Origin of the sequence: Brevibacillus sp. HB1.2 (assembly GCF_013332495.1) — a bacterium.
GTDB classification, from domain to species: Bacteria; Bacillota; Bacilli; order Brevibacillales; family Brevibacillaceae; genus Brevibacillus; species Brevibacillus porteri.
In genome coordinates this window covers 113,630-228,972 of the sequence record NZ_JABMIU010000004.1, presented here as the reverse complement: position 1 = coordinate 228,972, position 115,343 = coordinate 113,630, and the positions used below count along the sequence as shown (strand labels likewise).

The window sequence follows — 115,343 nt, the reverse complement described above, 5'->3', positions numbered from 1 at the left end:
AGGAATAGGCGAGCCTAGCATCACCCATACCTCCTGCCCAGAAGAAACGTTGTTCAAATTTTTAATCAGGTTCATATTTCCAGAACTTCTGATCACAGCCCATCCGTCAGGAATAGGGGAGCCAAGCATTACCCAAACTTCCTGATTAGAAGAGGCACTGTTCAGATTTTTAATCAGGTTCATAGTCCCAGTACTTCTGATCACAACCCATCCGTCAGGCATAGGGGAGCCGAGCATCACCCAAACTTCGTAACCAGAAGGAGCATTGTTCACATCCTTAATCAGGTTCATATTGCCAGAAGATCTGATTACGACCCAACCGCTTGGAATAGGGGAGCCGAGCATTACCCAGACTTCCTGACCAAATGCGGCATTTTTGATGATTGTTTTTGCGGAGGATGGCGCCTTCTCATGTAGAGGTAGAGCTGCCCCTTGGGCTTGTGCGGCTACACTTGGTACTGCGACAACTGAGCTTAAAGTCAGGATGATCAGGGCTTTTTTAAACATGAACATCAACCTTTCATGACAGGAGTAAATGTAGCTCTGAAACGATCATCGAGTGGATGCCAGATGTTGAGGTACTCTATACAGAATAATGAGATGGCTATCATCGCTCCTCCCAAGACTACCTATATATACCATTTTATAGGATATTCTCTTTTTTTACTTTAGGAGATATTGTCGAATGGTAGACAAAGTAGACGACAATTTTGCACCATACATGATTTGTTAAAGGAACGAAAGAGAATAGCTCTTGACTATTTTTCTGAATAATCTGGACGAAGGGGAGGTAGTGTGCTACAAATAAAGCTAAGTTAAATTTATAAAGTCATTGGAGAAACTAATGTGAAACAGCAAGGTGAACGAAGGAGAGACGAGTATGGCAAAAGATGAATATGCGATTGGGCTGGACTTGGGTGGGACTAAAATCTTGGCTGGTTTGGTTGATCACGCAGGCAGGATAATCGCACAAAAGCAGCTACCAACCTTAGCGGAAGAGGGAGAAAAGGCAGTGGTCGAAAGGGTGCTGTCTGCTATTTATGATGTCCTTTCAGCAGGTAGCATCGATCCCGAAAAAGTACGTGGCGTAGGAATTGCTTCCGCTGGAGTGATTAACAGCGCGATCGGTGAAGTGGTCTTTGCGAGCAATCTGGGCTGGCGAAATGTCCCGATTGGCGCCTTGATTGCGCAAAGGTTCGGACTGCCCGTCCGGCTGTTCAATGATGCGAATGCAGCGGCAATCGCGGAGTGGTTGTGGGGAGCAGGAGCCGGCACACAAAATATGATCTATGTCACCGTCAGCACAGGCGTAGGGGCTGGAGTGATCAGTGATGGTCGATTGGTTTGCGGGCGGGATGGGAGTGCGGGTGAGTTCGGCCATATCTCGATCGATTGGAACGGACCGCCATGCCGCTGCGGCAATCGAGGGTGTCTGGAAAACTACGCTTCGGGTACTGCCATTGAAAACGCCGCTCGCCACAAGCTGGCAACCACATATGAGCCAGTCACGGCCAAAGCAATCTGTGAGGCTGCACTAGCAGGAGAAGCTTTCTCCAAGCAACTCATCAAGCAAGCAGGGTTTTACTTAGGAGTCGGAGCAGCCAATCTGCTCTATTTGTTTAATCCGGAGGTCATCGTCTTCGGAGGTGGAGTGATGAACGCATCTACCATACTCATGCCGGAAATTGAGAAGAGCATGAGGGAGCGGTGCATCCCTGGATTGGCGCAGGAGGTACGTGTCGTCCTTAGCCAGATCGGGGTGGAAGCTGGAGTGATGGGAGCGGCAGGGGGAGTTTTTGCGCTAGATCAACCAGGAGAGAAAGTACCAAATTTTTAGTTGGAATCTATATTGCAAAAATTAAAACAATTTTGTATCATCTTATTAATTACTCCATTGAAAAAACTAATTAACGGATTAGAAGCAAGGAGGAAGAGAACATCATGGCAAAAGTGAGAGTTGCGGTGATTGGTGCAGGATCCATTTCAGACATGCACTTGCAATCGTACCAGCAAAACGAGTGTACAGAAATTCGTGCCGTCGTCGACTTCAACGAGGAGCGCGCACAGGAAAAAGCGCAGAAATACGGGGCCGAGATTTACTACAGCAAGCTTGAGGATGCTTTCGCAGATGAACAGGTAGACGCAGTGAGTATTTGCACGTGGAACAACACGCATGCAGATATTGCCATCGCTGCCCTTAGAACGGGTAAGCACGTGCTTTTGGAAAAGCCTTTAAGTACAACTGTTGAAAGCGCTCTCCTGATCGAAGAGGCCGTAAAAGAGAGTGGCAAGCTGCTCCAGGTGGGCTTTGTGAGAAGGTACGATACGAATGCGCAATTGCTCAAGCGGTTCATCGATGCGGGTGAGCTGGGTGAGATATATTACGCGAAGGCATCCTGTCTGCGCCGTTTGGGCAATCCGGGAGGCTGGTTCGCAGACAAGGACAGATCTGGCGGAGGTCCACTCATCGATCTTGGCGTGCATGTCATTGATCTGTGCTGGTACTTGATGGGCTGCCCAAAAGTAACGACTGTCAGCGGCAATACATACAACAAGCTGGGCAATCGCGCCAACGTCAAAAATCTCTCCTTTTACAAAGCAGCTGACTACGACCCTACCCAAAACACCGTCGAGGATATGGCCAATGCACTCATTCGCTTTGAAAACGGAGCGTCCCTTTTCGTAGATGTGAGCTATACCCTACATGCGAAAAAAGACGAGCTGGCCGTCAAGCTGTACGGAGACAAGGGAGGCGCAGAGGTGGAGCCAGAGCTGTCCATCATTGCAGAAAAGCATGACACGATCCTGAATGTCAGCCCGCAGATGGATAAATTATCGTTTGATTTCAAGCGAGGCTTCCAAAATGAGATCGATCACTTCATCGCATGCATATTGGGTGAAAAAGAAACGCTCAGCCCTGTACAGGATGGTGTGGAGATGATGAAGATTCTATGTGGCATTTACGAATCAGCTGCGACCGGAAGAGAAATCGTATTTACCCGATAATCGGCAGGCAAGACCAATCCATGGACATCCAGATATCACCCATAGAGTAGATGAAGACAAGGGGGAAAAGAAATGAAAAAAGCATCGTATTTGCGAACAGCATCCGTCTTACTTTTTTCAGTGGCTTTACTTTTCGGATGTTCCAGTGGCGGTGGTAGTGGAACTCCGGCAGCTTCCAATGGAGGGGCAACGACGGGAGCGCCGCAAAAGGATCAGATGGTCATCGCCGTAAACGAAAACTTCATCACAATGGACCCGCAAAATACAGGGGATGCACTGTCATCAGGCGTCCAAAGCGCGATGTTTGAAGGACTTCTGATTTATGACAAGGATTTGAAGCTCATGCCAGGTCTTTCGACTGAATATTCGGTTAATGAAGATGCGACAGAGTATACCTTCAAGCTCCGGCAAAACGTGAAGTTCCATGACGGCACACCATTCAATGCCGAAGCGGTCAAAATCAACTTCGACCGAATGAGCAACAAAGACAATAACCTGAGAGCCTATCGGAACTACAAATACATCAAGTCCACAGAGGTTGTCGATGAGCACACAGTGAAAGTGACGTTGAACCAGCCGTTTTCCGCGATGATCAACAAGTTCACGACCGGAATCATCAGCCCGGCGGCTCTGGAAAAGTACGGCAAAGACATTACCAAAAATCCAGTCGGTACAGGTCCATATAAATTCGTGGAATGGGTACAGGGTGACCATCTGACAGTAGAGCTGAATCCAGATCATTGGAACAAGGGAGCGGCCAAGGTCGGTAATATCGTCTACAAGCCTGTTCCTGAAAACGGCTCCCGCGTAGCCATGCTGAAGACGGGTGAAGCCGATGTCATCTATCCATTGCCGGAGCAGCAAGTAGAGACACTGAACGGTGAAGAGGGGGTAAAGGTAGAGCGCACCCCTTCAACCATCACCCGCTATGTCTCGATCAATATGCTGAAAAAGCCGTTTGATGATCCACGCGTTCGCCAAGCCATCAACCATGCAGTGGACAAGGACGCGTTCATTAAAGTCGTGAAATCCGGATACGGCGCACAGCTGGAATCCGTGATGTCCCCGACGATTGCGCACTATGCGAAGCAAGGCGCCTATGAATACAACATCGATAAAGCGAAGCAGCTTTTGAAAGAAGCAGGCTACGAGAACGGCTTCACAACGGACATCTGGGGCAATACGAACTCGGATACGATGAAGGGCATGCAATTCATTCAGCAGCAATTGCAAAAGGTCGGCATCACTGTTGAAGTGAAATCGATGGAAGAAGCGACGCTGTCCGATGAAATCTACGGCATCAAGTCGCCAGAAGAAGCAAAAATGAACATGTGGTACGTAAGCTGGTCCTCTGCTGATCCAGACAATGCGATGCGTTCGTTGTTTAGCAGTGAGAACTTCCCGCCTGCGGGAGCGAACACGGCTTTCTACAAAAATGACCTTGTCGACCAAAGCATCAAGGAAGCGACACAATCGTCAGACCAAGATAAGCAAAAGCAGCTGTATAGCGTCGTGCAAGAAAATGTGTTTAAAGATGCACCATGGATTTTCCTCGCAGTCGATGAAATCTTGTACGGAAAACGCGCGAACGTGGACGGGGTTTATATCACACCGAGTGGCGGCATCTATGTAAGAGAAGCGGCATTCCAATAATACTTGAAGCAGCGTTCGGGCATTGTCTGCCGCTGGGCGCTGCTTTCCTTTTAGGAGGAACCGTACCATGTTCCGTTATATCGTGAAGAGACTCATCGAGATCATCCCGATTATTTTTGTCGTGTCGTTGCTCATTTTCTTCTTTATCCATCTGGTTCCGGGTGATCCTGTCCGTTTGGCGGCGGGAAAAGAAGCGACCCTGGAAGAGATCGAGCGCGTGCGTCAGGAGCTGGGCTTGGATAAACCATTGCTTACCCAGTACGTCAACTACATGCATAACCTGCTGACAGGAAATCTAGGACACTCCTTGAAGACGGGGCTTCCCATTAGTGATATGTTTGAAAACCGTTTTTCCGTAACGATGACGTTGACATTTATGAGCCTGGGCTGGGCATTGGTGCTCGGACTACTGATTGGGACGATCTCTGCTGTTTTCCGCAATAAATGGCCGGATTACGTAGGGATGCTGACGGCGATTTCTGGTATTTCCTTGCCTGGATTTTGGTTGGGGCTCATTCTCATACAAGTTTTTTCTGTCACGCTGGGCTGGTTCCCCACAGGTGGAGTCGAGAGCTGGAAAAGCTACGTGCTTCCCTCGTTAACCTTAGGAGCAGGAATCATGTCGATGTTGGCCCGTTTTACACGATCCTCCCTGCTCGAAACATTAAAGGAGGATTTTATCCGAACGGGGCGCGCAAAAGGGTTGAAGGAATCTGTAGTCGTTCGCAAGCACGCCTTGAAAAACTCAATGATTCCGGTCGTGACCATCGCCGGATTGCAATTCGGCTTTCTGTTAGGCGGATCAGTTGTCGTGGAGACGGTGTTTAGCATTCCGGGTATGGGGCGTCTGTTGATCGATTCCATTGCTTTTCGCGATTATCCGGTCGTACAGGCTGTCATTCTGTTGTTTTCACTGGAGTTCATTCTCGTGAATCTGCTGGTAGACATCTTGTACAAGGCACTGAATCCAAAAATCCGTTATGACAGCTAATGGCAAGGAGGTGACGTAAATGGAGGTAGTAAAAGAAATCGGGCACAACGTTGTAGTTCCCACTGAAAAGAAATCCCGAGCCAGCGAGTTTTGGAAGAAGTGGAAAAAGCAAAAGACAGCTTTCTGGGCAGGGTTTTTTATCTTGTTTTTGTTTGTGATCGCACTGTTTGGCCCGTGGATCGCGCCGTATGATCCGTACGAGCCGAACTATGATGTGACGTTGCAGACTCCATCCATGGAGCATTGGGCAGGGACAGATGAATACGGACGAGATATTTTGAGCCGCATCATCGTAGGAACAGGAATCTCTCTTGGTGTCAGCTTTTCTTCAGTGCTGGTAGGTGCAGTAGTTGGAACGGTATTGGGCTTGATTAGCGGATATTACGGCGGGTGGCTGGATCGCCTCATCATGCGGTGGAGTGACGTCATGTTCGCTTTTCCCGATTTGTTGCTCGCAATCGCCATCGTTGCGATCCTCGGCCCGGGATTAACGAATGTCGTCGTGGCGGTAGCGGTGTTCAGTATTCCATCGTTTGCGCGTTTGATTCGCGGCAATACCTTGGCTGCTAAGGAAGCGGTGTTTGTAGAAGCAGCGCGGTCCATGGGGGCAAAAAGCAGCCGGATTATTTTTCGTCACATCTTTCCGGAGACCGTCTCCAGTATGATCGTCTTTTTTTCCATGCGGATCGGTACCTCGATTTTGGCAGCATCCAGTCTCAGCTTTCTCGGTCTGGGGGCAAAGCCCGAGAGTCCTGACTGGGGGGCGATGCTCAGTATGGGTCGTGATTATCTCGCCACTTCTCCTCATGTGGTCATCATTCCCGGGATTGCGATCTTTTTGACCGTGCTGGCGTTCAACCTGGTTGGGGATGGCTTGCGCGATATTTTGGACCCAAAAACGAAGAATTAAACGAGGGAGATGGGGCAGATGAGTGAGAACATCATGGAAGTAAAGCATCTGCAGACGCAATTTACGAGAGACAACCAGAAGACAGTCGTCCTCGACCATGTCAGCTTCCATATAAAAAAAGGCGAGGTGCTTGGGCTGGTTGGCGAATCGGGCTGTGGCAAGAGCGTGACCTCTTTGTCGATCATGCGCCTATTCAAGGACACGACTGGTGAGATTACCAATGGCGAGATTGTTTACAACGGAACGAATTTACTCTCGATTTCGGAGAGTGATATGCGCCGTATTCGCGGGAAAGAAATCTCGATGATTTTTCAGGAACCGATGACCTCGCTCAACCCGGTGATGAAAATCGGAGAGCAATTGATGGAAGCCATTCGCTTGCATCTCGGCTACTCCGACCAAAAGGCGCGAGAACAAGCAGTGAGCATGCTGACAAAGGTGGGCATTCCGTGGCCGAGCGAGATTATGGGAGAGTATCCGCATCAACTCTCCGGCGGTATGCGGCAGCGGATCATGATTGCGATGGCGATGTCCTGCAATCCTAACCTGTTGATCGCCGATGAGCCAACGACGGCACTCGATGTCACGATTCAAGCACAAATCCTCGACGTAATGAAGCAACTTCAGGCTGACGAGCATATGTCGATGCTGTTGATCACGCATGATCTCGGCGTCGTGGCAGAGATGTGCAACCGTGTCGTGGTCATGTATGCAGGGCGTGTCGTGGAGGAAGCATCTGTTTACGACTTGTTTGATGAACCCAAGCATCCGTATACCAAAGGCTTGATCGGCTCTGTCCCCAAAATCGGGCAAAAGCGCGCACGGCTTGATTCGGTTCCGGGCAATGTACCGACACCGAACAATATGCCCAAGGGCTGCAAATTCGCTCCGCGCTGCAAGGATGTCATGTCTGTCTGCTGGGAAAAGGAGCCCGCCATTACGACGGTGGGAGAGGAACGTTCTTGCCGCTGCTGGCTCTATCAAGAGGAAGGGAGGGATGTTCATGTCTAAATCACTGGTCGTGGTAGACGGTATCAAAAAAACGTTCCCGATTGATAGTGGTCTATTAAGCAGCAAAAAAAGCGTAAAGGCAGTGAATCACGTTTCGTTCGAGATTAAGGAAGGCGAGACGTTCAGTCTGGTCGGAGAGAGTGGCTGCGGCAAGTCGACGACAGGGCGCTTGGTCACAAGACTTTTGATGCCAGATGAGGGCAAGGTTTGGATCAATGATGAAGAAATCTCCAAAATGAATGAAACAAAGCTGCGGGAAGTGCGCAAGCAGGTACAGATGGTTTTTCAGGACCCGTACGCCTCACTGAATCCACGCATGAAAATTCGCGATGTGGTAGCAGAGCCTCTTCTCATTCATACGAAGCTGTCTACCCAAGAGCGGGATCGGATTGTAGCCGAAATGCTCGAGGTCGTCGGGCTCTCCAGCTATCATGCGGAGAAATTCGCCCATGAATTCAGCGGAGGGCAACGGCAGCGTATCGGAATCGCTCGCGCCTTGATTCTGAAGCCGAAGCTGATCGTCGCGGATGAGCCAGTTTCCGCTCTCGATGTGTCGATTCAATCGCAAATCTTGAATTTGCTAAAAGATTTGCAGGAAGAATTTCATTTAACCTATTTGTTTATTTCCCATGATTTAAGTGTGGTCGAGCATATTAGCGACAAGATCGGCGTGATGTATTTGGGGAGTCTCGTAGAATCCGGCCCGAAGGAAACGATTTTTGCCAATCCCGGGCATCCGTATACAAAAGCGCTGCTCTCTTCGGTTCCGATTCCTGATCCACGGGCAAAGCGGGAGAGGATCATTTTGCAGGGAGATGTGCCGAGCCCGGTGAATCCGCCGTCAGGCTGTCTGTTTCATACGCGCTGTCCGTTCGTGATGGACATATGCAAGACGACACCGCCTGCATTGCGGGAAGCGGCAGACCGAGATCATTTTGTCGCTTGCCATTTGTGATTTGAATAAAAGGGATGGTTACATGCGTAGGACGGGTGATTTAAAGCTGATCCAGGAACTGAATCGCTCCATCATATTCGATACGATCCGTCATTACGGGCCCATTTCCCGGAGTGAAATAGCGAAGCGGAACAAACTGAGTCCTACTACCGTGACCTCGGCTGTCAGTGAGTTGATTCGTGACTCGTTCGTATGCGAGGTGGGAACAGGAGAGTCAAATGGCGGACGCAAACCGATATTGGTCCAGTTTTCTCCTAATAGTCGCTTTCTGATCGGCATTTCGATCTCTGGCTCGAAGATTACGATTGCCGAGATGAATCTGGAAGCTGCGGTCAAACGAAAGGAAGTTCACTCAATCAAGCAGTACCAAGGGGAGAGTGTCCTCGCTTATTTGATGGACATCATTGAGCAATTTTTGCGTGGAGCCGTGAGTCTGGAGACATGTATGGGAATCTCGATTGTCACTCAAGGCATCGTGGACTCGGTCCATGGGGTGATTCGCTATAATCCGAAGCTCCGCTTGCAGAACGCCCCTGTGAAAGAAATGATCGAGCAGCGTTTCCAGTTGAAAACATGGCTGGATAACGACACGAACGCGTATTTGCTCGCAGAGAAGACTATCGGGGATTTCAGTCATTATCAAAACATGCTGTACGTCACGATTGGGGATGGATTGGGAGCGAGTATTTTGATGAACGGTTCCATCTACAGGGGCTTTAAAGGCGGGGCCGGTGAGTTCGGTCATACCACGATTGATCGGGCAGGTGTGCGGTGCGACTGCGGAAATGTTGGCTGTCTGGAAAATTACGTGAGCTGGCCAACGATTTACTCCAAGCTGGTCTCCTCGCTTGCGAAAGGAAAGACGAGCCGCATCTCGGATTTGGTGGAGGAGGATGTTGGCCGGATTACTCCTGCGGTGTTTCGTCAGGCTTTGGCAGAGCAGGACCCGCTTGCGGTCAGCATTTTAGAGGAAACCGCTTCTTATTTGGCTTCGGGGCTGGTCAATCTGATTCATTTGTTCAATCCGGAAGTCATGATTCTGGGCGGCGAGATTGCCTTCGAAAATGAGCTGTTGATCGCAAAAGTAAAAGACTACGTGGGGGAATACGCGCATGGAATCCTGACGGAGGAATTGGAGATTCGACCGAATTCGTTGGGTGAAAATGTAGAGGTCGCTGGAGCTGCCGCTGTTTTATTGCAGGATACGTTTCAGTTTTCGCTATAAGGGTTGTGTCAAGCAGTCCACAAAGCTCGAGGAGAGGGGGCGCGGGATCATGGTAAAGGTTGTGGTGGCAAGGGAAGCAGGAACAAGCGTCAAAGAGTCACAGGCTTGGCTTCGGATCAAAGAAGCAGAGCTTGTAGGTGTGGCAGATAGCTTGTCTTCTTTGCGTGAAATCTTGCAGGGAACAGAAGTGGATATCGTGGATATTCGCTCGATTACGGACAGCGCTGACTCATGGGTGACGCTTGCTGCCCAGGAGGGAAAGCATATTTTATGCGCAGACGGCTCTGCTCTAGGGCGTGAACGAATCAGTTTGTGCGATCAGCATGAGATCGTGCTGCAATTCGCAAATACACTGCGTTTTGCCCCAGAATACGAGCAAGCCCACGAGCAAATAAAGAATAGGGCCATAGGCAAAGCAGGCGTCATTCGCGTGCGAAGAGGTGCTCCTGCATCGGCTGAAAATGTAGGGAAATGCATATTTCAATCGCTTGGAATACGTGAATTCGATTGGCTGCGCTGGACGTTCGGCGAGGTTGAGCGTGTGATGGCACGAGAGGTTAAGCGCACGAATGAGTCAGGACAGATCGTCCATTATGCGCTTGTCATGCTCCGAATGGCAAGTGGGGCAATTGCGCATGTAGAGCTATCTTGGGCGGAAGGGGCCGAACATGCTTCCTTTGAGCTTACCGGTGATCAAGGAATGATTGCGCATGATAGCCGGGAAAGCACCCCCATTCGCTGGAGTCGAGGAGAGCAGTTTCTTTCGACAACATTCCCTGGGATGGACCTGATGCAGCTACAGCGGGAGCATTTCATTCGCTGTGTACAGAAACAGGAAGTGCCACGTCTGCATTCTCGTGATCTGCTCGCTGCTCTCGATGTCGCTTTGGCGGCGAGAGAATCGGTAAAGACGGGACAACCTGTGAAGCTCATGCACGGAGGTGACGAGGGATGAAGGTAGGAATCATCAGCTTCGCCCATATGCATGCGCATAGCTACGCTTCTTATTTGCAAAAGCACCCGGATGTGCAGCTGATTGCAGTCTGGGATGATGACTCGCGCCGTGGAGTGGAAATGGCGACTGCCTACCAGCTCGATTTTTACGAAGATCTGCAAGCCTTTTTACTATCCGGTATCAACGCGGTCATTATTTGCTCGGAAAATGCCAAGCACAAGGAGCACGTGATTGCGGCAGCACGAGCGAAAAAGCATATTCTGTGCGAGAAACCAATTGCTACTGAGATTGCGGATGCACGCGAAATGATTCAGGTCTGCAAACAGGAAGGTGTCATGCTCCAGGTAGCCTATCCTGTTCGATTTGCACCCGTGATGGAAAACGTCAAACAAATCGTTCAGTCAGGTGCTCTCGGAGACATTCTCGCCATCGATGGCACGAACCACGGACAAATGCCAGGTGGCTGGTTCATTGAAAAAGAGCTGTCTGGTGGCGGGGCAGCGACGGATCACATCGTCCATCTGATGGACCTCGTACGCTGGATGCTCCAAGACGAAGTAAAAAGCGTCTACGCTGAGCTGGACACACGCTTTTATGAGATTGAGGTAGAGGATTGTGGCTTGGTTTCCGTGGAAATGGAGTCTGGCGTGATCATCGGAATTGATCCGAGCTGGTCGCGACCGAAAACGTTCCCGACGTGGGGAGATGTGACGATGCGGATTGTCGGCACCAAAGGCACGTTGGACGTCGATGTGTTCAAGCAACACGTGCTCTATTACAATGACCGCGATTCGAAGCTGCAAAATGTACCTTGGGCTGTGGATATGGATGAGCGGCTTATTGCCGATTTTGTGCAAAATGTCAGGGAAGGCCGACCTCCGTCAATTACAGGAGAGGATGGACTGCGCACACTCGAAGTGGTGAAGGCAGCCTATGAATCCCAGCGTCTCAAGCAAGTCGTGACTATCAACAAGGTGCATTTCTCATCATGATGAGCAGTAGCCTTTCTATACAATAAACCGAATGAGGTGGAACTGATGAAAATTGGATTGAGCACTTACAGTCTACTGACAGCAATCCGAGCTGGGGAAATGGATGTACTGGATGTCGTGCAATGGATCGCCGATAACGGCGGCGAACACATGGAAATCGTGCCATACGGTTTTACGCTGGTCGATAATGACGAATTGGCAGACGCTGTTCGGGATAAGGCAAAAGCGGTTGGGATTGAGCTGTCCAACTACTCGATGCCGACCAACTTTATTCAACCAGACGAAGAAGCCTTCGAAGCAGAAGTCGCACGTGTAAAAACACATGTCGATCTGCTGCACCGCATGGGTATCAAGCATATGCGCCACGATGTGTCCGCCTTTACTGTTCCCGTAGAGGAGACGACGATCGAGTACTTCGAAAAGCATTTGGCTGAGATGGTCGAGGGAAGCCGCCGAATCGCTGATTATGCCGCGCAATTCGGAATAACGACGACAATCGAGAATCACGGCTGGCTGGTGCAGGCAAGTGATCGCGTGCAGCGTGTCTTGCATGAGGTCAATCGTCCGAATTTCAAAACGACGCTGGATATCGGAAACTTCATGTGCGTAGATGAGTTATCGCTGGTCGGTGTGCAAAAAAATCTGCCTTACGCTTCGCTCGTGCATTTCAAAGATTTCTATTTCCGGCCGTCCTACCATGATCCAGGCGCAGGCAAATGGTTCAAGACCGTCAATGGCAACTTCCTGCGTGGAGCAATAGTCGGCCAAGGCGACATCAACATCCGTGAGGTCGTCAAGCTGGTGAAGCAATCCGGCTATGATGGCTATATCACGGTCGAGTTCGAAGGCATGGAGGATTGTCGAGAAGGGTCCAAGATTGGGATGGACAACCTGCGACGTTTTTGGGACGAGGCGTAAAACCGTAATAGAAAAAACGGCATTTGGGGAGTCCCAAACTGCCGTTTTTTCTTTGGACCAAAAATAAAAAACCTCTCCTTTATCAGGAGAGGTGATGGAGACATTAGAAGGATTGCGAAGTTTTTGGATTCGCACCGTATTTGTTGTCTCCTTCGCCGTCTTTGCACAAGAATATGAGCAAAACAATTGCGCCGATTAAAGGAATAAACGAGAGAAGGATCCACCAACCGCTTTTTCCAGTATCGTGCAATCGGCGTGCAGTTACACTCAAACTAGGCAGTAAAACAGCTAATGAATAGATCATGCCCAAAATAGATCCTGTACCAATTAAGTAGTCTACGAGAGCAATTACCATAGATACGATGATGTTGAACAAAGTAAACATCCAATATTCTTGACGTCTAGCTCTTCCTTCAAAGGCAACATATTTCTTCAATACACTTGTATACCAATGCATGATAATTTCCCCCTTTCTTCTAAATTTTGACACACTTCGATATTTTATCACTAAACCAAGGGGATTAGAACCATATCCTGTAAAGTTTTACTAATGCTATTGAATCATTTTTGTGTAGGACAAAAGTAATGGGTATTTATGAACGAGGTGGAGGAAAAAGTAAGAGCGAACGAGTTTTGGATGCTACCACAGGGGGAAATGCGCTTGGAACAAAAAACAGAACAAAACGTTACGCTGCATGGCTTCAACAATTTGACTAAGTCACTCAGCTTCAACATGTATGACATTTGCTACACAAAAACAAAAGCGGAACGGGAAGCGTATATCGAATACATAGATGAACAATACAATGCAGAGCGATTGACGAATATCCTGAAAAACGTGTCGGATATTATCGGCGCACATGTACTGAATGTCGCCCAACAAGATTATGTACCACAAGGTGCGAGTGTCACTGTTCTTGTATCCGAGGGGCCAGTTGTAGAAGTCCCTACTGAATCATATGAGGAATCCCCCGGACCTTTGCCAGAAAATGTGGTGCTGCAATTGGACAAGAGCCATATTACGGTGCATACGTACCCCGAGTACCATCCAACGGAGGGCATCAGCACATTCCGGGCCGATATCGACGTATCGACCTGTGGCGAGATTTCTCCGCTCAAAGCACTCAATTATTTAATTCGTTCGTTTGATACAGACTTGATGACAATTGATTACAAGGTGCGCGGTTTTACCCGGGATATACATGGATACAAGCTGTTTATCGATCACGACATCAGTTCGATCCAAAATTATATTCCCGAGGAAATTAAGGTATTGTTCCACATGATTGATGTGAATGTGTATCAAGATAATATTTTCCACACCAAATGCAAGCGCAGGCAATTTGATCTGAACAATTATTTGTTCGGATACACGAAGGATAAGCTGACACCGGAGGAGCAGGAGGATATTACGAAGCAATTGCAAATAGAGATGGACGAGATTTACTATGGGAAAAATATTGTGAATTAATGAGGAAGCCTTCTCAGATTGGGGAGGCTTTTTTTCGTAGCTGTAGTGGGGGAAAGAAGCGCATTTCCAGTCTACGCTTCGGCCTCCGCCCCGCAAGGGGGATTGACTGTCCGATTCGGAATGAATGGCGGGAGCGCTTCAAACGTAGACAGTTTCGAGGAAGTATCTCATAAGTGAAGCTGAAAACCCCCGCCATTCATTCCGAAGCTAGGTAGGGCTCCAGAGGCGCTTGGACTGGAAATGCGCTTCTTTCCTCGCAGCTTTTTTTCTAGAACGCTGTTCCAAGCTTAAAAGTGAAATACTTCATGCAGATTACACAAGATGCTGAAACAAAGATCATCTCCCACAAAAGACTTCCAGACATAACTGCCAAAAAGATCCAATCCCCCGAAATAATCCTGTGCTGTTCGAAAGTCATGTGGCATGGCTTCTCCCGACCTCAAAAGTGGGAGGTCTTCGTTCTTTTATCTTTTCGAAGGGTTGGGTTCAGATAGTATGCCCGAATCTCCTCCAGCGTTTTTCTAGCAGGCTGCACGAATTCGCGGTCCCAATCTTCCGGAGGGGAATCCAGCGAGATGCCCTTTTCTTGCAAGGTTCGAAACAGCTCCTTATCCGCTTGCGTAGGTATCCACCACGTGTAGACGGGATTCGTTTTGCCATTGAGAAACGATTCGAACATAAATTTCACATAGGTAGCTGTAGAGAGTTCCCCGTAATTGACGTCGAATTCAGGCTCGGGTGCCGGATAATCCTCTGGATAGCGGAACGGGCCAAAGTGAATGGAAATACCGAGAAAGCCGACAGGTGGAATGTTGTTTCCATACCCCGGAAGGGAGAACGGCAGATCGGCTGCGAAGTGCAGACGAATCATGACGGAGTTGATGAATTGCCGTTCGAAGAAACTTTCTTTTTGCCAAATGCCGAGTTCTCGTGAAAGCGTATCCCAGTGAATAATGGACGTATTGTGCGCGAGCCAGAAGGAGGACGACATCTGTTCAAACGTTTTGTAAAATTCCTCGTCGTGATTATGGAATGGATCGATCATGTCGAACAGGCTGAAGCATCCGTGTTTTCTCCTCCATTTTTGCGCGATGATTAGAAAATCAATCAATCGTTGGATTCGCAGCTCGGGGCTGCTCTCATTATTGGCAAACAGATACGTAGCTTCTATCAAATCGGCAGTGAAGTTGCCGTTAACAAAATCCCAGTAATTGATTTCACCAGCTTCTACGCGTTCTTCATTAATCCGCTTCGTGTCCGTTTCCCATCGCGCAAAGGTGGTGACATCAATGCCGAAATAAAGCTCAGGCAAGAGATCGCCAAAAATATGGAACCGATAAGGGCTAGACTGCTGGAACCAAGTTTTGATGAAGTCCAAGCGAGAAGAGGGAGACACGACTGCGGCCCGCTCCACATAGCTCGTTTTGGCAACGGTTGACTCGAATTCTTCAACGGATGAGGCGATCGCCACGAAAGGGGCTGCTGAGGTCAAGAAGTCCATTCCGTCTTCGTCGTTGTCGTATTGCACAATCATGTGCTGGAAGGTTGCCTCAGCCAAGGGAGATAACACGAGCTGATTCCAACGATGTGCGGTTGTATCGTCAATAGCGCCGATGACGACGACGGGTTTGTCTGATTCCCCGCGAAAAGAAATAGAGGCACCGTTTTGGACAAAGATCTTGTTTTGGCAGCGTACGTTGATGGAGGTACCTGCTTCAAAGCTGATTGAAGTCCCAGCAGTTATGATGGCATCCTCTGGTCCGATCATGTACGGACCATTTTCTGCGGTAAGTTCCTCCGATTGATGGATGATCCCCGATAGGCGTTTGTACTTGTCCACGTGCAGTTGATAGATGTGCTGCGGGTCTGGATCAGGCCCAATCGTCAGTTGCACGTAGTAAAGACCATCCTCCTCCGGAAAAAAAGGAAGGATGATGGGGGCGTTCGTACTATATTCAGCTTCTGCGAGTTTGGTTCGATGGATGTCATAGATTCTGAGGGTAGTCAAAGGATGCGTCAGGTTACTCATATGGATTTCAATAGCGTCTGTAGAAGCAAGAAAGAGCTTGTACATCTCCACCTTGGCTTCAAGGTTAGGAGAAGCTTTTCGGATGCGTTTGTCCGTTTCCAAAATAGTTGTAAACGAGCTGACGGTCATGTAAAACAGGCTCCAATCAAAATGGTATAGGCATAATGGAATAGTCCACTAGTAATTGACGCCTGAATATAGAAAAAGTTTTGAGTTTATCAGGGTCTTTTGGTCTAGAAAATAAGAAAAAGGATAGGGGTCAGATGATTTCTGACGATCCTATCCTTCTTCATATGGGAGAAATTCTTTATTTACCGCCCGCCTGCGTGAGCATTTCAATCATTTCTTTGTAGCCATGCTTCTTCGCATGCCCGAGAGGCGTTACGCCATCGTGATCAGCGAGATTGACAGTTGCTTTGTGCTCGATCAGGAGCTTCACGATTTCCTGATGCTTCTTACCACCGTCGCCCAAAATCACTGCTTCTAAGAGAGCGGTCCAGCCCAATCTGTTGACGTGATCAATGTTGATATCAGAGGTGGTGAGCAGTTCCTTGACGATCTCGACATGTCCACGATCAGCTGCTGGAATCAAAGCAGTTCCGCCAAAACGGTTCGTAATGGTCGTGTCGGCACCTGCTGCTATCGAGGCTTTTACGAATGCGAGCTGGCCTGCTGCGCTTGCGAAGAGCAGGGGATTGTCTAAGTTGTTGTCTCGGATGTTGATGTTGGCGCCGTGTGTAACCAACAAGTTGAAGATGTCGAGTTGAGCAGTGTGGACCGCGATCATCGCAGAGGTACGGCCCCTACTATCGGTAGCGTCAATATCCGCCCCCTCTGCAAGCAGCCTCTCAATCGCTGCTTTGTCTCCTTGACTGGTTGCTGTCAATAAGGCTTGATTCAGCTTATCCATTTCAACTTTCACCGCCTGGGTTGCTTGCTGCTCGCCACTCGCTAAAAGGGTTTTCCAATTCATCTCACACCCAGTCAGAGCGATGGCGATCGTCATAAGACCAATACGCAGTATAGCGAGCCCACACCTTTCTTTTGATTTGGATACCTGCATCACACAAAAGAGGTAGTTCATAAAGTCATCTTTTGATCACGAAGTAGTTTTGAGAGCAAACTCGGCATCGAAAGTAACGTTCACCTTCGAAGTCCGGTGCTCATGTAGGTTTCCTACACTCCGCTCCTCCTTCTTCAGGTTCTCGTTACTTTCTCGGTGCTGAAAAGCCGACTTTTTGAACACTCACACAAAGACTACTCCACTGTCAGCTCAGCAGAAGATTTGCCAGCCCAATCGCCGACAGGTGTTACCGTGTATGTGGTATCTGCTTTCAGTTTACCATCCTGCTGGATGTCAAACACGCCTGTGGTACCTTTGCGGCTGGAATATTTGTACGTCGCCAGCAGTTTTTCTCCGTCTGCACTAGTGAGTTCTACGCTGCGTCCGGAGAATAGCTCGTCTCCTGGGTCCTCTGTCAGGGTAATGGTGATAGAAGTTTCACTAGCTGCTTTAGCTTCGCTGATTTCGAGCGGAGCGATTTCTTTTGCGACGAAGGTAGGATTCGCGATATTCGCCCAGTCGGACGTAATGGTATACGTAACGCCCGGAGTCAGGACTTGGCCTTCTGGGAGACGGAATTTAATTTCTTGCTTGCCGTCTGTTGATTGTGTGAAAGGCACGTATTTCGCTACGATTGGTTGTCCGCCTTCCGGTGTAATGGTCACTTGTCTTGCCTGCATGGAAGGAATGATTTGATACGTTTTGCCGTCTGCACTGTTGTTTTGATCCAGCACCAATGCATTTGCTCCACGTCCGCCGCTGTAGGCAGAGATGATGTATCCGTAATCAAGGACACCATTTGCACGCAAGGACTCGACTTCAAACGTGTCGTTTGTTACTTGTCGTACTTCCGTCATGTCGATCTTGGTTGCGTTGCCTTGGAAGGTGCCCGCCTTTTTCCCTTTGTAAGTCAGCTCGTAGGTGGTTCCTGGTTTTTGAACCGAGGTCGGCACAATGTAAGTATTGGTAGAACCCGTTTTCAGACGCGGCATGTTAGTCAGTGTCAGACCTTCGCTGAAGACAAAGTCTTCTTTTGCTTTTGCAAATGCTTCGTTTTCTGCGGTCAACGGAGCGTCGAAGGTCACAATCAATGTAATTTCGTTCAAGGCTTGTACATTCGTGATGCTCGCTTTGTCAGAAGGCATCGCCTGACGAGCCGTATTCAACAGATAAGCGGCTTCGCCGCGAGTAGCGGTGCTGTCTGCTGAGAAGAAGCGTTCTGCCCAGTAGTTAACGGACTTCGCATCGCGCTTGAGCGCTTTTGCAACGACTTGAGTGAGCTCAGCATCCGTCACAGTTCCACGCGGATCGAACTTGCCATCTTTAGCTTGCATAATATCAAGAGATACTAGGTCAACCGCGTATTTGTAGAACCAATCATTTGTTTTCACATCCGTGAAGGTTACGGATTTATCTGTTTTGCCGCCTTGCAAACCAAATGTGTGCGAGACCATTTTTGCCAGTTCAGCGCGCGTAACTTGATTGTGAGCGTTGGAGTTGCTTTGCATCACTTGCAGCTTGGCGAGCTCACTAACCGCTTTTTGAATTTCTTGTGCACTCAGGGGAGTGGAAGCTGCTTGCACGTTCAGTACAGCGTAAGGAAGGGATGCTGTGCCCAAAACAGTGGCGAGCATCATGATTGCAATTTTATTGGAAAACTTTCTCATCGGTTGGTCCTCCTTTAGAGTCAGTTGTTACTTGATTACCTATAGGATAGACGAGATACCTAAACTGCCAAGAAACAAGAGATTAATAGAATCTAAAAAAGTTCTTAAAAAAAGATAAAAAAACCCCCAGCTTTGACGTAGAGCGGAAAATCCGTTCTCGTTTTCGCTGAAGGTTTTTGTAATGATCATGGTGTTCACTCTTAGACAGTAAATCGGTAACCGGCACCCCAGACCGTCTCGATATACTGCGGGTTGGACGGATCGACTTCGATCTTTTCACGCAGCTTGCGAATGTGCACCGTAACGGTCGCGATATCTCCGCTGGAATCCATACCCCAGATTCGTTCGAACAGCTCATTTTTGTTAAAAACTCGATTCGGGTGTGTCGCTAAAAATTCAAGCAGATTGAATTCTCTTGTCGTGAAAATGACTTCCTGATTGCGTACATAGACTCTTCGGGATACTTTGTCGATGACAAGACCGCGAATATGAATCTCTGCGTTCGATGGTTGAGGTTGTCGGGCTGTCAAACGCTCGTATCTTGTCAGATGGGCTTTGGCTCTGGCTACTAATTCGCTTGGACTAAACGGCTTTGTAATATAGTCATCGGCACCGAGATTAAAGGCGCGGATTTTATCGATCTCTTCTTTTTTGGCGGAGACGATCAGGATCGGCACTTCCTTGACTTGTCTGATCTGGCTGCACAATTCGAAGCCGTCCATGCCCGGAAGCTGCAAATCAACGATGATCAAACTGTAGTCGCCATTGATGGCAAGCGGCAAGCCCTCGCTGCCAGAGTGGCATAAATCGACCTGAAAGCCGTTCAGTTCAAAATAATCCCGCTCCAGCTGAGCGATGGTCGTCTCATCTTCAATGATAAGGATGCGTGAAGACATGGGAATGTGCACCTCCTATTGTTTGTGGGTACGTTTTAACGTAAAGAACAGGCTGGTACCTACTCCTTGCTTGCTCTCCACCCAGATGGTGCCACCGTGACCCTCGACGATCTGGCGCGCGATGGAGAGTCCGAGACCGCTACCGCCCGTGGCAGAATTACGGGATTGCTCCACCCGATAAAAGCGTTCGAACAGGTGAGGAATGGCTTCTTGCGGGATACCGATGCCGTTGTCTTTTATTTCAATGGTCGCCCATTGGTCGTCCGCTTGAACCGAGACGTAGATGATTTTCTCAGGTTTATCCATGTATTTTTGCGAGTTGCCAATAATGTTTAAGACAGTGCGCTTAATTTTTTCCAGATCGGCGATGACCAGGGTGCCTTCGGCTGTACGCTTATTCCACTGAATCGTAATGCCCTTCTTTTCCAGATCGTAGTGTAGCTCGTCGATACAATCATCCAAAAACCGCACGATATCTACATGTTCGAACGTAAAGGGTACTTGTTTCAGATCGAGCTTGGAGTAGAGAAACAGCTCATCGACGAGCATGTCGAGGTCTACTGCTTTGGAGTAAATGATGTTTACGTACTTGTCCATTTTCTCCGGGGTATCAGCTACGCCATCGCGGATTCCCTCGATGTAGCCTTTGATATTGGTAATCGGTGTACGCAAATCATGCGAGATGTTGGAAATCAATTCTTTGCGGCTTTCTTCGTCCGCAAGGCGCAGCTGCACAGATTCCTGCAATCGTTTGCGCATGTTTTCGAACGCTTCGTTCAGTTGTCCAATCTCGTCCTTCGTGTGCAGATGAAGCTCAAAGTCCAGATTGCCTTCCTTGATGTACTCAGCCGAATTGCGCAGTAAATCAAGCGGCTTGACGACGCTGCGGGTGATCCAGCGGTACAACAAGACGTTTGCAATGACAATGACGCCGAGGAGGAGGAACACGAGAATCGGCAGCAGTTTGCGGATAACCTCACCAAATGGACTGCGCTCGCGGATTACAAAGACACTGCCTTTTGCGCCATCTGAAAACTTGAAGTCAAACTTGGCATACGCATAAAATCTTTCGCCGATGTTGAACGTGTTGCGAATCTGGTTGTTGTTCAAATCATAGGGGGGCAAGTTGTTTTCCAGCTCGGGCTGATTGATGGTTGGGGAGGCAAAGACTTGATTACTCTCCCTGCGGACATACAGGCCGGCTCGTACCGTTTTTAGCTTGAAATCGTAATCGGCAAGCAGCTCCTGGTTTTGCAACTGATCCGGTTCATTCTTGGCGAGATATTTCAATTCAAGGAAAATATTCTCTTCTTGTTCAGTCAGCGGATTGAGCTGATAATGCACTTTATAAAAGTCGCGAAAGCTGTTAATGTCGCCTGTCGCCGCAATTGTAAATAGGCTGGCGGCTACGAAAAACGTCAGCAAGCTGATTACTAGCATCCCTGTGTAAGAGAGCAGCAGCTTGATACGGATGGACATGGACTCACCTACTTTCGATAGGGTGAAAATAAATATGCAAGATGACAAGTCCATTATATACAAGACGTCCAGCTGGTAAAGCATAATTACTTGGAACTCGGTCAAAATCAGTTATACTAGCAAGTAAGAAAACGAGAGCTTTGGATGAATGGAAAGGACGGGGATACTCATGAAAGTAGCAATTGCCCAACTTACAGCGACGATGGATAAGACGCAAAATTTGCAAAAAGCAGCCGATTACATCTCAAAAGCAAAAGTAGCAGGGGCAGATTTTGTAATCTTGCCTGAAATGTACAGTGCACCTGCCACGCCAAAATCAGGGGTAACGCCAGCAGAGGTAGCGGAAAAGCTGGATGGTCCATTTGTCTCTGGCTTGGCAGAGCTTGCTCGGGAGCATGGAGTTTATGTGGTTTGCGGTGTGTTTGAATCGATTGAGGGTGATGAAAACCGCGCTTACAATACGACTGTTTTTCTAGGCCGTGAAGGACAGCTGCTGCACGCGTACCGCAAGACACATTTGTACGATGCCTTTTCCTACACAGAATCGGACTTCATCGCGCCTGGGGATAATCCGTATCAAGTGGTGGAAACGGAATTTGGCAAAATCGGGCTGATGGTTTGCTACGAGGTGCGCTTCCCGGAAATCGCGAGACAGTTTGCGCTCCAAGGTGCTGATATTTTGTTTGTGCCAGCAGGCTGGGTAGCAGGAGCGATGAAAGAGGATCACTGGGAGACGCTGGTTCGTGCGCGTGCCATTGAAAACACGATGTTTGTATGTGCGGCTGATCAGGTCGGAAATATTTTTGCTGGACGGAGCATGTTCGTCGATCCGATGGGTGTCGTGATCGCCAGTGCAGGGGAAGAAGAAACATTATTGATCACAGAACTAGATGTAAGTCGGATTGAACGAGTACGGGGCAAATTGCCAAGCGTAGCCAACCGCCGCGCGGAACTGTATACGAATTAAATGCCTATGCACACTTTCTCTTTTGTTCAATATGATGGTAATAGATAACTAGTCATTATTTTGGACCTTATGTAAGCGTCACCATCATGAGAGAGGGAGTGTGTACGAATGTTCTGGTTCGTATGGGCTGTCGTCGGTGTGGTCGTTTGGTGGGCAATGAGCTTGATCTGTACAGGAAAAGCGGCAGGATCAGGCTGGTGGGCTTCGCTCATTGCTGCTCTTTTGGGTAGCTGGCTGGGCGATTTGGTACTGGGTGATTGGCTGTGGATGTGGGCCGGCTTCAACGTCATTGCCGGAGCCATTGGTGCGGTCATCCTCACCTGGCTGTGGAATGTGGTGGTGAAGCAACTGAAATAAGCGAAACGATTTCGTATTACTAACGAATCAGGAATCGTCCAAAGGGGCGGTTCCTGGTTTTTTCTTTGGTCACTTTATATGTGGCTGCGGTGGGGAGAAGAATATTTCCAGTCTAGGTTTCAGTGCTCCGTCCCACTGTGGGAATAGACTGCCCACTGCGAAGGGCTTAGCGGGGAAACGCAAAAGTGGTAGCCGCTACGTCGCGTGGGCACGGTTGCGTTTCTATTTCCCGCTAATCCCTTCTCCGCTCGGTAGGACTTCACAATTCGCTACGTCTAGAAATATTCTTCTCTAGCGTAACGAGAGTGCATTCTTCAACCTTTTAAAGCGTTAAAAACTCGTTTAGAACGGATAGCTCGTAGAGGAAACAGGAGAAAACAGCGAAGATCTTTGGTACACCGACCGAGACGCAATGCGAAAAGCGAAACACGTTCTTAAGCGTCCACCTCTGAAATAACTTCGAGGAAGAGACCACTTTGGACGCGGTTTCGCTTTTTGCATGGAGTCGGGCAGTCAATCCCACAGCGGGTGGGACAAGAAGCTGAGCGTTTTCTCCTGTTTCCTCCCCACCACTACAGTTGGACAAGGTTTTTAAGACGTTATGTAAGACAGTTTGGAATAATACAAAAACAATTCATACTTGACCAGTAGGGATTGTTGGTAATATAACTATATTTATACCGAATACAGTAATGAGAGGTACATAAAACGAAAGGGAGGGGAATATATGTCGACGTTACTGATCATCGTAAACATTGTTTTGTTGCTCTTATTCATTGCTGGATTGTATGCCATGCAAAAGAAGCATATTTCTTTTTCCAAGCGGGTATTTGTTGGTCTCGGACTCGGGATTTTATTTGGACTCATTTTGCAATACGTATACGGAGCCAAATCGGACGTACTTAAATCCACCATCGAATGGTACAACATTGTAGGTAAAGGCTATGTGAAGCTGCTTCAAATGATCGTAATGCCACTGGTATTCATCTCTATTTTATCGGCTTTCACCAAAATGAAATTAACCAATAACATTGGAAAAATCAGTACGCTGATTATCGGACTTTTGGTAGGAACGACTGCTGTCGCGGCAGCGATCGGGATTTCGACTACCTTGGCATTTAATCTCGACGGGGCACAATTCCAGCAAGGGGATGCGGAAGCGGCTCGGATTGAACAGGTGGAGCAGCGCTTGGGTGATATCCAGAACTTGAGCATGCCAGCCAAAATTCTGGAACTGCTTCCTGCGAATCCTTTCCTTGATCTGACTGGAGATCGGGCGACTTCTACGATTGCGGTCGTGATTTTCTCTGCGATTATCGGGGTTGCCTATTTAGGGGTAAAACGCAAAAATCCGGAGCAAGCTGAATTGTTCGCGAAAATTGTGGATGCATTCCATACGATTATTATGCGTGTCGTGACTTTGATCTTGCGCCTGACGCCATATGGTGTACTGGCAATCATGATCAGAGTAGCAGCTACCAGCGATTACAATGCCATCTGGCAGCTGGGCAAGTTCGTTGTCGCTTCGTATGTGGCGATGATCATCATGTTTATCATCCATCTGTTGCTGTTGACGTTTGCAGGATTGAATCCAATCACCTATGTGAAAAAAGCATTCCCTGTCCTGACGTTTGCCTTCACTTCGCGTACCAGCGCGGGCGCGTTGCCGCTGAATGTAAAAACGCAGCAAAGCATGGGTGTTCCTGAGGGTATTGCCAACTTCGCAGGCTCCTTTGGACTCTCTATCGGACAAAACGGCTGCGCAGGGACGTATCCGGCCATGCTGGCCATCATGGTAGCACCAGTCGCAGGAATTGATCCACTGACACCATCGTTCATCTTGACGCTGATCGCAGTAGTGGCACTCAGCTCCTTCGGGGTTGCAGGTGTTGGGGGCGGAGCGACCTTTGCAGCACTGCTCGTTTTGTCCACGATGAATTTGCCGATTGCAATTGTCGGTCTGCTCATTTCCGTTGAGCCGTTGATTGACATGGGCCGCACAGCGCTCAACGTAAGCGGAAGCATGACGTCCGGACTCTTGACGAGTCGAGTGACAAAAGAGCTGGATACCAATGCTTACCACGGAAACGACCAAAAAACGCTGACTGTGTAAATGTAATGAAACAGGCTGTACCGTCTATTGTGACAGGTACAGCCTGTTTTGTTTGGGTTATATGGTTTCATGAAACTCGTGAATCCAAAACGCTACGGAGAGGAAGAGAAAAACGGAGCGACCGGAGGCCTTGGCGTGCCTACCCAGTCGGAACGGAAAAAAGCGGTACACGCTTGTCGACCAACCTCTTCGCTGAGAAGCCTCCGCCCATCGGGTGGCTTTTGGTCGACGTACCGTTTTTTGGAGTGGAGACGGACATCTCCGCTTCCTCGCTGGCGTGCCATCAACGAAGGGAGCCCGTTTTTCTCTTCCCTACGACTATGTTCGCAAAAGATGAGGTTTTCTTCCCTACGGATTAACCGAGGTGTATTTGAAGTACGCGCCTCCCAGTGGGAAGATGATGAAATCCTTCACCTTGTCGTTTTTCACATAAGGGCTACCGCGGAAGTTGATCGGAGCCAGCGGCATTTCCTCCATAAGAATCGTTTCCGCTTCTAGCAGGATTTTTTTGCGTGCGTCCAGATCAGGCTCGTTGTAGCTCTTGTCGATCAGCTCTTTGAACTTGGCATTTTCCCAATCCGGGTGGTTGTTTCCGCCCGTTTTGTCGCGGAACATCTCCAGGAAGTTGATCGGGTCGTTGAAGTCTGCCCCCCATTGGAAGCGGATCATGTCAAAGTTGGCTTGTGATCTCATGTCGCGGTACACCTTCAGCTCCGCTGTGTACAGCTTCACGTCGACGCCGAGTGCTTTTTTCCACTGATCTTGCAGGGCTTCAGCCAGCTTTTTGTTGGTATCATTCGTGTCAAAGGTGTAAGTGACAGTCGGGAAGGTCGAGAGTCCGAGCTCCTTCATGCCTTCTTCCAGCAGTGCTTTGGCTTTTGCCTGGTCTTCTTTAAAGTAGCCGTCTGCTTTTAATCCCATGGAAGTCGGTACCCAACCATAGGCAGCTGGAACACCCGTCTGCAAAATATTGTCGATGATTTCCTGACGGTTGATGGCATAAGCGAAGGCTTGGCGAATTTTTTTGTTGTTGAACGGTGGTTTATTTGTATTAAAAACAACGGATTGTGTGCCTGGATTATCCGCGACCATCAGCTTGCCCGCATCTTTGAGTGTAGGGATTGCGTCGGTCGGAAGTGTGGAGGCAGGATAGCCGCCCCAGTCGATGTCGCCATTTTCGAACATCGAGAACGCTGTATTGTTGTCCTCGATCATAGCGATTTCAATCCGGTCGAGCTTGACGTTGTTCTTATCCCAGTAGTTCGGATTTTTCGTAAAGACGATTCTGCTTTTGTGCTCCCACTTGTCCATAATGAATGGACCATTTCCCACGATTGTTTTCGCTTCATTCGCCCATTTCGGGTTTCCTTCCAGCGTTTTTTGATGCAACGGGAAGAGGGTCGGGAAGAAGGTTAGCTCACGGAAAAAGGGAGTCGGTGACTTCAGGTTGAACTCGACGGTGTAGTCGTCTACAGCCTTTACTCCTACATCCTCTGCTTTGCCTTTCCCTGTATTGTACTCCTCTCCTCCTTTAATGTAGTAAAGCTGATAGGCGTACTCGGACGCTGTTTTCGGATCGAGGTTGCGCTTGATCGCATAGACGAAATCATGGGCGGTGACAGGATCTCCGTTGCTCCATTTGGCGTCTTTGCGAATTTTGAAGGTGTAGTTCATATAATCCGGCGAGTTGGTGAAGCTCTCAGCCGTAGCATTGACGAGCTGTCCATTCAGATCATAGCTGGTCAAACCTTCAAAGGCAGCGTAAATCATGTCAAACGAATCCGCGTCGACGGCGATCCCAGGGTCCATCGAAGGCGGTTCGCTGTTGATGCTCCATTTTAACACCATCGGCTCTGTTTTTGTCGCTTCTGCAGGTGTAGTGGAGCCAGTGGGTTCAGCAGGTGCGGAAGAATTCGAGCACCCCGCTAGTACCCCGAAAAGCAAGGTAAGACAGGTTGCAATTGCCAGTCCCTTTTTCATAAATACCCCCTTAAAAATGATAGAAAACGTATATTCAGAATATTTGCTTGCGTTTTCGATAGCAAAGGAATTTTTTTAGTTTCTCGATAAAAAATATTTACTTAGGTCATGGATAGATAGGAACAGTGGTATGAAATTAATTGATTTTTCTTGGAAATTTACTCATTTTTAAAAATATGGTATATTTTGGTAGATGTTAATGATAGGAGAGGTGGGAATCACTATGTTCAAGAAAATGGTTTTTTCAGCATTAAGTGTAGCCGTATTTTCTGCAGTGCTAACGTCTCCGATTCAAGCCACTAGTGTTGGTGGGCAGAAAGAACAATCATTAGCTGCTGCCAGATGGAGTTCAGATGAGGAATGGATTAAAAAATCTTCTCCTGTTCCACCGGGGTGGGTCGTCATTCGTGAAGACCTAGGTTCAAAGCTAATTAAAAATACAGCAGGTGCTCCCTATGGTGAGGAATTACGAGTTAGCAAATATTCTCCCGTTCCAGTGGGATGGGTAGTTTTAAGAGATGAAGTAGCTGGTCGGGTGATAAAATATGTAATAGGAGCATCTTATCGTACGGAGTTCAATGTGACCAAGTTCTCCCCTATTCCAACTGGATGGGTTGTATCACGAGAAAATTATGATAGCAAAACGATCATGAATGTCGTTGGTGCTCCTTATGGAACCACATTATTAGTAAGTAAATATTCACCTGTTCCACCAGGCTGGATTTACGAGGGACAAGTGGCTAATGGCAAGTACATTAAAAACTTGAATCGTTACTAGTCGTATAAAACATAAATCTTCGAACTCAACTTAATAATGGAGAAGTTTTCATAGAGAAAGAACTGATGGATAAGGTGTATATAACCATCAGTTCTTTTTAATTACGATAAAAAGCGATTCAAACCCGATTTTAGCGCTTTGCCCATTGACAAAAAAATACAGATGGATTACATTTCAAGTTGTTAAGCACTTAACTAAATAAGGGGGGAAGAGCATGGCAGATGATCTCGAAACGTATGTAAACCAGCCCCCTTTACGGACAAAAGCATTCTTTTCCTTGGTAGACGCCACCACAGATTTGGTGGGACTCTCAGAAAAATATTGGCATGCAAAAGGCATGAACGGTGCAAGAATCCGACTATTGGTAGAGATCGCGAAGCATGGTGACAGTATCCTGCCTTCACGCTTGGCAGCGTGCATTGGAGTGACGAAGGCCAACATTAGTCTTTTGCTTGCACCACTGGAAACAGACGGTCTGATACACCGGGCTCCCCATCCCAAAGACGGCAGAAAATCCGTAATCTCACTGACGGAAGCAGGTAAACAGCTTCTTTTCGAGCACCTTCCCGGGAATCGCCAGATAATTGCAGAGGGGCTAAGACGACTGGAGGAGCAGGAGCTGCATCAACTGATTTTTTTATTAGAGAAAATAAGGCAAAGTGTGAGATGAACTTTGAGCCACAGGGGAAAAGGGGGGAAAAGCAAAAGCATGGCCATTCTCATTACAGGAGCAACGGGCAAGCTAGGGAGCTTGATTATCGAACAGCTTTTGAAAAGGGTGGAAAGAGAACGCCTCATTGCCTGTGTGCGCCGACTGGACAAAGCGACACGGCTAAGAGAGTTGGGAATTGAGATAAGACAGGCGGATTATGATGACCCTCTGTCTCTGGAGCGCTCTTTTGCGGACGGCACGAAGCTTTTGTTTATTTCCAGCCCACACACTGATGATACCGTTCGTGTACGACAGCATAGTCATGTCATAAAAGCGGCGAAAAAAGCAAATATCACTCACGTGGTGTATACCAGCTTTGCCTTTTTGGAAAAAGCAAATATCTCGCTCACGCATCTCCATATGGCAACGGAACACGCCATTCGCACGACAGGGATACCGTATACGTTTCTGCGGAATGGACTTTACAGTGATGTGATTGCGGCATTTGGTATTCAGCAGGCAATCGAAACAGGAGAGCTCCTTACATACCCTGGCAAGTGGAGCTTTCATACAGTGACACGCGAGGATCTTTCATTGGCTGCTGCCACTGTCATCAGCACAGAGGGGCACGAAAATCAGACTTACGAGCTTACGGCTTCCCGTGCTTGGAATTTCGCAGAGCTGGCTGAAGTGTTGACGGCACAGACAGGCAAATCTATCAGGCATCGGGAGGACCCTGTTGCAGAAAGTTGGCTGTATCGCTTCTTGATGCAAATTGATGCGAGCAGCACGACGACGGATTTGGAGAGAATCATCGGCAAGCCCACTGCTTCACTCGAACAAATGGTTATGCAAATCATGGAGCAAGCGTAGTACAGCATGCTTGGCATCCAGTAGACAAAGAGAACGGCACATGATATGAATGAGGAAAAGGTGTCGATCATGACAAGGTAGGAGAAAACGCCCTTATGTATAGAATCGGTGTTGTAGGACCGTTTCCTTCGGTGGAGCGGATACTGGCGGTTGCCAATGAGTTTGAGCATGAGATCGAATTTGTTCCTTTTCGTTATGAAGACGTACGGGATGTGAGTAAAATCGTTCTGGAGCATCATGCAGATTTAAACGGATGGTTTTTCTCTGGACCGATTCCGTTTACCATCGCTAAAAACGTGCTCAGCCCGGATGCCAATCTCGTGTATTGCCCACCGAACGGTTCGAATCTGTATCGTTGCTTCATCCAGATGTCGATTGATCAAAAGACTGCGGTAAACCGTGTCTCCATTGATATGATTGATTCGGAAGGATTGCATTTGAGCGAGGCGATGTCGGAGTTGGACATACCTGACGAGGAGATTTATGTCAGTATGTATGACGAGAATTTTGACTTGGATGCGATCACGCAGTTTCATGTATCGCTCTGGCGTGAAGGCAAGACACAAGGAGCGTTCACCACATTTTCTGTGGTTGAACATGCGCTGCGCGAGGAAGGCATTCCTGTCTATCGTGTCCTGATGACGAAAATGGAGATTCGTCAGGCAATGAAAATCGTCATTGAAAAGGTGAAAAGCTCCTATTTCAAGGATACACAAATTGGGGTAGAGATCATTGAGCTGGAGCAGTTTGACAAGATTCCCGAGCGGACTAGCACGCGCTTTTACTTGCAGCATCTGGAGCTGAAGATCAGACAAATTCTGCTTGCGCTCTGCGATAGGCTGGATGGCTCTCTATTGGCAAATGGCAACGGACGCTACCAGATTTTCAGCTCGCGTGGTGCGATTCAACGAGAGATTGAAATGCTACGACTTACAGTGGAACAGCTCTCTTTGGAGGCAGAGGTTCCGGTTGCAGTAGGTGTGGGCTTTGGAGATACAGCGTTTTCTGCGGAAAACAATGCGCGAAAAGCAATCCAACACGCAAAAGAACGACCGGGGGCGGGCATTGTCGTCGTACAGGATAATGGCGTCATGATGGAATCGGTGGGAGAAACAGAGGAGCTCGCCTATTCGTTCCGCTCCAGTGATCGCGAGCTGTTGGAAAAGCTGAACCGAGCCAATGTAAGTGTCAAATCGTATCATAAGCTGCGTGCGTTGGTTCAGCGTATGGGCTGGAATTCGTTTTCGACGACGGATATCGCTTCGCATTTGTCGATGACGGTACGGAATGCACAGCGAATCATGGGCAGCTTGTGCGAAGTGAATTTGGCCGAGTTCAGCGGGGAAGAGCAGCAGGCTGTACGTGGACGACCGAAGAAGCTTTATCAGCTAAAAAAATGAAGGCACCCGACGTGATGTTCGGGTGTTTTTTTATATCATGGGGCTGCGGTGAAGAGAAGAATATTTCCAGTCTAGGCTCCAGGCTCCGTCCCTCGGGGAGGCTGGACTGTCCGCTCCGAAGGGATTTGCGGGGAAACGCAAAAGTGGTAGCCGCTTCGACATAGGAGCACGTTGCGTTTCTTTTGCCCGCAAATCCCTTCTCCGCTCGGTAGGACTCCACAAGTCGCTACGTCTGGAAATATTCTTCTCTGTCGTAACTGCTGACATTCTTCAATCTTTTAGGGCTTTTAAAAATCGGATTCACACTGAAAGCTCGTAGAGGAAACAGGAGAAATAAGCGAAGATCTTAGGGACACCGACCGAGACTCCATACAAAAAGCGAAACACGCTCTTAAGCGTCCACCTCTGAGATACATCCTGAGTGGACCACTTTGGACGCGGTTTCGCTTTTTGCATGGAGTCGTGCAGTCAATCCCCCAGGGGGTGGCCCTAGAAGCTGAGCGTTTTCTCCTGTTTCCTCCCCAGCACAACAGCCGGGAAAAGTTTCTATTTTTAAAGAAGTCTAACAACTTCTATTGAAAAAACAGAGAGGCAACTATATAATTCAATTAAGCGAAAATGTCTTTTAATATTCGTATATTGTAAGGGTTTACATTTGCCAGTCTTCTCATATTTCTAGAGCTTGCCTATCGGACCTGGGCGTGGAAAAAGACATGCTCCAGAGTTAACAGGAGGAATTGAACGATGTTGGATCTGGTTTCGTTGCGAAGAGATTTTCATAGACATCCAGAGGTGGGTTTTACGGAGTTCCGTACCGCTTCCAAGGTAGTAGAGATTTTGACGTCCCTCGGCTATGAGGTCATATACGGACAAGAAGCAATCGATGGAGATTCCCGTCGGGGCTTGCCTTCTGAGGCGGCTCTTGAGGCAGCGTATGAAAGAGCTTTGCGTGACGGTGCAAACCCGGCGATCGTTGAAAAAATGCGCGGTGGCTATACAGCAGTGATCGGTGTGAAGAAAGGGAAGGCACCTGGACCAACGGTTGCTTTTCGTTTTGACATGGATGCACTGCCTGTATTGGAAAGTACGGAGCAAGACCATTTTCCACAAGCGAATGGCTTCCGCTCCCATTATGAAGGCAACATGCATGCCTGCGCTCACGACGGCCATACCACGATTGGCTTGGGATTGGCAGAAGTGCTTGCAGCAGGAGATTTTTCCGGTACGCTCAAACTGATCTTCCAACCAGCCGAAGAAGGTGTTCGCGGTGCATACGCGATCGTGGAAAAAGGCCATTTGGACGATGTTGACTATATTTTCTGCAACCATTTGGGTGTCAATGTGCCGCTGGGTGAGGTACACGGCGGTTCCTATGGATTTTTGGCTACTACGAAAATGATGGCGCATTTCTACGGTGTTTCTTCTCATGCTGGTGCGTCGCCAGAACAAGGGAAAAATGCATTGCTCGGAGCGGCTACCGCCCTGTTGAACATTCATGCGATTCCTCGCTTCAGCACTGGTGATACGAGAATCAATGTGGGTGTGCTAGAAGGCGGAACAGCAGCGAATATCATTCCGGCTTATGCCAAGATGGTTGTGGAGACTCGCTCCATTACGGAAGAAGTAAATGCAGAAGTAGAAAACCGCGTACGCAACATCATCGCGCACAGTGCAGCTATGCATGAGCTCGACTACAAAATCGAAGTCGTCGGGGGAGCAATCCCGATCAATTACGATGTGGAGATGGCAGAGCTGGCACTGGAAGAAGCCAAGCAGGTAGAAGGCTTCCATTCCTTTAAACACGGTGATTACAACTCAATGGGCAGTGAAGATGCCAGCTTTATGATTAAACGCGTTCAGGATCGTGGCGGAAAAGGAACGTACATGGCAATCGGTACGGATATCCCAGCGCCCCACCACCATCCGAAGTTCGATATACAAGAAGAGATTTTGCCACGCAGCGTAGCGCTTTTGAACCGAATTGCAAGACGATTGCTGACGTAAAAAACGTTCCTACCTGAGCGGAAAAGCACGTGGACAACGAGGGCAGAGAGGATGTTTGCGAATGCATACCAAACGAATTGCAGAAATGATTGAGAAAAAACGAGATGCCTTTATCAAGGTGAGCGACCAGATTTGGGATTTCGCGGAGACGCGTTTTGAAGAGTACCAATCTGCTGCACTGCTGGCTCAAACACTCGAAGGAGAAGGCTTTAAGGTTGAGCGTGGAGTAGGCGGAATCAAAACGGCTTTCATTGGAAGTTTTGGCAGCGGCAATCCTATCGTGGCGATTCTGGGAGAGTTCGATGCTCTGTCGGGCATGAGCCAGAAAAAAGGACAAACCACAGAAGAGCCTCTCGTAGCAGGCGCAAACGGCCATGGCTGCGGACACAACTTGCTCGGTACCGCTTCTCTTGCGGCAGCCGTTGCAGTGAAAGCGTACATGGAAGAGAACAACATGACAGGGACTGTTCGTTACTACGGCTGCCCAGGGGAAGAAGGCGGTTCCGGGAAAGCGTTCATGGCGCGAGCAGGACTGTTTGACGATGTGGACTTCGCACTTTGCTGGCACCCAATGGGCTATAACAGCATCATGTCCATCGATTCACTCGCGAACTATCAAATTTACTTCAAGTTCAAAGGAAAGAGTGCCCATGCGGCAGCAAGTCCACATCTCGGTCGAAGCGCACTGGATGCAGTGGAATTGATGAACGTCGGCGTGAACTACTTGCGTGAGCACATTATCCCGGAAGCACGTGTGCACTATGCCATCACGAACTCCGGCGGCTTGTCGCCAAATGTGGTTCAACCAAAGGCAGAGGTGCTCTATCTCGTGCGTGCGCCAAAGGTTGATCAAGTACAGGAGATTTACGAGCGCGTATGCAAAATTGCGCAAGGCGCTGCGCTCATGACCGAAACCGAGGTAGAGATCGTATTCGACAAAGCGTGCTCGAACCTCGTACAAAACAAGCTGCTCGAAGAGGTCATGTACAAAAACTTCCAGGAGCTGGGCGTCCCTGTGCATGACGAAGCAGAACTGCAATTGGCAAAAGAAATGCGTGCGACGCTGTCCAAGCAGGAGCTCGCTACTTCGGAAAAACAGTCACCAGACATGCCTGCTCCAGACATGGTGACATGGCTCCATCCATTCGACGGATCAAAAATCCCGCTGAACGGCTCCACCGATGTAGGGGATGTGAGCTGGATTGCGCCGACCGCGCAATGTACGACTGCGTGTTATATAAATGGCTCCACGCTGCACTCTTGGCAATGGGTGTCTCTCGGGGCGACATCCATGGCACATAAAGGGATGCTGCATGCGGGGAAAGTCATGGCTTCTACAGCCATTGACATGCTAAATCATCCAGAGCTGATTGAACAGGCAAAAGCCGAGCTGAAACAGCGTTTGGGCGGTCAAACGTATGTGTGCCCGATTCCAGAGGGTGTCATGCCTTCTGTGAAAAAATAAGAGACACGTGGAAATAACAAGCGGACGACTTCTGAACGGTCAGGGGTCGTCTTTTTTGTATTCATACAGTCAGCCACCATACCCCTGCACATTCCGGCAATGTCACCAGCTTTTCCCGAGCGACTCTGTCCGCAAGCTCATCTCCAAAGAAAAACCGTGAAAGCCGTTCTGCTTCCGCTATGTCTTTAAACTGATAGTCCAAGCGAATCCATTTGTGAGAGAAGCCGTATTTGGTTTCCAACAAGGAATAGTACTGTGTAAGAAAGTGGGGTGGGTGAGGTGTCTCATATCCAGTCCCCATCGTCTCCATGATGATGATCGTGCCACCAGGACGAAGCACGCGTTTCATCTCCTGAATGATCTTTTCAAGATGGAGCTCGTTGTTGGGAACTTCAGAACTGGTGAGGTAACAAACCGTCCACCCTGCTACGAGGACATCCGCACTATTATCGTCTACGGGAAGTTCTCGATGATCCGCTACGTTGGTTTTCCAATTGGTAAGACCGGCTTGCGTCAGTTGTTGCGCATTCACTTCTAGCATGGCAGCAGAAGCATCGAGAGCCAGAATGGACTTGGCATGAGGAGCGAGCACAGACGTAAGTCTTCCTGAGCCAGCTCCCAGATCGATCACGTCCTGTCCTTTGATAGGAGTGATTTCTTCGATGACAGCGAGCAGACGTGGTTGTCTAGAAATCATCAGATCGTACTGTTCCGCTTGATTCTTATAAATTTGTTCGTGGTTTGGCATTGTTCACCCTCCAGTTCCTTGATCGTACTGGAAAATATCGTAAAGCTTCACGCCACGTGAAGGTCAAGAGATAGAAAAAGGATTCCACCTCGCAGTCGTATGACCTACAGGGGAATCCTTCTTTTTCATTTAGGAACGGACAGAAATGAAATCCTTCGCCAGCGCTACCATCTGATCATGAAGGGTAGGGTCCAGTTGAGTGCTTCCGGTGTGGTACGCGAGATGATACAAGATTCCTTGATCATAGAACTCCATCTCATGGGCGTTTGTGACGATTAGATTTACTGCCTGATTTTCATCATCGTACTTGTAAAAGTTATACACATAAGAGCTGTTCGTTGTGATGATATGATGATAGAAAGTGATATCGTCGGTCAGTGGCTCAACGCGCATGACGTTCCCAAACGAATCCAGTCCAGAAGCAGATGGCTTTACATGGGCCAAGGGATTTTCATCTGTCTCTGTCATACGTACGATGAAGAAGTTTTCCGTAATAGGAGCTTCGTTATCCTGCGCGTATGTCAGCTGTAGTTGGTGTCGCGTTTCTTTTTCGGGGCCTGAAGAGAATGAGACGAGATAGGCCATCTCTTTTTCGACAGGAAAAGGCAGCTTCGTTTTATCCACGAGCTTGATTCTGCTTTGGAGAGACGAAGGCAATTGCGGTGTCATTTCCTGAATACGCATCGGCCGGTAATGCGTCACGTTTTCAGGATCTTGGGTCAGTCTGTGAATTTCGCTCTGGGCAAAAACTTCTCCGCTAGCTTTTACGAGACCAGTAGAAGAGGAGCAACCGACAAGCAATAGAAACAGGCTCACTGCAAGGGAACACACAACTTTTGGTCGAAAATTTCTCAAGGCTTTCCTCCTATTATGCCTCCGCTCCCTTCGTTTGATTGACGAGACGGAGCATCTTATTCCCGACGTTAATTGCTGCTTGAATAATGTAGCCAGTCGTAAACGACAGCACGACTGTTCCGTAATAAATCGGGCCATCTAGCAGGAAGCTTGCAGTAAGAAACATGCACGCTAGCAAAATTTCTGTCCGTCTGAATGTCCACTTTAATCTTTTCGACATCACCAGTACAAATGCCTCTTGGGGAGCTGTGCACACTTGCGTACACACATACAACCCGATACCACTACCGATGCAAATGTTTCCGAGTGCCATGGTCAGAAGCGGCGGCAATGTACGGATAGCAGCCATAAGCGCATCGATGGACCCGATCATATCGACAAAGAGGGAGATTAGCACCATGACCAAAATGGCACCGAAAGTAATGTAACTGCGATCCATGAAAAGGACGATGATGACAAAGGTCAGGTTAATGGCAAACATCCAGAAGCCAATCGATACCCCGAAGTTTTGATACAGGGCAATAAACAGAGAATCATACGGGCTAAGACCAAAGGATGTAATGGTCGTCATCATGTTGATCCCGAGCGCCAATATCAATAAGCCTACGATAAACAAGAGATATTCAAATTTTAAGCGAATCACAAAACACGACTCCTTTCATTCTACATAAGGAGAGCATAATATGTGGAACGCTTTTCAGAGCAAGCGGAATGTGTTTTGATGTATGTAATAATTACTGATCCGACTTAGAGGAGTAATCTGAGTGGCTAACATAAGAGAAATCGCGAAATTGGCAGGTGTATCCGTTTCAACCGTTTCCCGTGTGCTTAACAACCATCCGTATGTGAACGAGAAAAAACGCGCGGAGATTCTCAAGATTATTGAAGAACAAAATTATGTTCAAAACAGTAATGCAGTCCACCTCTCTACCGGAAAAACGATGGTCATCGGTGTGACATTGCCTCTCGTCAACAACCAATACTACAGCTCCATTATCGAAGGCATTGCAGCAGAAGCAGTCCAGCATCATTACAAGCTGATGGTGTGCCAAACAAATAACAACCCCGAGCAAGAACGCAGTGTCTTACACTTGCTCAAAAATAAAAAAATCGACGGGCTAATCATGTGCTCCAGGTCCAGCTCTTGCGAAACGCTCAATGAGTATGCAGGATACGGACCAATCATCACGTGTGAAGCAAATGATACCACCTCTGTTTCGAGTGTTCATATCGACCACTATCAAACGTTTCTGATCGGGATGGAGTATCTGATGAAGAAGGGGCATCGCCGGATCGGGTATTGCATCGGCAGAAAAAACAGCTTTAACAGTCAGCATCGCAAACGTGCCTATTACGAAAAGCTGCGTTCGATTGACGTAACACCCTCTGCTGAGTGGTCGTTTGAAGAGTGTTTAACGATCCAAGACGGCAAGGATGTCATGGGGAAATTGCTGCAAACAGAAGAGCGGCCGACAGCAATGATCGTATCGTGCAATCATATAGCGGCAGGGATCATCAAAGAAGCGAGTAGGTTGGGGATTAGCGTACCAGAAGACTTAGCCGTAGTCGGATGCGATGATCAGCCAATCGGAGAATTGCTAGAGATCACCACTGTATCCAGCTCCAGTACGTTGATGGGAAAATACGCATTTGAGATGCTGCATGAGCGGATTTGGACACAGCAGCTGGTTGGGAAAAAGGAAGAGAAGGAACTGTCACCCGTTTTGGTAGAGCGATTGACGACGTAAAGCTTGAAAGATAGCACAGTTGATCAAAAAAATGCCAGTGATCTCCCGCATACTAAAGAAAAAATAGGTGAAGGAAGTCAAAGATGGACACGTACAAGCGGATTCAGGACGCGATTGATTATGTGGAAGAGCATCTTCAGGAAGAAATGAACATCACAGAAATTGCTTCTCAAGCGCATTTCTCTGCGTTTCATTTTCAGAGGCTGTTTCAGGCAATCTCAGGCTTCAGCGTACAGGCGTACATTCGCAAGCGCAGGCTATCGGAAGCTGCACTTGCGCTAAAACAGACAAGTGACAATGTGCTCGAAATTGCTGTGGCCTATCAATACCAGTCGCAGGAGGCACTGACACGCGCTTTTGAGAAGCAGTTCGGGATTACACCTGGAAGGTATCGCAAAGAAAATCACTCGCTTCCTTATCTAGCTAAGATGGACTTTTTGGCCTTTCGCCAAACGATCAAAGGAGAGATCACGATGAACAAACCAACCATCGCGACATTGGATGACATTTGTATCATTGGACGCAGGTTCCGGACGAGTTTACAGGATGAGCAGCAGTTTAAGGACATTCCAGGCTTTTATTATGAATTCGGCCGTAATCAAGACTACTTGCGGATTCCGAATAAAGCGGCAGAAGATATGTCGTACGGAATCGCCTGCGAATTTGAAGATGACGGGAGCTTTTCTTTTGTGATCGGGGAGGCTGTGCATCGTGTTCCTGATGAATTGCCTGAAGGCTTTCTTTCACTCGTCTTGCCTGGCGGAAAATACGCGGAATTCAAAGTGACGGGTGATGCCGACCTCGTGCAAAACACACGTCGCTACATTTACGGAACATGGTTGCCTCAATCGAATTATGAGAGAGGCGAGGGACCGGATTTTGAAGTGACAGACGTGAGGGGGTCGAGCTTTCCTGAGGCGATGAAAATATCTATTTATATTCCGATCGTTTGATAAATTAAGGAAATACGTACCTTGTGAGACCCTGAGTCTTTCAAGGTATTTTTCTTTTTTGGACAAATTGAGTTTAAGTCTAATTCCTATAGGAAAGTCATAGTTGATAGTAACTATCGATTACGAAGCTGTTGCATGATACGATAGTACTAAATGCATGACTGATAAACGATTATTGAAAGTTTATGATGATATTGGGGGAAAACAACAAGATGAGCCAGCTCCTCCTGTTCTAGCAGGTGTGAATTGTCCAATTCTAGCGGGAAATCTTGTATAATAATACCAATTAGAGTGGTCTTTCAAGCGTAAACTGAAGCGTAGAGCAATGACCGCACGCTCCTAGTCCAAGGCAGTTTATTTAGTGAAGAGACAGAGGTGACGGTAAGTATAGATAACAGAAATCCAGCGGACTCATCTACGCTTGAAGTTCCTTGTTTTCACGAATTGGAAAGTCAGAATAATTTTATAAATAAGAAAGGTGTAGTTAGTGATGGGGGACATAAAGCTTTTTCGATTAATGGACAATGGATTACAGGAACTGAACGGTTACACTGTTACGGTTGAAAAGTCGTTACAGACGTTAATGGAGGCAAATTTAGAGGTACTATTGGGAATTCGATTTCTCGCTTCTGAGTATTCGACGGGCAAGAAGCACCGGGGGAGAATCGATACCCTCGGTATTGATGAGAATAATTCGCCAGTCATCATAGAATATAAAAGGGCAACGAATGAAAATGTGATCAATCAAGGTTTGTATTATCTAGATTGGTTGATGGATCATCAAGCAGATTTCATGGTGCTAGTCATGAATCGACTGGGTAGAGATATAGCCCAAGCGATTGATTGGAGTGCTCCAAGACTTCTATGTGTAGCTGGAGGGTTCACCAAGTACGATGAGCACGCCGTACAGCAAATTAATCGTAATATCGAATTGTACACGTATAAGAGGTATGGAGAGGATTTGCTGTTGCTGGATCTTGTTAATGCGACAACAGCTCACGTAGAGCTAGACCATGAAAAGCCATCCAATATCAAACCTTCATCCATATATAAGACCGTGTCAGAGTATTTAGAGCAAGCGAGCGAGGAGTTAGTGGATCGTTTCGAAGCACTACGTTCCTTTATGCTGGCGCTTGGGGATGATGTGCAGATGAACACGCTGAAATACTATATCGCTTTCAAGCGGATTAAGAACTTTGCTTGTGTGGAAATTCATCCGCAAACGAAATGTATTACTATATATGTTAAAGTCAGTCCAGATGCGATTGAACTGGAGCCTTCGTTTACGAGAGATGTGCGTCAGATTGGTCATTACGGTACAGGTGATCTAGAGATTACGATTTCGAATGATGAGCAGCTAGCACGGGCGAAAGAGCTTATTCAGAAAAGTTACGAGATGAGCTAATTGTAATTTTACACGACCTTCACACGACATCCATTCCAGCTTTATACCCGTTTGCTACTGTATAAGAGCAAGAGCGAATGTACAGGAGGCGGGTAGGGTGGAAGTGCAGATTGAGCGCGTCGTAAGAGATGATTTTGCGGAAATGATTACGTTGGCGGATATGACATTACCCGATCGAATGAACTTGCATGAGCTGAAAAAATATATGGAGCTGTTTCCTGAGCTGATTTTCAAGGCGACCTATAACGGCCAGCTCATCGGTTTTAGCTGCGCCGGAATTGATATGTACCAGACGACTGGCTGGCTTCTGTTCAGCAATGTGAGCAAGGAGTTTCAAGGTCAAGGCATTGGCAAACGGCTAATCGAAGCCAGACTGCAAGCCCTGCGCCAGTTCCCGACACTTCGCACCGTGCAGGTTACGGTGAGTGAAACGAACGCATCCTCTATTCGCGCGCTGTCTGCCTATGGTTTCCGTCTGGCTCATGCTGAGCAGGATTACTACGGGCCAGGCAAGCATCGGAATTTGATGGAGCTACCAATTTTGCCTATCATTCAACCAGAAAAAATAGAGTCGTCCATCGTGACTACTTAGGTGGATTCATGAAAAAGCGGAGGTGCTAAAGCCTTGCCGCTTTTTTTTATAGGCTGGTATCGATGGTGTAGTGGAAGGAAGAAGTGCATTTCCAGTCTACGCTTCGGCCTACGCCCTGCTTAGGGCTGTTGCTGTCCGCTCCGAAATGAATAGCGGGAGCGCTTCAAACATTGAAGTTTCGAGGAAGTATCTCATAAGTGAAGCTGAAATTCCCCGTTATTCATTTCTACGCTGGGTAGGGCTCCAGAGGCGCTTGGACTGGAAATGCACTTCTTCCTAGGTGGCTTTGGTCAAGACCTTGAAAGTGATTCGAGAAGTTGTAGTAAGTAAGCTACTTTGCACTGACATACAAAACGATTTAAAAAATGAATAATGACATTGCTGTAAAGAAGTACTGCCACATGTTTGGAAGGAGACCGCCCGAACGAAGAGAGGATACAGGCGACTGGAAAACATGTGGTAGGGCTTCGGGCTCCACATCTGTTGGAAGACAACTATAATTATCCCTTTTCCATAATCAGCAAAGCCGTCAACACCTGCTGCCCAAACGCAGTAATCTGCGTCCCTTGCTTCTTAACGCCGATGGAGACACATCCAGCGCGGTCCAGTGCGGTCAGCTTGTGCCTGATTTGGGCTTCAGTCATGGAGGGACTCTCCATTCTTGCGAGCAGGGCACTGCGTCCAATACGTTCCTGACGCATGTAGCAATCGGACAGTACTTGCAGGATCGCTACGTAATCTCCCAAGGAGCCTTGCCTGGACAAATACCGGATCGTATCTTCCAGCGTATCATCCCGGTGAGAGAGAAGGGGCGGAGTCGAGACATGCCCCGCAAAAAAACGCTCCGGCAAATGAGCTAATTCCACCTGATTCCCCTCAGCGATGACGACTGCATAGTGAATGAAATTTTCCAGCTCGCGAATATTGCCTGGCCAATCGTAACGGAGTAGCTGTTCCGTCACTTCCCGTGAGAAGGACAGACGCTGCTTTTTTTTCTGCAAGAAATAATCGATCAGCACCAAAATATCATCGGGACGATCACGCAGGGGCAGAATGTGCAGTGGCAGGACGTTCAGCCTGTAGTACAAATCCTCGCGAAATGTCCCTTTTTTGACCATTTCCATCAGGTTGCAATTGGTAGCGGCGATGACGCGGACATTGACTGGAATGACGCGATAGCCCCCTACGCGCATGACCTGCTTTTCCTGGAGAACACGAAGCAGTGACGCCTGGATGCTAAGCGGGGCGTCCCCAATCTCGTCCAGAAAAATGGTCCCGTTGTGAGCCAGCTCGAATAGCCCCATCTTTCCGCCTTTTCGCGCTCCTGTAAAAGAACCTTCCTCGTACCCGAACAATTCGCTCTCTACCAAGCTCTCGGTCAGCCCTGCAAAATTGACGGGGACGAACGGACCGTCACGGCGCGTCGAGTGTTGATGGATGGCTTGGGCAAAAACTTCCTTCCCGGTTCCGTTTTCCCCTGTGATGAGAATCGTAAAATCGCTTTCGGCCAGCTTGGTCGCCACTCGTTTGTTGGCCTGAATGGACGGGCTTTTGCCGATGATACTGTCAAACGAATACTTGGTCATCAGTCCGAGATTGGCACTCTTTGTCCGTATTTCCTGTTCGATCTGCTGTACCTTTGTCACGTCCTGAAAAGTAATGACCGCGCCCAGAAACTGATCATCCAAGAACGTGGGAATCTTCGTCACCAAGAGGTACAAATCGCGGAATTCCAATACCTGCTTCGTTACTTCCATGTGTGATTCTACTACTTCCAGAATTAGAAATTCGGGAATGACCTCCGCTACATTTCGCCCGATGCAAGTGGTTTCAGTCATATGCAAAATTTTCTCGGCTTCTTTGTTCAGCACAGTGATCTTCCCTGTGGCATCTGTGCCAATGATGCCTTCATGGACGGCATTTAAAATGGAGCTCAGCTTTTCATTCAGCTTCCGCTCATTGTGTACCGAGTTGGTCAGCTTGCGTCCGATATGGACGAAATCGCTGATGAAGTCAGCCGTGTACAGGTTTGCCTTATCCGGAGACAGATCAAGTAGGCGCGAAATATCAAAGATCGTCGTCAAATCCAAAGGGCGGTGCCCCAACTCAATGACGTTTTCAAAAAGAGCAGGAATTAGCTCCCTGAGTCCATGACAGACAGCAACATCGATTTGATCTTTTTCAGGAAGCGGAGTCTCGGTATCGGGTACGTACGGCACAAATGTCAGATGAGAGAATCCGAGATGAAACAATAGCTCAATCGCGCCTTCTACCATTTCGATGGAGTTGGAAACAAATAGACAGCGCGTTCCTGGCGGCAAATCCATGAGTTGATCCAATTTGTTAATGTCAATCGTGCGCCTTGCTAGCAGCACGGGGATGTCTGACGGAGGAACTGGCTGATCGTGTAAGAGACTCATGTCTGAAACGAGGATGAGATCAACTTCATCGTACACACTCGGATGAAGCCGTTCTTGCATATGGTTTCGAATGATGTCCAAGCGGTTGCCGAAAAAAGACGTGAGCGTGTTTGCAAACAGCAGGCTGATCGTCTCTAGTCGGGTCATTAACAAGATGCATGGGTTCTGTTTGATCATGATGCGACTCCTTTTTATCTGCCGAATAGCTTTTTTATTTAGGTGGAAATATTGGATTAGATATCTGTAAAAACCAACCTATATTATAACCTAAAAATCCGAAATTGTTCAGAAATGCTTAACTTTTATAACAATATGGTTTTGGCACAAATCTTGCTATACATCCGGTAGAGCAAAGAGAGATACTAGAGAATACATCAGGGAGGATGATGGATCGGATGAATCCGTTCTTATATATGGACGAGCATCGCGACGAAATAGTGCGAACATACAAAGAGTTGCATCAATTGGCGGAGCCGAGCTGGCACGAGGAGAAAACAGCGAGATATTTGCGGGAACGCTTGGAGGCGGCCGGAATTGCCGTCACATGCTTCGAAGGGCATCACGGCTTTTATGCAGAGATTCCTGGAGAGAGTGCTGAAATCGTGGCTTTGCGCGCGGATATGGATGCACTCGTGCAGGAAGTGGACGGCGTAGTGAGACCGAATCACTCATGCGGACACGATGCTCACTCGACACTGGCTCTCTACAGCGCCCTTGCGATTCAAGCAAGCGGAGTGGTACCGCCGAAAACGATGCGCTTTCTGTTCCAGCCTGCTGAAGAGAAAATGGGTGGAGCCTTACAGATGATGAAGGATGGCGCTCTGGAAGGCGTGACAAAGCTGATCGGCGTTCATCTGCGTCCGGAAATGGAAGTGCCGTATGGGAGCGCTGCTCCGGCGATTTTGCATGGATCATCCAGCTCCATCAAAGGGACGATTACAGGTCTGCAAGCACACGGAGCACGTCCGGCGCTCGGGAAAAATGTCATCGAAGCCGCTTCGTTTTTGGTTATTGCGTTGCAAAACATTCGCCTGGAAGACGGATGCTCTTTTTCCGTGAAGATGACCCAATTGCAAGCAGGGGGAGAAACGGTGAACGTCATTCCTGATCGAGCGACCTTTAGCCTCGATGTACGTGCACAGTCCAATGAAGGCATGGCAGAATTGCGGAGAAAAACCGAGCATGCCATGAGTCAGACTGGGGCTTTGATGGGCATGGATGTGGAGTGGGAATGGTCGGGAGTCACACCGGCTGCGGTCGCCAATGCGAACATGATCCAAGTAGCCAAAAAGGCAATTGGGCAAGTATTGGGTGAGGACAACATTGCCGATACATGTGTGACGCCAGGCGGAGAGGACTTCCATTTTTACGCGATTCACCGCCCTGAGCTTGCTACGACGATGATTGGTCTGGGATGTGGGCTCACGCCAGTCTTGCATCATCCACAGATGACTTTTCAGACGGATGCCTTGATTTATGGGGCTAAAATCATGACAGCTGCGATTTATGAAGCTGCCCAATATTCTTAGAGAAGCGCTACACACGCAGGGGGTTACCTTATGACAGAGAGCAAGCAACTAAAAAAGAAAAGCTTATTTCGGCTAGACGCCTATGTCCTTTTGTTTTGCATCTTACTTCTATGTGCATTGGCTACCTATGTGGTCCCGACAGGAGAATTTGACCGTGTAAAAAACGGCAATGTGACGACCGTTGTCCCGGGCAGCTATCATGCGGTGGAGCCGAATCCTACGGGCTTTATCGAGTTTTTTACCGCGATACAGACCGGGATGGTCAAAGGCGCGCCGATCATCTTCCTCGTTTTGTTCACAGGCGGTGCTTTAGCTGTTTTGGATAAGACAGGTGCACTCAACGCAGCGATTCTGACCATGGTCCGAAAATTAGGAAATAGAGAGTGGCTGCTGGTTATTTTGATCACCTCCGTCTTTTCCGTATTGGGTACGTTGGGTGTCATCGTCAACTCCGTCATTGCTTTCGTTCCGCTTGGCATCATGATTGCGAGAGCGATGAAAATGGATGCGATCTTCGGTGTGGCTCTGATTTATTTGGGTGTGTATGCCGGATTCAATACGACAATTGCCTTTCCAGGAACGCTGGGCTTGTCCCAACAAATTGCGGAGCTTCCGCTGTTTTCAGGTATCGGCTACCGCACCATTATTTATGTTACGTTTGTGATCGTAACCATTCTGTACATCGGGCGTTACGCGCGGAAGGTTCGTCAAAACAAGAGTATCTTGGGGGACGAGCTCTTTCCTTCTGATAGTGGCTCAACCACGATGGAAGCAGACACGAAAAATGTTGATTTTACAACCCGTCACAAATTGATCTTGGCGTTTACGGGGATCGTTCTGATTGGTTTTATCGTCTGCACGATCTTGTTCAAATGGGACGTAAACGAGATGTCCGGAATCTTTATTTTCATTGCGATCGGAGTAGGCTTGCTCAACAATATGAGCGGCAACGATATTGCCAAAACATTCTTAAAGGGCTGTCAGGGCCTGATTTATGGGGCTTTGATTGTCGGTATGGCACGTGCGATCACGGTCATTTTGGAAGATGGGAAGTTCCTTGATACCATCGTGTACGGGCTTGCTACCATTCTGGAGCCGCTGTCACCGATGGCAGGTGCAATTGGGATGTTCCTCGGAAGCGCCGGGCTGCATTTCTTGATTTCGTCCGGTTCAGGTGAAGCCGTTATGCTGATGCCGTTGTTGGCACCATTGTCTGACCTGATGGGCATTACGCGCCAAGTGGCAGTAGAGGCTCTGATGCTCGGAGAAGGTGTGGTCAACTGCATTAATCCGACCTCAGGTGTTCTGATGAGTATTTTGGCAATGAGTGGTATTTCCTACGGCAAGTGGCTGAAGTTCATGCTTCCGCTTACAGCGGTATGGACAGCTCTCTCCATCGTGTTTATCGTTATCGGGGTATTGATTAACTGGGGCCCGTATTAAGCCGACTTTCGATGACAAGGAAGGGGCTGTCCAAAAAGTCCATTTTAGGGTAAATTGCACTGAAATTAAAAACCCCAGAATGTTGATTTTACGGCATTCTGGGGTTTTGCTTTTTTTACGTATATTAAAGAGGAAAACATAAAGAAGGAAATTGGTTTAAATGGCTACAATTATTTGAAACTGACTACATTTGTAATATTTGGAATGACGAATTATTTATATTTTATGGAGGATAAATTGTAATGATAAAAAATCATTTTAAAATAGAAAACATTCCAGCGATTTTGTGGGGTGACAAATCAGATAAGTTATTTGTGGTGGTGCATGGTAACATGTCAAATAAGGCAGATGACTCGATTATTGTATTTGCAGAAGAAGCAACAGCACTAGGTTATCAAGTGCTTAGTTTTGATTTACCTCAACATGGTGACCGTAAGGATGATACTTATCTTTGCAAAGTTCAAAACTGTGTTCAAGACCTTAATACAGTTATGACCTATGCAAAAACGTTATCCAATAATATAAGCATTTTTGCTTGTAGCATGGGAGCATATTTTAGCCTATTAGAATATAGCCATGAGCCGTTGAAGCAGTGTTTGTTTCTCTCTCCTGTGGTAAATATGGAACGTATCATAAATAATATGATGACATGGTTTAACATAAGTGAGAGTAGACTAAAAATAGAGAAAGAAATTTCTACACCTATTGGACAAACTCTCTATTGGGATTACTACTGTTATGTGAAAGAACATCCTATTGTTGCTTGGAATAATCCAACTTCCATTCTCTATGGTTCAGAAGATAACTTATGTGAGTTTGACGTTGTATCTGAATTTAATAAACGTTTTAACTGTAATTTGCAAGTCATGGAGAATGGAGAACACTATTTCCATTCTGAGGAACAGTTGCAGTATTTCAGACAATGGCTGAAAAAACATATTTACGTTTCATGATAATTTAATTTCAAACATTGTTTTAAAACATCGCCTTTCATTAAGATTCTTCACGCGCATAAACTGTGCAACGACACATCATTTTCGAAGGCAGAAAGTGGGGAAGCTCACCATGAGTACGGAAAATCAATCCGCTTTTGATTATCGGAAATACTGGGAGGATCATTACGCTTCGGGTGGAAATTCTGGACTTGGCTCCTATGGCGTGCTAGCTCTTTTTAAAGCAGAAGTCATCAATGAATACATCAAGGAGCAGCAAGTGAAAAGCGTCATTGAATTTGGCTGCGGAGACGGCAATCAACTTCTCTTTATGAAATATGCCAATTACTTGGGGTTGGACATTTCACCGACTTCGGTACAGATGTGTGCCAGAATGTTTGGGAAGGATTCGTCGAAAAGCTTTCTTTTATACCATCCGAAATCCTTTTACAATCAAGGATACTTGAAAAGTGATCTGGTCGTTTGCCTGGATGTGCTGTATCACATTATCGATGAGGAAGAATTCGAGAAAACATTGGATGACATCTTTTCTTGCGCCAAAAAGCATGTCATTCTCTACACGAAGGTAACGGATGGGACAGAATCGCAAGTCGTCGATATGATCAAAGACCGAGACATCTTGCACTACTTGAAAAAGTACAACGATTTCTCCGTTACGCGAAAGATTGAACAGAAATACCCAGACCTGTCCTCTGCAAGCTTTTTGATTCTAGAAAAAAATCCCCCAACGGCTACATAGCTTTGGGGGATTTCCTTTCCTCTATTGACCAATGATGATGCGTTCTTTCGGATAATGGTAGCGTACGATTCGGTCATTGCGCTTCAAGAAGAGGAGCAAATTGATAATCCCGATACGTCCGATCATCATCGTAATAATCAGGATGAGCTTGCCGCCTACACCCATCTGAGCTGTAATCCCGGTAGACAATCCGGTCGTACCGAAAGCAGAGCAGACCTCGAACAAAACGTGCTGGAAAGGTAAATCCTCCAACCAGACGAGCAGCATGACCGCTGTGAACACCATGATAATCGCGATAAAAAAGACGATGAAGGAGCGCTGAATGTCCTCATCAACCAGCTCTCTTCCGAACACCTTTACTTCCTTGTAGCCACGCATGTTGGCAAAAACAGAGGCAATCAGGACGAAGAACGTTGTGGTCCGTATCCCCCCGCCCACACTACTCGGGGAAGCACCAATGAACATCATCCCGGAGAGCATGATGAGTGTCGCGGTCGACAAGAGGCTGATATCCATCGTAGCCAAGCCGCCACTACGCGAGGAGACGGAGTGGAATAACGAATAGAACAGCATTTCATGCCAGGTCTTATCAGCCAAAAACTGATTTCGCTCAAAAACGAAAATGAGCAGGGCGCCAACGGCGATCAAGGAAAAGAACGTCAGTGTCGTAATCTTGGTGAAGAGCGAAAAGGTGAAACGCACTTTTGCGCGGCGATAGGAAAAGTACGTTCTCAGCTCTACGAGTACGGGAAACCCGATCGCTCCACAAATAATCAAGATCATCACGATGGTCTGAAACACGTAATCGTGGGTAAAATTGAGCATGGAATTTCCGTGCAGGTCAAACCCGGCATTCGTAAAAGCACTGACAGATGCAAAGTAACCGTGGTAGAACGCGGTGTACCAATCGTCGTAGTAGCCGGCGTAAATAAAATGACTGCCTAACAGAATGGTTCCCACCAGCTCAATCAAGAGTGCAATCACGAGAATATTGCGCATCAGGTCGACCAGACCGGACAACGTGGAGCGGTTGTGGTCCGTCGCGATCCAGATGCGCTGCTCCAGACCGATTTTTTGACCCATGAGGATCCAGATGAACGTTCCGAGTGTCATGATTCCGACCCCGCCAACCTGGAAGAGCAACGTAAGAAAGAGAATCCCCCACTGGTTGAAAACTTCATGAATCGTAATGACAGTAAGCCCCGTAACGCTGATGGCACTCGCCGCGGTAAACAAAGCGTCAATAAAAGGAAGAGAGACTCCAGGCAAGTGAAAAAACGGCAATGATAGAAGAAACGCTGAGATCAGGATGAGCCCAACGTAGGCGAACACGATGATTTGAACAGATGTCAATCGTCGCTTTTGATTGGAAGATAACAAAATAAATGGCCTCCTGAATGAGCTTCATGGGGATAATCATACCAAATAAATGAAAGGAAGCAAAAGCGCGGAAAAGATCAGTTGACAATGTATCCGCAAGAATGGTAAAGTTCAGAATGTATTTATTGGAAATTCAAAATATTAATGGAAAGGTGGGCTTGTCATGAAAAGAATTGTACGCATGGGTCATCCATACAAGGGCATACATGACGTAACCCCACCATTGATACGAGCGTAGTATCGTTTTTTTGATCTCGTTAACATGGCGTAGGTTACCTATTTCGTAACTTGCGCCTTTTCTATTTTTGTTGATGAAAAGGCATGTTGCTCACGGGCGATGTGTCTTTTTTGTCCTCTAAAAAAGGTCACCCAGCCAGCTAAAGAGAGGGGAGAAACACGGATGTTCTCGGTTTTGGCAAAGCTTGATTGGTTTTTCAAGGAGCATTGGAAACGTTATACGGTCGCTATTTTGCTATTGATTCTGGGCGGCTTACTGGAGATTATCCCTCCAAAAATCATCGGGGTGGCTATTGATGAGATTCACCTGGGGACACTGACTGGCGAGCGGCTGGTATCCATTTTGCTGTTTTTCGGTGTATTGTCTGTCGCGATTTATTGGGTCAATTTTATCTGGATTCGCCAGCTGTTTGGAGGAGCGTTTCTGGCGGAGCGGACGTTACGGTCGAAGCTCATGACGCATTTTTTGCGGATGACGCCAACGTTTTATCAGCGCAATCGTACCGGTGATCTGATGGCGCGAGCGACAAATGACCTCAAGGCTGTCTCGATGACGACAGGCTTCGGAATTTTGACGATGGTGGACTCGTTATCCTTTACAGGGGCAATTGTGCTGACGATGGGCTTTTTGATCAGTTGGAAGCTGACCTTAGCAGCGATCCTTCCATTACCGTTCATGGCCTATATCATCAAGCAATATGGGAAAAAAATTCACGAGCGTTTTTCTACCGCACAAACATCGTTCGGCGAGCTGAACGACCGCGTCTTGGAATCCGTCTCTGGCGTTCGTGTGATTCGAGCTTACGTACAGGAGATGGCGGATCAGGAGCGCTTTCGCCAAAAAATACATGAAGTGTATCAAAAAAATATCGATGTGGCGAGAATCGATTCGCTGATTGAGCCAACCGTCAAAATATTGGTTGGAATCAGTTATATGATTGGTTTGATCTACGGTGGATACCTCGTGTTTCAAAGAGAACTGACCCTGGGAGAGCTGGTCTCGTTCAACGTCTATCTCGGGATGCTGATTTGGCCGATGTTTGCGATTGGTGAATTGATCAATGTGATGCAAAGAGGAAGTGCCTCGCTGGATCGCGTCACTGAAACATTGGCTTACGAAGCAGATGTGACGGATCACGACAGACCAGTTCATGTGGCAGTACCAGAAGTCATTCGGTTTGATTCCGTGACATTCCGCTATCCATCTGCGCATGTTGACCAATTAAGCGAGGTCTCCTTTACTCTTGGTCGGGGTCAGACGCTAGGAATCGTCGGGCGTACGGGAAGCGGAAAATCCACGCTGGTGCGACAGCTGCTTCGCGAATATCCGTTAGGACGGGGAGCCATCAGTGTTTCGGGAGAGGCGCTAGAACAGATCAGTCTGGATAACATCAAGAGCTGGATCGGCTATGTACCGCAGGAGCAGATTTTGTTCTCGAAGTCAGTCCGCGAAAACATCCTGTTCGGGAACAACGAGGCAACAGAAGAACAATTACAGGAAGTGTTGAAGCAGGCTGCATTTGCTCGGGACGTACAACTATTGCCCGAAGGCTTGCAAACGCTTGTTGGTGAAAAAGGTGTAGCCCTTTCAGGCGGTCAAAAACAGCGGGTCTCGATTGCTCGAGCGCTTTTGGTTAATCCAGAAATCTTGATTCTCGATGATGCCATGTCGGCGGTGGATGGAAAAACCGAAGCGGAGATGATCACGAATATTCGCCGGGAGCGTGCAGGCAAAACAACACTGATCACCACACATCGCTTAACGGCCGTCCAGCATGCAGATTGGATTCTCGTCATAGACGAAGGACGAATCGTCGAGGAAGGCACACATGCACAGCTATTGGAGCTGGGCGGTTGGTATAAAGAACAATTCGAGAAACAGCAGATTGAAGCGACGCTGACAGAAAGCGGGTGAATGAATGACGACGGGGAAAAGGCTAGTTCACTATGCAGCGATTTTTAAAAAGACAATCCTTTTAGCGATTCTGATGCTCTCTATATCTGTTGGGGCAGAGCTAACGGGACCATTCTTGGCGAAAGAAATGATTAATACCCACATACTGGGGATTGAATTCCCTTGGTATGAGACGGCACAGCGTGAGGGTTCCGTACAATACAAAGGGAAGTATTACACGAGACAGGATCATCTGGCAGCAGGGGAGAGTAGAGGCGAGGAAGCTCGTGTTCTCCAGATAGGAAGCGACTATTATTTCCTGAACCAGGCGATTAAGTTTGATGGGCAGCGAGCCATTGAGGATGGGAAGCTCGTTATTGTAAAAGGTACGGATCGAGCTGAGTACCAGGCCACTCTCTTAAGTAATCAGGAGATATTCGAATTTTTCCGGCCAGAGACAAGAGGCTTGTTCACACTGGCTGCTCTCTATTTCGGATTATTGGTAGTTGCTTCGCTTTTCCACTATGGGCAAAAGTTCTTATGGCAAAAATCAGCGAATCAGGTCATCGAGAGACTGCGCATGGATGTGTTCGCGCATATTCAACGATTGCCCATCCAGTATTTCGATCATCTCCCTGCCGGGAAGGTGGTTGCTCGTGTTACAAACGATACGGAAGCAGTCCGAGAGCTGTTTACGAATGTTCTCGGCAACTTCATTACGAGCGGGATTTATTTAATCGGTATTTTCGCAGCGCTGTTCTTGCTTGATGTACGACTCGCGCTCGTTTGTCTGGTCATTCTGCCAATCATGGTCGTGTGGATTTACTTGTACCGCAAGTACGCTTCTGCATTTAACCATGTCATTCGGGCACGCATCAGCGACATCAACGGGATGATTAACGAGTCGATCCAAGGGATGCCGATTATTCAGGCATTTCGCAGGGAAAAGGAAACAATGCGGGAATTCGGCGAACTGAACGAAGAGCTATTCACCTATCAAAATAAAATGCTACGGCTCAATGCGACCGCTTCGTTTAACCTGGTTCAGTTTATCCGCAATATCGCGTTTGTTTTATTCATCTGGTATTTCGGCGGTGCCTCCCTCGGGATAGGTACACTGCTATCGCTTGGTGTCCTCTATGCATTCGTCGATTATCTCAATCGCTTGTTCCAGCCGATGACACAGATCGTCAACCAACTGGCGAACCTGGAGCAATCTCTCGTCGCGGCGTCGCGCGTGTTTGAACTGCTCGATGAAGAGGGCATTGACGTTGATCCGGCAAAAGTTCCTTGCTATCAGGGGAATGTCCGCTTTGACGATGTTTCTTTTGCCTACAAAGACGACCAATACGTGCTGAAAAACATCTCATTCGAAGCATGGCCCGGAGAGACAGTGGCACTGGTTGGTCACACGGGATCGGGAAAAAGCTCGATTATCAATCTGTTACTCCGCTTCTATGATGTAAACAGTGGAGCGATTATGATTGATGGGCGCAATGTGCAGTCGTTTTCCAAACAGCAGCTTCGTCAGCATATGGCGATTGTTTTGCAGGACCCGTTTTTGTTTACAGGAACGATTCGTTCCAATGTGAGTCTGGATGATCCGTCGATTTCGCCGGAAAAGGTGGAGAAAGCCTTGTGTGATGTAGGGGCAGATCAATTGTTCCGCAGTCTTCCGCAAGGATTCGATGAACCTGTTATTGAGAAGGGCAGTACGCTTTCACTCGGGCAGCGTCAATTGATTTCGTTTGCGCGTGCTCTCGCTTTTGACCCGGCTATCCTCATTTTGGATGAAGCGACTGCCAGCATCGACACGGAAACAGAGGGCATTATTCAAAATGCACTTGAGGTGTTGAAAAAAGGGAGAACGACCTTCATCATTGCTCACCGCCTGTCTACGATCAAAAATGCAGATCAAATTCTCGTACTGGATCGAGGCAGAATCGTAGAGCGAGGAAAGCATGAAGACTTGATGGAGAAGCAAGGCAGGTACTATCAGATGTATCAATTGCAGCAAGGGAACAAAGAAGCGCGGGTGCAAGAGGCAGTAGGAAAGCACGGAAGCGCCGCGGCTCTGACCTAGTTTTTTCTACTCTTTTTGCCTCTTGAACGGTAAGATAGAGCATAGAAGTATGTACTTTTCAGGAGGGATCATCATGCCACATCTTATCGTTCGAGGTATCCAAGCTGAACAAATGGCCACGATTAGCGAACCGCTTGCAGTGGAGCTTGCTGCACTCTGCCAATGCGGCACGGACAATTTCACGATCGAATGCTTGCATACAACAGGCGTTTTTGGTGGGAAGATTGTGGAGTCGTTTCCTTTTATCGAAGTAGCATGGTTTGAGCGGGGGCAAGAAGTTCGTGACCAGTTTGCCCAGATCGTGACCAAGCATGTCTTATCTCTTGGCATTCCAGAAGTAGAGATGGCATTTGTCGCTTATCAAAAAGAAAGCTATTATGCCAACGGAGAGCATTTCTAAAGGGAAGCCGACAGGTGCTGTCGATTTCCCGGGAAAGAATCAAGACATTCGACAAGCGTACGGAAAAGCAAATGAATACAAGCATGGAATAAGGGTGTTCCTTCCAGAAGTACGAGATTTTTCGTACGAGACGGGTGGAGCACCCTTTTTATTTAGAATGAATTTTTATTCGTAAATCCAAAAATTTCTAAAATAGGTGTCACAAACAAAAGATGCCAATTGTTATTCATAGTGAGAGGAGGGCAAACCGTGGAAAAAACAGAGATAGAGCGCCTGTTGAGCGAAATAAAAGCAGGCTCTCTTGAGCAATACGAAATCATTATCGATCACTATCAACAACCGATCTTTACATACTGCTACCACATGCTCGGTCACCGTCAAGATGCAGAAGACGCTGTTCAGGAAGTCCTGTTTCGTGCCTACGAGCATCTTGGACAGTATACGTACTCGCTGTCATTTTCCGCATGGCTGTACCGGATCGCTTACAACCATTGTGCGAATGTGCTAAAGCGCAGGAAATTAAGCCGCGTGTTGCCCTTTTTGTACAACCGGGATCAGGATGGACGCAATTATGTCGAGGAGAGCATTGACAATAACCATTTTGGGGAGCCGCTTGAACGCATCTGGAAACGACTGTCCGCCGAAGAACGAACACTCATGTTCCTGCGGGTGCTAGAGGAAAGAGAGTACGAGGAAATTGCAGAGCTGATGGACAAAAGTCCTGCAGCCCTGCGCAAGCAATTTGAACGTGTTTTGAAAAAGTGCAAACGTTATTTGCCAACGACGGGAGGGGTGCGAAATGATGGACAAAAATCCGTTTAAGCATATGCGAGACATGCTGGCAGCGAAGCCAGTCCCGAAAGTCAATGTCAAACATAAAGTCATGGCCGCAATTCGTGCCAAGGAGAACAAGGAGGAGAAAGTCGTGAAAAAGAAAATTGGCTTGTTAGTCACTGTAGGTATGCTGGTAGGAGCGTCTTCCGTATGGGCGGGGATGGAAATGATCCAGTTGAAAAATGAGAAGGGAGAAGTAGTGTTAGAGCTTGAACAAATGAGTATGCAAGAACAGCAACAAATGATGCAGCAGCTACCCCCTGACACAAAGGATCAGATCAAAAAAAGTAGTGCAGAGATTTATAAACAATTGGATACCGGAGAACAAATCGTCAATGGATTAAAGCCAGGAGAAGCGGTTGCCATTTATTGGCCGCTGACAAAGCTTCAGTTGGAATCAAATCCAAACAGCAAGCCTTTTGTAGATGTACGCTCCAAGCCTTTTACCTATACAACGTGGAAGGACATGGAACAAAAGGTTGGCCATCTGTTCAAGGTCCCGGCAGAGATGGGGACGGACTTCAAATTTGCAGCAGGCGAAGCGATCTATCTCCCAAGTGACAAGTACGATGAGAGAGCGATGAAAGAGGAACAAGAAAGAACGAAAAAAGAATACGTGGTACAACCAGTTCCGTTATCGGACAAGCTTCGTAATGCAGAGATTGAGTACAAGGGCCAAAAAGGGAGTGCTTTCTTAGAAGTGTCCATTCTGGATGACAAGAATAAAAGTGGAGGTACATTTGCGGAGAATCTGGAGAAGATCATGATTGGCGACAATGAAGCCGTGTACTCCACTTTCGCACCTGAAAATGGGAAAACTGTGCACTCTTTGCAATGGGTGAAAAATGGGACAAAGGTGGACTATAGCCTGAGAGCCAATATGAGTGTGAGCACGAAAGTAGAGCTGCTGAAAATGGCGGAACAAATCAACGATACGAAATAACCATTTTCCAAATAGAGGAGTACCACAAAGCACCAGCTTGTGGCACTCCTTCTTTTTCATCAATGGCTAACGTCTCGTAGCTTGTTTGCCTTTTTACCCATCAACTGCTTCAAGCCATCCCTATTAATCAGGATAATGCCGACAATAATCGTAATTCCCCCTGCCAACGACAGGAGATAAAGCGGCTCATTGTACAGGATGACGCCCAGGCTTAAGGCAATCAACGGAGAGATATAGAGCCACGTGGATGGAAACACAGGGTTGGTCTTGGCCACGAGCCAATAGAAAATGGTGTGCCCCATCATGGAACCAACGACGATCAAGTACAGGAGCGAGAGGATCGCATTAGCCGTGAGCATCGATTCGATATGCACTTGCTCGGTGAACAGAGATAATACAAGCAGCATGGCTCCTCCATACATCATCTGTGCTGCATTCAAAGCAATGGGGGAGGTGTCTTGAAACCGTTGAATGACGCTACGGGAGTAAACTGCACCAGCAGAATAAAAGATTTGCCCGAATATGATTACCATGCACCCTGTAAGCCAAAGGAGACTAAATGAGATGGTCACACCGGGTAAAATTAGCATAAAGACACCGACAAAGGCAATCAAGCAACCCGCCCACGAAATACCGGGGAGCTTTTGCCGAGTAATACCTGTCTGAAGCAGCATCACCATGAGAGGGGCTGTTGCAGATAATATGGCTGCAATTCCTGAACTTACATGCTGCTCCGCCCAATACAAGGGGGCAAACGTCCCAAACGTCAAACCGACTCCAGTAAGGAACATTTCTTTATGAAGCAGCAGCGACAGTCGCGCCTGTTTTTTCCAGAGCATAAATGAAAACAAAATGACACCTGCCAGTAAGAACCGAAGTCCTCCTGAGAAAAACGGCGGGGCCCCCGCATCAATACCGACTTTGATTGCCAGAAAAGTCGTTCCGAATATCAAGCACATGACCACATAGTTGAGTAGTACCATTATGATTCCTCCCTTTTCCTCATCATAAAGGGAAGGGAACAGAACAGATGAAATGGAATAGAACAGATACAAAGATCAATCCATTATCATGGGGGAAAGGGGGGAAGCTTGCATGAAAAGGGAGGCTCTTTCAAACAGCCATTCTGATAAGCTGTTCGAGCAAGTATATGAATATCTTCTGGACCGGATCAGACGCGAAGAGTGGCGGGCACATCAGAAGCTTCCTTCTGTTCGAACATTGGCGCTGGAATTGAATGTGCATCGCCTGACGGTTTTTAAAGCATTTCAATTATTAAAACAAAACCGCCACGTGTATGTGAAGGATAAGTCGGGGTATTACGTACAACCGAGCAGCCTGTTGCCAGTGGAATCGATGGATGATCCAATCGTTTCTGCCTATGTGCACAAGAGCCACCTTTCTGAAATTCATCAGGTGCAGGCGACCTATCAATTTTCCAAAGCATTGATCGAACCGAATTTATTACCAAATCATTACTTTTCTGAGTACGTGAAGAAAGTGTTTGATCTGTATCCAAAAGTGCTGGGCACCTACTCAACTACACAGGGAGATCAGGAGCTGCGGGAAGCACTGTGTAGCTATTATATCAGCCGTTATCATTTTCATCTGTCACCGGATGAGCTGATGATCACATCAGGTTCGCAGGAAGCGATTGATTTGGTTGCCAGAGTCCTAGTAAAGCCGCGTGATGTCGTGTTGCTGGAGAGACCCACTTACAGTCCTGCCATTGATGTATTCAGAAGACAGGGCGCCAATATGATTCCCATCGAGATTACGCCGCATGGATATGATTTGGAGCAGGTTGAACGGTTGATGCAAAAAGAAAAACCACGCCTGTTTTATCTCAATCCGACCTTTCACAATCCGACGGGCTATACGGTTCCCGCTGAACAACGGAAGAGACTGGTGGAGCTGGCTGCGAAGTATCAGTGTCTAATCGTAGAGGATGATCCGTGCCGCGATCTTTACTTCGGCGATAAGCCTCCACTGCCGTTTTTTTCTTACGACACGGAGGGCTATGTCATCTATCTGCGCAGCTTTAGCAAGTACATTGCGCCGGGGCTAAGTATTGCGACTGTGGCATGCCGTCCATCTATTATGAAGTATTTGATTCAAGCGAAATCATTGTCCGACAGTGGAGCGCCCCTATTGAATCAAAAGATTTTTTTGCACTATTTCTTCTCCGAAAGAATGCAGCAGCATTTGGCAAAGCTGCGGATTGCATTGGCCATTCGCCGGGATATCATGGAGGAAGAGCTGTCTGTGACCGACTGGGAGTGGTCCAGCCCACCAGGAGGCTTTAACTTATGGGTGAAGCTGCCTGATTCCGTCCCGATGGAAAGTCTTCTGGCCAAATGCATAGAGCAATCGATTACGTTTGTGCCCGGCGCGATCTGTGACCCACAGCGAGAGTTAAAATCTTGGATACGCATCAGTTATTCTTATTTGAATGAACAACAGCTGCGGGATGGATTGCAAAGGCTCGTACGTACGGTTCGCCAGTTGAACATAGAGGAATAGGAATGAAGCAAGGCTGCCGACATGATGGTCGACAGCCTTGTTTTTGGTTATTTTATGATTTGCTTACTTGATCGAGATGATTAACCAGCTCTTCTGGTTTCGACAAGAAAGGCGCATGATCGGCTTCCAGTGTAATGACTTTGCTGCAAGGTGTTTCTGTGTTCATTCTGCGTTGGAAATCGATTGGGATCGCATTGTCTAATGTGGTCTCAATATAGACGCGATCGACACTGCCGAATTTCTCTTCAGTAATTTGCACTGGCTGTGTAAACGGAGCCAGCGCTTGCGGACGGCAACGCTTCATCGACGCCAGCCTCAGTGCCTCATCCTCAACCGCGTTGAAAAATGTCCCTTCCACAGTCTCGAGCTTCGGAGCCAGCGTCATATCGGCTTCATTCAATTCGAATTCTGGGCCTTTTTCTCCTTCAGACTTGCTTATGAGACTTTCCCCGTTTTTCGGCAAGAATGCGCAAAGGTAGACGAGCTTATCAATTTTGTCATGTACTTTTTCAGCTGTTTGCGTAATAACGACGCCACCCATGCTGTGTCCGACAAGGATTACTTTATCGTTTTGTTGCTTGATCAGGTCAGATACTTTCTCGACGTAGAGATCCAGTGTTACCTGCTGAGGAGGTGTCATGTCTTGTCCACTTCCAGGCAAGTCCAACGTCGCGACCTTGTGTCCCAATGCTTCCAGCGAAGGTTTTACTTTTTCCCATACCCATTCACCTTGGCAAGCTCCATGAACCAATACAAAAGTACTCATTTACATACATCTCCTTCGTTTCATGATGATCGTTCGTTAGTGTTAACGAAGCGATTTCTTATTAAACAGGGTGTTCTTGTGTTCGTGCCTCTTGAGTGCAATAATAATAAAAATCTGTATCGGTAATCTGTGACTTTGTCACCAAAGTTATTTTTTTCACAAGGAGGTTCTTCGTCCATATGCAAAAGGAGCAGATTGCGGAAGTCCTTGCACGTTTTCCAAGTCTGGCGGCACTTACTCTAGAAGAGTGGCAAGAGGAGGGAATCTCCATCACTACGGTTCCAGCCAACTTTACCATTGATGAAGGCGAGTTTTTGGAGAATGCGCCATTAATCTTGGATGGGCTTGTTCGCATTTTCAAACTGAGCAGCGATGGAAGAGAGGTTACGCTGTACAGGCTATCGGCTGGCGAGTGCTGCCCACTCATCGCGTCTAGTATATTGGGAGAAACGGTGTATGAAGCTTCGGCTTGCGTGGAGATGCCGAGTATGGTCTTGAACGTCCCGACGAAGATTTATAAGAAATGGATCGAGAAGCATCAAGGCTTTCGCCAGTATATTTTTCAATCATTTGCGCGGCGATTGATTATCATGTCGAACTTGATTGACGATATTCATTTTAAATCCATTCGGGTTCGGATTTCCGAATATTTGATCGAGCATACAAGTGCGGAGGATGATTCGCTCGCCATTACACATGATCAGTTGGCAATTGAGCTGGGGACTGCTCGTGAGGTGATTAGCCGGACACTAAAGAAAATGGAAAAAGAAGGGCTGTTGCGTGTAGCACGGGGGCAAATTACAGAAATTCAACGTTCTAGACTGTCTGCGGTTCAATAATCTATATTTGAAAATATAAAAATTTTAGGAAGCGATAGGTACTGTGTTATACTGAGTCTACCATTTACTGTTCTGTAGCATTCCCTACTCCGTTTACGTGAGTAGGGTTTTTTATTTTTGTTTCAAACAACCAAAAAACAGACCCCCTTACAGGAGTCTGTTTTTTGTGTATGGCTATATTAAACTTTTTGAACGTTAGTAGCTTGTGGTCCGCGTTGGCCTTGTTCTACGTCAAAAGTAACTTTTTGACCTTCGTCAAGGGATTTGAAACCGTCGCCTTGGATAGCAGAGAAGTGTACAAATACGTCTTCTTTACCTTCGCGCTCAATAAAACCAAAACCTTTTTCTGCGTTAAACCATTTTACTGTACCTTGTTCCATTGTTATTGCCTCCTAGTGTGTAACACACATGTATTACTATCCTTGCTCGCAGGATCATCTAGACGAAAATTTGTTATCTACGCTATCCGTTGCTTCGAACAAAAATAATTCTTTACTAGCATAACAGGATATTGAAAGGATAGCAAATAATTCGCGTATGTTGACGAAAGAAAATATAGATGAGCTGTTACGAAAGCATGGCGCCAATCTCTTTCAACGTAAGCTGTGACGAGACAATTTTATTTGGATAGCTCGCTTGTGTCGATTCCCCCACATGATACTCTTGCAGTGCATCAGTGTCCTTCAGCATGTTTCCTGTCAAAATACACACGGCTGTTTCGTCCTTGTCGATTACTTGTCCTGCGATGAGCTTCCGCAATCCGGCGACCGTAGCAGCAGAGGCAGGCTCGCAGCCGATCCCGCTCTTATCCACCCATGCTTTAGCGTCGAGAATCTCTTGATCAGTCACGGAGCAGGTAACACCATTTGTTTCTTCTAAAGTACGTAGTGCCTTTTTCCAGCTGGGTGGATTGCCGATGTTGAGCGCAGAGGCACGTGTATATGGATTCGGTTCAGGTGTCAGCTCGGTGTGTCCGCCTGCGACCATGCGATGGAATGGACTAGCACCTTCCGCTTGTACGAGCGCCACCCGAGGAACTTTTTCGATAAAGCCGAGGTTTTTCAAATCCTGCAAGCCCTTTCCGAGAGCAGTCACATTGCTCAATGCTCCTCCAGGGATGACCACCCAATCGGGAAGGTTCCAATTGAGGTACTGCGCAATTTCGTACACGATACTCTTCTGCCCTTCAATGCGGAATGGATTGATCGAATTGCAGATGTAGAGGCCGAGCTCTTTGCTGTATTGCTCATAAAAACGGATGCCATCATCGTAGGTACCATCAAAGCTGATGACCTTTGCTCCGTAGGCCAGTGTTTGCATGACTTTATTCAAAGAAATGTTTTTGTTCGGGACAAACACGTACGATTCGTGATGGGCGAGTGCAGCATACATGGCGAGAGAGGAAGAGGTATTGCCAGTCGATGTGCAGGTGAAGCGTTGATAGCCTAGTGAACGCCCGTGTGATACGGCGACAGTCATCCCGTTGTCTTTGAATGAACCACTCGGATTCTCGCTTTGTGCCTTCAGCCATACCTTGCTGTTGCTTCCTACATAGGATTGGATGAGTGCAGATGCGTATAGCCCTGTATTTCCTTCGTACTTGGTCGTGATGTACGCATCAGGAAGCTCGGGGAAAATCAGCTCTTTGTAGCGCCATACTCCGCTCGCATAAGGGGTAATGCGTTCGGACAGTCGCTCATGAAAGACGCGCTTCAACTGTTCGGCATCGATGGCTGACGTATCGTGAATGATGTCAAACAAGCCGCCGCATGTGCATTGATAGTCAAATAAATGGGCAGGCACTTCCTTGCTGCACTCGACACAAACCAGTTTCATCCTCGCAAGATTCACCCTAAAAAGTGTGCGGGAGAATCTCTCCACCTCTTTTCTCTCGTATGGTTTTCTATATGGTAAACGGAGAAGGGGAGTGTGTAAATGACAGTTTTCAGTAAAAACAAAATATTCATATGCAGATACGAAAGACGGGAAGGAGCCACTATACAGACTCCAACCCGTCCCTATTTCACAAGCTTTTATTCAGATCAGTTAATTCTTTGGCCGTCAGATTGCGCCATTGCCCCAATTTCAAATTCCCCAGCATAATGTTCATGATACGTACCCGCTCTAGCTTTCGCACCTGATAACCAAAAGCCTGGCACATCCGTCTGATTTGCCGATTCAGCCCTTGCGTCAGCACGATATTGAAGACGCGGTCGCTGACTTTGGTTACTTTGCAAGGCTTTGTAGTTGTTCCGAGAATACGTACGCCGTTTGCCATTCCGTGTAAGAAATTCGCCGTGATGGGCTTGTCTACGGTGACGATGTACTCTTTGTCATGATTGTTTTCAGCACGCAAAACTTTGTTTACGATATCCCCGTCATTAGTTAACAGGATGAGGCCTTGCGAATCCTTATCCAGACGTCCGATAGGAAAAATCCGCTCCGGGTGATTCACGAAATCGATGATGTTGCCTTTGACATGCAGTTCAGTGGTACACGTAATTCCGACAGGCTTGTTCAAGGCGATATAGACATCTTTCTTTTTGGAACCGAGCGGCTGTCCATCGATGCGCACATCATCTCCTGACGCAACCGTACTTCCTAGCTCCGCGACTTGGCCATTGATCGTCACACGCTTGGCCTCGATTAATTTATCGGCTTCTCTTCGTGAGCAAATGCCGGTTTCACTGATGAACTTATTAATTCGCATGAGACGTTCCTTTCGCTATTACTGCTACTTATCCAGTTTTTCCAGTAGTTTTTTTCGCCAAGGCTGCGCCAATTCCTCCACCTCAAGCATACGCTGAATCGTCTCTTGGGATGGTGACTTGTCGTGGAAGTATAAGTGGTGAATCGACGCTACCGTTACTTGTTTTGGATGTGCAGTGATGAGGGTAATCTTGGAGTCTGGCTTGATCGTCCCTTCCTGCAAGACGCGGAAGAAATAACCCGTATAGCCCATTTCCACCACCGCTTTGAGCAGCTGGTTATTGTTGTTGCGCTTGTTGATGGTCGCGCAAGGAAATCTGCCTTGCGTCACTTGCAGGATGGTATCACCGAATTGATACACATCCCCGATGCAGACCTGCTCTTCGGTCATGCCAGCAAGCGTGAGATTTTCTCCGAATGCCGCATTGGTCAGTGGTTGGCCGAATAACTTCTCCCAATGGGCATAATGTTCAAAAGGATACGCACAGACGACGCGGTCTGGGCCGCCATGGTACTCTGGATTCGCGATATCGTCGTCATCAATTTTCTCGGAACGGACAACGAGCTCATCGGCTTCTTCCTTCCAAATGCCGGAGAGATATTCCTTACCGTTGTACATATTACTTTTAGGCAAACCTTTACTAATCGTAACGACTTTTCTGTTCAACTAATACTCACTCCCAGCCTGCACGATTGCTTCTCTTTTTATCCCCATACTATACCACATTCCCTCATATCCTCCACAGCGGATGGGCACCAGCGGACGCTTCTGGTATGATGATAGAAAGGAATACACAGGAGGCCTCAGTGACATGCAATCATTTGGTGTGGCACTACACACAGATAAATATCAGATCAACATGATGTACGCCCATTGGGTGAACGGAACGCACAATCAAAAGGTCGTTTTCGAAGCATTTTTCCGCAAGCTACCTTTTGGAAACGGATACGCCGTATCTGCCGGATTGGAACGCATTGTTTCTTATATAAAAAATTTGAGCTTTGAAGAAAGCGATCTCAAGTATTTGAGTGAGCAGGAGGAGAACTACGATCCGAAGTTTTTGGAAGAGCTGCGCCAGCTTCGTTTTAAGGGCTCGCTCTATTCCGTGAAGGAAGGTACCGTGGTTTTCCCGAACGAGCCGCTGATTCGCGTAGAGGGGCGTGTCATGGAGGCGCAGCTGGTTGAGACGGCCCTGTTGAACTACATGAACTACCAGACGCTGATTGCGACCAAAGCTTCGCGGATTAAAAACGTGGCGGGCAATGATGTTCTTATGGAGTTCGGAACAAGAAGGGCGCAGGAGGCAGATGCTGCGTTGTGGGGGACGCGGGCAGCGTATTTGGCAGGTTTCGATGCGACCTCGAATATGCTGGCAGGGAAAATGTTTGGCATTCCGACAAAAGGGACGCACGCTCACTCATGGGTACAGAGCTTTGAGAGTGAGGAAGAAGCATTTGAGCGCTTCGCAGCAGCTCTACCAGGACAGGTAACCTTGCTGGTTGATACGTATGATACGCTCAAAAGCGGCGTGCCTAATGCAATTAAGGTCGGAAAACGCCTGGAGAAACAAGGTAAAAAGCTGACGGCGGTGCGCTTGGACAGTGGCGACTTGACGTACTTGTCCTGCAAGACTCGTGAAATGCTTGATAAGGCAGGCATGACCGATGTGCAAATTGTCGCTTCCAACGATCTCGATGAGCACACGATTATGAACCTGAAGGTACAAGGAGCACGCGTAAATAGCTGGGGAGTAGGAACGCAGCTCATCACGGCAGCGGATCAGCCGACACTCGGAGGCGTATACAAGCTGGTGGCGCGTGAAGGAGCGGACGGAGAATATCAGCCGACCATCAAAATCTCCGGGAATCCGGAAAAAGTCACAACGCCAGGCATCAAAGATATGTACCGATTGATTGATCCGGAAACAGGCAAAGCGATTGCTGACTATATGTGCTTCCCACATGAAACAACAGTCGATGATGGAGGACCTCTCCATTTGTTCCATCCGAGCCATACGTATTTGAGCAAGCATTTGGAGAACTACCAGGCAGAGTCTTTGCTAATTCCGGTATTTGTGGATGGGGAACTGGTCTATGAACTGCCGAACCTTCAAGAGATTCGCAACTACCATCGTGAGCAACTCAAGCTGTTCTGGCCTGAATACTTGCGCATGCTGAATCCGGAGCATTACCGTCTGCACATCAGCGAAGAGATGTGGGAGACGAAAACAAAGCTGATGAAGACGTATTTGAAAAAATAAGAGAAAAACGTCTGATGTGTCGAGAGGATGCATCGGGCGTTTTTTATTTGTTTCCCAAAAATAACACAATAATGTGAAAACAAAGAAAATGAATTGTCTGAATTTACTTGCATCGTATATAATTACTCCATTCATCCTTTAGCTCTGCGCCAAGGTGATGTGGAAAATGCGTGTGAAAAGTATTGGGGAGGAAGAGAGATGCTAAATACTGTAGAGAAAGAAAACCTGAATCCATACGAGATTGTGCAGAAACAGATTGATGCTGCAGCGGCACTGTTGGGATTGCGAAGCGATGCTGTAGAAATTTTAAAGCGACCCAAACGAGTATTGGCTGTCAGTTTTCCTGTCAAGATGGACGATGGTAGCGTGCGTGTCTTTGAAGGCTACCGATCTCAGCATAATGATGCGGTAGGGCCGACCAAAGGAGGGATTCGCTTTCATCCGGATGTGACGATGGATGAAGTCAAGGCGCTCTCCATGTGGATGTCATTCAAATGTGGCGTGGTTGGTCTTCCTTATGGCGGTGGAAAAGGTGGCGTCATATGTGATCCCCACGAATTCAGCAAAAGTGAGCTGGAACGAGTCAGCCGCGGCTTCATGGAAGCTATCGCTGATATTGTCGGACCGGAGACAGACATACCTGCACCCGATGTGTATACGACCCCACAAATCATGGGGTGGATGATGGATACGTACAGTCGATTAAAAGGCACCTATTCTCCGGGAGTGATCACGGGAAAACCGCTGAGTGTCGGCGGTTCCAAAGGAAGAAACGAAGCGACTGCCCGCGGATGTGTCTTTACCATACTAGAGGCGCTTAAAGATTCTGGACGCAAGCCAGAACAAACAACCGTCGCGATTCAAGGATTCGGCAACGCGGGAAGAATTGCTGCCAGACTTTTGACAGAGCTGGGCTTCAAAATCGTGGCGGTCAGTGACTCACGTGGAGGTATTTATGATGCTGCTGGCTTGGACATCGAACAGGTAGGGCAGTTAAAAGACAACGCCACCATTTTGGAGTATGCAGGTGGTACGGTCATCTCCAATGAACAACTATTAGAGCTGGAAGTGGATATTCTGATCCCGGCCGCATTGGAAAATGTCATCACAGCAGCGAATGCCCACAGCATTCAGGCCAAGTGGATTGCAGAAGCAGCAAATGGACCTACTACACCGGATGCGGATGCCATTTTGCGGGAAAAAGGGATTACCGTGATCCCAGATATTCTCGCCAACGCAGGTGGCGTAACGGTTTCTTATTTTGAATGGGTGCAAAACCTGATGAATTACTACTGGTCCGAGGTTGAGGTAAACGAAAAGCTGCAAACGACCATGATTAACGCCTATCGTGCTGTGAAAGAACTCTCTGATCAATACAAGGTAGACTTGCGCACGGGAGCCTATATGATCTCGCTATTGCGAATTACGGAGGCGATGGAAGCGCGCGGCTGGATTTAAGGGAAGAGACCTCTTGCAACTTGCTTGCAAGGGGATCTTTTCGTTTTCCCCTGTGGGATTGGCAGGAAGTCTAGTATTTTTGTCGAATTTGTCGGATTATTGTTTTTCTACCTGTGTTCAAAGGATGGAAAGGGGGATCTTTATGCCAATCAAATTGCCCGACGAATTGCCTGCAACGGAAATACTCGCCCAAGAAAATATTTTTGTGATGAAGGATAGCCGTGCCTTCACACAGGACATACGACCGCTCAGGATCGTCATTCTCAACCTCATGCCCGTGAAGGAAACAACGGAAACACAGTTGCTCCGCCTCCTGGGGAATACACCGCTACAGGTGGAAATCGTGCTTTTGCACATGTCCAGTCATACGTCCAAAAATACGTCGGAAGAACATTTATCGATGTTTTATAAAACGTTTGAGGAGATCTGTGACCAGCGATTTGATGGCATGATCATCACCGGAGCACCAGTGGAACAGCTCGAGTTTACAGACGTCACGTATTGGCAGGAGCTGACAAAAATCCTCGATTGGAAAATGGAGAACGTCACTTCGACCCTGCATATTTGTTGGGGAGCACAAGCGGGTCTTTACCACCACTTTGGCGTTCCGAAGCATCCTTTGCCAGAAAAAATGTTCGGAATCTTCCCTCATACACTCAATAAGCAAAAGGTGAAGTTGTTCCGCGGATTTGATAACTACTTCTACATTCCGCATTCCAGGCATACCGAAAATCGCAGGGAAGACATCGAGCAAGTGCCTGAATTGGAGATATTGTCCGAGTCTGATGAATCAGGTGTTTACATCGTAGCGACGAGGGATGGTCGACAAATTTTTGTGACAGGACATTCCGAGTATGATCCGACCACCCTGCAAGATGAGTACCAGCGGGATGTGAACAAAGGCTTGGACATTGCTGTTCCGCGTAATTACTATCCAAAGGACGACCCAAATCGCGAGCCTATTGTCACTTGGCGCGCACATGCGAATTTGATGTTTTCCAACTGGTTAAACTATTACGTTTACCAAGAGACACCGTATGATTTGAACAACAACAAGCGATAGCAACGTAGAAACCATCCGAGGTGATTCGGATGGTTTTTGTTTGGCCCAGTTGACGTAATAAATGGCGACAGGTAGTGTGAGAATAATCGCGCAGGAATACTACCGGGAATTCAAGCAAGATGGGAGTTTTGTAAGATGAAAAAAATCATGAAGCAAGATCAGGACGTGACCAAGCAGCATAACAAGCAAATGATCCTCGACATTATCAAAAAGCAGAGACCGATATCGCGTGCAGAAATCGCCAAAATTACGCGGATGAGTGCCACCTCGATTGGCAGATTTGTAAATGAGCTGTGCGAAGAAGGACTGATTCGAGAGACAGAGCTAACCTCATCAGGTGTGGGCAGGAAGGCAATTATGCTCGACATCGAGCCGGGGGCCATTTATACAATCGGCGTGGACATGGCAAAAAAGCGCATCAGCTTTGGGATCATGGACTTTAGCGAAGCAATTATTGCACAGCACCGGATGGATCATAAAACACAGGATTCTACACCGGAAGAGACGGCTGAACTGATTTGTAACGAGATTGAAGGGATACTCAAACAGACAGGCATTCCGTTAGAAAAAGTGGTCGGGATCGGCATTGGGATGCCAGGGGTGATTAATTATGAGCGAGGGATTGTTCAGCTATCCACTACGCTGGACTGGAAGGACGTAGCGTTTGCCAGCCTGATTGAAAAAAGGCTGAAAATCAAAACTGTTATCGACAACGATTTGAAGGTGAAAATCCTCTCGGAGTACTTGTACGGATCGGCCAAAGGCTCGAACAAGACAGCCTTGATTGGCATTGGCACGGGTATCGGCTCTGCTTTAATTATCAATGGCGAAGTGTTTCGCGGAGGCTCCAATAGCGCAGGAGAGCTGGGGCATACGACGCTCGATCCGAATGGGAATCTGTGTGAATGCGGAAAGCGCGGATGCCTGCAAACATACATAGACGAAAATTCTTTGATCATGGAAGCGCGTCGGGTGAAGGATGTCAGTGATGTCCGTCAGGTGTTCGCGGCAGCGAGAAACGAAGAGCGCTGGGCGAAGGAAATCGTCTCCCGTACCGCGTTGTACCTCGGAATCACGATTAACAATATTGTATGCATGTACAATCCAGATACTGTGATTGTAAGTGGTGATTTGGTGGAGAATTATCGCGAAATCATTGATTTGGTCGAGGAGCATAGCGATCAAGTGATCTGGGAGCCATTCAAGGGGAAATTTCGCGTCATTCCTTCCGAATTGAAGGGGGAGGCAATCGTGATGGGGGCAGGAGCTTTGGCGATGCAGCACTTTGCTCCCTTGGCAGGGACATGGGCAGAAGAATCATGACTTTCTTTGCCATTTTGTATTCAACAAGTACGGCAGTTTAGCCGATATAGAAAATGGTGGAAAAGTAGAAAGGAAAAGGAGTGGGATGTGAGCATGAGAAACTGGCAAAAAGGTATGCTCGCTACGGCTGTTACCGTTGGGCTGATCTTTTCCAGTGTCGGCCAAGTACCGGCATTGGCAAATTCTGCGACGACAAGTACGCAGAAGAAGATTTCCAAGCTTGTGGTTGATACAAAGACAATAAAATTGAAAAAAGCGGGGACGCAGCAGTTGAACGTCCGCGTGCAATACACGGATAAAACAACAGAAGACGTCACACAGCAAGCAGAGTGGACTTCCTCTGACAGTGACATCGCACGCGTTGAAAAAGGCTTGGTAACCGCTGTTAGTTCGGGTAAAACAAGAGTGAAAGCAAGCTTCGGGGGCAAAAGTGTGAGTGTCCCTGTTGAGATCGATGTGATTTCCAAGCTCACTGCTGACCAGAAGAAACTGGTTCTCAACGTGGGAGGCACGAAGCAGGTAAACGCAACAGCAACCTTCTCAGACAAGTCTACCTCTGATGTAACCGCCAATGCAGAGTGGGAAAGCGATGATACGGAAATCGTAACGGTCACGAATGGTTTGGTTACAGCAGTAAGTTCGGGCACAGCGAAACTCAAAGTGAAGTACGGTGGAAAAAACGTATCCATTCCAGTAGAGGTGGATGTCGTCTCCAAGCTGGACAGCGATAAGAAAAAGCTGTATCTGCGTCCAGGCACTACCCAGTCGGTTACGCTGCTGGCTATCTTGTCTAGCAAAGAAAAGGTCGATGTAACAAGCAAAGCCAAGTGGACATCCGACGATGAAAAAGTCGCCACAGTTGAAAACGGAGTCGTGACAACTGTAGGTTCTGGCAAAGCGAGAATCAAAGCAACTTACGGTGGAAAGACAATCTCGATCCCTGTAGAGTCTGCTATTATCTCCAAGCTAGAATTTGACACGAAAAAGGCAGATCTCAAAGTCGGCGAATCAAAAGACTTGAAGGTATCTGCTGTCTATACCGACAAAACCAAGGTCGATGTCACAGTCGATGCAGACTGGATCTCCACGAACAGCTCCGTTGTGACTGTAGCGGATGGCAAGCTCACGGCTGTGAAAGCAGGTCGCGCAACGATTGCCGCTACGTATAATGGAAAAGTCGTAAAAATACAGGTAACCGTGAAGTAACTCAAGCTGGAGGAAAAGCCAGGGCGCGACTGCGTACCTGGCTTTTTTGCATACTCTCGCCTGTGGTAATCTGTAGCTAACGCTTTTGATTGGACGAAGACGGAGGGCACCATGGATATTCGACAGCTGCATTACTTTGTGGAAGTAGTCAAACATAAAAACTTTACGAAGGCCGCGCAATCCCTCCACGTCTCCCAGCCTTCTATCAGCAAAATGATCAAGGCATTGGAAGAAGAGCTAGAGGTAGTTCTGCTGGATCGGACGGAGCGGAAAATGGATCTGACAGACGCAGGGGAAATGGTCTACAGCTATGCGACCAAAGTGTTGCAGCTGATGGAAGGTATGTCGTCATCGATTGCAGAATTGCGAAATGTCGAGCGTGGTCGGGTCAAACTGGGTATGATGCCGACCGTGGGTTCTTTTCTCTTGCCGAATGTGATTGCCTTGTTTAAAAAGCAGTATCCAGGCATCGATATCGAGATGAAGGAATACAGCGCCAAGCTGCTTGAAATCCAAATGGAGCAAGGAAGCATTGAGGTGGCATTAACCGTTCTTCCAACGGATCAGGAGAAATTTGTGGCGGTTCCCTTGCTCGCAGAGGACCTCGTCGCGATCGTTCATCGGGATCATTGGCTGGCGGGAGCCGATGAGGTGAGCTTGGAACAGCTTAAGGACGAGGCTTTCATTTTGTTTACCGAAGAATACGCGATGCACGATGTAGTGCGCCAAGCGTGCAAGCTGTCCGGCTTTGAACCGAAAGTCGCTTACATGAGCTCTTTATGGGATTTTGTCGGAGAGATGGTGGCTACTCAACTAGGGATATCACTCATTCCACGCTCCATCGTGGGACGCTTGAATAACGGGAATTTGCACACCGTCAACATTTCCTACCCAGTGATTGACTGGCAGTATGCTTTGATTTATCGAAAAGAAGGGTATTTATCGCATGCGACAAAGGCTTTCATATCGTTTGTAGAGAAAATGTACAGCCATAACCAAATGGAATAGAAATGATGAATTTTATGTATTGTACGAATGGAATCGAGACGGCTTAGAATGAAGGTAACTCGTTCAAAAGGTGACTTTTTGAACAACCTTTGTAGAGCAACTGGGGTGGTCTCGATGAAAAGATGGTTCTCCATCATTGCACAAGTTTTGCTATTGTTCGGTTTCACCTGGCTCGGGAAATGGGTGAGCTCGTTTTTTCACCTTCCTGTTCCCGGCAGTCTGATCGGACTCGCGCTTTTGTTCATTTGTCTATATACCGGCTTGATTCGTCTACAGTGGGTGGAAGCAGGGGCGACTCTGTTATTCTCGCAGATGATCCTGTTTTTCGTACCATCGCTGGTCGGGATGATGCAATATCCATGGTTATTAGGAATAAAAGGATTACTGGTCCTTGTGGTAGTCGTAAGCGGTTGTGCGCTTGTGATGATTTCGACAGGTGTTATTGCTGAGCGTATGTTCAATCGTGGAGAGGTGAAACAGCATGATCCTGTGGAAAACGTCTAGCGTGCTCCTGACACTCGTTTTCTTCTATGCAGCAAAAAGGTTCAACAAGAAAAGAGCGTCTCTGCTGTTTTCTCCGGCCATATTGGCGCCGATCGGTTTGATTCTGTTTTTGCTTTTCGCAGGCATTCCTTATCAGGTGTACAGTGAAGCGACCTCGCTCATTAGTGAAATGATGAGCGTAGTCACAGTGGCGTTTGCGATTCCGCTGTACCGAAATTGGTCGGTGTTAATGGCGCATCGCCGGATGATTTTGACGAGTCTTGCTACGGGTTCCCTCATCGCTATCATTGCAGGTGTCTCCACGACGATGTTAGTCGGATTGGGAAAAGAAGCGGCGCTTAGCGTCATTCCTCGCTCGATTACCTTGCCAATTGCGGTGAGCGTAACGGAGGCGATTGGCGGAATGCCTACGATGACAGCCGTTTTCGGCATGCTGACCAGCTTTGCAGGCGTTTTTTTGGCTCCTAAAATCATCAAGAGAATGAGGCTCCGTCATCCAGTGTCCATCGGCTTGATGTACGGAATGGGCGCACATGCGTTGGGGATGGTCAAAGCTTTTGAGCGTGGGGAAACAGAAGGAAGCAGTGCGACTTTGGCTGTGATCGCCGGAGCGATGATTACGGTGGTGTGGGCGTTTACCTTGCTGCCGGTGATCATGTCGTGGCTGGCTGTGTGAAGGAAGGGGCTGTTAGATAGCCCTTTTTTTATTTCACTCATGGATTTGGATTTTAAAAGGATAAAAATGGAAAGTGCAACGTGACCGCCCAAATGCTGGCGAAAGGTGTATGATAGAGGACAAATAAAAGCTCCATAACTCTTTCATCTTGGCAGGAGGCAACATGAGACCGCTATATATCGTCCTATTACTCTGTACCAGCTTCCTTTGGGGAGGAAATTTTGTTGTTGGTAAATTCCTTGTCGGGCACGCGTCTTCCTTGACGCTGACCAATTTGCGCTGGCTCATTGCTGTTGTTTGCTTGTTGCCGGTTGTTTGGATACGCGAAAAACGGATTTTCCCAACGCGAGAGGCACTTCTTCCTTTGATCGTGATGGGAGTGACCGGCGTAGCACTTTTTAATTTATTCATGTTCTGGGCACTTGAGCGGACAGACGCGACCAATGTTGGTCTATTGTCCACGCTGAATCCAGTTTCGATCGCGATTTTTTCCTTTTTGCTGGTGGGTGAAAAGATTCGACCGTTGCAGATTGTCGCGATGCTTGTCTCGTTTGCAGGCGTCCTTGTGGTGATGACAAAAGGAGACTTCGCACACTTGTCCCAATTGCACTTTAACACGGGTGATTTGTGGATGCTCGCCGCTGTCGCCATGTGGGGGATTTACTCCGTATGCGGGCGTTGGGCGATGAAGACGGTCTCGCCGATGATGTCCACACTGTACTCGGGGATTTTCGGTGTCGCGCTGATGCTGCCCTTTAATGTCACCACATTTACGATTAGCAACACAGACTGGACGTTCTGGCTGTCGTTGTTCTACGTTGGTGTAATGGCGACTGTCGTCAGCATGGTGTTGTGGAATATTGGTGTACAAAAGGTTGGCGCAACCTCAGCAGGTATGTTCCTCAATTTCAATCCTATTTTTACGGCCATTCTCGCCTTTCTTTTACTCGGGGAGCGTATGACCATCATCCAATTGCTCGGCAGCGTAATCGTCATTGTCGGCTGCTATATGTTCTCACGCTTAAAGCACGTCTCGACCCCGGCACCACATACAGTCAAGCAAGCACAAGGCTAAAAAGGAAATCCCTCGTCTGGTTAAAAAGGCGGGGGATTTTTTGGTAAATAGGCATTTATAAAAAATAAATTTACCAGAGTGCAAATTAGGCACTCTGCAAATTGCCAAACCCCGCCACAAGCTCTATCAGAGTCGAGGCGGGGTTTAACGGTATAACGTGCTTTTTAACTTCTATGGTTCCTCATTTGCAAACATCTCCAACGTAGCTATAAGAATGTCTTTCTTTTTAGTATAGTAGTCTAAATATGGAGAACCTATTAGCGCTGCACCTTCAATCATTGAACAAAAATCATAAACAGGTATAGGGCGTCCGATTCCTAAGGCAGCACCTACTGTCGATAGTAATGCCAGTAAACGAACCGGGTTCCATTCCCATTCCAAGAGTTGAAGAAGTTGGATGGCACTAGAAGCTCTTTTCGTTTGCTCGAGCGTATATACTTCGGGAAATTGCCCATCCGTCTTGTAGGCATGAAAAAACTCGTTGTAGTAAGTTTCTGCTGCGAAATCGATATCTCGGTACATTTCTCTAAAATCCGTGTAAGGTTGACTTTCATTCTTCATTACTACCCATACCAACCTTTCTTATAGGATGAAGTCATTGTATCAGAAAAAATTGATAGTAATAGAGTAAAAACAAACCTCAACCCTCACAATTAAGAAGCCGAAATAATGGCAGCTTCTTTAAGACATTCCCAAGGTTAGGAATACATGTAGATCGTCATGATCAACAGCACTTTTCAACTATCGGAGAACGTTAGCGCAAAATAAGCAGCCGCAGTCTAAGACTATATTTTCCAAGTCATAGTCAGCGGCTTTTAAATTTGGGTACAAGTCTAAATCTTATTCTGTGAGACTGAAGATTTTTCGTGAAAGAACTCCCGCCATATCAAGGATTCCAGTCTATTACTCTATTTTCAATCAGCACAACGTGCAAGTTTTAGAAGGTACCGATCAACGCACAAGGCTAGTGAGAAGAAAAAGCACAGGGCTCGTAGACCTTGACAACGCCTACCCAGTCGGAACTACAAAAAGGAGACCACGCTTGTCGAACACTTCTCCCCTGAGAATCTTCCGCCCGTAGGGTGGCTTTGGCTCGACGGTCCCCTTTTTGTAATGGAGACGTCCAGTGAATCCCCCCTGCTGGCGTGTCAGAGTCGAAGAGAACGGTGCTTTTTCTTCTCCTCCACTATGTTGACTCATGGTTTTTCTTAGTCGATCACTTGGACATGGGCATTCGCATACAAATAAGAAGGACAGTGTGTGAAGGGGAGGTTGTATATGATCGTCATAGCGGGGAGACCAGCTAATCCCGCCTCGTTGGCAGCGGAATGGGGATTAAATCCGGTACAGCGTGAAACGGTAGCGATTATGGCACGAAGTGATGAAGTATTTGAATATCCGACTCCTGAGCTCCTGCAATTTGAACTGAAAATGCGCGATCATCTGGTGAGGTCTGCCTTGGCACTGAACGAAAGCGGCCTGGCCTTTTCTACTTTTGAAGAATCTCGTGCCAATCCAGCTTACTGGATTCGAACAGACCAGGGCGGATTCCGCTTGCGACCGGGAGTGTCGCCATCCAGCGGGATTATCAATATTTTTCGTGAGGGCCAAAAATACGCTACAGAGTGCGCAACCGCGATGGTCGTTATTATTTATCATGCAGTCCTACAGTCCATTCGTTTACCCGATTTTGAGAGAATGTTTGCGGACATCTTACTATATGACTGGCGGTACGATCAGGATCTAGACTTGCAAACATTGCGGACAAATACCTTCTTGCCTGGTGATGTGATTTATTTTGCCAATCCTGATTACGATCGCGCGACACCTCAGTGGCAAGGAGAAAATGCAGTCGTGCTCGGCAATGGCTTGTATTACGGGCATGGTGCGGGGATCAAACGAGCGAGTGAGATGGTAGCATTTTTGAATGAACAACGAAGAGCGGGAGCAATGAGGTCTGCCTATCTGGTCAATCAGGCGACTCGGCCTGGTTTCGCCTACCTGTTTCCCTACGACAACGGTCGTTCCACCATGCGAGCTTCTGGACTTCCCATACAAGTGAGCAGTCGAATTTCAGCGCAGATCGGATCTTTGTCTTGGGAGTGGTAAAACGAACAAAAGCCTCCTGCCATAAAATGCGGCGAGAGGCTTTTTTCGCTCATTCGTGTGTGTTCAGGAGAATCGCTTCCAAGAAAACATAGACAAGTCGAGGGAAGATGCTCCCTCTACCAGCAGTTGGCTGGTCGCTTCCCCGATCGCACTGGCGAATTTAAAACCATGCCCGGAAAAGCCTGCTGCAAATACAAGCTGTGGGTGTTCAGGATGACGGTCAATGACGAAATGCTCATCAGGCGTCATGGTGTAGATGCATACCTTGCCTTGTCGCAATGGTCCGGCGGCACCAGGCATATACGCTTCCAAAAAGGAACGAACATCCCCTTCGTCCGACAAATAGGTGCCAAAGGTACGTTCCAGTTTATCAGGATCGATGGCTAGTCCTCCGTCATGGCGTCCGATTTTTACACCAATGCCATCAAAGCTGGGAAATCCGTAGAACATAGAGTCATGAAGGCGAAAGATGAAAGCGGGAAATCCATCCGCACTGTACTGGCTCTCATCTGCACCAAACCAGGCAACCGTTTTGCGTGTAGGGGTGAGCGGGATGGACAAGCCCAACGAGTCAAGGAGAGAACCATTCCAAGCACCGGCGGATAGAAGGACTTTATCGCCGTGGTAGCTGGCAGATTCCGTATGCACGATGAACCCATTACCTGCTGGCTCCAACTGCATGACTGGCGTGTTCGTCAACAGCGTAGCTCCTGCGGCAAGGGCGAGCTCTCGATAGGCGCGGATGCCGTTTTCAGAATAAAGCACACCTGAAGTAGGCTCCAGGCAGCCGTAGTAATCAGCAGGCAGATTGATTCCTGGCCAGCGTTGCATGACCTCATTGGCACTAAGTACTTCCAAGGGAAGGGAGTACTGCTCAGCGCTCTCCCGAATTTCATTCAGGAAAGGACAATGCAAGGGTCCTGCGTTCAAAACACCTGTTTTGGCGAAGATCGGTATGCTGGATGCTTGTTCCAATTCTGACCACAACTGTTGCGCTCGCAACGCAAGCGGGACGTACTGTTTTCCTTCTCCATACGCATGGCGAATGATACGGGTATCCCCATGATGGCTGCCCATCGTGTGTGGGGGATCAAAGGCATCGATCATGAGTGTACGCACACCCTGTTTCGCCAGATAGTAGCCAGCTGCCATTCCCATCGATCCTGCTCCAACAATAATGACATCGTAGTTTTGCATCAACCGTCCTCCATTCCGCTTTATTTTCATCTATCTTACAGGAGTTTTCTGAATTGTGGATTTAAATTTTTGTGTAAAGATCAATTTTTTTGTGCGCATTAAGGTTTATTCCATCAGTTGGGCGGGAAAAGGAGATTACGCTATCATCATTACGTTAAGAAAAGTGGTGTTTACGAAATGAAATGGACGATCGGAAAAAAACTGGGCGGTGCATTCGCATTTGTCCTGGTCATCATTATTTTTACGGGAATAACAAGTATTGTAAAGATGCAGGAAATGAACCAGAAGATGGTGGAAATGAATACAAGCTGGCGCCCGGGATTAGAAGACATTCTGAAGATAAACATGACGCTGGAAACCATTTACGGAGTTACTCAAACCATGCTCACAACAGAGAACATGGATGACAAGAACAAGTATGCAAAAACAGTGGATGATCAATTTGCCTATATTGACGGGTTATTAGCCAGCTATGAAAAAACGATTGTCGGTGAAGAAGACCGCCAAAATTATGAGGGATTGAAGCAGGCTCTGAAAAAATACGAAGAATTCAACCCTCAGTTCGTCGAAATCGGCAAAAGAGTGGATATCAGAAAGGCTGCTAGCGATGCAGACATGGCTGAGCTGGAGCTCATCAAGAAAAAAAGCAGTGAACTGTTTCTTGAACGCAAAAAATACTTGGATGCACTGATTACGTATAACAGCGAAGGAGCCCAACGCGTTGGCACGGAAAGCGCAGAAATGTACGAATCCGTAAAACGCGATATGCTCATCGTCATGGTTGTCTCTGTGATAGCAGGTATATCATTGGCTATCTGGCTGACCGTAAATATCCGTCAACCGATCGTGCGTTTGATGGAAGAGATGAAGAAAGTCGCTGATGGAGATTTGAGAGCAGAGCCATTGGTTGTCAAAACTCGTGACGAGATTTTGGATCTGACGAATTCGTTTAATGAAATGGCGACCAGTCTAACTTCTGTCATTCGTCAGGTAGGTGGGACATCGGAGCAGGTAGCCGCATCGGCAGAGCAACTGACGGCAAGCGCAGATCAGACGAGCCGGGCAACCGAACAGATTGCTGTTACTGTTCAAGAAGTGGCAGCAGGAGTTGATCGTCAGGTAGCGAGTGTAGAGAATGGAGCGAAATCCATTGATGATATGTCACGAGGAATTCGTCAAATCGCAAGCAACGCACAGCAAACCTCCAATATGGTGAGCGAAGTCGCCAACATGGCGGGAGAAGGGAACCAGTCCATTCAGGATGCTGTTAAACAAATGAATGCGATCCACGACTCCATGCGTGAGCTCTCAGCCGTGGTAGATGGTCTGGGCAATCATTCTCAAGCAATCGGAGAAATCATCGAAGTCATTACAGGCATTGCGGATCAGACCAATCTGCTCGCCCTCAATGCAGCGATTGAAGCAGCACGCGCAGGAGAGCACGGCCGTGGATTCGCGGTGGTAGCAGATGAAGTGCGGAAGCTGGCAGAGCAATCGGCACAGTCCGCCCAAAAAATCGCGCAGTTGATCAGTACGATTCAGACAGATACAAAAGTCGCCGTCGAATCGATGGAAACAGGCACCCGGGAAGTACAAGAAGGAATTCGCGTCGTTCATCGTGCGGGCGAAACGTTCGGTCATATTCAGAACTCGATTGGCACAGTAGCCGACCAGATTCACGACGTGTCTGCATCTGCCCAGGAAGTGTCTGCCCATTCCGAACAGGTCGTACAGGCGATGGAGCTGGTCAGCGAAGTTTCTGACTTGACTGCGGATGGCACGCAGAACGTTTCCGCTGCTACACAGCAGCAGCTCGCTTCCATGGAGGAAATCGCTTCGTCAGCGACAGCTCTTTCCAATATGGCAGAAGAGCTACAACACATGATTCGCCGATTTAAGGTGTAGACATAATCGAATAAACGAACGCAAAAACGCCAAAGTGACTGGCGTTTTTGTTTTTTCTTCTTTCCTCTGCCATTTTTTTAGAAAAAGTTAATCTTTAGGAAATAGTTCATTAAGAACAGGTTTAGTAGGAGTTTATTTCTTCCGACTACGATAGATTCAGAGGGTTGATCCCCCATCGTAGACAAGGAGATGATCGTATGAAGAAAACGAAAAAGCACCTCTCACTACTTTTACTCGCGTCGATGCTTGGAACAGGGGTAGCGGTTCCTTTCAACGTTCTGAACATGGATACAGTAGCGAGAGCAGCCTCTCATGATAAGCAGGATGACAGAGAAGCTGTCGAGGTGACGAGCATCAAGTCTCTGAACTCGATTACACTAGAAATCACCTTTGCAGAGCCACTTAGCTCAACAGAAGTCGAACTAAACAACGCGCTAAAAAACTTCGAATTCGATAACGACCTGACCATTCGAAATGTTCCACAACGAAAAACAGGATTCGAATCTACCTACATCGTACCTACTACTCCGCAAGAGGAAGGCACAACGTATACCTTCACTTACAAAGGCGAGGAAATGGGCACCTTTGAGGCAAGCGATGAAAAAATTAACATGCGAGAAGCGCGTCAAGTGTCCAATGATACGATTGAGCTCGAGTCTCGTCTAGGTGACCGCGTAACCGATTACGGAAATGTGATCGAAGCATATGCAGGCAAACGAGGCGGCCTTGATTTTGAATTGGATGAGGACAACCGTTATAGAGGGAGAGAATACCAAATCATCTCATCCTTGCGCGGTACACAAGTAACCTTGACACCACGAAACGGTGAGCCGATCGTTGCCACATACGTTCCGTTTACCCAAAATACAGATGGAGTTCAAGAACCGAAATTCCGCCTACCAGCGGGAGAAGAATTGGAGCCAGGTGTAACTTACACAGTCTCTTCGGATTGGGCTGATTTCCGTGACGCTACCTTCACAGCGAGAGATGTTGATCCACTTACCATCCAGTCTGTAAAAGCAAAGAATGAAACCACACTCGACGTAACACTGCGACGCGATCCGCGCGAAGAGATTTTTCCACTCCGCCGCATCACATTGACAGCTCCAGATGGAACAGAACTGGTTGCCCAATATAAATTTACGACGCGCAATGGGGCAACGGGAACGTTTGAAATTATGGATGGAAAAGAGCTGGAGTCGAATGTCACCTATCAGGTGGAGCCAGTAGGAGAATGGGCTACAGCGCGAAACGTGTCTGTTACAACGGATGCCCAACCAGATGAAAACGCAGAAGTACAGAGCATCAAGTCGCTCAATCCGATCACATTGGAAGTGACCTTGTCCGCTCCACTCGTGGCGGAAGATTTGGTATTGGCAAAAGCTCAGGAAAATTTCCAATTCGATAACGGTTTGACGATTCGCAATATCCCGCAGTTAAAGACAGGCACAATAGCTACTTACTATGTTCCAACGACGCCTCAAACTTCTAACATGACGTACACGTTGACATATAAGGACGAAATGGCTGGTACTTTTGAAACGAACAGTGACTTGATTGATATGGTTGAAGCACGTCAGGTAGCGTACGATACGATTGAGATTGAATCAAGCCTGCGCGCTGGCGTAACAGACTATGAAAATGTGATTGCGTCTTATGTCGGCAAGCGCAATGGTCTAGACTTTGTGTTAGATCAAAACAATCAATATCGGGGAAAGAACTATGAAATCATTCCATCGCTGAGAACGGCACAAGTGTACATCACGCCAGAAGGTGGCGAGCCAATCGTTGCGACGTACGTTCCATTTACACAAGCGACAGATGGTCGTCAGGAACCAAAATTTCGTTTGCCAGCAGGTGAGACACTGATTCCAGGCGTAGAGTATACCGTTACAACGGATTGGGCTGATATCAAAGATTCCAAGTTTACAGCGAAAGCGATCAACCCACTGACGATTCGCTCCGTAAATGAAGTAAACCCAACTACGCTAGAAGTAAGATTGAGCAGTGATCCGCGTGATGAACTGTTTGCTTCCCGTCAAATCAAATTAACAGCACCGGATGGAACTGAGCTGGTTGCTCAATACAAAGTAACAACACGCAAAGGCTCTACCGGAATCTTCGAAATGATGAACGGCGGCAAGCTAGAACCAAATACCATGTATTCCGTTACGCCTGTAGGGCAATGGGCAGGTCTTACCTTCACGACAAAGTAACAACGAACAAAACCTCTAACAGGCAATCTAAGCTCGGTGTTTAACCGGGCTTAGACCTTTATCACAATGACGAACCGAGGAGGAATGTACCAGATGTATCGACTCATTCTCACTGCGATCCCATTCGGCATGCTGTTGACTGGCTGCATGGATGAACCGACAACAACAGCCCCGACAGTCACGACAGCACAGCAACAACAGCAGCAATCAACACAAACACCTACACCACCGCCGCCGCAACAGTCCCAAACAAGTAAAAAGCCGTCTCTGTCTAAAGAGGAAATAAAAGCATGGAACAATAAAATGCTTGCAGCCGCAGCTGAGGGCAAAACCGATGAAGTCAAGGCTAGCTTGGCAGCAGGGGCTGAGATAAACGCACAGGATGATCGTGGAAGAACAGCGGCGATGGCGGCTACACACGGCAACCATGTGGAAACCGTGAAGGTCCTCATTGAAGCAGGAGCTGACATCAACATTCAGGATGACCGGCAAGATAATCCGTTCTTGTATGCGGGAGCAGAAGGATACCTAGAAATCTTGAAGCTGGTTATCGATGCAGGTCCAGATACGAAGATTTACAACCGCTTTGGAGGTACTCCTTTGATTCCAGCGGCAGAACATGGGTATGTAGAAGTAGCAAAGGAACTTCTTACCCGGACGGATGTAGACGTCAACCATGTGAACAATCCAGGATGGACAGCATTGATGGAAGCAATCGTATTGAATGATGGTGGAGAAAAACAACAAGAGATGGTCCAACTGTTAATCGACCACGGTGCTGATGTGAACATCCCGGATAGCGAAGGAAAAACGCCACTGTATCGTGCAAAAGAACGTGGCTATGACGAGATTGTACAAATCCTGCAAAAAGCTGGAGCACGCTAATTTGCGGAAGTAAGCATACATTCATACTTCGAGCGTGATGGAAATAATCCTCGACTAGAATAAGTCGTAGCAAGAGTGATTCTAGTCAAAGGAGGCTATGTTCATGACTAGCCATACGACCATCCAACCGAAGATTTTGTATTACGGAACTCCCGTCGTCCTGTTGACGACTGAAAATGAAGATGGAACAACGAATATCAGCCCCATTTCATCGTCATGGGCGTTGGGGAATTATGTTATTCTGGGACTCGGGTTTGGTTCGCATGGATTGGAAAATTTGCGTCAGCGGCCCGAGTGTGTTATCAATTTGCCAGATGCCTCCATGTGGCAGCAAGTGGAAGCGCTGGCTCCGCTAACAGGCCGCAATCCCGTACCCGCTTATAAAAAAGAACTGGGCTTCCGCTATGAAGCAGATAAGTTTCAGGCAGCCAAGCTGACTCCTGTTGACTCTGATATCGTTCGTCCAAAGCGAGTGGGAGAATGCCCGCTTCAACTCGAAGCAATTGTCCGCACAATCCGTTTTCCGGAATATGCCGACATGTTTGCGATTGTGGAGACAGAAGTACGTCACGTCCATGCAGACAAACAGATTGTCCAAAGTGCTCATCACGTGAACCCTCAAGCATGGAATCCGCTGATCTACAACTTCCGCCATTATTTTGGTCTGAGTGATCAGTTGGGAAAAACATATCGTTCGGAAACGTAGAACGTCAAAAACGCCAAGCATTTGGCGTTTTTTTATTTTTATAGGAAAATATGGTATATTAGGTATTGCCTAATAAAGTTAGCTAACACCTAAAAGTCGAGGGGTGAAAAGATGCTTGTCTGGATGTTGCGAAAAGTAATGGCAGAAAGAGGAGTTTGGACGGGAGCCGCTTTAGCGAGGTTGTTGAAAGAAAAAGCAAATTACAGTCTGTCTCCAGCCTCCATCAGTGCTTTACTAACCAGTCAACCCAAACAAATGAAAGCCGAGACACTTGATGCACTCTGTACAGCTCTGGAGTGTACACCAAATGACTTGTGGGCATATACACCGCCTAATAGAGTGAAGGGAGCATAAGAAGATGGCAGTGAAACAGATTTTGCCTTTTGGAGACCCGATCTTGCGCAAAGTAGCCAAGCCAGTGGATGACCTGAATGCAAGAACATTCAAGCTACTGGATGAGATGGCTGAAACCTTATATGCCACGGACGGCCGTGCTGGCCTTGCCGCACCTCAAGTAGGAATTCTTCGCAGAGTGATTGTCATGGATTGTGGAGATGGATTAATGGAGCTCATTAATCCGGAAATCATAGAAAAAAGTGGCGAACAAATCGGAATGGAAGCTTGCTTATCTTTTCCGGGTTACTATGGCAACGTAAAGAGAGCCGAGCATGTAAAGGTAAAGACGTTGAACAGACAAGGTGAGGAAATGATCCTTGCAGCAGATGGATTCCTTGCTGTTTGTATGCAGCATGAAATCGACCATTTAGACGGAATTTTATTTGTGGATCATGTTCAGGAAAAATGGCTGTATCATGAAAAAACAAGACAAAAAATCGATTTGCTGGATGTGATCCGCTTAACAAAAAAGGCCTAACAAAAAGGCGTACCGTCTCCATTCGGGAAATATGAATAGTAGAAGGCCGTTTGTTCCGGATATCTTTTTACGTGAACCTAAATGGTATCATCTGAAGAGCGGCATTATTACGTGGAGGAACACACATGGAACAACTACTGATAGGTAGCTTTCTTTCTGCCATGGCTACTGGAGTGGGCGCCTTGCCTATCCTTTTTTTCAAGTCGGTATCCCATCGATGGCGGGATATATTGCTGGCGTTTACGGCTGGAATTATGGTGGCTGCCTCGACATTCAGTCTGATCCCACAGGCACTTCATAGCGCGCCATTTATTATCGTTTGTTTGGGAGTACTTACCGGAACATTGCTGCTTACGGTGTTGGAAAGCATTGTCCCGCATATCGATCTGGAACATACGAGAATCAACATTTCGATGGATTCGCAATCGCTGCTGATTTTGTCCGCGATTACCTTGCACAATATTCCGGAGGGCTTGTCCGTTGGCGTGAGTTATTCAAGTGAACAGTCGGGCTTGGGTGGCCTGATTTCTTTTGCGATCGGTCTGCAAAATGCACCAGAAGGCTTCCTGGTCGCTCTCTTCCTGATCAATCAAAGGGTTAGTCGTCTCAAGGCGTTTATTTTGGCTACGATGACCGGAGCAGTCGAAATCGTCTCTGGGATCTGTGGCTATTACCTGACCTCTGTGGTACAAGGGCTGGTGCCATATGGGCTTTCCTTTGCCGCAGGCGCGATGTTATTTATCGTTTACAAGGAGCTCATCCCCGAAAGCCATGGAGATGGTCATGCTCGTTCCGCGACTTTTTCGTTCATTCTAGGACTTTTGGTCATGATTGGACTAGTTCAGTCGTTTGGATGAGCGGTTTTTTTCAAAAAGCCTCACAAGTGAGAGCAAAAATTCCGAAACCATATATAGATAGATTTCGATTATGGAAGTAGGGAGTGTCACGATGGAAAAGTCTACCTTGATAGGTATAGTTTTAGGTATTATCGCAGTAGTGGTCGGAATGATCTTGAAGCATGCGAGTCCGATGGCATTACTGAATCCAGCAGCGTTTATGATCATCATCGTAGGTACAGTTGCTGCTATCTGTAACGCATTTCCTATGTCGGAAATCAAACGTATTCCTGCTCTTTTCAAGATAATTTTTAAAGAAGAAAAGCTCCCTGAAAAAAAAGAATTGATCGGTCAGTTTATGAACTGGGCTTCCATCGCTCGTCGCGAAGGATTGCTTGCACTGGAAAACACTTCTGATGAGATTGAAGATCCATTTCTGCGTAACGGCATGAAGATGATCATTGATGGTGGGGAACCGGATTTTGTTCGCGATGTTCTGAATGAAGAAATTCACGCCATTGAAGAGCGCCATCAGGCAGGGGCACTCGTCTTTAGCCAAGCGGGAAGCTACGCTCCGACTCTCGGGGTATTGGGTGCCGTTGTCGGTCTGATTGCCGCCTTGGGTAACTTGAGTGACATCGATGCATTGGGTATATCGATTGCGGCGGCGTTCGTAGCTACCTTGCTCGGTATTTTCACGGGTTACGTATTATGGCACCCGTTCGCAACCAAGCTCAAACGGAAATCAAAGGCAGAAATCGAAATCAAAAAAATCATGGTCGAAGGATTGCTTTCCATTCAAGCGGGTGTATCTCCGACTGCGATTGAACAAAAGCTGCTGGTATACATCCCATACCAAGAGCGTGCAGAAATGAAAGAAGAAATGAAGGAAGAGAAGAGGGAGGAAGGAGCTGCGGTAAATGGCTAAGCGACCAAAGAGACATGCTCATCATGAAGAGCATATGGACGAGTCTTGGCTAATTCCATACGCGGACTTGCTCACCCTTCTGCTCGCTTTGTTTATCGTGTTGTTCGCCTCTAGCGAGATGGATGCGAAGAAGTTCGACCAAATGGTTCGGTCCTTCAACGTTGCAATCAACGGCGGTGTGGGTGTCATGAACTACCCGAGTCCGGTGCCGCTAGACCCGGAACTTCAGCAGCAGACCTTGCACAAAGGCGCACAGGAAGCAGAAAAACAGAAGACAGAAGAAGAGAAGCGTCTGGAAGAAGCGGTCCGCAAAGAAACAGAGGACTTGAAAAAGCTGCAGACAAAGCTGGACGGATACATTCAGCAAAACAAGCTGCAGGACAAGCTCCAGACCAAGCTGACCGAAGAAGGACTGCTGATCACCATTTTGGACAATGCGCTGTTTGACTCCGGTAAAGCTGATCTGAAACCGGAAGCGAGAAAGCTTGCCTCTGAAATGGCAGCGATGCTGGTGCCTCACCCGAAAAAAGTGACCGTAACTGGTCATACGGACAATGTGCCGATTCGCCGTGCAGAGTTCCCATCCAACTGGGATCTCAGTGCCAAACGTTCGGTGAACTTCTTGAAGGTGCTTCTGGAAAACAAGAACCTAGACCCGACGAAGTTCAGCGCAACTGGCTTGGGAGAATACCATCCGGTAGCGCCGAATACAACGGCAGAAGGCAGAGCGAAAAACAGACGGGTAGAGGTAGCGATCCTGCGTGATTTGGCTTCTCCTCCGAAAAATAGTGTGAATCCGTAATAACAAAAAGGATAGCGCCCGAGGTGCTATCCTTTTTGTTTTTAGTGTCGGTTGTGGAGGGGAAGAAGCCCATTTCCAGTCTACGCTTCAGCCTACGCCCCGCAAGGGGTTAGACTGTCCGCTGAGAAATGAATGTCGGGAGCGCTTCAAAAGTAGAGTTTCGAAGATGTAATCTCAGAGGTTGAAGCTGAAAACCCCCGCCATTCATTTCTCAGCTAAGTAGGGCTCCAGAGGCGCTAGGACTGGAAATGTGCTTCTTCCCACGTGGCTATTGTCTTCATCTTGAAAGTAGCATTCATGTGGTCTTTTTCTTTTTTATAAAACGAAGGTGGAATCCCGAACAGCTCGCAGAGGAAACAGGAGAAAACAGCGAAGATCTTTGGACACACCTACCGAGGCGCAGTGAAAAAAAGAGAAACTGCCTTTAGCGTCCACCTCTGAGAAGCCTCCTGAACAGTCGACTTTGGACGCGGTTTCTCTTTTTTTCACGGAGCCGGGCAGCCCAGCTTCCCCGCAGGTGTTCCAAGAATCTGAGCGTTTTCTCCTGTTTCCTCCCCACCACAGCAGCTAGTCAGAAGACGCCTCCCCCAATGCCAGCTTCAATTGCCCCATCCGCATTTCGCCCCACTCATACATCATTTCCACAATGGGCAACAAAGTCATCCCCAGCTCCGTCATAGAATACTCCACGCGCGGTGGAACCTCAGGGTATACTTCCCGGTGAACAATCCCGTCTTCGATTAACTCTTTTAACTGATTCGTCAGCATTTTATGTGTGATTTTTGGAAACAGCCGTTGTAGCTCGCTAAAGCGATGCGGGCCTTCTACCCCTAAATGCCACAGGATCACGACTTTCCATTTTCCGCTGAACATAGACAAGGTAAGCTCCTTGGAACAGGTGAAATCACCGTTTTTTATTTTTTCCAAGGTTTCTTTTCGCAAGTCGGACATAGTTTTCTCCTCACAATTCTATCTTCGGTGCAACAGCTCCAGCAAAGCAAGCATTCTTATGTTGCGCCTCGTTCCCTTCCATCATAAACGGTGCGGGATGATTTTTCATTGAGTTTTCTGGTTCATCTTGACAGCGTTCATGAAAATGAAGATAATAAGCATAATAACTAAGTAAACAACTCGGAATACTAAAAATAAAAGAGGTGAGTTCTTTGGAACGGATTTTGCAAATACCTAGCGAAACGATTTCGTTGACGGCTACCCTGCATGAACCTACATGCACCACAGGCAAGACCAGAGTGAAATACCCGTTGGTTGTCATTTGCCATGGCTTTATCGGCAGTCGGATTGGAGTGAACCGCTTGTTTGTAAAAGCTGCCAGAGAACTGGCTTCACACGGTTTTGGCGTATTGCGTTTCGATTACGGAGGCTGCGGGGAAAGTGACGGCGTTTATGGTGCAGGTGGTTTGGATGTCCTGCTTGCGCAAACACGTGATGTCCTCGACCATGTTTTCACGCTGGAACAGGTAGATCAGGAGCGCGTGTGCCTGTTAGGGCATAGTTTGGGTGGTGCGGTCAGTGTACTGACAGCGAGCCAGGATAAACGCATACACTCGCTCATCCTATGGGCACCGGTAGCACGACCCTTCGATGATATCGTTCGGATCGTGGGGGAGAAGGAATACAAGGAAGCACTTTCGTATGGCAAAACGGATCATTTGGGCTACGGATTGGAGAAGCGCTTTTTCCAGTCGCTGGGCACGGCTCTTCCGCTGCGTCAAGCCAAGCAGTTTGAGGGAGATGTGTTAATCCTGCACGGTAATCGGGATGACGTCATTGCGGTGGATGCCATGTTCCACTATGAGCGAGAGCTACACCTGCGGAGACGGGGGAGCTGCGAAACAGAAGTAGTAGTCGGCGGAGACCATACCTTTTCCTCGACAGACAGCTACAAACGCTTGATTGCGAGTACGAAGAGCTGGCTGGCAAAATTGCAGGAGAAGGAGACGGTTGCCGTATAAGAAAAAGGGATGGCCCAGATGACGGGCTATCCCTTTTTGGCGATATTGGCTTTGATTTCGTTCAGCAGCCCTCGGCAACCCGCATTCACCAGGTCATACACATAGGTGAATCGCCCCGTATAATAAGGGTCCTCCACATTTTGTTCCTGGGCAGAATCGGCAAAGTCGAGCAGGCGGTACACCTTTTTCCCTGACGGCGCCATCTGCTTGAGTGCGGACAAATTTTCCTCATCCATGCAGACGATATAGTCGTACGCCGAGAAGTCCTGTGTGATAATTTGGCGAGCACGCAGTGTATCATGCGCAATCCCATTCTCGGTCAACACCTTTTGTGTACCTTTGTGTGGAGGTTCCCCAGCGTGCCAACCACCGATCCCCGCTGAATCGATGGAGATTTCCCCTGCCAATCCCTCCGCCTCTACGAGATGTCGAAATACGGCTTCGGCCATGGGCGAGCGACAAATATTGCCCAGACAAACAAACAACACTTTCGTCATACGTACGTTCCTCTCTTCCCTTGTATCATGCTTCTCTTTGTAGGATACCATAAGGTGGTCCTTTGCCGAAGTGTCGCACGTTCATTGCCAAACGCGGCGTTTTTTGATATGATAAGGACAGTTACCCCAAGAAAAGAACTGCATATGTACTGAGTTTTCTAGGGTTCCGCGGTTAGTCATCTGGCCGGTCAGGACCGAGAGAAAACCCACGACCATGGTCGTGTACACGGAGGGATAAAAGCCCGGGAGGAATATCTGTGATGGTATTCACCCGAGGCTTTTTTTGCATTCGGAAAAAGCCTGAGCCATCTTGGATGAGTATGTATTTTGGGGAACGATAAAAACGGATACGTCCGTTACCATGAGCGTAAAAGAAAGAGGAGGGAGCCAGAGCATGGGGAAATATTGGTTGATGGTTGTCGTCGCAGCAGTATTTGAAGTCATGTGGGTAGCGGGCTTGAAGCACGCTGATAGCTTTTGGTCGTGGGCATTGACCGTCTTAGCGATTATTATCAGCTTTGGTGTTTTGATCTATTCAGGGAAAAAGCTGCCAACGAGTACGGTTTATGCGATCTTCGTCGGTTTGGGTACGGCCGGTACGGTTATTAGCGAAATGGTCCTGTTTGGAGAACCGTTCAGCTGGACAAAAGTAGGCTTGATCGCGCTTCTTCTGGGGGGAATCCTTGGTTTGAAGCTGGTTACACCGGATCATGAAGAAAAGCCGCGAAAGGAAGGTGAAGTGGCATGACATGGGTAGCCTTAATTTTTGCAGGGTTGTTTGAGGTCGTCGGCGTGATGGGGATTACACAGGTCAACACGAAGCCTTCTTTCCGTTCTTTTACGGTACTAATCGGCGGTTTTTCGATCAGCTTTCTTCTTCTGTCTCTTGCAATGAGAGAAATCCCTATGGGAACGGCCTATGCGGTTTGGACAGGGATTGGTACGGTAGGTAGCGCTCTTGTCGGGATGATGTTTTATGGAGAAGCAAAAGACAAGCTGCGGATCTTGTGCATCGCCGTGGTGATTATAGCAGTAGCAGGATTGAAATTAGTAGCATAAGGTAGCGGTAACAAGGAAAGGCAGATAATCCACTTCGGATGTCTGTCTTTTCTTTGTGTATATGTTCCATTTCTCATAAGAAACACTCCTTACGAATAGGGAATAGTAAAGGAAATCGTCTCGTTCAAGGAGGGAATGGCAACACCATGGGCTCTTTTTGGGCAACGCTAAAAAAGGGAAATATGTCCTCGGCGACAGCGGCTTTGGGAAACACGGGGCTTGCTATCGCAAAAGGCTTTGCGGCTGTCTATAGTGGGAGTGGAGCCATGTTTGCGTCGGCGATGCATTCGGTAGCCGATGCGGTCAACCAGTTCTTCGTTTTCTTTGGCAGCGTACTCGCAGAGAAAAAACCGACACCGAGGTTCCCTACAGGCTTTGGTCGTGTCATTAACATTTTCTGTATGGTCGCGGTGATCGTCGTAACCATCATGGCCTACGAAACCATTATCAAAGGCTTCCATCTCATTTCCGAGCCAGCAGAATCCAGTCATTTTTGGTTGAATTTCATCATTTTGTCTCTGGCAGTCATCGTGGATGGATATGTGCTGGTAAAAGTGATGTTTGAAATCGTTCATGAAGCTAGGGTGGAAGCGAAAGGCTTTGCTGTCATCCCGGCAGCCTTTCGGAATGTAGGACGTGCGGCTCCACCGACACGACTTGTCTTTTACGAAGACATCGTGGCAACCCTCGGTGCGTTATTGGCGCTGATTGCCGTTATCGTCACTACATTTACTTCCTTTGCCTTGCTGGACGGGATTGCCACCATTCTAATTGGGATTCTCATGGTGGGTGTGGCATTCAAGGTAGGGTACGACAACATGGTCGGTTTGATTGGTATTGCAGCTCCCAAAGAAATCGAGGATCGGGTAGCCAAAGTCATTTTTGCTGACCCGGATGTGACGGACATCAACCGGATGCGGATTGTACAGGAAGGGCGTTTTTACCATGTGGAGTGCTATGTAGAGTTGCGGACAGGACTGAGTCTTGCTGTGGCAGACGATATTAAATACCGCATTCGTGACAGCTTGCTCACCGACCCGGATATTAGCGATGTGACGATGGGAATTTTGGAGGACAACGGCGTGGACGACTGGAAGCCACTCATGGGCCAGGAGACCACGTAGACGAACGAGAACGACGAAACTCACCTGCGAAATAAAAAAGCCCCGCACCAGCCAAGTAAGCAGGTGTGGGGCTTTGGTTTGTACGGAGGTGTGATGATTAGGAGACGGTCAACAGTTCTTGTTGCTCCGATTCATCTTTTTCCAAACGCGTAATCAGGACGCGTGTGACACGGTGATGATCCATCTGCTTGACGGTGAATAGGTGGTTTTCCCATTCTACTATCGCGCCAACAGCGATGTCTTCTTCGAGCTGGCTGTACAACCAACCGCCGATTGTGTCTACATCTTCGGATTCGAGTTCGAACGGAAGATGGTCATTCAGGTCAGCCAACACGAGCATACCGGATACGGAGAGGCCATTGTCCAGCTTCTCAATCTCTGGTCTTTCCTCGTCAAACTCGTCTTGGATATCCCCAACGATTTCTTCCAGAATATCCTCCATCGTCACGAGACCGGCTGTTCCGCCGTATTCGTCGATGACAATCGCGAGCTGTGAACGGTTTTTCTGCATCAGGCGTAATACCGTGCTGATTTCCATGGTTTCCGGTACGGTCAGGACAGGGCGGAGCAACGAATCCAGCTCCACGCTTCCGTCTTGTAACGCAGAAAGGTAGAAGTCTGTCGCATGGACAAAACCGATGATGTTGTCCTTGTCTTCAGCTGCAACTGGAAAACGCGTGTGGCGTTGCGAGCGGATAATCTCCAGGTTTTCTTCAAAGGTATTCGTCGTATATAAGCAAACCATATCAATGCGCGGGATCATCGTTTCCCGAGCAACGGTTTCGGAGAAGTCAAAAACTTGTTCCACAAGAGCCAATTCGGTTTGGTCGATATGGCCACTTTGGTGACTTTGGTTGACCAACAGGCGAATTTCTTCTTCGGTATGTGCCGCTTCATGTTCCGAGATGGCTTCGAGTCCGAGTCGTCTCATGAGAGCGTTGGCTGTTCCGTTCAAGAACCAGATAGCCGGGTAAAGCAATTTATAGAAAAACATCAATGGCGCGGCAACCCACAACGAGGTCATTTCTGCTTTTTGAATGGCCAATGATTTCGGAGCCAACTCACCCAAGACAATGTGGAGGAACGTAATAATCGCAAAGGCTACACCAAAAGAAATCGCGGAGATTGCATATTCAGGCAATCCTGAAGATCCAAGCAAAGGCTCCACAATCATATGGGCAATGGCCGGTTCCCCGACCCAACCCAGTCCCAGCGAGGCGAGAGTAATCCCGACCTGGCAGGCAGATAGGTAGGCGTCTAGCTTATGCGTTACTTTTTGGGCATAGACTGCACGTCTGTTACCCTCATTCACCATCTGTGTCAGGCGCGTTTGCCGCACCTTCACGAGTGAGAACTCTGCGGCTACGAAAAAGCCGTTAAGAAAAACAAGAAATATAACAAGCAGTAGGTTGAGCACTATCGGGACGGTGTCCAAGTAAAAAGTCATCCTCTCTGGAATTTTATGAAAGTACTATTTTCTATTTTACTCTGATTGGGTGGAACGCACAAAAGCGATATACCACCGTAGGGGGCGTTTTACGCCCTTTGGGTCGGGAAGAGCGACCCTCAGATAACCGTAGCGCACGTTTTTGCGCTCGGAGAAGGCCGCAGATAGGCATCCATTTCTGTCAAGCAACGCAAAGTGCAAGCGGTTACCTGTGCAGAATTTGTTGGGCGTAGACGAAAAACGCTGATAGTACAGCAGCTAGGCCGAGATAGGCAACTAACACTTTCCACTTCGTAGAGGCAGGTGCATCGTAATACGTAGTGAGCTGGTGCATTTGCTCATCCAGTTCGGCTAATCTCTCTTGCGCCGCACGTTCCCCATCCCGAAGCGCATCCGATGGGATCGGTCGGTTCGGGTCCGAATCGTAAAACAAAACAGGCTCTCGTTCCCACAGTCTGAACAGTTCCCATTTTCTGTTCACATACACTTTATCGAGTCGCTTGAAGTCACGCTGAAGGCGTTGTTTGTCCTGCAAAAACGGAACATAAAATTTCTTCAAATCCTCCTGATTGATTGCATTTACCTCGGCATTCATTTGCGTGCGGATATCCCATGTCGATTCCAACGCGGGCCATTTGGCTATGCTTTGCTGGAAGTCTGCAATTCTTTCGCGCTCATATTGCAGGAGCTTTTGTTGATAGCCGCCACGTAGGCGGTTGTACCACGTGATCAAGCCGATGATGAAAATAAACACGGTAATCGGTCCTGGGTTGGCGAACAGCATAACGCCCAGACCGACTAACCCGATAAACCAAATTTTCGTCGACAATACCGAAACGATGCGGCCCCCATCTAGCGGGGAGATGGGCAGTAGGTTAAATAAATTAAGCATGGCACCCAAGTAGATAACCAACCCCCAGAAAGGGTCCTGCGTATACCAATACAACGGAAGGGCAGGCAAGAAAGCAATCATTCCTGCCAAGGGTCCGCCGTAGGCTAAGTATGCCTCGGTTTTTGCATCACGCGGCATGTCTTTCATGGCGATGAAGGCTCCGGCAAAAGGAATAAAGACAGCGGGTGAGGTCGCGATTCCTTTTCGTTTGGCGGCAATCACATGCCCCATTTCGTGGACGAAGATCAGATAGACGAGAGCCACGGCGAATTTCCATCCGTAAAAAACGGCATACGCCCACAAAGTAATCCCCATGGATATAATGGTGGTCCCGAATTTTGAAAACTTCAGTATGCTAAGTATCCATTTTAAATTGGCAAGTAAGAAAGCACCGATCGCCAAAAGGACTGAACGGCTTTTTTTCATCGTTTTTCCTCCCAGAAGATATAGGCAGATATTCCTTCTTACGAATCAAGCCAAAAGAAGTTTCTGTCTAGTGCTAATCCAGACGAGTGTTGGTGAAGTGAAAGCCGTACTCGCCATAGAGCGGATTGTAGCTCAGATGTCCCCCGTCGAAATACCAGAAATCCGTTGGACGAATGACAAATCGCAACCCCTCTACTTCAAATACAGCATCATCGGTGAGGACCTCATCTTTTTCAATCGCATAAAACATACCACCGGTTCCGGGGCCGCTTGTTCGTACATACAATCGAAGTGTATCCCCCGGTACAAAGCCGGCATAACGTTGATAGGCAAGGGAAAACGCTGGCTCTATCGCAAGTGTGATACTCATGGACTAGCTCCTTTCTGCTACTTGTCTTCCATTGTAACACAAGTCAGAGTAGTGTCCCGAAGCTCCAGGTCAAGCGCAATCCAAAAACACCCGTCCGGTCAGAAGTGCTTCTGCCGAACGGGCTGCATGAAAAAGCTGGCATTAGTCCTTGCCTTTGCTCACATCAAAGGTCGGGTGCATAAAACGTGCTCCATCTTGTTCTTCTTGATCCTCAAGAAGCTCACGATTTTCTATCGAGTTCCAGCCAATGTCGTTGGTCGGATGTACCCACTGGTCCCCTGCCATGATGGAGGGATCGGTTTCCGTGCTCCAGTTGTGTAAGGGAGATTCCTGGGACTCGTACAAGCTGTCACCGATGACGACTCCGAACTCATTGACGAATGGCTTTTGAATCGTACGGGACGAGTTTTTGAAGTCAGGAGCACTGATTTGGTGCGGCAGCGTCCCATCGAGGGAAATATCCTTCGTCTTGTCGTTCTTTTGCTTATCGTTATCCATCATCTGGACCTCCTTTTTTCCCATAGCATGCATCAGTCACTAACCCCTTATTCGGTTTCCGAGGGGAGATCGCGCTCAGCCCAAATGAGACCCAGCTGCATATGCTAAATAAAGGGGGAAGATCTGATGGTAACGAGTGCGATCATTCCCGTGAGAGATGCAGCTCATCAGCTACTGTATACCTTGTTTAGCCTGAACTGATGGTCTGATTCAAGGTCTGGGAATGTCTGAAGAGGAATATTGGGTTTCATCCGAGCGTACTTTTCCAGACATTACATCATCGTAAGGGGTATAGTTAGGCGGATTTGGAAGTCTTTTCTCCTTGATTGATCGGAAAACAATTCGGGCAATCAGGGCAACAAAAGTAAATATAATCAGAACTACTATCACTTGTGTCATGGTACAATCCACCACCTATGAGTTTTTAGTCTTACGACACGCGCAGCGTTTCTCTCAGCCGATTGTTTTTGCAATCGGCTTTTTGTATACAGTAACGCAGCCAGCCAGTGAGTGGCAAACCTTCATCTTCGTCTGTCACAATATTATGCAAACAAACGCCCGAATCCTCAATTTGTAGGCTTATAGGACGCGATTAATTTGATGATTCTCTCCTGCTGTATAATTTCTTCGCGTAGCTCTCCAATGAACTGTTTCCGCTTTTCCAAATTGATTTAGTTTCATTCTCATGAGAATACACTCACCCTAGACTCATCAAACTTTAGAAAGAATAAAAATCGCCGAGCATAATGGCTGCTCGGCGGTTTTTTTGTTAGCGGTTTTCTTTTAGCCTTTCTTGTGGTTCACTATTAATGGAGCCGTCAGAGCGGACAGCCTCGGATTGGGCTTTGGGTCCTCGGATTTCAGCAGTTTTTCCAAAATCTTTTTCTTTGTTGCGAACCATGTGATGTCCTCCTCTTTGTGAAAGATGAAGATAGTATGACCCGGATGGGGCCAGAGAATGAGGACAGAATGAGGATAGGGAAAGGGTGGCAATTTCAATGGCGAAAAAACAACGAAAACCACAGCGTCAAGCAGAGACAACAACTACGATAGACGCGAAAAGTGGATTGAACAGTTTGAAGGATATGCTGAATGCAGATGCGCTCGGAGCACTCAAGCAGCTTGAAAAAGACATGAAGACAGAAGGCGAGCGCAAAGCGATGGAAGCAGCCGAACAAAAGCGCCGGGAGCAGGAAGAACGCGAGCGCAACAAGGGCTTTGCTGAGCTTTTGGACGATTACGAGAAAAAAAGCGGAGGCAAGTATAGCTAATGCGAGATGGACGGCAAACGGACCGACCGGATACTTCCAAAAACGGTTTGATGAAAAAGCGTCAACAAGATATCAAGGACGAGTCCATCAAGGAACGGGGCCGAATGGTCCTCGGTCGATTGGGCAAAAAGGACCCGAAGAAGTGATTTTTTCCCTCTCATCCCCATATAGCTAGGAGTGAGGGGAGGGAGGTCATGGGGACAATCCTGCTCCTGTTTAGCCTCTTGTGCGTGGCGGTGGGTACCTGGAAGTTAATCGGGATCTACAAGGCAGAAAAGGCTGACAGCAAGCCGCTCTGGTGGACAGTCGCGAGCGTGGGGATTGCGCTTTTTTTTCTTTTGAAGCTGGTAACAGATACGTTGCCAACATAAACAAGCACCTGTAGCCAGAGAGCTTACAGGTGCTTGTTTTTTCCTTATTCGTAACGCAGTGCTTCGATTGGATCGAGCTTGGCTGCCTTATTGGCCGGATAAAGGCCGAAGAATATACCGATGGCACTGGAGAAGCCGAATGCGATAAACACGCTGTTCCAGGACATAAGCGGCGGCAACTGTGCAAAATAGGCGATGATCGAAGCAATACCAAGGCCAAACAACACCCCGATTAATCCACCGATCAAGCAGACGATGACCGATTCAATCAAAAACTGAATCAAAATATCTCGTCGGCGTGCCCCTAATGCTTTGCGAATCCCGATTTCGCGAGTACGCTCTGTCACGGATACGAGCATGATGTTCATAACGCCGACGCCACCAACCACGAGGGAGATTCCTGCGATGATACTGAAGATCAGCGTCAAGGTGCCCGTCATTTGATTAAACTGATCCATGGATTCTTGCATGCTGCGAACTCTGTAATGGTCTTCCTTTTGATGCTTGCGGCTCAAGTACTGTTTGACCTGCTGCATGGCTGGTTCGACAGAGGCTTTGTCGATCGCTTTTCCCATGATCATTTGGACAGAAGGCTCTTCCTGCAGGCTCATTTCGTAACGGATGGGAATAATCGCTCCATAGCTCGTTGCCATATCGAACTTGAACTTCTCTTCCGTGTACGTTCCAATTACGACGAGAGATTGATTCCCCCAGCGAACACGCTGACCAATCGGGCTCATTTGACCGAACAGCTTTTGGGCGAGAGCCTCCTCTAGGACGATGACGGCGCGTTGCTCTTTGTCATCGACCTCGGTGAAAAGTCGCCCTTTTGCCACCTTCAATGTTGATTGCATCGAAAAATAATCAGCAGTGGAGGCAGTGAGGTTGACGCGCTCTTCTTTTTTCGGACCCTTCAAATCAATCGTACTGGAGTTGGAAGGCACGATGTATTCGATGGCGGGACTAATCCTGCCGAGCACCTCGGTATCTTCTACGGTCATATCTTCTGAGGCTATCTCTTCTTTTGTCTCCCAATTGATGAAGACGTTAAACGTGTTCTGCCCAAACTTTTCCATCTCTTCGTTGATGGCTCTCTGTCCACCTTCACCGAGTGCCGTGACGACAATGACGGAGGTAATCCCGATGATGATCCCGAGCATGGTCAAGATCGAGCGCATTTTATTCGCCCAGATACCCTCCACGGCGGTGTTAAAGCTTTCCATAAAATTCATGTGACAATCACCTCGTCAGACGGCTTGGAGAATATCCGCTCCGTAACCTTTTCATCGCGAATGATCACGCCATCCTTGAAAGTCACAATCCGCTCAGCGTGCTGGGCGATATCCAATTCGTGGGTAACGAGAATGATCGTAACGCCTTGCGCATGCAGTTCCTGAAACATGGCCATGATTTCGACCCCGGAGCGGCTGTCCAGATTTCCCGTCGGTTCGTCTGCCAGCAGGATGGCTGGTTTATTGACTAGTGCTCTGGCAATCGCTACACGCTGTTTTTGACCACCGGATAGCTGGGTTGGTTTATGGTCCATGCGTTCAGCCAACCCCACCCGTTTGAGTGCTTCTGTAGCCCGTTTGCGCCGTTCTGAGCGGCTGACATTCGCGTACATCATCGGCAGCTCTACATTGTGCAAAGAGCTAGAGCGGGCGAGTAGATTAAACGATTGGAACACAAAGCCGATCTTTTGGTTGCGAACAACGGCGAGTTCCGTATCCTTCAGACTGCTAACCTCAATGCCGTCTAGCATGTACGAACCCGAATCTGGACGATCCAGGCAGCCCAGCATGTTCATAAACGTCGATTTCCCTGATCCTGATGGCCCCATGATGGCAACGAATTCGCCTTGTTCCACCAGCAGGGAGACACCTTTTAAGATGGGCAGTACGGTATCACCCGTCTTGTATGCTTTCGTCAAGCCTTCTACATGAAGCATCGTCGGCTGACCTCCTTCTTTACGTGTTACATACCCATTGGTGCGTCGCCACCACTCATTGGCATGATAGGAGCTCCTTCAGTCAGGGATTCGACAGGGCCTAAAATCACTTGCTCATCACCGTTAAGTCCAGACTTGACGTGAGTGAACAACTCATTTTCCATACCGGTTTCGACCTTTTGCTTTTTCGCAACACCATTAGCAGATACCCAGACAAAGGTACTGCCGTCAGCATCTTGCTGTATCGCTTCGATTGGCACTTGCATGGCATTATCGATTTTTTCCACGGAGATGTTGATGTCTACATGGAAGCCCGGCTTCAAAGCAGATAGATCTCCAGATGGCTTAAGGGTGACTTTGACGCGTGTTTTTTCACCTTGCCCCGACTTGGTGGCAGTAGTGGTCGCGGTTGGAGAGATGCGAGCTACTTCCGCATTTAGCTTTTTCTTTCCGAGTGTCACGCCTTCAATCGTGGCAGATTGACCGATTTTGAGCTTGTTGACATCGGATTCGTTGATGTCTGCTTCAATCAACAGATTGTTTAGATTGGCAAGGGTCAAGATTTCCGTTCCCTTGTTGACGTATTGACCGTTATCAGCTGCAACGCCAATGACGGTTCCATCCATAGGTGCCACGACGACACTTTGGACTCGTTCTTTATTCAGCTGTGCTTTTTCTACATTCAGCTTGTTGATTTGGGCTTGCTGAGCGGCAATGTCTTCCTTACGTGGTCCCTTTTGCTTGAGAGCGAGCTGTTGCTTGGCGACATTCAGCGTAGATAGAGCGCTATCCATTTGTGATTTCAACTTGTCCAGCTCTTGCTGGGTGGAAGCACCAGAAGTGAATAATTGATTCATCCGATCATATTCTCGCTTTGCCGCATCGTATTCACGCTGGGCTTGGGAGACACGTTCTTGGTCCTGTGCGACTTCTTCCGGCTCGTTGCCGATTTGTGCCTTGGCGAGGTTGGCTTTGGCCAATTCCATTTGCGCGTCCATCTCGAGGATTCGGCTATCGACATCGGACGTGTCGATTTTCGCGATCACTTGTCCCTTTTTCACCTTGTCACCTTCTTTGACGACAAACTCGCGTAAGGTCCCGGTGACGTTGGCGTACTGTTTGAGCTTGTCTTCTACGGTGACGAGCCCTGATGTCAAAACCTTGCTTTCCAAAGCTGATTTCGTTGGTGCGCCGATGTTGACAGGCATTCCCATAGCTTGTTGCGATCCCATCATGGAAAACGCAACGCCCCCGATGCCCAGGAGGACTACGACGGAACCGATGATCCACCATCGTTTTTTCATGTTCATTCTCCTTGCTTTGGTAAGAACCATATTATTTCATTGCTCGAAAGGTTTTTACGGTAGTACTGGAAAAAGGTAACATGAAATGCCGAATGTTCACATTTTGGACATAATTAAGTGCATTTTGATACGTTTTGTCGGAAAGTTCTTTGCCGCCATTTGCCGTGATATCATAGATAAAGATGAGATGACGTTCCTCGGAGGGGAGCTATGAACAAAACGATTCGTTTTGATTACGCCAACGCTCGATCCTTTGTCAAACAGCATGAGTGGGAGCAGCTTTCTCCAGCGATCGAAATTGCGCATCAAATGCTTCATGCAAGGACTGGACCTGGAAAAGATTATCTTGGGTGGGTCGATTGGCCGGAACAATACGACCGGGACGAGTATGAACGAATTCGCCAAGCGTCAGCCCGGATTCAATCGCATTCGGATGTGCTTTTGGTGATTGGCATCGGAGGCTCGTATCTAGGCGCAAAAGCGGTGCTTGACATTTTGGGCCACAGCTTCTACAATTTGCTGCCGAAGTCCAAGCGACGTTCTCCAGAGATTTATTTTGTGGGCAACAATATTAGTCCGATTTATATCTCTCATCTGATGGACGTGTTAGAAGGAAAAAATGTGTCCATCAACGTCATCTCAAAATCGGGCACGACGACAGAGCCAGCTATCGCATTTCGACTTTTTCGGGAATGGCTGGAAAAGAAATATGGACGTGAAGAGGCCAAAAAACGAATTTACATTACGACCGATAAACAGCGGGGAGCCCTGAAAAAGCTGGCGGATGACGAAGGCTATGAGTGCTTTGTCATTCCAGATGATATCGGAGGGCGATATTCAGTCCTGACCGCGGTTGGATTGTTGCCGATCGCTGTAAGCGGGGCGAACATGGATGCACTCATGCAAGGGGCAAAGGATGCACGCGAACGTTACATGGTCATGGATTTGCGCGATAATCCGTGCTATCAGTATGCGGCGATTCGCAATGCACTCTATCGAAAAGGCAAGACAGTGGAGCTGTTGGTTAGCTATGAGCCGCAGTTTCGCTACTTTGCGGAGTGGTGGAAGCAGCTCTTCGGGGAATCGGAGGGCAAGGATGGCAAAGGGATTTTTCCGGCTTCTGCCGAGTTTTCAACGGACTTGCATTCGTTGGGCCAATACATACAGGACGGCATGAGGCATTTGTTTGAGACCGTTGTGTCTGTGACGAAGCCCGCTGTGGATTTGACTGTCCAGGAGGACCCCGCTGACGTCGATGGGTTGAATTTTTTGACTGGCAAACGAATGGGGTATGTCAATAAAAAAGCTTTCGAGGGAACGGTGCTGGCCCATGTGGACGGCGGTGTACCGAATCTGCTTGTGGAAATACCGGAGGCGACAGCTTACTATCTCGGTGGACTGATTTACTTTTTTGAAAAGGCATGCGGAATCAGCGGCTATTTGCTGGGCGTCAATCCGTTTGATCAGCCAGGGGTGGAGGCGTACAAAGCCAATATGTTTGCCTTGCTGGGCAAGCCAGGCTACGAGCGGCAGAAAGCGGAACTGGAGGCTAGATTGCGCGAGAATAAGACGTATTTGACCGTCGAGGAGACAGCTGCTTATTTGGAGCTTCCCGAGACGTTTATTATGGAAAAAATCAAGCAGGGTCGCATCCGTGCTGTCCATGACGGCAATGAGTACATCATCAACAAAGAGCAATTCAATCATCATCTGGAGGAAATTCGCAAGCTCCGGGAGTTCGAGGATGCCGCGCGTCATGACCCGATTCCAGAGAGCTACGATGTGAAGGATGAGGATTAACCAGCGGACGTGCTTGTCAGATGGTTGTAAAGAGGACTATACTTACAAAGGAATATCATAATAAACAAGCAACTTGGGGAGTCCTTCATGCGGGGCTGAGAGGATGGAAGCAATCGACCATCGACCCATTGCACCTGATCCGGATCATGCCGGCGCAGGGATACGGTTGCCGGCAGACTGCGCTTTTTGCTTATTGTTACCTATGCGTATGTAGCCCACCTTTTCCTGCTCAGGAACGGGTGGGCTTTTTGTTATGGAGTTAAGCGTAGCTGAAGTGGAGAGAAGAATATTTCCAGTCTAGGCTCCAGGCTCCGTCCTGCTGGGGGCTGGGACTGCCCGCTCCGAAGGGATTCGCGGGGAAACGCAAAAGTGGTAGCCGCTTCGTAGTCCGGGCACGTTGCGTTTCTTTTGCCCGCTCATCCCTTCTCTGCTCGGTAGGACTCCACAAGTCGCTACGTCTGGAAATATTCTTCTCTGGCGTAACTGATTGCGTTCTTCATTAATTAAAAATCTTTAAAAAATCGGATAACACGAAAGCTCGTAGAGGAAACAGGAGAAATAAGCGAAGATCTTAGGGACACCGACCGAGACGCAATGCAAAAAGCGAAACACGCTCTTAAGCGTCCACCTCTGAAAATGCATCCTGAAGAGACCACTTTGGACGCGGTTTCGCTTTTTGCTGGAGTCGTGCCGTCAATCCCGCAGGGGGTGGCCCTAGAAGCTGAGCGTTTTCTCCTGTTTCCTCCACACCACAACAGCAACGTACAAAGAGTTTTTTAAAAAAGACGTAATCGCAACTTAGTGAGGAGAGAAAAAAGATGAGTGATTGTCTGGTAGTGGGTGGAGGAATTATCGGATTGAGCTTGGCATACGAGCTGTCACGGCGCGGGGTGAGCGTTACCTTGGTCGAGCAGGGAGAATGGGGAGGTCAGGCGTCTTCCGCTGCGGCCGGAATGCTTGCTCCTTTGAAGGAATTCACGGTACCTGGACCGATGCTAGATTTGGGCATGGAGTCACTTGCGCTATACCCGGAATGGGCAGCGGAGCTGGAGGAATTGACTGGTGGAGACGTACAGCTAAGCCTGGAGGGGTTGCTGACCGTCGCGTTAAATGAGGAGGAAGTCCAACAGCTCGCCGACAAGTACCGTTGGCAAAAAGAAGCGGGACATGCTGTGCATTGGCTCTCGAATACAGCGCAAGTGAAAGAGGTAGAGCCACTTCTGACCGATCAAGTGCAAGCGGCCATCTATTCGCCGTACGAAGGACACATTAACAATCGAATGCTTCTTCGCGCCTTGGCTACTGCTTGCCAATTGCAAGGAGTGAAGCTGTTATCTGGCTGCGTGGTGAGTGGCATTGCGGTAAAAGGTGGAAAAGTGATCGGGATCGAGACTTCTACAGGGTCACTGCGTGCCGCACAGACGGTGATTTCCTCGGGAGCATGGGTTGGAATGATGCTTGCGATGCTGGGTATTTCCGTGCCGATTCGCCCTGTACGCGGACAGATTGCGGCCGTCTCGTCCGTGGGCATCCCATTGCGAACGGTGATTTTCGGAACGACAGGCTACATCACTCCGAAAAAGGATGGAAAAATTGTCATTGGTGCGACTGAGGATGAGAGTGGCTTCCAGCGTGACGTCACAATGGCGGGGTTAGCCAGTATCCTGCAAGGGACCATGCCGTATGTTCCTGCGCTACACTCCGCTACCTTTTTGGAGGCTTGGGGCGGACTTCGACCTGCGACACAAGATGGCAAGCCGCTCTTGGGCCCCGTACCTGGCTGGGAAGGTCTGTCGATCGCAGGTGGACATTTTCGCAATGGTATCCTGCTTTCCCCCGTCACGGCTAAATCGATGGCTGACTTTGTGGAAAAAGGGGAGACGGAGCACCTTTTGCCATTTTTACCTGCCCGCTTTCTGTAAATTGGGCTAGTCTCGCCTAGATTCCGGTAACCTCCCCATGGGCACTTGTATATGGTAATAAAGAAACACCAGAAGGGGAGGAGTTACCATGCAGTCTGATTCTGATAAAAACCTGTATCAGGCTGACATTCAGTTTGTCAGCCTGTTAAAGGATATGCGAGAAAATGTGCACAACATCTGCAAGGAGCACGTGGAGAAAAAAGTGCGCATCGAAGCAATTGACGGGCAAGTGTTTGAAGGCGTCATTGTTGATTATGATGATCAAAACGTATACGTAGAAGTTGTAGACCAGGATGCGGAAGAAGAAGAAGTTTTCGAAGAGTATGATTATGAGAATTATGAGGACTATGAGGACTACAATCCTTATCAAGTAATGGAAGTGGCCAATCGGCAGCCGTATGGAGGATGGGGGCACTATCCTGATTATTACTTTCAGTATGTGAGCTATAACCCGTATGCAGGTTATCCTCCCTATGGCGATCTCAGTCCTTATGGAGGTAATCCATACTTTTCGCAGGCAAGTCCCTACGGCGATGAGTATAATCCATACAGTCAGGTCAGTCCTTTCGGCAGTTCCAACAACTCGCGGGTCAGCCCGTATAGCAGCAGTAATCGTCCCGCCCCCCAAGTCAGTCCGTATAGCACCAGCAATCGTCCACCTCAAGTCAGTCCGTATAGCGAGCAGAAGCCACAGGTGAGTCCTTGGGAGCAAAATATTTCGCCATTTCCACCATTCCCGCCGTATCCGCCCTTTTTTTGTCCGCCGCCGCCACCTCCACCGCCCTATGTTTTGCCAAAAGTCCAAGGGAGAAGACGGAAAAGATGCCGGAACGGACGAAAAATCATTCCATTGGCGCTCTTTACGCTTCTGACAATTGTCTTGATTTAATGGTGGGGAATTTACAAGCCTCTCAAGGCCATCACGGCTTAGGAGGCTTGCTGCTTTTTGTAGATGTGAGAGTACAACCTCGCCTTTTGTCATACACTACGAACAAAACGGTGAACGTTTCTCACAGAATAAATAAAGGCAGGGATCGACGATGAAACAAATAAACAGTAGCTTGCCAGGCACGCGGGCGACATTTGGCTATTTTCGTGAAGCGCTTCAGCCGCACTTTACATTGTCCAACTGGGATTATGAGCAAGGGTACTTCGACCGGGCGTTGGATGACAAGAACACGGTCTTTTTGCGCTTGCCTGTCAAAGTATTGCAAGGTGAGCTCGACAGCCCGGATGCATGGCTGGAACTCGGACGGCCTTTTGTGATCAGGCATGTGTACCAGACTGGGGTAGAGGAAGATATCGGCTACATGGAGCCGCTCGCTTCGGGTTTGATGAATCAGTTTCAGGAGCCGGTAGACAAGGACGCAGAGATTGATTCGAGATGGATTCGAAAAGCAGAGGCAATTGTCAAAGAGCTGGAGAATCGCCTCGCGTGAGACAGGCCGTCGAAAGGCCTGTTTTTTTCTTGACCATGGCAGGGAAAATATGGGTGGCCAAAGAATGGTAGCACATGGAAAAGCGAGGTGGAAATATGGCCTGGTACCATGCAGTGGCGAAATGGTATTGGAAAATCCGCAAGCCTCTCACCTTAGGTGTCCGTGTCATTGTAACGGATGTAGAAAAGGGAGTCTTGTTAATTCGGCATACGTATGTCCATGGCTGGTATTTGCCGGGAGGAGGAGTAGAGCGAGGAGAGTCGTTTGGGGATGCTGCTCGCAGGGAGTTGTGGGAGGAGTGCGGAATACGAGCGGACGGACTTACCCTCTGCCATCTTTTTTACAGTGAGCGGGAAGGGAAACGAGACCACATTGCCTTGTATCATTTTGACCTCACGTCCGGTCAAGAATTGAGTAAGGATGACAAAGAAGTAGCGGAAATGCGCTTTTTTGCTTGGGATGAGCTTCCTGAGGAAATATCACCAGCTACAGAGAGGCGTTTATCTCAATTTCGCAAGCAGTCTTTTCAGAGTGACCGCTGGTGACAAGTGGGATTTTATGCAAGTCGATTTTTCCTATGGTATAGTGAAGACAAACAACAGAGCGTGCAAGACCGCTTGTAAGCATAAAAGTGAGGGCAGACCAGCATGAAGATTGCGACTGTACTGCGAAATGATGATTACACACGAGAAGTGGAACATGCCTTAAAAGAAAAGCTGCAAGCAGCCAATAGCCCGTTTACCTTCGTCAAGGGGCCGGCTGAACAACCGGATATGGTGTTGTCCATCGGGGGAGATGGGACGCTTTTGGAGGCCGTACATCAATACGGAATCGAGCCGTCCTATGTAGGGATTCATACGGGACATCTTGGCTTTTATGCGGACTGGCGTCCCGAGGAGCTGGACGAATTCGTCGAGCGACTGTTAAACGAAGAGCCTCTGATCGCGGAATATCCAACGGTCCAATGCAGGATCAGCACAAGGGAAGGTAAGCAGTACGAAAAGTGGGCGCTGAATGAAATGGTTTTGCGCAACGCTAATTTGTCTACATTGGTGACATGTGTCTATATAAACGGCGATGAGCTGGAGACATTTCGTGGTGATGGCTTGATTGTATCGTCACCGTCCGGAAGTACAGCTTATAACAAAGCCGTGGATGGAGCGATTGTTCATCCGTCCATTGAGGCGATTCAATTGTCCGAGATCGCTTCGATCAATAACCAAGCGTATCGGACCATCAACAGCTCGCTCGTATTGCCGAAGCATCATGAAGTAGAGCTGATTGTCATGAATCCCGAGATTATGATTGGATTGGACCGCGAGCAGGCGGTATGGAGAGATGTGCGTTCCATTCGGTGCCGAGTGGGACCAGACAAAGTAAAATTCGCTCGCTACAAACGATTGACGTTTTGGGGGCGGGTTCGGAATTCGTTTATTTCCGGATAGAGAAAGCGTTGGGGAGGGAAACCAAATGAAAAAAGTAGGAACACTGCAAACCATTTTCCGTCATCCTGTCAAAGCAATGCGAGGGGAAGAGCTAGCATCAAGTACGGTCGATGAATTTGGCTTGTATGGAGACCGTGCCTATTATTTTTGGGACAATGCCCGGCAAGGTAAGTATCTCAGTGCGGATGTCGTGCCCGCTCTTATAGGGTATCATGCCAGCATGACCGAAGGGACAGGAAAAGAAGCGTATCCGCCGATTCGGATCGAAGCCCGGGATGGCAGTGTACATACGTGGGATGATGCTTTATTTGCTCATGTCGCGGAGACGGCGAATCGCTCCATTACACCTATGATTAGTAGTCCGCAAGAAGGCGGTGTGAACTGGGAAGACCACATTCTCCTGGTTACGGATGCTTCTCTTAGAGAGATCGCGCGGCAGATTGGCTCAGAGCAGGTAGATCCACGACGCTTTCGGGGGAATTTGGTCGTTGTCCTGGAGGATGATGAGCCGTTCGCGGAAGATAAATGGTTGGGCAAACAGATCAAAATCAATGATGTGACCTTGCAAGTCAATAAGCACTGCGAGCGCTGTGTTTATGTCAATATCGACCCAGATACGCTGACGATGACTCCTGCCGTATTGAAGGCATGCGTCAAGCGTCACAATAATCACTTCGGCGTGTATGCTTCAGTTGTCAAGACAGGCAGTGTGTCGCAAGGAGATGACGTTTTTTTAGTTGAGATTGGGAGTGAAGGAGAATGATCGCAAGCCCTCTGGAAAAGGTTCGTAGCTACGTACAACGCTATGACTCGAGCATCGAGCCGATATTGTTTGAACAGCCGTTGCCTACGTCCGAAGTGGCTGCACAGGCATTAGGTGTCGAGATCGGCCAAATCGCAAAGTCGATCTTGTTTCGGGTGGATGAGCAGTTCGCCTTGTTCGTGGCAGCAGGAGATGTACGAGTCCATCCCAAGCAAGTGAAGGCAGCGTTTGGACAAGGAAAGCCAAAGATGGCTACGCCGGAAGAGGTAGAAAAAATGACGGGCTTCCGTGTCGGAGCAGTTTGTCCGTTTGCTTTGCAGGAGGAAGTGCCTGTCTATGTGGATCGCTCCTTGAAGCGCTTTTCTGTGGTTTATACGGCGGCAGGTATCGCAGAATCACTTTTACCAGTCTCTTATGAGGCATTGCTAAAAATGACAGGGGCGAAGGAAATCGATGCGGCTTCGCCAGAAGGGAACCCAGAATGAAAAAATATGCAGTCTCTATCTCAGTAGCAGCAATAGTCATAGTCGCGGGTCTTACCGTATTCGGAGGTTCTAACCAAACGACTGCAATTGAAAACAGCATTTCACATGAGAAAGAACAAAAAATGTACCATTCTGATTCTGCGTTTAAAAATATGACAACCAAAACGTACCTGAGTAATTACAGCAGCATAAGAGACGAATTAGCTGAAAAGGGTATTCACACGTTGCCATTTGCGCTTGAACTAGAGAAGAAAACAAACTTCTATCGCTTTTATTATCCAAAGCAAGAAAATTCGGCAAACGAAAAAGCGATATGGGTAAGCGTTATGCTGAGCGGTGATCAAAAAACAATAGACGGTATCATGTATGAAGGGGTTCCTGACGTTCATACAGTGAAGGCGATGATTCAAGCGACTGGACTTACCTGGACGCCGGAGTTGGATCAGTTCATTGCAAATACCAACGTTGCAAAAACACCAAAAGAAATGGTTGTTTCCGGTGTGAAAGTAACGATCGAAGGAACGCCAGCACAAATAAAAGTAATGGTTGACCCCGTGAAATTAGAAGCTCCGAAAAAATTATAATCTTGAACGAAAAAAGTGGTTGGCAGGAGGTTATCGCTGCTCAACCACTTCTTGTTTTTCGGCTATAGCTTATCCGTAATGAACTGACTCGCGTTTCTGAACGATTTGGAATAGCTTCATATAAAAAACGGCACTCAACAGAGAGCATAGCAAGATGAACGCGAAAACACCAATAGGCATGATCCACTCCGAAAGAATGACGGTTACGGGAGCGAGGAAGCGGCCGAGCGAGTACTGCAGGTTAGAGGCGCCCATGTACTGTCCTCGTGCATGTTCTGGTGCGTATTTGCTGACGAAGCTCTGCTCGACCGGCGTTCGCATTACTTCCCCTACTGTAAAAATGACCACGCATCCGAACAACAGCCATGCATTCGTCGTGAATCCCACCAAAAACATGCCCATGCCAAACAGCAGGGAGGACAAGAGGAAGACATTCCGGTCGCTCCAGTTCTCAAACCATTTGGTAACAGGCAGGGCGCACAGAACAAACAGAAGGCCGCTTATTCCCAGCATCCATCCGAAAATTTCCGTACTGCTAAGCGAGAGCGACCATGCTTTCCACGAGAGCAGTGTCTGCGCTGGGACGAATTCTTTTACATAGACGGCCAAAAATAAATCGAGCTGCACGATTGCGATCGTAATCAGCATGCCTGCGAAAATATAGATAGCAAAGGCTTTGTCGCGTAGAATGACGGTGTAGCTCTGCCATTGCTCCTTCATAACAGAAGGGAAATGGATGGAGGCGACAGAGCTTTTTACAGACTGTGGCAGTGTCTCTCTCACATGGAGCCAGATCGCAATCGAATACAAAAAAGTGACAAGCGCACAAGTCCATAGCAGCTCACTGCGGTATTGAAAGAAAAAGATGGCCCCCAACGCGGGTCCCAATACGGCGCCAATGTTCATGGCTGTAACGAAGGTAGCGAATATTCTGCGTCTGTCTTTTTCGGAGGTGAGATCAGCGACCATCGCAGAACTCGCCGGGCTGTATACCGCTTTGCCAAGCCCGATTCCAATAAACGCAAGATAATCGATCCAAGAAGAGAGGGAGAAGGCAAACAGGACAAACATGCCTGCCTGCAAAAACGCTCCTGACAGCATGACATATCGACGACCAAATCGGTCAGCCAAATAGCCGCCAAAAAGATTGCCGATCATACTCATAATCGGTGGCACTGTCATGAGTAACCCGGCAACATTTTTGCCAAAGGTATCACTAAAGTGGAGGGTAAGAAAGGGAAAGTACATCCAAAACAATAGGTTGAAAAGCGTCTCACCGATCAATCTGGTCTTCAGGTTCAGATCCCATGACAGCCATTGCACAGCAGGGTTACCTCCTGTTTTTGATTCCCTGGCCAGGTACACCTACTTTAGTGCAAATTTTCAAAAAGATATAGACTTATAATCATCCGTCAGTTACACTAATATCATAAGGGCTAAGGGATTAGACCCTGGCTTAAGATGTGCCACTTTTCGGTATTCGCTTCCTACATAACAAATAAGCCGACACTTCCTTGTGAAAAGGGTGTCGGCTTTTCGTATGCTGTTACTTGACCATCCATTGATAGAAATGAACGTCGTGCCACTCTCCGAATTTAAATCCCACCTCTTGAAACTTCCCAGCCAATGAAAACCCGAACTTCTCATGCAGCTTCACGCTGGCGTCATTGCCCCCTACGATTCCGCTCACGATCGTATGGTATTCGAGTTGTCTGGCACGCTCCAAAATCGCACTCATCAAGGTCGTGCCGACACCTTTCCCGCTTTGATCGGGGGCGATATAAATAGACAGCTCGGTCGATTTTTGATAGGCGGGTTTCTCACGGAAAACGGACAGGCTGCAATAGCCGATCACGTTCCCTTCGTATTCGGCGACGATGATCGGATGTCTGTCACCGTGCTTGTGAAACCACACTTCGCGCTGGGCCAAGGTCTGTGGCTCCAAGTCAAATGTCGCAACCAGATTTTCCACCGCGTAGTTGTAAATAGCGAGCATTGCAGATAGGTCACCCAGAACTGCGTCTCTGATTTGTAGCATGATATTCTCTCCTCATGTTGGTTGGTAGGACTTGTTGAACTTGTTCGAACTACTTCTAGCGTACGGCCTCGTAAACCTGCCGCAGGTTTGTAAATCCATGTGATTTTGCTTTCACCAAATACTTCGCCCAGAGCGTACCAGCGGCAACAGCGTCACAGTAAGCGTGATGCCTGCGTGAGATCGGGATGTCGTGTGCTGCACAGAGGGCGTCCAGCGAACCGTTGCCAATCGGATTGCTCAACAATCGGATGAGTAGCATCGTATCCAGCATGCGGTGGGTAAACGAACGCCGGCTCGTTTTCCAAAGTCCAGATCGTAAAAATTCACGTTCATGGCGAGAGTGATGGGCAACGAGTGGACGATCTCCAACGAATTGAAAAAAACGGGACAAAGCCTCTAGCAGCTCGGGAGCATCGGCAACCATATCATCGGTAATCCCGGTGAGAGAGCGGATGTGTGGAGGAATCGCCCGACCGGGATTGACCAACGTATAAAAAGAATCGCCGAGGAGGAGGTGCTCTCCTCTCATGGCGACGGCTCCCATCGATATAATCGCATCTCCGTGATCGGGATAAAAACCGGTCGTTTCCAGATCAACGACGACAACCTCCAGATCGTGCAAAGGAATATCGGCACTGGAATCGACTGGTTTATTCGTTTTGGAGATGGAGCGCAAATAGGCGATGTGCTGTTTGTCATCTGCTATATCTGGCATAGCCCGGCTCATATGCCAAATGCGACCGAATAAGTCCCATTTTGCCACGCAATCTCCTCCTATCCCCCAAAAACGGACGGGAGCTTTTCTGTCATTTTTTGCAGGCGGATCGCCAGCTTCATGGATTGTCGTACCATCACTTGGGTGTCAGGAGAAAGCTCCCCTAGTTTGATATAGCTATTACTGGTGTATTGTCCATCTTCCCAATGGAGAGGAGCGATCAGTCGCAAACCTTGAATTTGCCGGAAGTACGCGGCTACCTCGTCACACAAGCTTTTGCTCCAGACTCCTTTTTCACCGAGTAGATCCAATCGTTCCAAGGTAGAGCTGGCAAAGATGCCGTGCGCCAAGGCGAAATGCCGTACGCAATTCACTAGTGGCAAATAAATGCCGTACTTCACATTGATGGCGCCGCGGAAGCGTCCATGGACTTCAGGTAAAACTCTGCCGAATATTCCGAGTGGTACCCGATAATGCAACGTATTGCTTACCAGTCGATTCAGCAAAAAGGCGTTCCCTGCAAGCAATTGGCGGAAGCGGTCATGGACAGGAGTAAAAATGGCCGATTCGCCCCATAAGACACGCACATCACTTGCGAGCAGTAAATAACGAGCGTTCTCCCAGATGGGGTGAGAGACCCATCTGTCTATTTGGTCCAGCCATTGTTCGGTGCTACCTCGCCATTTTGGGGAGAGGCAAGTGACATTCCCTTGGCAGGGAGGATAACCGGCTACCTCCAGACCAGCAACGATTGTCGCCCCCAGTAATTGAAAGTAACCATGTATTTTTTCTGTTTCCTGTTCGCCTAGATGATCTGGCAGTTGATAGACGAGGCCGTTATCCTGATCGCTGATGAGTGCTTGCTCTGACCGTCCGCCACTGCCGAATTGCAGAAAGGCAAAGGGGACGGGAGGGGTACCCAAGCCCCTTTTGGCAAGGTCGTTCACTGCGAGGAGTACCCCTTGTCGGATAAGATTGTCGTGAATCAGATTGACGACAATGGAAAAGGGAGCCAGTTCCCCTGCGCGATTCAATGAACGCAACGGAGAAGGGTCCAACAATTCTCGTCGCAATAAGGCCAGCTCGCCAAAGGAGTCAACATTCCGTATTTTTTCCACTTGTTCAGGTGAGAGAGTGAGAGGTGCTGGTTTGGGTAGATGTAGCCGGTCGTACGCGTTCAGGCTGGAGTAGTTCGGGATAGCCGTATCCCCCATGTTCGCTAAGGTCAAGACCAACCACCTCTTCCTCTTCAGTGACTCGCAGGCCAATGGTTACTTTTAACACATACAAAATGATGAAGGCTACGACGAAAACGTAGAGCGCGGAGCCAGCCAAGCCCAACGCTTGAACCCCTAACTGATGCAGGCCGCCGCCATAAAACAGCCCAGGACCACCTACGCCGACCTTTTCGGCAAGCTCTGGAGTAGCGAATAAACCCGTGGACAACGTTCCCCAAATACCAGCCACCCCATGCACGGAAAAAGCGAAGACGGGATCATCAATCCCCATGCGATCAAACCAAATGGATGTATAAAATGTAAGAATACCTGACACAGAACCGATCACAACAGCTGCCCACGGATCGACGAAGGCGCAGGATGCTGTAATTGCGACGAGAGCAGCGAGGACGCCGTTGAGCATACTTGGAATATCTGCTTTCCCCATGACGATCCAGGAGATAGTGAGAGCGGCGACAGCGCCTGCTGCGGTAGCGAGATTGGTTGTGACGGCGATATAGCCGAAAAATCCAGATGTACTGCCGAGCGTGGAGCCGGCGTTAAAGCCGAACCAGCCGATCCAAAGAAACAGGACACCTAAGACAGAGTAGACTTGGTTGTGACCAGGAATCAGATTGGAGCTGCCGTCGCGATTGTATTTTCCAATGCGAGGCTTCAAGAGGATAGTGGCGACAAGCGCGACGATGGCACCTTGGAGATGGACAACTGTAGAACCAGCGAAGTCTTGCATCCCGAGTTGTGCCAACCAACCGCCGCCCCATACCCAGTGACCGACGACGGGATAGATGAGGACAGTAAACAGTACGCTGAAAATAAAATAAATGGACAGCTTGGCACGTTCGGCGAAACCGCCCCAGGCGATCGCGAGTGAAACGGCTGCAAAAGCGAGCTGAAAGAGGAAGAGTATCGAGATAGGAACAGTTGCAGCGGAAAAAGCGGAGAAAGCGTCTTTTTGCAAGCCGTCAAAAAAGAATCCGGAAAGTCCGACGAAAGAGTTGCCGTCTCCAAATGTCAGACCAAAGCCAAACGCCCAAAAGGCAATCGAGCAGATGCCGAAGGTAAGGACCGTTTTGCCTGCGACATGACCAGCGTTTTTCATGCGAGTAGAGCCAGCTTCCAGTAGGGCGAATCCAACCTGCATGAGAATGACCAGAATGGCCGAGACCATGACCCATGTGGCGTCAATGGCAGACGAGAGACTTGCGACAGTAGGTTCCATCCATCCACCTCTTATCTGTGTCAGATAACCTGACACTATTTTTATTTATGTCAGATTATATGACATGAAAATTCCGGTTGCAATTGTTTTTTTGCAAATAATGAGAAAATATCGTTGGTAGGTATCACCAGAGTCTCGATACTGAATGATATAATAGCTTCTTGAAATCATCACAAAGGGTAAGGGAGACATATGTACACAATCAGCAGATTTTCTCAGCTTTGCAAAATGAGTCCGCGCATGTTGCGACACTATGACAAGGAAGAACTTTTGAAGCCCTTGCATGTCGATGAAACAAATGGATACAGATACTATGAAAAGAGTCAATTAGAAACGGCATTACTTATCAATAAGTTGAAAGAATATAGATTTTCTCTGCCGGAAATTAAAACGATCCTTCAGACATCCGACAGGAAATTTTTTATCGAATTCATCCACTCGAAAATAAATGAATTGTCCAATGAGGTGAATCGTTATAGACAGATCATTGCAGAAATGCAGGAGATGATTGAAAAAAAGGAAGATATCATTCGAGGAAAGAGAAGAACGTACGATATATTGCTCGGAATGAGAAAGGAAGTAAGTATCATCAGTCAAAGCTTGCAAATTCATATTGCGGACATGGACAAGTACATTGATTCTATATACGCGCAAGCGGAAGAAAATCATATTCAGTTACTTGGTGCTCCGTCTGTTTTGTTTTTAGATGAAGAATTCACCCCTGACAACAGTAATATTGAGTTGATGATCCCGATCATTCATGAGAACGGCTGCAATACAGCAAGCGAATGGCAGATCAAACTGCTCCCCGAGCAGTTTATTGCTACTACTTTGCATTTCGGAAGTTATGACGATATCGGATACGCGCATATGGCACTTGAAGAGTGGGCAGATAGCAACGGCTACCGTCTGGATGGTCTGCCTTACGAAACCTACTTGAAAGGCCCAGAATGTGACAGCCCTGCCTGTGAGTATGTGACACAGATCAGTTTTCCTATCATGAAAAAAGCGAGACAATAACTGCTTGACCTTGACACTATGTCAAGGCTTACTCTACTTTTGCGGGAAAGCTACCAGAATAAGAGGGGATTATGAAATGAAGAAGATAATGGTACTGTGCTCAGGGGTCGTCTTAACAGCTGGGATCTTAATGGGGTGTATGCCAAGTAAGGCCGAGGAGAGTCAAAATATGAAAAAACAATACGTAGGCAAATACACAATGCCGGATGAAAAAAGCAAGCATGAAGGTACGTGGTTAGTATGGCCGCATAACTTTACGTATGGGAAAGGTTATCAAGAAGAGGTTGAGTCCATTTGGATCGAGATGACAGCTGCCTTAAGTGAGGGGGAAAATGTCCATATTGTCGCTTATGATGAATACGAAAAGGACTATATTTATGATCTTCTGTATGAGGAAGGTATCCATATGGACAAAATCGACTTCTACATTGCTCCTACGGACGATGTATGGTCAAGGGACACTGCGCCGATTTTTGTATACGACAAGGATAAGAACTTGAAAATGATGGACTGGGGATTTAACGGATGGGGCAAGAAAACGCCGTATAAAAAAGATGCATTACTTTCAAGCAAGCTAAGCAAGCAAACAGGAATGGAACGAATTGATTTGAATGAGCTTGTTCTTGAAGGTGGAGCGTTTGAATTGGACGGGAATGGTACATTTTTATCGACACGCAGTGCTGTTATGAATAAAAATAGAAATCCCAAATTTTCAGAAGCAGATGTTGAGAAGTATATGAAAGAATATCTTGGTGCGACGAATTTTATTTGGCTAGATGGTATACCAGGCCTCGATATTACAGATTTTCATATTGATGGTTTTGCCAAATTTTATGATCAGTCAACGATTATTACGATGAAGGAAGAGGATTTAGAGGAATGGGGTGTCTCGAATAAGGATATCCAAACATTGCTGAAGGCGAAGAATGCCTTGGGTAAGCCGTATAAGTACGTGAATTTACCAATCAGTAAGCACAATGTCATTTTAGAGAATGGAAAGGACTTGGGATACAAAGGCTCCTATGTGAATTTCTATATTGGGAATACCGTTGTCCTAGTGCCGAATTATCATGATCCGAATGACAAAATCGCAAACGAGATCATCCAAAAGCTATACCCTGACCGTGAAGTGATTGGCATTGATGTCAGAGAGCTTTATAAACATGGTGGGATGATTCATTGTGTGACACAACAACAGCCAGTTGAAATGTAGGGAAATAAAAAGCCGTTGATTCCTTGAAGGAGGAAAAAACGGCTTTTTGGTATGAAAAAAGCTACTTATGCAGATGCGGATTGGTGTTGTTCCGTTGGTTTTCGTTTTTCAATCAGAAAGCCTCCGAAGCTCATGACAGCGAGGAATAGTCCACTAACGAGGAAAAGCTGCTCGACGGGCCATTTGCCCATCCAGATTGCACCGAGGCTGCTGGACAATGTGCAAAAGAAAGTGAACATGAGCATGTTGATCGCAAAAATTTTGCCTGTACTGTTGCTGGATGCTTTGATTTGAATGGCAGTCACGGTCGGGATACCAATGAGCGGTCCTCCGATCCCTGCCACGGCTGCTCCGAGGAAGGCAATCCAGTGAGCGGTACCTCCTGCCGTAAGCAACAGGAATCCGACTGCCTGAAACACCCAACCAATCATAATCACAAACAAATAGCGAGTGTAGAACGATCGCGCCATGTACAGGCTTCCTAGCAAGTTCCCGATCCCGTAAAAGCCTAACAAGACAGCTAATGTACTTCCGTTTCCTTGCTGCATGCGTTCGGCCATGAATGGGAAGCCCACCGTGTAAGTGACCTGCCAAACGAGAAAGCCCATATTGCTAAAGAGAAGAATCAAGAACAGAGCACGATTTTGTTTTAGCTCCTGTAAACCTGCGGCAATATCCCGGGCGTACTGCCTGGGTGTCATTTTCGTAGGAGATACTTGTTGTTGATCGGTCAACGAAATACGGATGGCATAAAGGAACAAGACGGAAATTAAATAGCTGCCTGCGTTCACAAAAAACAAAGTAGACAGCGGCATAATCGAAGCGACCAGTCCAATTGACATTGGCGCAATAATCCGAATCGTTCGGAAAGTCGTATCCATGATGGCATTTGCTCGCCCTAGCTGCTCTTGGGGAACCACTGATTTGAGTGCAACGGTTCGCGCTGGCTGAAACAGACTGGAGAACAACCCCAACAAGAATTGGGCTGCCAGAAAAAAAGCAAACTCTTCCACACCCATGTAGACCAGGATGCCAACCGTGATCGCGACAAGAATTCGAGCAACATCCGCACCCACCATGAGCATGCGCGGGCTGTACCGATCAGCCATGACTCCGCCGACGAGGTAAAACATGAGACCCGCCACCATTTCCGGGATTGCGAGCAGGCTGAGCACCGTACCCGATTTGGTTGCTTGGAGCAAATACCAGAGTAATGCGAAGCTGTAGCAATGATCACCGATGCTTGCTGTCATTTGCGCAAGCCAAAGCTTGAGGAACGAACTGTTTTTCCATAAAGATGGGGATGAATCCACGTTGACCCTCTCCGTCCTGCTGACTGCGGTAAAATGAATGTGACCATAGCGTAGCAAGGCGAAGAGGGAAAGTAAAGAACTCAAGCTTGAGAGGTTACATTTAATTTACCCGTCCTCAAAACAAAGAGAAGATA

Annotated in this window: 111 protein-coding genes, 1 pseudogene and 2 riboswitches (2 of these 114 running past the window's edge); of the genes and pseudogenes, 74 read left to right on the top strand and 38 right to left on the bottom strand. The window is 47.8% G+C overall.

Going from position 1 to position 115,343, the window contains the following annotated elements:
* On the bottom strand, nt 1–507 hold the 5' portion of the coding sequence (locus HPY28_RS12630; RefSeq protein ID WP_173622681.1) for a hypothetical protein. It extends 57 nt beyond the left edge of the window; 507 of the gene's 564 nt are visible here — the first part of the coding sequence; it begins with the start codon at nt 505–507; its stop codon lies off the left edge, out of view.
* Between the two features lie 373 nt (nt 508–880).
* Between HPY28_RS12630 and HPY28_RS12625 the strand changes: the two genes are divergently transcribed.
* The 11 genes from HPY28_RS12625 (at nt 881) to HPY28_RS12575 (ending at nt 12,616) form a co-directional block, all read left to right on the top strand.
* Complete coding sequence (locus HPY28_RS12625; RefSeq protein WP_174225022.1) at nt 881–1,837, top strand: ROK family protein; 957 nt, start codon at nt 881–883, stop codon at nt 1,835–1,837.
* Nucleotides 1,838–1,941: 104 nt separating this feature from the next.
* Nucleotides 1,942–3,006: a Gfo/Idh/MocA family protein gene (locus HPY28_RS12620; protein WP_174230659.1), complete on the top strand. Its 1,065-nt coding sequence runs from the start codon at nt 1,942–1,944 to the stop codon at nt 3,004–3,006.
* 72 nt (nt 3,007–3,078) lie between these two features.
* Nucleotides 3,079–4,659, top strand: coding sequence for a glutathione ABC transporter substrate-binding protein (locus HPY28_RS12615; protein ID WP_174230658.1), 1,581 nt, complete (start codon nt 3,079–3,081; stop codon nt 4,657–4,659).
* A gap of 67 nt (nt 4,660–4,726) precedes the next feature.
* Nucleotides 4,727–5,650, top strand: coding sequence for a nickel ABC transporter permease (gene nikB / locus HPY28_RS12610; protein WP_106833794.1), 924 nt, complete (start codon nt 4,727–4,729; stop codon nt 5,648–5,650).
* A 19-nt stretch (nt 5,651–5,669) separates the two neighbouring features.
* Entirely contained in the window at nt 5,670–6,560 is an 891-nt protein-coding gene (locus tag HPY28_RS12605; RefSeq protein ID WP_017249926.1) for an ABC transporter permease subunit, read from the top strand.
* Nucleotides 6,561–6,578: 18 nt separating this feature from the next.
* The gene (locus tag HPY28_RS12600; RefSeq protein WP_174230657.1) at nt 6,579–7,571 is read left to right on the top strand and encodes an ABC transporter ATP-binding protein; all 993 of its coding nucleotides are present in this window, start codon (nt 6,579–6,581) and stop codon (nt 7,569–7,571) included.
* Entirely contained in the window at nt 7,564–8,526 is a 963-nt protein-coding gene (locus HPY28_RS12595; RefSeq protein ID WP_174230656.1) for an ABC transporter ATP-binding protein, read from the top strand. Before HPY28_RS12600 ends, HPY28_RS12595 begins: the two co-directional genes overlap by 8 nt.
* A gap of 22 nt (nt 8,527–8,548) precedes the next feature.
* Complete coding sequence (locus HPY28_RS12590) at nt 8,549–9,751, top strand: ROK family transcriptional regulator (protein WP_017249927.1); 1,203 nt, start codon at nt 8,549–8,551, stop codon at nt 9,749–9,751.
* A gap of 49 nt (nt 9,752–9,800) precedes the next feature.
* Nucleotides 9,801–10,706 (top strand): Gfo/Idh/MocA family protein, encoded by a 906-nt coding sequence (locus tag HPY28_RS12585; protein ID WP_174230655.1) that lies wholly within the window; start codon nt 9,801–9,803, stop codon nt 10,704–10,706.
* Nucleotides 10,703–11,698 (top strand): Gfo/Idh/MocA family protein, encoded by a 996-nt coding sequence (locus HPY28_RS12580; protein WP_174230654.1) that lies wholly within the window; start codon nt 10,703–10,705, stop codon nt 11,696–11,698. Before HPY28_RS12585 ends, HPY28_RS12580 begins: the two co-directional genes overlap by 4 nt.
* A gap of 45 nt (nt 11,699–11,743) precedes the next feature.
* Nucleotides 11,744–12,616, top strand: a complete 873-nt coding sequence (locus tag HPY28_RS12575; protein WP_017249930.1) for a sugar phosphate isomerase/epimerase family protein — start codon at nt 11,744–11,746, stop codon at nt 12,614–12,616.
* A gap of 103 nt (nt 12,617–12,719) precedes the next feature.
* On the opposite strand, the gene HPY28_RS12570 is transcribed toward HPY28_RS12575, so the two are convergent.
* On the bottom strand, nt 12,720–13,073 hold the full coding sequence (locus HPY28_RS12570) for a DUF805 domain-containing protein (RefSeq protein ID WP_017249931.1): 354 nt from the start codon (nt 13,071–13,073) through the stop codon (nt 12,720–12,722).
* A 204-nt stretch (nt 13,074–13,277) separates the two neighbouring features.
* Here HPY28_RS12570 and speD point away from each other — a divergent pair, with 204 nt between their 5' ends.
* Nucleotides 13,278–14,087 (top strand): adenosylmethionine decarboxylase, encoded by an 810-nt coding sequence (gene speD, locus HPY28_RS12565; RefSeq protein WP_026043198.1) that lies wholly within the window; start codon nt 13,278–13,280, stop codon nt 14,085–14,087.
* A 439-nt stretch (nt 14,088–14,526) separates the two neighbouring features.
* On the opposite strand, the gene HPY28_RS12560 is transcribed toward speD, so the two are convergent.
* The 5 genes from HPY28_RS12560 to HPY28_RS12540 all read right to left on the bottom strand — a co-directional run bounded on the left by HPY28_RS12560 (nt 14,527) and on the right by HPY28_RS12540 (nt 21,221).
* Nucleotides 14,527–16,245, bottom strand: a complete 1,719-nt coding sequence (locus HPY28_RS12560; RefSeq protein ID WP_173622690.1) for a hypothetical protein — start codon at nt 16,243–16,245, stop codon at nt 14,527–14,529.
* 178 nt (nt 16,246–16,423) lie between these two features.
* Nucleotides 16,424–17,089: an ankyrin repeat domain-containing protein gene (locus HPY28_RS12555; RefSeq protein WP_174230763.1), complete on the bottom strand. Its 666-nt coding sequence runs from the start codon at nt 17,087–17,089 to the stop codon at nt 16,424–16,426.
* Nucleotides 17,090–17,373: 284 nt separating this feature from the next.
* Nucleotides 17,374–18,846 (bottom strand): S-layer homology domain-containing protein, encoded by a 1,473-nt coding sequence (locus HPY28_RS12550; protein ID WP_017249935.1) that lies wholly within the window; start codon nt 18,844–18,846, stop codon nt 17,374–17,376.
* A 200-nt stretch (nt 18,847–19,046) separates the two neighbouring features.
* On the bottom strand, nt 19,047–19,742 hold the full coding sequence (locus HPY28_RS12545) for a response regulator transcription factor (RefSeq protein WP_017249936.1): 696 nt from the start codon (nt 19,740–19,742) through the stop codon (nt 19,047–19,049).
* A 15-nt stretch (nt 19,743–19,757) separates the two neighbouring features.
* Nucleotides 19,758–21,221 (bottom strand): sensor histidine kinase, encoded by a 1,464-nt coding sequence (locus tag HPY28_RS12540; RefSeq protein ID WP_174230653.1) that lies wholly within the window; start codon nt 21,219–21,221, stop codon nt 19,758–19,760.
* A gap of 169 nt (nt 21,222–21,390) precedes the next feature.
* On the opposite strand from HPY28_RS12540, the gene HPY28_RS12535 reads away from it, so the two are divergent.
* From HPY28_RS12535 to HPY28_RS12525, 3 genes are all read left to right on the top strand, one after another.
* The gene (locus tag HPY28_RS12535; RefSeq protein WP_174230652.1) at nt 21,391–22,188 is read left to right on the top strand and encodes a carbon-nitrogen hydrolase family protein; all 798 of its coding nucleotides are present in this window, start codon (nt 21,391–21,393) and stop codon (nt 22,186–22,188) included.
* 108 nt (nt 22,189–22,296) lie between these two features.
* On the top strand, nt 22,297–22,545 hold the full coding sequence (locus tag HPY28_RS12530) for a hypothetical protein (protein WP_173622694.1): 249 nt from the start codon (nt 22,297–22,299) through the stop codon (nt 22,543–22,545).
* Between the two features lie 727 nt (nt 22,546–23,272).
* Entirely contained in the window at nt 23,273–24,658 is a 1,386-nt protein-coding gene (locus tag HPY28_RS12525; protein ID WP_017249940.1) for an L-cystine transporter, read from the top strand.
* A 348-nt stretch (nt 24,659–25,006) separates the two neighbouring features.
* On the opposite strand, the gene HPY28_RS12520 is transcribed toward HPY28_RS12525, so the two are convergent.
* A complete protein-coding gene (locus HPY28_RS12520; protein WP_017249941.1) occupies nt 25,007–26,638 on the bottom strand; it encodes a peptide ABC transporter substrate-binding protein in 1,632 nt (543 codons plus the stop codon).
* Between the two features lie 223 nt (nt 26,639–26,861).
* On the opposite strand from HPY28_RS12520, the gene HPY28_RS12515 reads away from it, so the two are divergent.
* The 6 genes from HPY28_RS12515 (at nt 26,862) to HPY28_RS12490 (ending at nt 33,810) form a co-directional block, all read left to right on the top strand.
* A complete protein-coding gene (locus HPY28_RS12515) occupies nt 26,862–27,416 on the top strand; it encodes a hypothetical protein (protein WP_174225031.1) in 555 nt (184 codons plus the stop codon).
* A 214-nt stretch (nt 27,417–27,630) separates the two neighbouring features.
* Entirely contained in the window at nt 27,631–28,086 is a 456-nt protein-coding gene (locus tag HPY28_RS12510) for a MarR family winged helix-turn-helix transcriptional regulator (RefSeq protein ID WP_173622696.1), read from the top strand.
* Between the two features lie 39 nt (nt 28,087–28,125).
* Complete coding sequence (locus tag HPY28_RS12505) at nt 28,126–28,941, top strand: SDR family oxidoreductase (protein WP_174230651.1); 816 nt, start codon at nt 28,126–28,128, stop codon at nt 28,939–28,941.
* A 95-nt stretch (nt 28,942–29,036) separates the two neighbouring features.
* Nucleotides 29,037–30,341: a hypothetical protein gene (locus HPY28_RS12500; RefSeq protein WP_017249945.1), complete on the top strand. Its 1,305-nt coding sequence runs from the start codon at nt 29,037–29,039 to the stop codon at nt 30,339–30,341.
* A gap of 744 nt (nt 30,342–31,085) precedes the next feature.
* Nucleotides 31,086–32,345, top strand: a complete 1,260-nt coding sequence (locus HPY28_RS12495; protein WP_017249946.1) for an amidohydrolase — start codon at nt 31,086–31,088, stop codon at nt 32,343–32,345.
* Between the two features lie 61 nt (nt 32,346–32,406).
* Nucleotides 32,407–33,810 carry a M20 family metallopeptidase gene (locus tag HPY28_RS12490; RefSeq protein ID WP_174230650.1) on the top strand — a complete coding sequence of 468 codons (1,404 nt, stop codon included), beginning with the start codon at nt 32,407–32,409 and terminating at the stop codon, nt 33,808–33,810.
* A gap of 61 nt (nt 33,811–33,871) precedes the next feature.
* Here HPY28_RS12490 and HPY28_RS12485 read toward each other — a convergent pair whose 3' ends face one another.
* From HPY28_RS12485 to HPY28_RS12475, 3 genes are all read right to left on the bottom strand, one after another.
* Nucleotides 33,872–34,558 (bottom strand): class I SAM-dependent methyltransferase, encoded by a 687-nt coding sequence (locus tag HPY28_RS12485; RefSeq protein WP_017249948.1) that lies wholly within the window; start codon nt 34,556–34,558, stop codon nt 33,872–33,874.
* Nucleotides 34,559–34,687: 129 nt separating this feature from the next.
* Nucleotides 34,688–35,413, bottom strand: a complete 726-nt coding sequence (locus HPY28_RS12480; RefSeq protein WP_174225034.1) for a hypothetical protein — start codon at nt 35,411–35,413, stop codon at nt 34,688–34,690.
* Nucleotides 35,414–35,426: 13 nt separating this feature from the next.
* Nucleotides 35,427–36,056: a YczE/YyaS/YitT family protein gene (locus HPY28_RS12475; protein ID WP_174230649.1), complete on the bottom strand. Its 630-nt coding sequence runs from the start codon at nt 36,054–36,056 to the stop codon at nt 35,427–35,429.
* 121 nt (nt 36,057–36,177) lie between these two features.
* Between HPY28_RS12475 and HPY28_RS12470 the strand changes: the two genes are divergently transcribed.
* The 4 genes from HPY28_RS12470 (at nt 36,178) to HPY28_RS12455 (ending at nt 40,111) form a co-directional block, all read left to right on the top strand.
* Nucleotides 36,178–37,161 (top strand): LacI family DNA-binding transcriptional regulator, encoded by a 984-nt coding sequence (locus tag HPY28_RS12470; RefSeq protein WP_174230648.1) that lies wholly within the window; start codon nt 36,178–36,180, stop codon nt 37,159–37,161.
* Nucleotides 37,162–37,244: 83 nt separating this feature from the next.
* Nucleotides 37,245–38,114 carry an AraC family transcriptional regulator gene (locus tag HPY28_RS12465; protein ID WP_174230647.1) on the top strand — a complete coding sequence of 290 codons (870 nt, stop codon included), beginning with the start codon at nt 37,245–37,247 and terminating at the stop codon, nt 38,112–38,114.
* Nucleotides 38,115–38,604: 490 nt separating this feature from the next.
* Nucleotides 38,605–39,519, top strand: a complete 915-nt coding sequence (locus tag HPY28_RS12460) for a DUF5655 domain-containing protein (RefSeq protein WP_173622704.1) — start codon at nt 38,605–38,607, stop codon at nt 39,517–39,519.
* Between the two features lie 97 nt (nt 39,520–39,616).
* Nucleotides 39,617–40,111, top strand: a complete 495-nt coding sequence (locus tag HPY28_RS12455; RefSeq protein WP_035291419.1) for a GNAT family N-acetyltransferase — start codon at nt 39,617–39,619, stop codon at nt 40,109–40,111.
* A 500-nt stretch (nt 40,112–40,611) separates the two neighbouring features.
* Here HPY28_RS12455 and HPY28_RS12450 read toward each other — a convergent pair whose 3' ends face one another.
* A complete protein-coding gene (locus HPY28_RS12450) occupies nt 40,612–42,708 on the bottom strand; it encodes a sigma-54 interaction domain-containing protein (protein ID WP_174225038.1) in 2,097 nt (698 codons plus the stop codon).
* 218 nt (nt 42,709–42,926) lie between these two features.
* Here HPY28_RS12450 and HPY28_RS12445 point away from each other — a divergent pair, with 218 nt between their 5' ends.
* The 4 genes from HPY28_RS12445 (at nt 42,927) to HPY28_RS12430 (ending at nt 47,195) form a co-directional block, all read left to right on the top strand.
* Nucleotides 42,927–44,060, top strand: a complete 1,134-nt coding sequence (locus HPY28_RS12445) for a M20 peptidase aminoacylase family protein (RefSeq protein ID WP_026043202.1) — start codon at nt 42,927–42,929, stop codon at nt 44,058–44,060.
* A 30-nt stretch (nt 44,061–44,090) separates the two neighbouring features.
* On the top strand, nt 44,091–45,503 hold the full coding sequence (locus HPY28_RS12440; protein ID WP_174230646.1) for a YfcC family protein: 1,413 nt from the start codon (nt 44,091–44,093) through the stop codon (nt 45,501–45,503).
* A 242-nt stretch (nt 45,504–45,745) separates the two neighbouring features.
* A complete protein-coding gene (locus HPY28_RS12435) occupies nt 45,746–46,456 on the top strand; it encodes an alpha/beta hydrolase (RefSeq protein WP_174230645.1) in 711 nt (236 codons plus the stop codon).
* 112 nt (nt 46,457–46,568) lie between these two features.
* A complete protein-coding gene (locus HPY28_RS12430) occupies nt 46,569–47,195 on the top strand; it encodes a class I SAM-dependent methyltransferase (RefSeq protein WP_173622708.1) in 627 nt (208 codons plus the stop codon).
* Between the two features lie 21 nt (nt 47,196–47,216).
* On the opposite strand, the gene HPY28_RS12425 is transcribed toward HPY28_RS12430, so the two are convergent.
* Nucleotides 47,217–48,575 carry a TrkH family potassium uptake protein gene (locus HPY28_RS12425; protein WP_017249959.1) on the bottom strand — a complete coding sequence of 453 codons (1,359 nt, stop codon included), beginning with the start codon at nt 48,573–48,575 and terminating at the stop codon, nt 47,217–47,219.
* 400 nt (nt 48,576–48,975) lie between these two features.
* Between HPY28_RS12425 and HPY28_RS12420 the strand changes: the two genes are divergently transcribed.
* The 5 genes from HPY28_RS12420 to HPY28_RS12400 all read left to right on the top strand — a co-directional run bounded on the left by HPY28_RS12420 (nt 48,976) and on the right by HPY28_RS12400 (nt 54,966).
* A complete protein-coding gene (locus HPY28_RS12420; RefSeq protein ID WP_017249960.1) occupies nt 48,976–50,727 on the top strand; it encodes an ABC transporter ATP-binding protein in 1,752 nt (583 codons plus the stop codon).
* 4 nt (nt 50,728–50,731) lie between these two features.
* Nucleotides 50,732–52,789, top strand: coding sequence for an ABC transporter ATP-binding protein (locus tag HPY28_RS12415; RefSeq protein ID WP_173622710.1), 2,058 nt, complete (start codon nt 50,732–50,734; stop codon nt 52,787–52,789).
* Nucleotides 52,790–52,862: 73 nt separating this feature from the next.
* The gene (locus HPY28_RS12410; protein WP_012684582.1) at nt 52,863–53,189 is read left to right on the top strand and encodes a DUF1904 family protein; all 327 of its coding nucleotides are present in this window, start codon (nt 52,863–52,865) and stop codon (nt 53,187–53,189) included.
* Nucleotides 53,190–53,438: 249 nt separating this feature from the next.
* Entirely contained in the window at nt 53,439–54,011 is a 573-nt protein-coding gene (locus HPY28_RS12405; protein WP_017249962.1) for an RNA polymerase sigma factor, read from the top strand.
* Nucleotides 53,989–54,966 carry a DUF4367 domain-containing protein gene (locus HPY28_RS12400; protein ID WP_174230644.1) on the top strand — a complete coding sequence of 326 codons (978 nt, stop codon included), beginning with the start codon at nt 53,989–53,991 and terminating at the stop codon, nt 54,964–54,966. The genes HPY28_RS12405 and HPY28_RS12400 overlap by 23 nt, the downstream gene beginning before the upstream one ends.
* Before the next feature lie 59 nt (nt 54,967–55,025).
* On the opposite strand, the gene HPY28_RS12395 is transcribed toward HPY28_RS12400, so the two are convergent.
* On the bottom strand, nt 55,026–55,949 hold the full coding sequence (locus HPY28_RS12395) for a DMT family transporter (RefSeq protein WP_173622711.1): 924 nt from the start codon (nt 55,947–55,949) through the stop codon (nt 55,026–55,028).
* A gap of 112 nt (nt 55,950–56,061) precedes the next feature.
* On the opposite strand from HPY28_RS12395, the gene HPY28_RS12390 reads away from it, so the two are divergent.
* Nucleotides 56,062–57,489, top strand: coding sequence for an aminotransferase-like domain-containing protein (locus tag HPY28_RS12390; RefSeq protein ID WP_026043203.1), 1,428 nt, complete (start codon nt 56,062–56,064; stop codon nt 57,487–57,489).
* Nucleotides 57,490–57,541: 52 nt separating this feature from the next.
* Here HPY28_RS12390 and HPY28_RS12385 read toward each other — a convergent pair whose 3' ends face one another.
* Nucleotides 57,542–58,255 (bottom strand): alpha/beta fold hydrolase, encoded by a 714-nt coding sequence (locus HPY28_RS12385; protein WP_017249966.1) that lies wholly within the window; start codon nt 58,253–58,255, stop codon nt 57,542–57,544.
* Between the two features lie 179 nt (nt 58,256–58,434).
* Between HPY28_RS12385 and HPY28_RS12380 the strand changes: the two genes are divergently transcribed.
* Complete coding sequence (locus HPY28_RS12380) at nt 58,435–59,094, top strand: Crp/Fnr family transcriptional regulator (protein ID WP_173622712.1); 660 nt, start codon at nt 58,435–58,437, stop codon at nt 59,092–59,094.
* Between the two features lie 179 nt (nt 59,095–59,273).
* Here the strand turns inward: HPY28_RS12380 and HPY28_RS12375 are convergent, their stop codons facing one another.
* The 4 genes from HPY28_RS12375 to HPY28_RS12360 form a co-directional block, all read right to left on the bottom strand.
* Entirely contained in the window at nt 59,274–59,474 is a 201-nt protein-coding gene (locus HPY28_RS12375; protein WP_007721941.1) for a cold-shock protein, read from the bottom strand.
* Between the two features lie 187 nt (nt 59,475–59,661).
* Nucleotides 59,662–60,930, bottom strand: coding sequence for a threonine synthase (thrC, locus tag HPY28_RS12370; RefSeq protein WP_174225042.1), 1,269 nt, complete (start codon nt 60,928–60,930; stop codon nt 59,662–59,664).
* Between the two features lie 187 nt (nt 60,931–61,117).
* On the bottom strand, nt 61,118–61,804 hold the full coding sequence (gene rluF, locus HPY28_RS12365) for a 23S rRNA pseudouridine(2604) synthase RluF (RefSeq protein ID WP_017249969.1): 687 nt from the start codon (nt 61,802–61,804) through the stop codon (nt 61,118–61,120).
* Between the two features lie 24 nt (nt 61,805–61,828).
* The gene (locus HPY28_RS12360) at nt 61,829–62,470 is read right to left on the bottom strand and encodes an MOSC domain-containing protein (RefSeq protein ID WP_017249970.1); all 642 of its coding nucleotides are present in this window, start codon (nt 62,468–62,470) and stop codon (nt 61,829–61,831) included.
* A gap of 145 nt (nt 62,471–62,615) precedes the next feature.
* Here HPY28_RS12360 and HPY28_RS12355 point away from each other — a divergent pair, with 145 nt between their 5' ends.
* The 9 genes from HPY28_RS12355 (at nt 62,616) to HPY28_RS12315 (ending at nt 72,377) form a co-directional block, all read left to right on the top strand.
* Entirely contained in the window at nt 62,616–64,064 is a 1,449-nt protein-coding gene (locus tag HPY28_RS12355) for a nicotinate phosphoribosyltransferase (protein WP_017249971.1), read from the top strand.
* A gap of 198 nt (nt 64,065–64,262) precedes the next feature.
* The gene (locus HPY28_RS12350; RefSeq protein ID WP_017249972.1) at nt 64,263–65,522 is read left to right on the top strand and encodes a Glu/Leu/Phe/Val family dehydrogenase; all 1,260 of its coding nucleotides are present in this window, start codon (nt 64,263–64,265) and stop codon (nt 65,520–65,522) included.
* Nucleotides 65,523–65,664: 142 nt separating this feature from the next.
* Complete coding sequence (gene metA, locus HPY28_RS12345) at nt 65,665–66,585, top strand: homoserine O-acetyltransferase MetA (protein WP_017249973.1); 921 nt, start codon at nt 65,665–65,667, stop codon at nt 66,583–66,585.
* 135 nt (nt 66,586–66,720) lie between these two features.
* On the top strand, nt 66,721–67,908 hold the full coding sequence (locus tag HPY28_RS12340) for an ROK family transcriptional regulator (protein WP_017249974.1): 1,188 nt from the start codon (nt 66,721–66,723) through the stop codon (nt 67,906–67,908).
* A gap of 93 nt (nt 67,909–68,001) precedes the next feature.
* Nucleotides 68,002–69,114 (top strand): Ig-like domain-containing protein, encoded by a 1,113-nt coding sequence (locus HPY28_RS12335; protein WP_069846922.1) that lies wholly within the window; start codon nt 68,002–68,004, stop codon nt 69,112–69,114.
* A gap of 111 nt (nt 69,115–69,225) precedes the next feature.
* Nucleotides 69,226–70,122, top strand: a complete 897-nt coding sequence (locus HPY28_RS12330; RefSeq protein WP_174230643.1) for a LysR family transcriptional regulator — start codon at nt 69,226–69,228, stop codon at nt 70,120–70,122.
* 114 nt (nt 70,123–70,236) lie between these two features.
* Nucleotides 70,237–70,626, top strand: a complete 390-nt coding sequence (locus HPY28_RS12325) for a CidA/LrgA family protein (protein WP_017249977.1) — start codon at nt 70,237–70,239, stop codon at nt 70,624–70,626.
* A complete protein-coding gene (locus HPY28_RS12320; RefSeq protein ID WP_174225043.1) occupies nt 70,604–71,302 on the top strand; it encodes an LrgB family protein in 699 nt (232 codons plus the stop codon). Before HPY28_RS12325 ends, HPY28_RS12320 begins: the two co-directional genes overlap by 23 nt.
* Before the next feature lie 163 nt (nt 71,303–71,465).
* Nucleotides 71,466–72,377 carry a DMT family transporter gene (locus tag HPY28_RS12315; protein WP_174230642.1) on the top strand — a complete coding sequence of 304 codons (912 nt, stop codon included), beginning with the start codon at nt 71,466–71,468 and terminating at the stop codon, nt 72,375–72,377.
* A 171-nt stretch (nt 72,378–72,548) separates the two neighbouring features.
* On the opposite strand, the gene HPY28_RS12310 is transcribed toward HPY28_RS12315, so the two are convergent.
* On the bottom strand, nt 72,549–72,938 hold the full coding sequence (locus HPY28_RS12310) for a hypothetical protein (RefSeq protein ID WP_174230641.1): 390 nt from the start codon (nt 72,936–72,938) through the stop codon (nt 72,549–72,551).
* A gap of 717 nt (nt 72,939–73,655) precedes the next feature.
* On the opposite strand from HPY28_RS12310, the gene HPY28_RS12305 reads away from it, so the two are divergent.
* The gene (locus tag HPY28_RS12305; protein WP_173622715.1) at nt 73,656–74,486 is read left to right on the top strand and encodes a protein-glutamine gamma-glutamyltransferase; all 831 of its coding nucleotides are present in this window, start codon (nt 73,656–73,658) and stop codon (nt 74,484–74,486) included.
* Nucleotides 74,487–74,549: 63 nt separating this feature from the next.
* Here the strand turns inward: HPY28_RS12305 and solA are convergent, their stop codons facing one another.
* Nucleotides 74,550–75,683 carry an N-methyl-L-tryptophan oxidase gene (gene solA / locus HPY28_RS12300; RefSeq protein ID WP_173622716.1) on the bottom strand — a complete coding sequence of 378 codons (1,134 nt, stop codon included), beginning with the start codon at nt 75,681–75,683 and terminating at the stop codon, nt 74,550–74,552.
* Nucleotides 75,684–75,860: 177 nt separating this feature from the next.
* Here solA and HPY28_RS12295 point away from each other — a divergent pair, with 177 nt between their 5' ends.
* From HPY28_RS12295 to motB, 9 genes are all read left to right on the top strand, one after another.
* Nucleotides 75,861–77,588, top strand: coding sequence for a methyl-accepting chemotaxis protein (locus HPY28_RS12295; RefSeq protein WP_017249983.1), 1,728 nt, complete (start codon nt 75,861–75,863; stop codon nt 77,586–77,588).
* Nucleotides 77,589–77,785: 197 nt separating this feature from the next.
* Nucleotides 77,786–79,804: a hypothetical protein gene (locus HPY28_RS12290; RefSeq protein ID WP_174230640.1), complete on the top strand. Its 2,019-nt coding sequence runs from the start codon at nt 77,786–77,788 to the stop codon at nt 79,802–79,804.
* Between the two features lie 93 nt (nt 79,805–79,897).
* Nucleotides 79,898–80,689 (top strand): ankyrin repeat domain-containing protein, encoded by a 792-nt coding sequence (locus HPY28_RS12285; protein WP_173622717.1) that lies wholly within the window; start codon nt 79,898–79,900, stop codon nt 80,687–80,689.
* Nucleotides 80,690–80,792: 103 nt separating this feature from the next.
* Nucleotides 80,793–81,395: a flavin reductase family protein gene (locus HPY28_RS12280; RefSeq protein ID WP_017249986.1), complete on the top strand. Its 603-nt coding sequence runs from the start codon at nt 80,793–80,795 to the stop codon at nt 81,393–81,395.
* A gap of 111 nt (nt 81,396–81,506) precedes the next feature.
* Nucleotides 81,507–81,749 carry a helix-turn-helix domain-containing protein gene (locus HPY28_RS12275; RefSeq protein WP_007722000.1) on the top strand — a complete coding sequence of 81 codons (243 nt, stop codon included), beginning with the start codon at nt 81,507–81,509 and terminating at the stop codon, nt 81,747–81,749.
* 4 nt (nt 81,750–81,753) lie between these two features.
* On the top strand, nt 81,754–82,269 hold the full coding sequence (gene def, locus HPY28_RS12270; RefSeq protein ID WP_017249987.1) for a peptide deformylase: 516 nt from the start codon (nt 81,754–81,756) through the stop codon (nt 82,267–82,269).
* A 125-nt stretch (nt 82,270–82,394) separates the two neighbouring features.
* A complete protein-coding gene (locus HPY28_RS12265; protein ID WP_017249988.1) occupies nt 82,395–83,126 on the top strand; it encodes a ZIP family metal transporter in 732 nt (243 codons plus the stop codon).
* Between the two features lie 91 nt (nt 83,127–83,217).
* Complete coding sequence (motA, locus tag HPY28_RS12260) at nt 83,218–84,033, top strand: flagellar motor stator protein MotA (RefSeq protein ID WP_017249989.1); 816 nt, start codon at nt 83,218–83,220, stop codon at nt 84,031–84,033.
* Nucleotides 84,026–84,835, top strand: a complete 810-nt coding sequence (gene motB / locus HPY28_RS12255) for a flagellar motor protein MotB (protein ID WP_017249990.1) — start codon at nt 84,026–84,028, stop codon at nt 84,833–84,835. The genes motA and motB overlap by 8 nt, the downstream gene beginning before the upstream one ends.
* A gap of 567 nt (nt 84,836–85,402) precedes the next feature.
* Here motB and HPY28_RS12250 read toward each other — a convergent pair.
* Complete coding sequence (locus tag HPY28_RS12250; RefSeq protein ID WP_017249992.1) at nt 85,403–85,786, bottom strand: winged helix-turn-helix transcriptional regulator; 384 nt, start codon at nt 85,784–85,786, stop codon at nt 85,403–85,405.
* 203 nt (nt 85,787–85,989) lie between these two features.
* On the opposite strand from HPY28_RS12250, the gene HPY28_RS12245 reads away from it, so the two are divergent.
* Nucleotides 85,990–86,808: an alpha/beta hydrolase family protein gene (locus HPY28_RS12245; protein ID WP_174230639.1), complete on the top strand. Its 819-nt coding sequence runs from the start codon at nt 85,990–85,992 to the stop codon at nt 86,806–86,808.
* A gap of 26 nt (nt 86,809–86,834) precedes the next feature.
* Here HPY28_RS12245 and HPY28_RS12240 read toward each other — a convergent pair whose 3' ends face one another.
* On the bottom strand, nt 86,835–87,305 hold the full coding sequence (locus tag HPY28_RS12240) for a low molecular weight protein-tyrosine-phosphatase (protein WP_173622720.1): 471 nt from the start codon (nt 87,303–87,305) through the stop codon (nt 86,835–86,837).
* Nucleotides 87,306–87,452: 147 nt separating this feature from the next.
* Nucleotides 87,453–87,556, top strand: a riboswitch (guanidine-I (ykkC/yxkD leader).
* Between the two features lie 143 nt (nt 87,557–87,699).
* Between HPY28_RS12240 and HPY28_RS12235 the strand changes: the two genes are divergently transcribed.
* From HPY28_RS12235 to HPY28_RS12225, 3 genes are all read left to right on the top strand, one after another.
* Entirely contained in the window at nt 87,700–88,053 is a 354-nt protein-coding gene (locus HPY28_RS12235; protein ID WP_017249995.1) for a DMT family transporter, read from the top strand.
* Nucleotides 88,050–88,364 carry a DMT family transporter gene (locus HPY28_RS12230; protein WP_017249996.1) on the top strand — a complete coding sequence of 105 codons (315 nt, stop codon included), beginning with the start codon at nt 88,050–88,052 and terminating at the stop codon, nt 88,362–88,364. The genes HPY28_RS12235 and HPY28_RS12230 overlap by 4 nt, the downstream gene beginning before the upstream one ends.
* Before the next feature lie 146 nt (nt 88,365–88,510).
* Nucleotides 88,511–89,488, top strand: coding sequence for a cation diffusion facilitator family transporter (locus HPY28_RS12225; RefSeq protein WP_017249997.1), 978 nt, complete (start codon nt 88,511–88,513; stop codon nt 89,486–89,488).
* Nucleotides 89,489–89,585: 97 nt separating this feature from the next.
* On the opposite strand, the gene HPY28_RS12220 is transcribed toward HPY28_RS12225, so the two are convergent.
* The 5 genes from HPY28_RS12220 to sspK form a co-directional block, all read right to left on the bottom strand.
* Nucleotides 89,586–90,923, bottom strand: a complete 1,338-nt coding sequence (locus HPY28_RS12220; RefSeq protein ID WP_017249998.1) for a hemolysin family protein — start codon at nt 90,921–90,923, stop codon at nt 89,586–89,588.
* A 217-nt stretch (nt 90,924–91,140) separates the two neighbouring features.
* Nucleotides 91,141–92,253, bottom strand: a complete 1,113-nt coding sequence (locus tag HPY28_RS12215; RefSeq protein WP_069846884.1) for a site-2 protease family protein — start codon at nt 92,251–92,253, stop codon at nt 91,141–91,143.
* A 73-nt stretch (nt 92,254–92,326) separates the two neighbouring features.
* Nucleotides 92,327–92,623, bottom strand: coding sequence for an iron-sulfur cluster assembly accessory protein (locus HPY28_RS12210; RefSeq protein ID WP_017250000.1), 297 nt, complete (start codon nt 92,621–92,623; stop codon nt 92,327–92,329).
* 141 nt (nt 92,624–92,764) lie between these two features.
* Entirely contained in the window at nt 92,765–93,121 is a 357-nt protein-coding gene (locus HPY28_RS12205) for a DUF3905 domain-containing protein (protein ID WP_069847490.1), read from the bottom strand.
* A gap of 769 nt (nt 93,122–93,890) precedes the next feature.
* Nucleotides 93,891–94,022 (bottom strand): small acid-soluble spore protein K, encoded by a 132-nt coding sequence (gene sspK / locus HPY28_RS12200; protein WP_007724732.1) that lies wholly within the window; start codon nt 94,020–94,022, stop codon nt 93,891–93,893.
* A gap of 97 nt (nt 94,023–94,119) precedes the next feature.
* On the opposite strand from sspK, the gene HPY28_RS12195 reads away from it, so the two are divergent.
* The 3 genes from HPY28_RS12195 to HPY28_RS12185 are packed head-to-tail and all read left to right on the top strand — an operon-like array spanning nt 94,120 to nt 94,763.
* Complete coding sequence (locus tag HPY28_RS12195) at nt 94,120–94,392, top strand: DUF3886 domain-containing protein (protein ID WP_017250002.1); 273 nt, start codon at nt 94,120–94,122, stop codon at nt 94,390–94,392.
* Complete coding sequence (locus HPY28_RS12190) at nt 94,392–94,538, top strand: hypothetical protein (RefSeq protein WP_007724729.1); 147 nt, start codon at nt 94,392–94,394, stop codon at nt 94,536–94,538. The genes HPY28_RS12195 and HPY28_RS12190 overlap by 1 nt, the downstream gene beginning before the upstream one ends.
* Nucleotides 94,539–94,586: 48 nt before the next feature.
* Entirely contained in the window at nt 94,587–94,763 is a 177-nt protein-coding gene (locus HPY28_RS12185) for a hypothetical protein (protein ID WP_007724726.1), read from the top strand.
* Between the two features lie 44 nt (nt 94,764–94,807).
* Here the strand turns inward: HPY28_RS12185 and HPY28_RS12180 are convergent, their stop codons facing one another.
* Genes HPY28_RS12180 through HPY28_RS12170 form a run of 3 tightly spaced genes read right to left on the bottom strand, consistent with a single transcriptional unit; the run spans nt 94,808 to nt 98,015 of the window.
* Nucleotides 94,808–95,995: an ABC transporter permease gene (locus HPY28_RS12180; protein WP_017250003.1), complete on the bottom strand. Its 1,188-nt coding sequence runs from the start codon at nt 95,993–95,995 to the stop codon at nt 94,808–94,810.
* Entirely contained in the window at nt 95,992–96,711 is a 720-nt protein-coding gene (locus HPY28_RS12175) for an ABC transporter ATP-binding protein (protein ID WP_007724719.1), read from the bottom strand. The genes HPY28_RS12180 and HPY28_RS12175 overlap by 4 nt, the downstream gene beginning before the upstream one ends.
* 26 nt (nt 96,712–96,737) lie before the next feature.
* The gene (locus HPY28_RS12170) at nt 96,738–98,015 is read right to left on the bottom strand and encodes an efflux RND transporter periplasmic adaptor subunit (RefSeq protein WP_017250004.1); all 1,278 of its coding nucleotides are present in this window, start codon (nt 98,013–98,015) and stop codon (nt 96,738–96,740) included.
* A gap of 210 nt (nt 98,016–98,225) precedes the next feature.
* On the opposite strand from HPY28_RS12170, the pseudogene HPY28_RS12165 reads away from it, so the two are divergent.
* The 10 genes and pseudogenes from HPY28_RS12165 to HPY28_RS12125 all read left to right on the top strand — a co-directional run.
* Nucleotides 98,226–99,575: pseudogene (locus HPY28_RS12165) on the top strand (glucose-6-phosphate isomerase); the annotation flags it as partial.
* Complete coding sequence (locus tag HPY28_RS30915) at nt 99,570–99,815, top strand: excisionase family DNA-binding protein (protein WP_318533228.1); 246 nt, start codon at nt 99,570–99,572, stop codon at nt 99,813–99,815. The pseudogene HPY28_RS12165 and the gene HPY28_RS30915, both read left to right, overlap by 6 nt.
* A 64-nt stretch (nt 99,816–99,879) precedes the next feature.
* Nucleotides 99,880–99,996, top strand: a riboswitch (TPP riboswitch).
* 637 nt (nt 99,997–100,633) lie between these two features.
* Complete coding sequence (gene thiO, locus HPY28_RS12160; RefSeq protein ID WP_174230637.1) at nt 100,634–101,737, top strand: glycine oxidase ThiO; 1,104 nt, start codon at nt 100,634–100,636, stop codon at nt 101,735–101,737.
* An 88-nt stretch (nt 101,738–101,825) separates the two neighbouring features.
* The gene (locus tag HPY28_RS12155; RefSeq protein ID WP_017250008.1) at nt 101,826–102,626 is read left to right on the top strand and encodes an LSm family protein; all 801 of its coding nucleotides are present in this window, start codon (nt 101,826–101,828) and stop codon (nt 102,624–102,626) included.
* Nucleotides 102,627–102,777: 151 nt separating this feature from the next.
* A complete protein-coding gene (locus HPY28_RS12150) occupies nt 102,778–103,176 on the top strand; it encodes a YugN-like family protein (protein WP_017250009.1) in 399 nt (132 codons plus the stop codon).
* Between the two features lie 74 nt (nt 103,177–103,250).
* Nucleotides 103,251–103,721 (top strand): NUDIX domain-containing protein, encoded by a 471-nt coding sequence (locus tag HPY28_RS12145; protein ID WP_238144642.1) that lies wholly within the window; start codon nt 103,251–103,253, stop codon nt 103,719–103,721.
* A 102-nt stretch (nt 103,722–103,823) separates the two neighbouring features.
* Nucleotides 103,824–104,621 carry an NAD kinase gene (locus HPY28_RS12140; protein WP_017250011.1) on the top strand — a complete coding sequence of 266 codons (798 nt, stop codon included), beginning with the start codon at nt 103,824–103,826 and terminating at the stop codon, nt 104,619–104,621.
* 25 nt (nt 104,622–104,646) lie between these two features.
* Nucleotides 104,647–105,384, top strand: coding sequence for an MOSC domain-containing protein (locus tag HPY28_RS12135; RefSeq protein ID WP_017250012.1), 738 nt, complete (start codon nt 104,647–104,649; stop codon nt 105,382–105,384).
* Entirely contained in the window at nt 105,381–105,869 is a 489-nt protein-coding gene (locus tag HPY28_RS12130; RefSeq protein ID WP_017250013.1) for a YbaK/EbsC family protein, read from the top strand. Before HPY28_RS12135 ends, HPY28_RS12130 begins: the two co-directional genes overlap by 4 nt.
* Nucleotides 105,866–106,453 (top strand): hypothetical protein, encoded by a 588-nt coding sequence (locus tag HPY28_RS12125; protein ID WP_174230636.1) that lies wholly within the window; start codon nt 105,866–105,868, stop codon nt 106,451–106,453. Before HPY28_RS12130 ends, HPY28_RS12125 begins: the two co-directional genes overlap by 4 nt.
* 69 nt (nt 106,454–106,522) lie before the next feature.
* Here the strand turns inward: HPY28_RS12125 and HPY28_RS12120 are convergent, their stop codons facing one another.
* The 5 genes from HPY28_RS12120 to HPY28_RS12100 all read right to left on the bottom strand — a co-directional run bounded on the left by HPY28_RS12120 (nt 106,523) and on the right by HPY28_RS12100 (nt 111,663).
* Nucleotides 106,523–107,776, bottom strand: coding sequence for an MDR family MFS transporter (locus tag HPY28_RS12120; RefSeq protein ID WP_017250015.1), 1,254 nt, complete (start codon nt 107,774–107,776; stop codon nt 106,523–106,525).
* Nucleotides 107,777–107,999: 223 nt separating this feature from the next.
* Nucleotides 108,000–108,491: a GNAT family N-acetyltransferase gene (locus HPY28_RS12115; RefSeq protein WP_174230635.1), complete on the bottom strand. Its 492-nt coding sequence runs from the start codon at nt 108,489–108,491 to the stop codon at nt 108,000–108,002.
* A gap of 55 nt (nt 108,492–108,546) precedes the next feature.
* Nucleotides 108,547–109,254, bottom strand: a complete 708-nt coding sequence (locus HPY28_RS12110; RefSeq protein WP_017250017.1) for an exonuclease domain-containing protein — start codon at nt 109,252–109,254, stop codon at nt 108,547–108,549.
* A gap of 11 nt (nt 109,255–109,265) precedes the next feature.
* Complete coding sequence (locus HPY28_RS12105) at nt 109,266–110,435, bottom strand: DUF294 nucleotidyltransferase-like domain-containing protein (RefSeq protein WP_254613108.1); 1,170 nt, start codon at nt 110,433–110,435, stop codon at nt 109,266–109,268.
* Nucleotides 110,329–111,663, bottom strand: coding sequence for an ammonium transporter (locus tag HPY28_RS12100; RefSeq protein WP_174230634.1), 1,335 nt, complete (start codon nt 111,661–111,663; stop codon nt 110,329–110,331). The genes HPY28_RS12105 and HPY28_RS12100 overlap by 107 nt, the downstream gene beginning before the upstream one ends.
* A 192-nt stretch (nt 111,664–111,855) precedes the next feature.
* On the opposite strand from HPY28_RS12100, the gene HPY28_RS12095 reads away from it, so the two are divergent.
* Nucleotides 111,856–112,683 carry a MerR family transcriptional regulator gene (locus tag HPY28_RS12095; RefSeq protein WP_174230633.1) on the top strand — a complete coding sequence of 276 codons (828 nt, stop codon included), beginning with the start codon at nt 111,856–111,858 and terminating at the stop codon, nt 112,681–112,683.
* A gap of 130 nt (nt 112,684–112,813) precedes the next feature.
* Complete coding sequence (locus tag HPY28_RS12090) at nt 112,814–113,896, top strand: agmatine deiminase family protein (protein ID WP_371813476.1); 1,083 nt, start codon at nt 112,814–112,816, stop codon at nt 113,894–113,896.
* Between the two features lie 65 nt (nt 113,897–113,961).
* On the opposite strand, the gene HPY28_RS12085 is transcribed toward HPY28_RS12090, so the two are convergent.
* Together HPY28_RS12085 and HPY28_RS12080 are read right to left on the bottom strand one after the other, a co-directional pair.
* Nucleotides 113,962–115,209: an MFS transporter gene (locus HPY28_RS12085; protein ID WP_174230631.1), complete on the bottom strand. Its 1,248-nt coding sequence runs from the start codon at nt 115,207–115,209 to the stop codon at nt 113,962–113,964.
* 80 nt (nt 115,210–115,289) lie between these two features.
* A protein-coding gene (locus HPY28_RS12080; protein WP_174225061.1) for an MFS transporter crosses the window boundary here: on the bottom strand, nt 115,290–115,343 show its final stretch. It continues 1,131 nt past the right edge of the window; the window shows 54 of its 1,185 coding nt (coding positions 1,132–1,185); the start codon falls outside the window, past its right edge; the stop codon is at nt 115,290–115,292.

Coding starts and splice junctions, on each gene's coding strand:
- HPY28_RS12625 (WP_174225022.1), top strand. CDS start 881: ATGGCAAAAGATGAATATGCGATTGGGCTGGACTTGGGTGGGACTAAA.
- HPY28_RS12620 (WP_174230659.1), top strand. CDS start 1,942: ATGGCAAAAGTGAGAGTTGCGGTGATTGGTGCAGGATCCATTTCAGAC.
- HPY28_RS12615 (WP_174230658.1), top strand. CDS start 3,079: ATGAAAAAAGCATCGTATTTGCGAACAGCATCCGTCTTACTTTTTTCA.
- nikB (WP_106833794.1), top strand. CDS start 4,727: ATGTTCCGTTATATCGTGAAGAGACTCATCGAGATCATCCCGATTATT.
- HPY28_RS12605 (WP_017249926.1), top strand. CDS start 5,670: ATGGAGGTAGTAAAAGAAATCGGGCACAACGTTGTAGTTCCCACTGAA.
- HPY28_RS12600 (WP_174230657.1), top strand. CDS start 6,579: ATGAGTGAGAACATCATGGAAGTAAAGCATCTGCAGACGCAATTTACG.
- HPY28_RS12595 (WP_174230656.1), top strand. CDS start 7,564: ATGTCTAAATCACTGGTCGTGGTAGACGGTATCAAAAAAACGTTCCCG.
- HPY28_RS12590 (WP_017249927.1), top strand. CDS start 8,549: ATGCGTAGGACGGGTGATTTAAAGCTGATCCAGGAACTGAATCGCTCC.
- HPY28_RS12585 (WP_174230655.1), top strand. CDS start 9,801: ATGGTAAAGGTTGTGGTGGCAAGGGAAGCAGGAACAAGCGTCAAAGAG.
- HPY28_RS12580 (WP_174230654.1), top strand. CDS start 10,703: ATGAAGGTAGGAATCATCAGCTTCGCCCATATGCATGCGCATAGCTAC.
- HPY28_RS12575 (WP_017249930.1), top strand. CDS start 11,744: ATGAAAATTGGATTGAGCACTTACAGTCTACTGACAGCAATCCGAGCT.
- HPY28_RS12570 (WP_017249931.1), bottom strand. CDS start 13,073: ATGCATTGGTATACAAGTGTATTGAAGAAATATGTTGCCTTTGAAGGA.
- HPY28_RS12560 (WP_173622690.1), bottom strand. CDS start 16,245: ATGACCGTCAGCTCGTTTACAACTATTTTGGAAACGGACAAACGCATC.
- HPY28_RS12555 (WP_174230763.1), bottom strand. CDS start 17,089: ATGAATTGGAAAACCCTTTTAGCGAGTGGCGAGCAGCAAGCAACCCAG.
- HPY28_RS12550 (WP_017249935.1), bottom strand. CDS start 18,846: ATGAGAAAGTTTTCCAATAAAATTGCAATCATGATGCTCGCCACTGTT.
- HPY28_RS12545 (WP_017249936.1), bottom strand. CDS start 19,742: ATGTCTTCACGCATCCTTATCATTGAAGATGAGACGACCATCGCTCAG.
- HPY28_RS12540 (WP_174230653.1), bottom strand. CDS start 21,221: ATGTCCATCCGTATCAAGCTGCTGCTCTCTTACACAGGGATGCTAGTA.
- HPY28_RS12535 (WP_174230652.1), top strand. CDS start 21,391: ATGAAAGTAGCAATTGCCCAACTTACAGCGACGATGGATAAGACGCAA.
- HPY28_RS12530 (WP_173622694.1), top strand. CDS start 22,297: ATGTTCTGGTTCGTATGGGCTGTCGTCGGTGTGGTCGTTTGGTGGGCA.
- HPY28_RS12525 (WP_017249940.1), top strand. CDS start 23,273: ATGTCGACGTTACTGATCATCGTAAACATTGTTTTGTTGCTCTTATTC.
- HPY28_RS12520 (WP_017249941.1), bottom strand. CDS start 26,638: ATGAAAAAGGGACTGGCAATTGCAACCTGTCTTACCTTGCTTTTCGGG.
- HPY28_RS12515 (WP_174225031.1), top strand. CDS start 26,862: ATGTTCAAGAAAATGGTTTTTTCAGCATTAAGTGTAGCCGTATTTTCT.
- HPY28_RS12510 (WP_173622696.1), top strand. CDS start 27,631: ATGGCAGATGATCTCGAAACGTATGTAAACCAGCCCCCTTTACGGACA.
- HPY28_RS12505 (WP_174230651.1), top strand. CDS start 28,126: ATGGCCATTCTCATTACAGGAGCAACGGGCAAGCTAGGGAGCTTGATT.
- HPY28_RS12500 (WP_017249945.1), top strand. CDS start 29,037: ATGTATAGAATCGGTGTTGTAGGACCGTTTCCTTCGGTGGAGCGGATA.
- HPY28_RS12495 (WP_017249946.1), top strand. CDS start 31,086: ATGTTGGATCTGGTTTCGTTGCGAAGAGATTTTCATAGACATCCAGAG.
- HPY28_RS12490 (WP_174230650.1), top strand. CDS start 32,407: ATGCATACCAAACGAATTGCAGAAATGATTGAGAAAAAACGAGATGCC.
- HPY28_RS12485 (WP_017249948.1), bottom strand. CDS start 34,558: ATGCCAAACCACGAACAAATTTATAAGAATCAAGCGGAACAGTACGAT.
- HPY28_RS12465 (WP_174230647.1), top strand. CDS start 37,245: ATGGACACGTACAAGCGGATTCAGGACGCGATTGATTATGTGGAAGAG.
- HPY28_RS12460 (WP_173622704.1), top strand. CDS start 38,605: ATGGGGGACATAAAGCTTTTTCGATTAATGGACAATGGATTACAGGAA.
- HPY28_RS12450 (WP_174225038.1), bottom strand. CDS start 42,708: ATGATCAAACAGAACCCATGCATCTTGTTAATGACCCGACTAGAGACG.
- HPY28_RS12445 (WP_026043202.1), top strand. CDS start 42,927: ATGAATCCGTTCTTATATATGGACGAGCATCGCGACGAAATAGTGCGA.
- HPY28_RS12440 (WP_174230646.1), top strand. CDS start 44,091: ATGACAGAGAGCAAGCAACTAAAAAAGAAAAGCTTATTTCGGCTAGAC.
- HPY28_RS12435 (WP_174230645.1), top strand. CDS start 45,746: ATGATAAAAAATCATTTTAAAATAGAAAACATTCCAGCGATTTTGTGG.
- HPY28_RS12430 (WP_173622708.1), top strand. CDS start 46,569: ATGAGTACGGAAAATCAATCCGCTTTTGATTATCGGAAATACTGGGAG.
- HPY28_RS12420 (WP_017249960.1), top strand. CDS start 48,976: ATGTTCTCGGTTTTGGCAAAGCTTGATTGGTTTTTCAAGGAGCATTGG.
- HPY28_RS12415 (WP_173622710.1), top strand. CDS start 50,732: ATGACGACGGGGAAAAGGCTAGTTCACTATGCAGCGATTTTTAAAAAG.
- HPY28_RS12410 (WP_012684582.1), top strand. CDS start 52,863: ATGCCACATCTTATCGTTCGAGGTATCCAAGCTGAACAAATGGCCACG.
- HPY28_RS12400 (WP_174230644.1), top strand. CDS start 53,989: ATGATGGACAAAAATCCGTTTAAGCATATGCGAGACATGCTGGCAGCG.
- HPY28_RS12395 (WP_173622711.1), bottom strand. CDS start 55,949: ATGGTACTACTCAACTATGTGGTCATGTGCTTGATATTCGGAACGACT.
- HPY28_RS12390 (WP_026043203.1), top strand. CDS start 56,062: ATGAAAAGGGAGGCTCTTTCAAACAGCCATTCTGATAAGCTGTTCGAG.
- HPY28_RS12385 (WP_017249966.1), bottom strand. CDS start 58,255: ATGAGTACTTTTGTATTGGTTCATGGAGCTTGCCAAGGTGAATGGGTA.
- HPY28_RS12380 (WP_173622712.1), top strand. CDS start 58,435: ATGCAAAAGGAGCAGATTGCGGAAGTCCTTGCACGTTTTCCAAGTCTG.
- HPY28_RS12375 (WP_007721941.1), bottom strand. CDS start 59,474: ATGGAACAAGGTACAGTAAAATGGTTTAACGCAGAAAAAGGTTTTGGT.
- thrC (WP_174225042.1), bottom strand. CDS start 60,930: ATGAAACTGGTTTGTGTCGAGTGCAGCAAGGAAGTGCCTGCCCATTTA.
- rluF (WP_017249969.1), bottom strand. CDS start 61,804: ATGCGAATTAATAAGTTCATCAGTGAAACCGGCATTTGCTCACGAAGA.
- HPY28_RS12355 (WP_017249971.1), top strand. CDS start 62,616: ATGCAATCATTTGGTGTGGCACTACACACAGATAAATATCAGATCAAC.
- HPY28_RS12350 (WP_017249972.1), top strand. CDS start 64,263: ATGCTAAATACTGTAGAGAAAGAAAACCTGAATCCATACGAGATTGTG.
- metA (WP_017249973.1), top strand. CDS start 65,665: ATGCCAATCAAATTGCCCGACGAATTGCCTGCAACGGAAATACTCGCC.
- HPY28_RS12340 (WP_017249974.1), top strand. CDS start 66,721: ATGAAAAAAATCATGAAGCAAGATCAGGACGTGACCAAGCAGCATAAC.
- HPY28_RS12335 (WP_069846922.1), top strand. CDS start 68,002: ATGAGAAACTGGCAAAAAGGTATGCTCGCTACGGCTGTTACCGTTGGG.
- HPY28_RS12330 (WP_174230643.1), top strand. CDS start 69,226: ATGGATATTCGACAGCTGCATTACTTTGTGGAAGTAGTCAAACATAAA.
- HPY28_RS12325 (WP_017249977.1), top strand. CDS start 70,237: ATGAAAAGATGGTTCTCCATCATTGCACAAGTTTTGCTATTGTTCGGT.
- HPY28_RS12320 (WP_174225043.1), top strand. CDS start 70,604: ATGATCCTGTGGAAAACGTCTAGCGTGCTCCTGACACTCGTTTTCTTC.
- HPY28_RS12315 (WP_174230642.1), top strand. CDS start 71,466: ATGAGACCGCTATATATCGTCCTATTACTCTGTACCAGCTTCCTTTGG.
- HPY28_RS12310 (WP_174230641.1), bottom strand. CDS start 72,938: ATGAAGAATGAAAGTCAACCTTACACGGATTTTAGAGAAATGTACCGA.
- HPY28_RS12305 (WP_173622715.1), top strand. CDS start 73,656: ATGATCGTCATAGCGGGGAGACCAGCTAATCCCGCCTCGTTGGCAGCG.
- solA (WP_173622716.1), bottom strand. CDS start 75,683: ATGCAAAACTACGATGTCATTATTGTTGGAGCAGGATCGATGGGAATG.
- HPY28_RS12295 (WP_017249983.1), top strand. CDS start 75,861: ATGAAATGGACGATCGGAAAAAAACTGGGCGGTGCATTCGCATTTGTC.
- HPY28_RS12290 (WP_174230640.1), top strand. CDS start 77,786: ATGAAGAAAACGAAAAAGCACCTCTCACTACTTTTACTCGCGTCGATG.
- HPY28_RS12285 (WP_173622717.1), top strand. CDS start 79,898: ATGTATCGACTCATTCTCACTGCGATCCCATTCGGCATGCTGTTGACT.
- HPY28_RS12280 (WP_017249986.1), top strand. CDS start 80,793: ATGACTAGCCATACGACCATCCAACCGAAGATTTTGTATTACGGAACT.
- HPY28_RS12275 (WP_007722000.1), top strand. CDS start 81,507: ATGCTTGTCTGGATGTTGCGAAAAGTAATGGCAGAAAGAGGAGTTTGG.
- def (WP_017249987.1), top strand. CDS start 81,754: ATGGCAGTGAAACAGATTTTGCCTTTTGGAGACCCGATCTTGCGCAAA.
- HPY28_RS12265 (WP_017249988.1), top strand. CDS start 82,395: ATGGAACAACTACTGATAGGTAGCTTTCTTTCTGCCATGGCTACTGGA.
- motA (WP_017249989.1), top strand. CDS start 83,218: ATGGAAAAGTCTACCTTGATAGGTATAGTTTTAGGTATTATCGCAGTA.
- motB (WP_017249990.1), top strand. CDS start 84,026: ATGGCTAAGCGACCAAAGAGACATGCTCATCATGAAGAGCATATGGAC.
- HPY28_RS12250 (WP_017249992.1), bottom strand. CDS start 85,786: ATGTCCGACTTGCGAAAAGAAACCTTGGAAAAAATAAAAAACGGTGAT.
- HPY28_RS12240 (WP_173622720.1), bottom strand. CDS start 87,305: ATGACGAAAGTGTTGTTTGTTTGTCTGGGCAATATTTGTCGCTCGCCC.
- HPY28_RS12235 (WP_017249995.1), top strand. CDS start 87,700: ATGGGGAAATATTGGTTGATGGTTGTCGTCGCAGCAGTATTTGAAGTC.
- HPY28_RS12230 (WP_017249996.1), top strand. CDS start 88,050: ATGACATGGGTAGCCTTAATTTTTGCAGGGTTGTTTGAGGTCGTCGGC.
- HPY28_RS12225 (WP_017249997.1), top strand. CDS start 88,511: ATGGGCTCTTTTTGGGCAACGCTAAAAAAGGGAAATATGTCCTCGGCG.
- HPY28_RS12215 (WP_069846884.1), bottom strand. CDS start 92,253: ATGAAAAAAAGCCGTTCAGTCCTTTTGGCGATCGGTGCTTTCTTACTT.
- HPY28_RS12210 (WP_017250000.1), bottom strand. CDS start 92,623: ATGAGTATCACACTTGCGATAGAGCCAGCGTTTTCCCTTGCCTATCAA.
- HPY28_RS12205 (WP_069847490.1), bottom strand. CDS start 93,121: ATGGATAACGATAAGCAAAAGAACGACAAGACGAAGGATATTTCCCTC.
- sspK (WP_007724732.1), bottom strand. CDS start 94,022: ATGGTTCGCAACAAAGAAAAAGATTTTGGAAAAACTGCTGAAATCCGA.
- HPY28_RS12195 (WP_017250002.1), top strand. CDS start 94,120: ATGGCGAAAAAACAACGAAAACCACAGCGTCAAGCAGAGACAACAACT.
- HPY28_RS12190 (WP_007724729.1), top strand. CDS start 94,392: ATGCGAGATGGACGGCAAACGGACCGACCGGATACTTCCAAAAACGGT.
- HPY28_RS12185 (WP_007724726.1), top strand. CDS start 94,587: ATGGGGACAATCCTGCTCCTGTTTAGCCTCTTGTGCGTGGCGGTGGGT.
- HPY28_RS12180 (WP_017250003.1), bottom strand. CDS start 95,995: ATGAATTTTATGGAAAGCTTTAACACCGCCGTGGAGGGTATCTGGGCG.
- HPY28_RS12175 (WP_007724719.1), bottom strand. CDS start 96,711: ATGCTTCATGTAGAAGGCTTGACGAAAGCATACAAGACGGGTGATACC.
- HPY28_RS12170 (WP_017250004.1), bottom strand. CDS start 98,015: ATGAAAAAACGATGGTGGATCATCGGTTCCGTCGTAGTCCTCCTGGGC.
- thiO (WP_174230637.1), top strand. CDS start 100,634: ATGAGTGATTGTCTGGTAGTGGGTGGAGGAATTATCGGATTGAGCTTG.
- HPY28_RS12155 (WP_017250008.1), top strand. CDS start 101,826: ATGCAGTCTGATTCTGATAAAAACCTGTATCAGGCTGACATTCAGTTT.
- HPY28_RS12150 (WP_017250009.1), top strand. CDS start 102,778: ATGAAACAAATAAACAGTAGCTTGCCAGGCACGCGGGCGACATTTGGC.
- HPY28_RS12145 (WP_238144642.1), top strand. CDS start 103,251: ATGGAAAAGCGAGGTGGAAATATGGCCTGGTACCATGCAGTGGCGAAA.
- HPY28_RS12140 (WP_017250011.1), top strand. CDS start 103,824: ATGAAGATTGCGACTGTACTGCGAAATGATGATTACACACGAGAAGTG.
- HPY28_RS12135 (WP_017250012.1), top strand. CDS start 104,647: ATGAAAAAAGTAGGAACACTGCAAACCATTTTCCGTCATCCTGTCAAA.
- HPY28_RS12130 (WP_017250013.1), top strand. CDS start 105,381: ATGATCGCAAGCCCTCTGGAAAAGGTTCGTAGCTACGTACAACGCTAT.
- HPY28_RS12125 (WP_174230636.1), top strand. CDS start 105,866: ATGAAAAAATATGCAGTCTCTATCTCAGTAGCAGCAATAGTCATAGTC.
- HPY28_RS12115 (WP_174230635.1), bottom strand. CDS start 108,491: ATGCTACAAATCAGAGACGCAGTTCTGGGTGACCTATCTGCAATGCTC.
- HPY28_RS12100 (WP_174230634.1), bottom strand. CDS start 111,663: ATGGAACCTACTGTCGCAAGTCTCTCGTCTGCCATTGACGCCACATGG.
- HPY28_RS12095 (WP_174230633.1), top strand. CDS start 111,856: ATGTACACAATCAGCAGATTTTCTCAGCTTTGCAAAATGAGTCCGCGC.
- HPY28_RS12090 (WP_371813476.1), top strand. CDS start 112,814: ATGGGGTGTATGCCAAGTAAGGCCGAGGAGAGTCAAAATATGAAAAAA.